General features: G+C 40.8%; 95 protein-coding genes (2 of these 95 running past the window's edge). 34 read left to right on the top strand and 61 right to left on the bottom strand.

What is annotated here, in order from left to right; all coding sequences use genetic code 11:
- Window positions 1-494, bottom strand: the 5' portion of a protein-coding gene (locus FCV43_RS12400; protein WP_017051244.1) for an isopenicillin N synthase family dioxygenase. Its footprint begins 346 nt before the window's first position; the window shows 494 of its 840 coding nt (coding positions 1-494); it begins with the start codon at window positions 492-494; the stop codon falls past the left edge of the window.
- A 260-nt stretch (window positions 495-754) separates the two neighbouring features.
- Here FCV43_RS12400 and FCV43_RS12395 point away from each other — a divergent pair, with 260 nt between their 5' ends.
- The gene (locus tag FCV43_RS12395; protein ID WP_017051243.1) at window positions 755-1,375 is read left to right on the top strand and encodes a DUF2238 domain-containing protein; all 621 of its coding nucleotides are present in this window, start codon (window positions 755-757) and stop codon (window positions 1,373-1,375) included.
- A 7-nt stretch (window positions 1,376-1,382) separates the two neighbouring features.
- Here FCV43_RS12395 and cutA read toward each other — a convergent pair whose 3' ends face one another.
- Window positions 1,383-1,703: a divalent-cation tolerance protein CutA gene (gene cutA, locus FCV43_RS12390; RefSeq protein WP_113798046.1), complete on the bottom strand. Its 321-nt coding sequence runs from the start codon at window positions 1,701-1,703 to the stop codon at window positions 1,383-1,385.
- Window positions 1,700-2,626: a LysR family transcriptional regulator gene (locus FCV43_RS12385; RefSeq protein WP_136995365.1), complete on the bottom strand. Its 927-nt coding sequence runs from the start codon at window positions 2,624-2,626 to the stop codon at window positions 1,700-1,702. Before FCV43_RS12385 ends, cutA begins: the two co-directional genes overlap by 4 nt.
- Window positions 2,627-2,845: 219 nt before the next feature.
- On the opposite strand from FCV43_RS12385, the gene FCV43_RS12380 reads away from it, so the two are divergent.
- Window positions 2,846-4,480 (top strand): glycoside hydrolase family 13 protein, encoded by a 1,635-nt coding sequence (locus FCV43_RS12380; RefSeq protein WP_136995364.1) that lies wholly within the window; start codon window positions 2,846-2,848, stop codon window positions 4,478-4,480.
- Between the two features lie 156 nt (window positions 4,481-4,636).
- Window positions 4,637-5,905, top strand: a complete 1,269-nt coding sequence (locus tag FCV43_RS12375; protein ID WP_136995363.1) for an O-acetylhomoserine aminocarboxypropyltransferase/cysteine synthase family protein — start codon at window positions 4,637-4,639, stop codon at window positions 5,903-5,905.
- A gap of 106 nt (window positions 5,906-6,011) precedes the next feature.
- Here FCV43_RS12375 and FCV43_RS12370 read toward each other — a convergent pair whose 3' ends face one another.
- The 4 genes from FCV43_RS12370 to FCV43_RS12355 form a co-directional block, all read right to left on the bottom strand.
- Window positions 6,012-6,221 carry a hypothetical protein gene (locus FCV43_RS12370; protein WP_240697163.1) on the bottom strand — a complete coding sequence of 70 codons (210 nt, stop codon included), beginning with the start codon at window positions 6,219-6,221 and terminating at the stop codon, window positions 6,012-6,014.
- Between the two features lie 60 nt (window positions 6,222-6,281).
- Window positions 6,282-7,985, bottom strand: coding sequence for an SgrR family transcriptional regulator (locus FCV43_RS12365; RefSeq protein ID WP_136995362.1), 1,704 nt, complete (start codon window positions 7,983-7,985; stop codon window positions 6,282-6,284).
- 115 nt (window positions 7,986-8,100) lie between these two features.
- Entirely contained in the window at window positions 8,101-8,334 is a 234-nt protein-coding gene (locus FCV43_RS12360; RefSeq protein WP_017051236.1) for a DUF3389 domain-containing protein, read from the bottom strand.
- 63 nt (window positions 8,335-8,397) lie between these two features.
- On the bottom strand, window positions 8,398-8,844 hold the full coding sequence (locus tag FCV43_RS12355; protein WP_017051235.1) for a hotdog fold thioesterase: 447 nt from the start codon (window positions 8,842-8,844) through the stop codon (window positions 8,398-8,400).
- A gap of 104 nt (window positions 8,845-8,948) precedes the next feature.
- Here FCV43_RS12355 and FCV43_RS12350 point away from each other — a divergent pair, with 104 nt between their 5' ends.
- Both FCV43_RS12350 and FCV43_RS12345 read left to right on the top strand, forming a co-directional pair.
- Window positions 8,949-9,737 (top strand): M48 family metallopeptidase, encoded by a 789-nt coding sequence (locus FCV43_RS12350; RefSeq protein ID WP_136995361.1) that lies wholly within the window; start codon window positions 8,949-8,951, stop codon window positions 9,735-9,737.
- A 371-nt stretch (window positions 9,738-10,108) separates the two neighbouring features.
- A complete protein-coding gene (locus FCV43_RS12345) occupies window positions 10,109-17,380 on the top strand; it encodes an Ig-like domain-containing protein (RefSeq protein WP_136995360.1) in 7,272 nt (2,423 codons plus the stop codon).
- A gap of 163 nt (window positions 17,381-17,543) precedes the next feature.
- Here FCV43_RS12345 and FCV43_RS12340 read toward each other — a convergent pair whose 3' ends face one another.
- The 3 genes from FCV43_RS12340 to narQ form a co-directional block, all read right to left on the bottom strand.
- Window positions 17,544-18,302, bottom strand: coding sequence for a substrate-binding periplasmic protein (locus tag FCV43_RS12340; RefSeq protein WP_240697159.1), 759 nt, complete (start codon window positions 18,300-18,302; stop codon window positions 17,544-17,546).
- A gap of 158 nt (window positions 18,303-18,460) precedes the next feature.
- The gene (locus FCV43_RS12335; protein ID WP_029203222.1) at window positions 18,461-19,093 is read right to left on the bottom strand and encodes a response regulator; all 633 of its coding nucleotides are present in this window, start codon (window positions 19,091-19,093) and stop codon (window positions 18,461-18,463) included.
- Window position 19,094: 1 nt separating this feature from the next.
- Window positions 19,095-20,804 carry a nitrate/nitrite two-component system sensor histidine kinase NarQ gene (narQ, locus tag FCV43_RS12330; protein WP_136995359.1) on the bottom strand — a complete coding sequence of 570 codons (1,710 nt, stop codon included), beginning with the start codon at window positions 20,802-20,804 and terminating at the stop codon, window positions 19,095-19,097.
- Window positions 20,805-21,046: 242 nt separating this feature from the next.
- Between narQ and napF the strand changes: the two genes are divergently transcribed.
- The 6 genes from napF to FCV43_RS12300 all read left to right on the top strand — a co-directional run bounded on the left by napF (window position 21,047) and on the right by FCV43_RS12300 (window position 25,669).
- The gene (gene napF, locus FCV43_RS12325; protein WP_017051229.1) at window positions 21,047-21,544 is read left to right on the top strand and encodes a ferredoxin-type protein NapF; all 498 of its coding nucleotides are present in this window, start codon (window positions 21,047-21,049) and stop codon (window positions 21,542-21,544) included.
- 36 nt (window positions 21,545-21,580) lie between these two features.
- Window positions 21,581-21,886 carry a chaperone NapD gene (locus FCV43_RS12320; RefSeq protein WP_017051228.1) on the top strand — a complete coding sequence of 102 codons (306 nt, stop codon included), beginning with the start codon at window positions 21,581-21,583 and terminating at the stop codon, window positions 21,884-21,886.
- Complete coding sequence (gene napA, locus FCV43_RS12315; RefSeq protein ID WP_136995358.1) at window positions 21,883-24,372, top strand: periplasmic nitrate reductase subunit alpha; 2,490 nt, start codon at window positions 21,883-21,885, stop codon at window positions 24,370-24,372. The genes FCV43_RS12320 and napA overlap by 4 nt, the downstream gene beginning before the upstream one ends.
- A gap of 84 nt (window positions 24,373-24,456) precedes the next feature.
- Window positions 24,457-24,915 carry a nitrate reductase cytochrome c-type subunit gene (locus FCV43_RS12310; protein WP_136995357.1) on the top strand — a complete coding sequence of 153 codons (459 nt, stop codon included), beginning with the start codon at window positions 24,457-24,459 and terminating at the stop codon, window positions 24,913-24,915.
- A gap of 30 nt (window positions 24,916-24,945) precedes the next feature.
- The gene (locus FCV43_RS12305; protein ID WP_017051225.1) at window positions 24,946-25,521 is read left to right on the top strand and encodes a NapC/NirT family cytochrome c; all 576 of its coding nucleotides are present in this window, start codon (window positions 24,946-24,948) and stop codon (window positions 25,519-25,521) included.
- A 13-nt stretch (window positions 25,522-25,534) separates the two neighbouring features.
- The gene (locus FCV43_RS12300; RefSeq protein ID WP_017051224.1) at window positions 25,535-25,669 is read left to right on the top strand and encodes a TIGR02808 family protein; all 135 of its coding nucleotides are present in this window, start codon (window positions 25,535-25,537) and stop codon (window positions 25,667-25,669) included.
- A 117-nt stretch (window positions 25,670-25,786) separates the two neighbouring features.
- Here the strand turns inward: FCV43_RS12300 and secF are convergent, their stop codons facing one another.
- From secF to FCV43_RS12280, 4 genes are all read right to left on the bottom strand, one after another.
- Entirely contained in the window at window positions 25,787-26,689 is a 903-nt protein-coding gene (gene secF, locus FCV43_RS12295) for a protein translocase subunit SecF (RefSeq protein ID WP_017051223.1), read from the bottom strand.
- Window positions 26,689-28,524, bottom strand: coding sequence for a protein translocase subunit SecD (secD, locus tag FCV43_RS12290; RefSeq protein WP_136995356.1), 1,836 nt, complete (start codon window positions 28,522-28,524; stop codon window positions 26,689-26,691). The genes secF and secD overlap by 1 nt, the downstream gene beginning before the upstream one ends.
- A gap of 81 nt (window positions 28,525-28,605) precedes the next feature.
- On the bottom strand, window positions 28,606-29,085 hold the full coding sequence (locus FCV43_RS12285) for a hypothetical protein (protein WP_136995355.1): 480 nt from the start codon (window positions 29,083-29,085) through the stop codon (window positions 28,606-28,608).
- 156 nt (window positions 29,086-29,241) lie between these two features.
- The gene (locus FCV43_RS12280) at window positions 29,242-29,913 is read right to left on the bottom strand and encodes a hypothetical protein (protein WP_136995354.1); all 672 of its coding nucleotides are present in this window, start codon (window positions 29,911-29,913) and stop codon (window positions 29,242-29,244) included.
- 173 nt (window positions 29,914-30,086) lie between these two features.
- Here FCV43_RS12280 and FCV43_RS12275 point away from each other — a divergent pair, with 173 nt between their 5' ends.
- From FCV43_RS12275 to FCV43_RS12255, 4 genes are all read left to right on the top strand, one after another.
- Window positions 30,087-30,665: a hypothetical protein gene (locus tag FCV43_RS12275; RefSeq protein ID WP_136995353.1), complete on the top strand. Its 579-nt coding sequence runs from the start codon at window positions 30,087-30,089 to the stop codon at window positions 30,663-30,665.
- A gap of 838 nt (window positions 30,666-31,503) precedes the next feature.
- Window positions 31,504-32,172 (top strand): OmpA family protein, encoded by a 669-nt coding sequence (locus FCV43_RS12265; protein WP_017051218.1) that lies wholly within the window; start codon window positions 31,504-31,506, stop codon window positions 32,170-32,172.
- Between the two features lie 574 nt (window positions 32,173-32,746).
- The gene (locus FCV43_RS12260) at window positions 32,747-34,270 is read left to right on the top strand and encodes a peptide MFS transporter (protein WP_136995352.1); all 1,524 of its coding nucleotides are present in this window, start codon (window positions 32,747-32,749) and stop codon (window positions 34,268-34,270) included.
- A 195-nt stretch (window positions 34,271-34,465) separates the two neighbouring features.
- Complete coding sequence (locus FCV43_RS12255) at window positions 34,466-35,212, top strand: helix-turn-helix domain-containing protein (protein WP_136995351.1); 747 nt, start codon at window positions 34,466-34,468, stop codon at window positions 35,210-35,212.
- A gap of 470 nt (window positions 35,213-35,682) precedes the next feature.
- Here FCV43_RS12255 and FCV43_RS12250 read toward each other — a convergent pair whose 3' ends face one another.
- The 3 genes from FCV43_RS12250 to FCV43_RS12240 all read right to left on the bottom strand — a co-directional run bounded on the left by FCV43_RS12250 (window position 35,683) and on the right by FCV43_RS12240 (window position 40,263).
- Complete coding sequence (locus tag FCV43_RS12250) at window positions 35,683-38,727, bottom strand: efflux RND transporter permease subunit (protein ID WP_136995350.1); 3,045 nt, start codon at window positions 38,725-38,727, stop codon at window positions 35,683-35,685.
- Window positions 38,724-39,794 carry an efflux RND transporter periplasmic adaptor subunit gene (locus tag FCV43_RS12245; protein ID WP_136995349.1) on the bottom strand — a complete coding sequence of 357 codons (1,071 nt, stop codon included), beginning with the start codon at window positions 39,792-39,794 and terminating at the stop codon, window positions 38,724-38,726. Before FCV43_RS12245 ends, FCV43_RS12250 begins: the two co-directional genes overlap by 4 nt.
- Before the next feature lie 163 nt (window positions 39,795-39,957).
- Complete coding sequence (locus FCV43_RS12240; RefSeq protein WP_136995348.1) at window positions 39,958-40,263, bottom strand: hypothetical protein; 306 nt, start codon at window positions 40,261-40,263, stop codon at window positions 39,958-39,960.
- Window positions 40,264-40,789: 526 nt separating this feature from the next.
- Between FCV43_RS12240 and FCV43_RS12235 the strand changes: the two genes are divergently transcribed.
- Window positions 40,790-41,560 carry a siderophore-interacting protein gene (locus FCV43_RS12235; RefSeq protein WP_136995347.1) on the top strand — a complete coding sequence of 257 codons (771 nt, stop codon included), beginning with the start codon at window positions 40,790-40,792 and terminating at the stop codon, window positions 41,558-41,560.
- Between the two features lie 161 nt (window positions 41,561-41,721).
- On the opposite strand, the gene FCV43_RS12230 is transcribed toward FCV43_RS12235, so the two are convergent.
- The 12 genes from FCV43_RS12230 to FCV43_RS12175 form a co-directional block, all read right to left on the bottom strand.
- Window positions 41,722-43,152 (bottom strand): hypothetical protein, encoded by a 1,431-nt coding sequence (locus FCV43_RS12230; protein WP_136995346.1) that lies wholly within the window; start codon window positions 43,150-43,152, stop codon window positions 41,722-41,724.
- A gap of 19 nt (window positions 43,153-43,171) precedes the next feature.
- The gene (locus FCV43_RS12225) at window positions 43,172-44,284 is read right to left on the bottom strand and encodes an ankyrin repeat domain-containing protein (protein ID WP_136995345.1); all 1,113 of its coding nucleotides are present in this window, start codon (window positions 44,282-44,284) and stop codon (window positions 43,172-43,174) included.
- Entirely contained in the window at window positions 44,285-45,103 is an 819-nt protein-coding gene (locus FCV43_RS12220; protein WP_136995344.1) for a hypothetical protein, read from the bottom strand.
- Window positions 45,104-45,223: 120 nt separating this feature from the next.
- Entirely contained in the window at window positions 45,224-46,180 is a 957-nt protein-coding gene (locus tag FCV43_RS12215) for a hypothetical protein (RefSeq protein WP_136995343.1), read from the bottom strand.
- A complete protein-coding gene (locus FCV43_RS12210; RefSeq protein ID WP_136995342.1) occupies window positions 46,173-46,661 on the bottom strand; it encodes a hypothetical protein in 489 nt (162 codons plus the stop codon). Before FCV43_RS12210 ends, FCV43_RS12215 begins: the two co-directional genes overlap by 8 nt.
- Window positions 46,661-47,311, bottom strand: a complete 651-nt coding sequence (locus tag FCV43_RS12205; RefSeq protein WP_136995341.1) for a hypothetical protein — start codon at window positions 47,309-47,311, stop codon at window positions 46,661-46,663. Before FCV43_RS12205 ends, FCV43_RS12210 begins: the two co-directional genes overlap by 1 nt.
- A gap of 2 nt (window positions 47,312-47,313) precedes the next feature.
- Entirely contained in the window at window positions 47,314-50,340 is a 3,027-nt protein-coding gene (locus FCV43_RS12200) for a helicase HerA domain-containing protein (RefSeq protein WP_136995340.1), read from the bottom strand.
- 1 nt (window position 50,341) lies between these two features.
- On the bottom strand, window positions 50,342-50,980 hold the full coding sequence (locus tag FCV43_RS12195) for a hypothetical protein (RefSeq protein ID WP_136995339.1): 639 nt from the start codon (window positions 50,978-50,980) through the stop codon (window positions 50,342-50,344).
- 17 nt (window positions 50,981-50,997) lie between these two features.
- Complete coding sequence (locus FCV43_RS12190) at window positions 50,998-53,784, bottom strand: molecular chaperone DnaK (protein WP_136995338.1); 2,787 nt, start codon at window positions 53,782-53,784, stop codon at window positions 50,998-51,000.
- A 41-nt stretch (window positions 53,785-53,825) separates the two neighbouring features.
- The gene (locus FCV43_RS12185; RefSeq protein ID WP_136995337.1) at window positions 53,826-54,788 is read right to left on the bottom strand and encodes a helix-turn-helix transcriptional regulator; all 963 of its coding nucleotides are present in this window, start codon (window positions 54,786-54,788) and stop codon (window positions 53,826-53,828) included.
- 475 nt (window positions 54,789-55,263) lie between these two features.
- Entirely contained in the window at window positions 55,264-57,570 is a 2,307-nt protein-coding gene (locus FCV43_RS12180) for a bifunctional diguanylate cyclase/phosphodiesterase (RefSeq protein WP_136995336.1), read from the bottom strand.
- A gap of 830 nt (window positions 57,571-58,400) precedes the next feature.
- Window positions 58,401-60,128 carry a bifunctional metallophosphatase/5'-nucleotidase gene (locus FCV43_RS12175; protein ID WP_170961655.1) on the bottom strand — a complete coding sequence of 576 codons (1,728 nt, stop codon included), beginning with the start codon at window positions 60,126-60,128 and terminating at the stop codon, window positions 58,401-58,403.
- Between the two features lie 373 nt (window positions 60,129-60,501).
- Here FCV43_RS12175 and FCV43_RS12170 point away from each other — a divergent pair, with 373 nt between their 5' ends.
- Window positions 60,502-62,133 carry an ATP-dependent endonuclease gene (locus FCV43_RS12170; RefSeq protein WP_017051209.1) on the top strand — a complete coding sequence of 544 codons (1,632 nt, stop codon included), beginning with the start codon at window positions 60,502-60,504 and terminating at the stop codon, window positions 62,131-62,133.
- A gap of 184 nt (window positions 62,134-62,317) precedes the next feature.
- On the opposite strand, the gene FCV43_RS12165 is transcribed toward FCV43_RS12170, so the two are convergent.
- Window positions 62,318-62,809, bottom strand: coding sequence for a DUF1097 domain-containing protein (locus tag FCV43_RS12165; RefSeq protein WP_136995335.1), 492 nt, complete (start codon window positions 62,807-62,809; stop codon window positions 62,318-62,320).
- 206 nt (window positions 62,810-63,015) lie between these two features.
- On the bottom strand, window positions 63,016-63,921 hold the full coding sequence (locus tag FCV43_RS12160) for a LysR substrate-binding domain-containing protein (RefSeq protein WP_136995334.1): 906 nt from the start codon (window positions 63,919-63,921) through the stop codon (window positions 63,016-63,018).
- A gap of 289 nt (window positions 63,922-64,210) precedes the next feature.
- Between FCV43_RS12160 and focA the strand changes: the two genes are divergently transcribed.
- On the top strand, window positions 64,211-65,659 hold the full coding sequence (gene focA / locus FCV43_RS12155) for a formate transporter FocA (RefSeq protein WP_017051206.1): 1,449 nt from the start codon (window positions 64,211-64,213) through the stop codon (window positions 65,657-65,659).
- A gap of 273 nt (window positions 65,660-65,932) precedes the next feature.
- Here focA and FCV43_RS12150 read toward each other — a convergent pair whose 3' ends face one another.
- The 3 genes from FCV43_RS12150 to FCV43_RS12140 form a co-directional block, all read right to left on the bottom strand.
- Complete coding sequence (locus tag FCV43_RS12150; protein ID WP_017051205.1) at window positions 65,933-66,502, bottom strand: YceI family protein; 570 nt, start codon at window positions 66,500-66,502, stop codon at window positions 65,933-65,935.
- The gene (locus FCV43_RS12145; RefSeq protein WP_113798000.1) at window positions 66,499-67,038 is read right to left on the bottom strand and encodes a cytochrome b; all 540 of its coding nucleotides are present in this window, start codon (window positions 67,036-67,038) and stop codon (window positions 66,499-66,501) included. The genes FCV43_RS12150 and FCV43_RS12145 overlap by 4 nt, the downstream gene beginning before the upstream one ends.
- A gap of 188 nt (window positions 67,039-67,226) precedes the next feature.
- Window positions 67,227-67,475: a DUF2164 domain-containing protein gene (locus FCV43_RS12140; protein ID WP_017051203.1), complete on the bottom strand. Its 249-nt coding sequence runs from the start codon at window positions 67,473-67,475 to the stop codon at window positions 67,227-67,229.
- Window positions 67,476-67,644: 169 nt separating this feature from the next.
- Between FCV43_RS12140 and FCV43_RS12135 the strand changes: the two genes are divergently transcribed.
- The gene (locus tag FCV43_RS12135) at window positions 67,645-68,277 is read left to right on the top strand and encodes a hypothetical protein (protein ID WP_113797996.1); all 633 of its coding nucleotides are present in this window, start codon (window positions 67,645-67,647) and stop codon (window positions 68,275-68,277) included.
- 125 nt (window positions 68,278-68,402) lie between these two features.
- Here FCV43_RS12135 and FCV43_RS12130 read toward each other — a convergent pair whose 3' ends face one another.
- On the bottom strand, window positions 68,403-69,365 hold the full coding sequence (locus tag FCV43_RS12130) for a GGDEF domain-containing response regulator (protein ID WP_136995333.1): 963 nt from the start codon (window positions 69,363-69,365) through the stop codon (window positions 68,403-68,405).
- 138 nt (window positions 69,366-69,503) lie between these two features.
- Between FCV43_RS12130 and FCV43_RS12125 the strand changes: the two genes are divergently transcribed.
- A complete protein-coding gene (locus tag FCV43_RS12125) occupies window positions 69,504-69,941 on the top strand; it encodes a DUF3069 domain-containing protein (protein WP_017051200.1) in 438 nt (145 codons plus the stop codon).
- Window positions 69,942-70,098: 157 nt separating this feature from the next.
- Here the strand turns inward: FCV43_RS12125 and modC are convergent, their stop codons facing one another.
- From modC to FCV43_RS12105, 4 genes are read right to left on the bottom strand one after another with little or no spacing between them, the layout of a single operon-like run.
- Complete coding sequence (gene modC / locus FCV43_RS12120; protein WP_136995332.1) at window positions 70,099-71,208, bottom strand: molybdenum ABC transporter ATP-binding protein ModC; 1,110 nt, start codon at window positions 71,206-71,208, stop codon at window positions 70,099-70,101.
- Entirely contained in the window at window positions 71,205-71,897 is a 693-nt protein-coding gene (gene modB, locus FCV43_RS12115; protein WP_017051198.1) for a molybdate ABC transporter permease subunit, read from the bottom strand. Before modB ends, modC begins: the two co-directional genes overlap by 4 nt.
- A 10-nt stretch (window positions 71,898-71,907) precedes the next feature.
- A complete protein-coding gene (modA, locus tag FCV43_RS12110) occupies window positions 71,908-72,666 on the bottom strand; it encodes a molybdate ABC transporter substrate-binding protein (protein ID WP_136995331.1) in 759 nt (252 codons plus the stop codon).
- The gene (locus FCV43_RS12105; RefSeq protein WP_136995330.1) at window positions 72,659-74,149 is read right to left on the bottom strand and encodes a cobyric acid synthase; all 1,491 of its coding nucleotides are present in this window, start codon (window positions 74,147-74,149) and stop codon (window positions 72,659-72,661) included. Before FCV43_RS12105 ends, modA begins: the two co-directional genes overlap by 8 nt.
- A gap of 173 nt (window positions 74,150-74,322) precedes the next feature.
- Between FCV43_RS12105 and FCV43_RS12100 the strand changes: the two genes are divergently transcribed.
- The 4 genes from FCV43_RS12100 (at window position 74,323) to FCV43_RS20645 (ending at window position 78,508) form a co-directional block, all read left to right on the top strand.
- Window positions 74,323-74,697, top strand: coding sequence for a YgiW/YdeI family stress tolerance OB fold protein (locus FCV43_RS12100; protein WP_136995329.1), 375 nt, complete (start codon window positions 74,323-74,325; stop codon window positions 74,695-74,697).
- 91 nt (window positions 74,698-74,788) lie between these two features.
- Entirely contained in the window at window positions 74,789-75,313 is a 525-nt protein-coding gene (locus FCV43_RS12095; RefSeq protein WP_113797981.1) for a hypothetical protein, read from the top strand.
- A 294-nt stretch (window positions 75,314-75,607) separates the two neighbouring features.
- Window positions 75,608-76,333 (top strand): substrate-binding periplasmic protein, encoded by a 726-nt coding sequence (locus FCV43_RS12090; protein WP_170961653.1) that lies wholly within the window; start codon window positions 75,608-75,610, stop codon window positions 76,331-76,333.
- 3 nt (window positions 76,334-76,336) lie between these two features.
- Window positions 76,337-78,508: an HD domain-containing phosphohydrolase gene (locus tag FCV43_RS20645; RefSeq protein ID WP_240697158.1), complete on the top strand. Its 2,172-nt coding sequence runs from the start codon at window positions 76,337-76,339 to the stop codon at window positions 78,506-78,508.
- A gap of 145 nt (window positions 78,509-78,653) precedes the next feature.
- Here FCV43_RS20645 and FCV43_RS12080 read toward each other — a convergent pair whose 3' ends face one another.
- From FCV43_RS12080 to nrdD, 4 genes are all read right to left on the bottom strand, one after another.
- Window positions 78,654-79,355 carry an ATP-dependent zinc protease family protein gene (locus FCV43_RS12080; protein ID WP_136995327.1) on the bottom strand — a complete coding sequence of 234 codons (702 nt, stop codon included), beginning with the start codon at window positions 79,353-79,355 and terminating at the stop codon, window positions 78,654-78,656.
- Between the two features lie 75 nt (window positions 79,356-79,430).
- Window positions 79,431-80,612 (bottom strand): amino acid aminotransferase, encoded by a 1,182-nt coding sequence (locus tag FCV43_RS12075; RefSeq protein ID WP_017052789.1) that lies wholly within the window; start codon window positions 80,610-80,612, stop codon window positions 79,431-79,433.
- Between the two features lie 104 nt (window positions 80,613-80,716).
- Window positions 80,717-81,193: an anaerobic ribonucleoside-triphosphate reductase-activating protein gene (gene nrdG / locus FCV43_RS12070; RefSeq protein WP_017052790.1), complete on the bottom strand. Its 477-nt coding sequence runs from the start codon at window positions 81,191-81,193 to the stop codon at window positions 80,717-80,719.
- A 179-nt stretch (window positions 81,194-81,372) separates the two neighbouring features.
- On the bottom strand, window positions 81,373-83,493 hold the full coding sequence (nrdD, locus tag FCV43_RS12065) for an anaerobic ribonucleoside-triphosphate reductase (protein WP_136995326.1): 2,121 nt from the start codon (window positions 83,491-83,493) through the stop codon (window positions 81,373-81,375).
- 82 nt (window positions 83,494-83,575) lie between these two features.
- On the opposite strand from nrdD, the gene FCV43_RS12060 reads away from it, so the two are divergent.
- Window positions 83,576-83,770 carry a hypothetical protein gene (locus FCV43_RS12060; protein WP_113797971.1) on the top strand — a complete coding sequence of 65 codons (195 nt, stop codon included), beginning with the start codon at window positions 83,576-83,578 and terminating at the stop codon, window positions 83,768-83,770.
- Between the two features lie 309 nt (window positions 83,771-84,079).
- Here FCV43_RS12060 and FCV43_RS12055 read toward each other — a convergent pair whose 3' ends face one another.
- Genes FCV43_RS12055 through FCV43_RS12045 form a run of 3 tightly spaced genes read right to left on the bottom strand, consistent with a single transcriptional unit; the run spans window position 84,080 to window position 85,329 of the window.
- The gene (locus FCV43_RS12055) at window positions 84,080-84,538 is read right to left on the bottom strand and encodes a YeeE/YedE family protein (protein ID WP_136995325.1); all 459 of its coding nucleotides are present in this window, start codon (window positions 84,536-84,538) and stop codon (window positions 84,080-84,082) included.
- 15 nt (window positions 84,539-84,553) lie between these two features.
- Window positions 84,554-84,973: a YeeE/YedE family protein gene (locus FCV43_RS12050; protein WP_113798085.1), complete on the bottom strand. Its 420-nt coding sequence runs from the start codon at window positions 84,971-84,973 to the stop codon at window positions 84,554-84,556.
- Between the two features lie 47 nt (window positions 84,974-85,020).
- Window positions 85,021-85,329: an ArsR/SmtB family transcription factor gene (locus FCV43_RS12045; protein WP_017052795.1), complete on the bottom strand. Its 309-nt coding sequence runs from the start codon at window positions 85,327-85,329 to the stop codon at window positions 85,021-85,023.
- A gap of 175 nt (window positions 85,330-85,504) precedes the next feature.
- On the opposite strand from FCV43_RS12045, the gene FCV43_RS12040 reads away from it, so the two are divergent.
- From FCV43_RS12040 to ylqF, 3 genes are all read left to right on the top strand, one after another.
- Window positions 85,505-87,208: an FAD-dependent oxidoreductase gene (locus FCV43_RS12040; RefSeq protein ID WP_136995324.1), complete on the top strand. Its 1,704-nt coding sequence runs from the start codon at window positions 85,505-85,507 to the stop codon at window positions 87,206-87,208.
- Between the two features lie 571 nt (window positions 87,209-87,779).
- Entirely contained in the window at window positions 87,780-88,709 is a 930-nt protein-coding gene (locus FCV43_RS12035) for a carbamate kinase (RefSeq protein WP_017052797.1), read from the top strand.
- Window positions 88,710-89,334: 625 nt separating this feature from the next.
- Window positions 89,335-90,279 carry a ribosome biogenesis GTPase YlqF gene (gene ylqF / locus FCV43_RS12030; protein ID WP_017052798.1) on the top strand — a complete coding sequence of 315 codons (945 nt, stop codon included), beginning with the start codon at window positions 89,335-89,337 and terminating at the stop codon, window positions 90,277-90,279.
- Window positions 90,280-90,346: 67 nt separating this feature from the next.
- Here ylqF and FCV43_RS12025 read toward each other — a convergent pair whose 3' ends face one another.
- Window positions 90,347-91,330, bottom strand: a complete 984-nt coding sequence (locus tag FCV43_RS12025) for a CobW family GTP-binding protein (protein WP_136995323.1) — start codon at window positions 91,328-91,330, stop codon at window positions 90,347-90,349.
- A gap of 592 nt (window positions 91,331-91,922) precedes the next feature.
- Between FCV43_RS12025 and clcA the strand changes: the two genes are divergently transcribed.
- Both clcA and FCV43_RS12015 read left to right on the top strand, forming a co-directional pair.
- A complete protein-coding gene (clcA, locus tag FCV43_RS12020) occupies window positions 91,923-93,329 on the top strand; it encodes a H(+)/Cl(-) exchange transporter ClcA (RefSeq protein WP_017052800.1) in 1,407 nt (468 codons plus the stop codon).
- Window positions 93,330-93,516: 187 nt separating this feature from the next.
- Window positions 93,517-94,494 carry a TDT family transporter gene (locus FCV43_RS12015; RefSeq protein WP_017052801.1) on the top strand — a complete coding sequence of 326 codons (978 nt, stop codon included), beginning with the start codon at window positions 93,517-93,519 and terminating at the stop codon, window positions 94,492-94,494.
- 28 nt (window positions 94,495-94,522) lie between these two features.
- Here the strand turns inward: FCV43_RS12015 and FCV43_RS12010 are convergent, their stop codons facing one another.
- A complete protein-coding gene (locus FCV43_RS12010) occupies window positions 94,523-95,212 on the bottom strand; it encodes a DNA-3-methyladenine glycosylase I (RefSeq protein ID WP_136995322.1) in 690 nt (229 codons plus the stop codon).
- A gap of 153 nt (window positions 95,213-95,365) precedes the next feature.
- A complete protein-coding gene (locus FCV43_RS12005) occupies window positions 95,366-96,451 on the bottom strand; it encodes a ketoacyl-ACP synthase III (RefSeq protein ID WP_136995321.1) in 1,086 nt (361 codons plus the stop codon).
- A 426-nt stretch (window positions 96,452-96,877) separates the two neighbouring features.
- Between FCV43_RS12005 and ushA the strand changes: the two genes are divergently transcribed.
- Entirely contained in the window at window positions 96,878-98,584 is a 1,707-nt protein-coding gene (gene ushA, locus FCV43_RS12000; RefSeq protein WP_136995320.1) for a bifunctional UDP-sugar hydrolase/5'-nucleotidase UshA, read from the top strand.
- Between the two features lie 237 nt (window positions 98,585-98,821).
- Window positions 98,822-99,979: an MFS transporter gene (locus FCV43_RS11995; RefSeq protein WP_017052805.1), complete on the top strand. Its 1,158-nt coding sequence runs from the start codon at window positions 98,822-98,824 to the stop codon at window positions 99,977-99,979.
- 113 nt (window positions 99,980-100,092) lie between these two features.
- Here the strand turns inward: FCV43_RS11995 and FCV43_RS11990 are convergent, their stop codons facing one another.
- A complete protein-coding gene (locus FCV43_RS11990; RefSeq protein WP_136995319.1) occupies window positions 100,093-100,995 on the bottom strand; it encodes an AraC family transcriptional regulator in 903 nt (300 codons plus the stop codon).
- 52 nt (window positions 100,996-101,047) lie between these two features.
- Between FCV43_RS11990 and FCV43_RS11985 the strand changes: the two genes are divergently transcribed.
- Window positions 101,048-102,433 (top strand): MATE family efflux transporter, encoded by a 1,386-nt coding sequence (locus FCV43_RS11985; RefSeq protein ID WP_136995318.1) that lies wholly within the window; start codon window positions 101,048-101,050, stop codon window positions 102,431-102,433.
- 93 nt (window positions 102,434-102,526) lie between these two features.
- Here FCV43_RS11985 and FCV43_RS11980 read toward each other — a convergent pair whose 3' ends face one another.
- Complete coding sequence (locus FCV43_RS11980; RefSeq protein WP_136995317.1) at window positions 102,527-102,907, bottom strand: nitrous oxide-stimulated promoter family protein; 381 nt, start codon at window positions 102,905-102,907, stop codon at window positions 102,527-102,529.
- A gap of 137 nt (window positions 102,908-103,044) precedes the next feature.
- Between FCV43_RS11980 and FCV43_RS11975 the strand changes: the two genes are divergently transcribed.
- Window positions 103,045-103,254: a DUF2986 domain-containing protein gene (locus FCV43_RS11975; RefSeq protein WP_017052809.1), complete on the top strand. Its 210-nt coding sequence runs from the start codon at window positions 103,045-103,047 to the stop codon at window positions 103,252-103,254.
- Here the strand turns inward: FCV43_RS11975 and FCV43_RS11970 are convergent.
- The 10 genes from FCV43_RS11970 to betB form a co-directional block, all read right to left on the bottom strand.
- Window positions 103,246-103,719 (bottom strand): NYN domain-containing protein, encoded by a 474-nt coding sequence (locus FCV43_RS11970; protein ID WP_017052810.1) that lies wholly within the window; start codon window positions 103,717-103,719, stop codon window positions 103,246-103,248. The genes FCV43_RS11975 and FCV43_RS11970 overlap by 9 nt on opposite strands.
- A 79-nt stretch (window positions 103,720-103,798) precedes the next feature.
- The gene (cobA, locus tag FCV43_RS11965; RefSeq protein WP_136995316.1) at window positions 103,799-104,569 is read right to left on the bottom strand and encodes a uroporphyrinogen-III C-methyltransferase; all 771 of its coding nucleotides are present in this window, start codon (window positions 104,567-104,569) and stop codon (window positions 103,799-103,801) included.
- Window positions 104,570-104,836: 267 nt separating this feature from the next.
- On the bottom strand, window positions 104,837-105,652 hold the full coding sequence (locus FCV43_RS11960) for a formate/nitrite transporter family protein (RefSeq protein WP_136995315.1): 816 nt from the start codon (window positions 105,650-105,652) through the stop codon (window positions 104,837-104,839).
- A 131-nt stretch (window positions 105,653-105,783) separates the two neighbouring features.
- Complete coding sequence (nirD, locus tag FCV43_RS11955) at window positions 105,784-106,113, bottom strand: nitrite reductase small subunit NirD (RefSeq protein ID WP_136995314.1); 330 nt, start codon at window positions 106,111-106,113, stop codon at window positions 105,784-105,786.
- A 17-nt stretch (window positions 106,114-106,130) separates the two neighbouring features.
- Complete coding sequence (gene nirB, locus FCV43_RS11950; protein WP_136995313.1) at window positions 106,131-108,692, bottom strand: nitrite reductase large subunit NirB; 2,562 nt, start codon at window positions 108,690-108,692, stop codon at window positions 106,131-106,133.
- A gap of 436 nt (window positions 108,693-109,128) precedes the next feature.
- Entirely contained in the window at window positions 109,129-110,316 is a 1,188-nt protein-coding gene (gene choV / locus FCV43_RS11945; protein WP_136995312.1) for a choline ABC transporter ATP-binding protein, read from the bottom strand.
- A 2-nt stretch (window positions 110,317-110,318) separates the two neighbouring features.
- Window positions 110,319-111,161: a choline ABC transporter permease subunit gene (gene choW / locus FCV43_RS11940; protein WP_136995311.1), complete on the bottom strand. Its 843-nt coding sequence runs from the start codon at window positions 111,159-111,161 to the stop codon at window positions 110,319-110,321.
- Window positions 111,162-111,303: 142 nt separating this feature from the next.
- Complete coding sequence (locus tag FCV43_RS11935; protein WP_136995310.1) at window positions 111,304-112,245, bottom strand: choline ABC transporter substrate-binding protein; 942 nt, start codon at window positions 112,243-112,245, stop codon at window positions 111,304-111,306.
- Between the two features lie 29 nt (window positions 112,246-112,274).
- Window positions 112,275-113,981: a choline dehydrogenase gene (betA, locus tag FCV43_RS11930; RefSeq protein WP_136995309.1), complete on the bottom strand. Its 1,707-nt coding sequence runs from the start codon at window positions 113,979-113,981 to the stop codon at window positions 112,275-112,277.
- A gap of 30 nt (window positions 113,982-114,011) precedes the next feature.
- Window positions 114,012-115,343: the 3' portion of a betaine-aldehyde dehydrogenase gene (gene betB / locus FCV43_RS11925; protein ID WP_136995308.1), read on the bottom strand. The gene runs 129 nt beyond the window's last position; the window shows 1,332 of its 1,461 coding nt (coding positions 130-1,461); the start codon falls outside the window, past its right edge — the gene reads right to left on this strand; the stop codon is at window positions 114,012-114,014.

Raw genomic sequence — 115,343 nt, 5'->3', positions numbered from 1 at the left:
GGTTCTTCATCACCTGTCATTGGTGGGTAGTGGAGAATACGCAGCAACGTTTTATCACTGCCATTGATCATTTCAGAAAGCGCAATGGAAAACTTCTCTTGTACTTCTTTGGGTGCATGAGCTTCTACCCAGCCAAGTAATTCTTCCGCAAACGCGTTAGCACGAGCGTAGTAATCTAAAATTTGCTCTTTTAGCTGTTCCGGTATTTGTCCCCACGGATAAACATGGAAATACTCTTTGATATCTTTAACAGTATGACCCTTTGCCACTTCAGATACTGACGGTGGAAAGTAGCCGTCTTGTGTTGCAGGGTTAAAGGTAAAGTTATTTTTTTCTTCTGAATTAAAGAACGTTTGCCAATTCTCATAAATTGACTCAACAAGTTCCTTCGGGATCGGGTGATTTTTCAGTACACCAAATCCAGTTTCACGTAGTGATTTGACAAATTGCTCTGCTGCATCATCAGCAAGGTAATCAACGGTTTCCAATTTCATGACTTTATACTTTCTTGTTATATGGTTGAGCCGTCGATTTTATGAGTGACAACAATGTAAATCAAACTTTAATGAAATGATGTGAGTTGTTAGATTAAATAGTGTGCGAAAAGGAACAATTTAAACATAATTCGTACATACTGATTGAATGAAATATTAAATACAATTGAACAGTGTTTTAAATTATGTCACGATACATGAAAGCACGCTTTATATGTGCATAAGATTATAAATCCAGCTTCAGTAATTCAGGATAAACAATGCCCACACAATCCATTCTAAAAAATAAAGCACTTTACTATCTAACGGTTATCTATTCGGTAATATTTATTTTTTCGGCCTATTCACCCCATTCACGAGCGGTTTGGTTCGCTGAAATCATCCCGGCTTTGGGTATTCTCGGGGTAATTTTCTGGGCATCAACTAAGCTTACTTTTAGCCGAACCGCTTATTTTTTGATGTTTATTTGGCTTGGACTGCATACCATCGGGGCAAAATATACCTTTTCCGAAGTGCCATTCGATTGGTTTAACCAACTTATCGGCTCCGAAAGAAACAACTTCGATCGTATCGCTCACTTCTCAATTGGTTTTTATGCCTACCCAATTGCTGAATATTTGATTAGAAAAAAGCTATGCCAACCTATATTAGCGGGGTTATTTGGTCTGTTTGCCATGATGGCAGTGGCGGCTGGATATGAAATTATTGAATGGTGGTATGCGGCGCTTGCTGGTGGAGAAGAAGGTATTGCATTTTTGGGTTCTCAAGGCGATATCTGGGACGCACAAAAGGATATGTTGTGTGATACATCCGGCGCTCTATTATCACTAATATTAATGGTGATACAACGCCGAATGGCAACCAAACCGCTATCATCGTAAACAATCGCTATTTTGTCGTTTCATCCAACCAAGCGAGATATGGATTCGAGCCATTTTCAATTGAGACTTGCACAACCTGAGGAACATCATAATTGTGTAAGTCATTGATCATGGACTCAACTTGTTTATAAAGAGACGCTTTAGTTTTAATGATAAGAAGCGTCTCATTATCGGAACATACCTCCCCTTGCCATACGTAATGGCTTTGAATTGGCATGGTCTGGATACAAGCGGCAAGTTGATGGCTGAGCAATGATTCAATTATTTGATTCGTTTCCGCCTCTTGATTAGTTGTTGTTAGCACGATACAAAATTCCTGTGCGTTCATCCTTCACCTCTCTCCAAGCTATCTTGCTTTATTAAGTCAATAAGAAGGCTAATTTTCTCATCATCATGTCCCTGTTTCGTATAAATTCCGACATTGCCGATTTGATCTTCATTGACCAGTAACGTTTCGATCCCTTTACTCTCCATCCAACTTTGCATTTCACTGCTGTAAGGCATCACAGCGTCCGTCATGTTAAGCATATCAATGCTGGCAGGAACTGCATCCACATCGTAAATTAATCGGTTATCTTGACCATCTTTACGAATCATTTGGTGCTGAGCTAAATGGTCCGCCAGTACTGAATGGTGTCTCGCATGATCTGGAGTAACCCGTAAAAGCGGAAAATCTTTCTGGCGTTCAATAAGTTCTGTAACACTCAAATTACAGCTGAGGAGTGGATGCCCTTTGCGCACATATAACGCCTCTTTTTCCTGAAATAAAGGTTGGAAATTAACCCGGCAACGTTCATGCAACCCATTCACTTCATGACCAACAAAAAGATCAATATCACCTTGAACAAGATGATGAATCAGCGAAAGGTTATTACCAAATTCAAGATGAAAAGCACATCCCGGAGATTGATCTTGATACGTTTTAACTGAAGATCGAACAAAGCGCTCCCACCAAGCTTCACCTGTACCTAATTTGATTTTACCAAAATGGCGCTGCTGCATATCGGTGAACTTATGCATCAAGTGAGCGTGCTTCTCTTGCTGCTCTTGCACATGCTCCTGAAATAAACGGCCATAATTGGTTAACTCCACCCCTTTTGAGCGTCGAATGAACAAATCAACGCCGATATCTAATTCTAGCTTTTTAATTGCAGCAGTAAGTGAAGGTTGGCTTATATGCAATTTTTCCGATGCCGCTTTAATGTTTCCTTCACGTGCCACCATCAAAAAATAGCGGTAGGGCTTGTTCATTTTCACCTCTTTATACCATTAAGCCGTTGGTCGATTTGCTCAACATCACATTTCTTGTTGAACGTAATTTCGCCACTATTCGTGTTTGACACAAGTAATGTCTATAATTCCTCATGATATAGCTTATTCCTATAACAAGGCAATAATTTCCTATTTTTAATTTGCCTTATTGTTTTCTATAGTAGCCTCATCAAAATGCACATAATTAAGGTATTTCCCATGGACAAAAGATGGTGGCATGACGCCGTTGTTTATCAAATTTATCCACGCAGCTTTTGCGATTCTAACAACGATGGAATTGGTGATTTACCAGGCATCATCAGTAAACTCGATTATCTACAAAACCTTGGTATCAATGTTCTGTGGTTATCTCCTGTCTACCGTTCACCGATGGACGACAATGGCTATGATATTTCTGATTATCAAGCCATCGCCGAAGAATTCGGTACTATGGATGACATGAAAAAATTACTTGATGAAGCGAAAAATCGTGATATCAAAGTCGTTATGGATCTCGTGGTTAATCATACTTCAGATGAACATCCTTGGTTCACTGAAGCGAAGAAGTCAAAAGACAACCCATACCGTGATTACTATATCTGGCGAGATGCAAAAGCAGATGGAAGCGCACCAGATGACCAAGGTTCTATTTTCGGCGGAAGTGCATGGGAATGGGACGAAGCAACACAGCAATATTACTTCCATCTGTTCTCTAAACGTCAGCCTGATCTCAATTGGGAGAACCCAAAAGTTCAGCAAGAAGTTCATAACATGATGAATTGGTGGATAGACCAAGGTATCGGCGGTTTCCGCTTAGATGTTATCGACTTAATTGGTAAAGAGATCGATAAAGGCATCACAGGCAATGGCCCACGTTTGCACCCACTGCTTCAAGAAATGAATCAACAGACTTTTGGTGATAAAGACCTGCTCACGGTCGGTGAAACTTGGGGAGCAACTCCCGAAATTGCCAAAATGTACAGTGCGCCAGAGCGAGAAGAACTCTCTATGGTGTTCCAATTTGAACATATTACCCTGACTTGGAAAGATGGCGAAAAATGGTCTCCAATTGATTTGGACTTGAAAGAGTTCAAGCAAGTATTAACCAAATGGCAAGTAGAGTTATCCGATCAGGGTTGGAACTCTCTATTTTGGAACAACCATGATCTGCCTCGGGTGGTCTCTAAATACGGGAACGACAAAGAGTTCCGAGTGGAGTCAGCAAAAATGCTCGCAACCACTCTGCACTTTTTAAAAGGCACACCTTACATTTATCAAGGTGAAGAGATCGGCATGACCAACGTAGCGTTTGAGACTCTTGATCAATATAAAGACATCGAAACGCTTAATTTCTATAAAGTGAAAACTGAATCCGGCGTGTCGCATGAAGCGATGATGGATGCAATTCATGAAAACAGTCGTGACAACGCACGAACGCCAATGCATTGGTCTAATGCGGATAACGCCGGCTTTACTCAAGGAACGCCTTGGATCGAGCTGAACCCGAATTACCCTGAGATTAATGTAGAGAATGCACTGAATGATAGCGACTCAATTTTCTATCACTACCAAAAATTGATTCAAATTCGTAAAGCGCATCCTGTGATTGTCTATGGCGAGTTTACGCCAATATATGAAGATCATGACAAAGTGTTCGCTTATCTTCGTCAAGATGAAAACGAGACTCTGTTTGTCATCAGCAACTTTAGTGATCAGCATATTAATCTCGACCTGCCAGCAGAACTGAGCAATAGAGACGTTAATTGTCTGATTTGTAATTACGAAGAGACAAGCCGACTAAACGATACAGTGTCACTTCAAGCTTATGAGTCTCTGGCATTTAAACTGTTATAAATTTCATAATCCCCTATCCTTTTTGTAGTTGTCCATTTGGCGTACATTTCTGTGCGCCTTTTTTTGTCTTATAAAAAAGTTTAAATCTCTGCGTGACTCTTGTTTCAATATTGTTCTATTCTGGTGGGCAACCATTTCTCAATTCAAGGATGAACAATGAAAGACGAAACACTCTCGATCCACCACGGTTATGAAAGTGACCCAACAACTAAATCCGTAGCCGTTCCTGTTTATCAAACCGTCGCTTATGAATTTGATAGTGCCCAACATGGTGCTGACCTGTTTAATTTAGAAGTGCCAGGGAATATTTATACTCGTATTATGAACCCGACTAATGATGTGCTTGAAAAACGCATGGCAGCATTAGAGGGTGGCATCGCAGGTTTGGCGGTGAGTGCGGGAAGTGCCGCAATTAACTACGCGATTCAAACATTAACGAGAGCTGGGGATAACATTGTTTCAACGCCGCAACTTTACGGTGGCACTTACACATTATTCGCACACATGCTACCAAGCCAAGGTGTGGAAGTTCGCTTTGCAAAAGATGACCAAGCAGAGAGTATTGCTGAGTTGATTGATGAGAACACAAAAGCGGTATATTGCGAGTCAATTGGTAACCCGGCAGGTAATATTATTGATCTACAAGCTATTGCTGATGTTGCCCACGCTCAAGGAGTACCCGTTGTCGTTGATAATACGGTCGCAACTCCTGTGCTTTGTAAACCAATAGAATTCGGTGCTGATATTGTCGTTCACTCCCTGACCAAATACGTTGGTGGCCACGGTACAACGCTTGGCGGCATGATTGTCGATTCCGGTAAATTCCCTTGGGCGAAACACAAAGAACGCTTCCCCGTATTTAACCAACCAGAGCCGTCTTATCATGGTGTTGTTTATGCTGAAGCGTTTGGTGAGGCTGCATTTATCGGCCGAGCTCGTACCGTACCTTTGAGAAATACAGGTGCCGCACTCTCTCCAATGAATGCGTTTATGTTACTTCAAGGGCTTGAAACGCTCTCTTTGAGAATGGAACGCCACACAGAGAACGCATTGAAGGTTGCTAATTACTTACAACAGCATGAGAAAGTGAGTTGGGTAAGTTATGCAGGTTTAGAAGACTCAGACCATCATCATCTTGCTCAAAAATACATGAAGGGCAAACCTTCTGCCATTCTATCCTTCGGGCTGAAAAATGGTTATGAAGCAGGGGTTCGTTTCTATGATGCACTACAAATATTCAAACGCTTGGTGAATATCGGGGATGCAAAATCGTTAGCGTGCCACCCAGCCTCAACCACCCACAGACAAATGAGTGAACAAGAGCAAAAAGAGGCGGGCGTGAAACCTGAAATGATTCGTTTATCTGTCGGTATCGAGCACATCGACGATATTATTGCAGACTTAGAACAAGCGTTAAGTGCTTAATAAACGTACTTAAAGTTAAGATCTGTGCCTTTTTTACGCACCACTGTTTAAATAAACAGTGGTGCGTAATTTTAAGAATTGATTAAACGTCTGGAATTAGTTCAGTTTACTTCATGGTCACTTTCCCACCGATCATTTTAAAAGCAGGCGTTCCTCGAACTAACGTATCTCGCGCAAACTCCATTTCACATTCAGGGCAATGACATGATGATGTTGTAAAGTCTTCTACAATTCGTTCTTTGAAACATTTAACTAATGCGCCCTTTCCACCTTTTCGGTATTTGAATAGCTTCGCGCGACATTTGGCACAGAAAATATCGACGGTTTTAGTCGGCTACTTTTTATTCGGTTTTGCCATTTTTCATCACTTTCGCTATCAAACAGTTGAGTTGTCTATCTCTGGTTTAACCCAAACCTGGCTAAAGTCAAACCAACCTAACGCATTACATTTAGCATTCTGTAGAGATCCACAATGATCTTGGCTTACACCCAACCAACAATGGAACATTGGGATTATCTGTCTACTTTCAATCAGTTGCTTTCCGAGTTCTTTTGCAGGGAAAAGCGTTGTCTTATCCGCGCGCCAAGTATCAATCAGTGAACTCCAACGATTGAAGTCATCCGCTTTACTTAAAAATTCAATATCACTGTAATTGAGCAACCATCCGGCTAATGCATCATCACGACTGGTGCCAATTCCCATTGGTTTGATCCATATATCAACCAACTTTGTATCTGGAACGGTTAGGTCATAAGTAATAAATTCTATTGAAATCCCATCTTCTTTAAGGATTTTTTCGATTGCCTTTGCCATGCTAGGGAAAACTGGATGCTGAGCATGGTAAGCAATAGTAAGGTTTCTTGGCTCTGGTGGTGTCACTTGTCGCTGATCTAATCCATGATGATACCAACCCGGTTTTAATCCATGTGCGGGTAAAATGCCAAGTTCTGTTATTTTGTCTTCTGGTAATTGTTTAAAGACTTGCAACGTATTTAATTTGCAACTTAGGTAATCGGCCCATTCAGGCGTACGAGCAGCCCCATCCTTACGGTTTAATAGAAGATAAGTACATCCTGGGTCTAACTCAACATCTCCTGAAAAATCACCACGTTGTGACTTGATTGGGTGCGCTAAACTCGGAAATACCATAGATGAGTAGGCCTCTTCAATTACCCATACTTCAACTCGGTCCACCAGCGGTCTAAATCCAAAATAGCCATCAAAAGCACTTAAGATCAAACGCTTTTCCGTGTTTTTTTCCACTTTGTAAGGTCCTGTCCCAATAGGTAAGAGATCGAAGTCATCATCTCTAATCGATTCAGGAAGCAGTATTTTCGCTTCGGATTCACTTAACAGCAGAGGCAGGTGGTGATCGGGTTTTTGTAGGTGAATATCCACCACCCAATTTGATGGCGATGACACGGTATCGATATGAGAAAAGAGATTGATAAACCGTAGTGCCCAAATGCTTTCTACGACATGCTCCACCAGCAGTGGATCACCATTATGAAAACGAACACCAGGGCGAATATAAAAACGCCAATGCGTCGGAGAGAGTGATTGCCAAGTGTGGGCAAGATCAGCTTGAACATTTTCAAACTCATCTAAACGAGTCAAGCCACTGAAAACCTGACGTGAAATGTGTTGCTCTGAGCGACGCATTGATTTTAGAGGGTTCAACATAGAAAGAGAGCGATAATACGGAAGTCGTATAACTTGCTGCCCTTCTTGATGCTGCACGCCAAGATAGCTCTGTATGACTTGAGTCAGCTTACCAGCATCACTATCTAGGACGTTTAATGCTTGGCCTATTTTTCCATCTTCTAAATAGCGCCGAGCTAAATTTAAACTGACATCATTTCGGTTACGCTTAAATAGCAGCTGAGAAAGTTTTCCTCGCCCTGCTGCCGGGTGCCATTCGATCCAGCCCTCTTCGGCTAGTTTATTGAGTACGATACGGGCGTTACGTCGAGTACAGCATAGAACGTCGGTCACATCCTCTAGCTGGATGCCAACATCTTGACCATTGTAGTGTTCAAATAACGTTTCAAATTGGACACGGAGTCTTGGGCTGCTCATAAAGAGGAAATCTCATATAAAAATAACAATAAGCGTTTCCTTATTTTATACAAAAATAGCCAAGCTACAATATATCTGCGTGACTATTCTGTGATGAGATCTTCCATTAAGCAAATTATTGTATTGCTACCCCCATTTCTGCCGAGAGTTGCTCCAGTTGCTCTACATTATCGAGTTTAATTGACCATTTACACTCAGCCCCGTTAACTGAAATAACATTTGCACCTCGGCCAATGAGCTGAACAGCATCTGTTTGAGCTTGCATCGTCAGCATATGCTCGCCAATAACACGCACAACCAACTCATGCGCGGTCACAATAATTTTTCCGCTTTTAAATTCTATAACCATTTAATGATTCACTACACTCGTTGCTATTGGGCATCCGTCACCGAAGCCCCAATATTTAATTTCTTAATTTCTTAATTTCTTAGCTTCGTTTCGAATTTTCTTTACTGCAATGGTTAAGCGACTCGTACAAACTAATCGTTCACGCTCATCAGTAATATTGATTTGCCATACCTGCGTTGAAACTCCGAGGTGAATCGGGGTAGCAGTACCAATCACATGACCTTCTCTCATAGAACGAACATGATTAGCATTGATATCAAGCCCCACGCAATAAGCATCATCACCCACGCAGAAGTTCGCGGCGAGAGAACCCAATGTCTCAGCAAGCACCACCGATGCACCACCATGTAACATCCCTAATGGCTGGTGTGTAAAAGAACAAACTGGCATCGAGGCACTTAGGCTGTTATCCGTATAATCGGTATAAATAATATTGAGATGCTCTATCAAGGTATTTTTTGACGTTGCATTTAACCGTTCTAGATCGATGGGTTTCTTCCAAATGCTCATGGATAATCCTAAATTTGGTGATGTAACTTGTGGGTTCTGTTTTGTAGATAGTTATAAATGGTATCATTATCAGATGATAACGCCACGCGATATAGGGATTATAAATGGCAACATTGTTTAAAGCTTCTGTTTTAGTCGCTCTTATGGGGCTTACAGCTTGTAGCTCCTCTCCTACGGGACGAAATCAACTTCTACTTTTTTCTGATCAAGATATGTCGAAACTCGGAGCCAATTCTTTCGAGCAGATGAAAAAAGAACAGCCAATCAGCGAAGACAAAAAGGTAAATGCTTACGTACAGTGTGTAGCGAATAGTATCACTCAATATGTCCCTAAACAGCCAGGGGTCACTGAATGGGAAGTGGTGGTGTTTGATAGCGATCAAGTCAATGCTTTTGCTCTCCCCGGTGGAAAGATAGGTGTATACACTGGTCTATTGAACGTCGCGAAGAATCAAGACCAGCTTGCGACCGTTATTGGACATGAAATCGCGCACGTGTTGGCAGACCATAGTAACGAACGTTTATCTCAATCACAGTTGGCGAATGCGGGGTTGCAACTCACGAGTGCCGCGCTTGGTGCGTCTGAGTATAAACAGTACCAAAAAATCACCATGTCAGCGCTCGGCTTAGGCGTACAATATGGTGTTATTTTGCCTTATGGTAGAACACAAGAATCTGAAGCCGATATTGTAGGGCTAGAGTTCATGGCGAAAGCTGGTTTTGACCCAATACAGAGCATAGATTTGTGGAAGAACATGGCGAAAGCCTCAGGAGGAAATCAACCACCTGAATTGCTATCTACCCACCCTTCTCACAGTACAAGAATAAAAGATTTGCAGGTGAAAATCTCTCAACTGCCAAATTATGGTACACCGCACCCCAACTGCTCATAAATTTCATCCGAATCAACAGCTCAAGAGCCAGACTAATTTCAGCTTATCAAACTCTGTCACCGCCTAAGTGATGGAGTTTTTTATTCATCATATATAACTCATCCTTATGCTAGCTACCTCATATATCTCATTGATTTTACTGGTAAGACCTCGTACTGCCTCCATGAAATAAAAATCACCTTGTTTGTAATGAAGATCAATATTTGTTCTAAATGAAATCCATAACTGGGGTGAATATCAAAAATTACGCATCCCGTACTCTATAGCTCAAACAACCTGTGCAATCCTACATAGAGTACAAGATTCCATTAAGTTTGGAACGTGCGCATTCTATAAAACATCTCGTAATTTACATTCAAGTTGAGGACTATATGAAGAGTTCAACCTTCTTTAAGCCGTCAGTCTTAACTCTGGCACTCATGTTAGCATGGGGACAAACTAGCGCCCTCGCCGGATCCGCCCCTCCCAATCTAGATAGTGACAGTGATGGCATCACAGATTCCGAAGAAAAACGGCTAGGTAGTAATCCAACCATTTCAAATCTTTTAAACTACCAAGTTGCCATTGAAGAAGATTTCAGTGAAATTGATATCCCCGATAGCAATCGCGTCAAAGCTCATCACATCAGCAAGTTATCAACAAAAAAAAACCAATTCACCTCATTACACTTCACAAACCCTGTTGGTCCCATTCGTTATGACCGCCACGAGGGTTTTGCAATTTTCCATGACTTCTCTATCAACATCAAACTGGATAATATCCTGTGTGACAAGTATGACCTAACGACTCAATATTTCCGTTCGAGCAGAAATAAAGAGCGTACCATCACGATTAACCGCCTAAACGATGGTCATGAAATTAAGCCATTAACCGATATTTCAGGCATAAAACAACCATTAGATGAAACCTTTACCCTCACAGGCTCTGATACAATAGAAAATATAAAAGTTGATGGTAAACGTTTGTGGCTTGGGCGAGTCAATGTAGATGCGCAATGCGATTTACTTGATTCCGACCTCGATACTTTGCCAGATCAACTGGAAAAACAAATTGGAACCGATCCTCTAAGAGTCGACTCTGACGGTGATGGTATTAATGATAATCTAGAATACCAAAGTGGCACTGATCCTAATTTCATCATTGATAGTGATGGCGATGAGATTCCTGATGGTTTTGAAATCGCTGTTGGTCTGAATCCTAACAATAGTGACGATGCGAATTTAGATATTGATCAAGATGGTATGAGCAACCTTGCTGAATACCAACATCGCTTTGATTTAACAAATGCGCAAGATGCTAATGAAGATGCTGACAGCGATGGTTTAACAAACTTAATTGAAGTAACTAACGGTCTAAATCCTCGTGATAGCAGCGATGGCGCAGATGTGGATAGCGACGGTGATGGTGTCAATAACGGTAGAGATGCCTTTATCAATGACCCTTCTGAGTCAATTGATACAGATAATGACGGCATTGGTAATAATGCGGATAACGATGATGATAATGATGGCGTTGAAGATGAAAGTGATGCGTTCCCACTAGACCCTTCAGAAACGGTTGATAGCGACAGTGATGGCATTGGCAACAACGCTGATTTAGACGATGACAACGATGGATTGCCTGATGTAGATGATACGCTTCCTACTAACCCTGATAATGGTATTGATTCTGACGGTGATGGTTGGAGTGATGAAAAAGAACGTCTTCAAGGGACCGACCCTACTCGCTCGAACCTAATAGATTACTCGATTGACCTCAATGAAAACTTTTCTGAAATCGGTCTAAATGATAGTGATTTCCTTACTGATGAAGGTTTTGCCCGAGTCACACCAAAAGAACAAAACCAAACAAGCCTTGCTTGGTCAAGCTACGTAGGTGGTCGATACGATCGTGATAGTGGTTTCGCTATATTTGATGATCTAAACGCTAACTTCGATATTAAAAATGTACTTTGTGAAAGTTACACACTCAAAACTCGTTTTAATACTTCGAGCGGTAGAGGTGGCTCTATCACCATTTCACGCTTTGAAGATGGCCAGGTCATACAACCAACTAAAGTTCTCTCAGGTTTACCTACCCAATGGTACGAATACCCAATTAATGCCACTGATCATCTCGACACAATTTCGGTAAGCGGCGTTCGAATGTGGTTGAGTGACATCGGTATCTCCGCACAGTGTAATCTAACAGACTGGGACTTAGACACTCTACCCGATACTCTTGAAGCCTCACTTGGTACCGACCCTAAAAAAACAGATACCGATGATGATGGTCTTGCAGATAATGTTGAGTATCAGTTAGGGTTGAATCCAACAGACAATACCGATGGTGCTCAAGCCGATACCGATGGTGACGGCATCAACAACCAAGATGAGTTTAGCCACAATTTTAACCCTTTAGATCCTAACGATGGCGTTACAGATGCTGATGGAGACGGCATCCCAAATAATATAGAAATCAACGCAGGTTTAAACCCCCACTACTTTGAAGATGGACGACTTGACCTAGATAACGATGGCATCAGCAATTATGATGAATACCGTTATGGTCTCGATATGAGTGATGCCACTGATGCCGAACTTGATATGGATAGTGACGGTATTAGTAACCGTAAAGAGATTAACAATGGTTTAAACCCGAATGACATTACCGATGGTGTTGAAGATGCTGATGGTGATGGTGTTCCAAACCGTTTTGATGCATTCATTCGCGATCCATCTGAAGCTCTAGATAGCGATAATGACGGTATTGGTGATAACCAAGATCTAGATGATGATAACGATGGTATTAAGGACCAGTTCGATGATCTACCATTTGACCCTAATGAAAGTCTAGATACTGATAAAGATGGTCTCGGTAACAATGAAGACTCTGATGACGACAATGATGGCGTTGATGACAGTAATGATCGATTCCCATTGGACGGTAACGAGTCGACCGATACTGATAATGACGGAATTGGTGACAATGCCGACTTAGACAGTGACAATGATGGGATCAACGATGCAAATGATGCCTTCCCTACCGATCCAACTGAATGGTTAGATACTGATGGCGATGGCATCGGTAATAATAAAGACTTGGATGACGACAATGATGGTGTAGCCGATGTTGATGACGCATTCCCGCTGGATAGTTCTGAATCACTCGATAGCGATAATGATGGTATTGGTGATAATTCCGATGAAAGCAATACTCCAGTCGTTGACTATTCCGTAAGTCTTTACGAGGACTTCTCTGAACTAGCGGGTGTGCCTGACAATAGCTACTTCACCGAAGAAGTGCTTCGGAAGCTCTCCATCAAAACCGATGACACGGCAAGCTTACAGTTAATCGCACAAGCGGGCTCAAATAAAGTAGATATCCATAATACTGTCGGTATTTACGGTCGAACCCAATCGCTTGATTTCCAAATAGCAGGTATTCAATGTTCTAGTTATCAAGTAACTTTCCATGCATCACGAATGACCAGTAGTAATGTAACTCGCACTGTCTCTCTTGTTCGTCAAAATGACCAGCAAGAATTAGTGCCGACTTCAAGTGTAGCCGATGGCACTCTTCATACCTTAACCGCTGACGTTGACGCGCTTTCGAATGGTGGGATTGAAACGCTAAGATTTACTGGATCCAATAGCCAAATCAAAGATATTCAAGTCTCCGCTGATTGTGCAGTCAGTGACAGTGATAGTGATGGATTAGCGGATCATAATGAGATCGTTCTAGGACTCGACCCAAACAATTCCGATACCGACAATGATGGGATCCGTGATGGAGACGAAGTTCGCTATGGCTTAGACCCTCTTGACCCATCTGACGGAGCAACGATAGACACAGACAATGACGGTATCAGCAACCGTGATGAATTACACTTCGGTCTTAACCCTAACGATAGTTCCGATGCCATCGAAGATTATGATGGTGATGGTGTAAACAACCGTAACGAAATTCGTTTCAATTACTCCCCAATCGACCCTAACGAACGACCTGCTGACAGTGATAGTGACGGTGTTATTGATCAGCTAGAACGCCTACAAGGAACCGACCCATATAAGAGCAATTTAAGTTCTTACCAATCCTCTACTACAGAAGATTTCCATGAACTCAGTAACGAAATAGATTACTCTCATTTTAACGATGATATGTTGTCCAAATTATCGACAAAACGTCACATGAGTACGAGTTTATTAATGACAGGCTACGGTGGAGGTGAGCAAATTACACTTTCCAACGGAGGCTCTGTTTGGAACAATCTTAACCTAGAATATCAAATTGAAACCTTATGCCCTACCTATACGCTTACGGCCAATTTAAGCCGTTCAAGCAGTAGTGGTAATCGTTACGCTCAAATATTAAAACGCAGTGATGATAGTGAACTATCTCCAGTCTGGGATTTAAGTCAACCTGGAATAGCGCCTTTCTCTGTCGAGCTGGAGTCAGAAATTGGCAATGTTTCACAGATTAAGATTCACGGTGATCGAGCTATGCTATTTGGCTTGAATATTGAAGAATCTTGCATGGCATTTGATACTGATTTGGATGGCCTTCCTGACTCAGTGGAGAAACATTTCAATACGAGTATCACAGATACCGATACTGACAAAGATGGTATTAATGACAGTGATGAAGTGAAGCATGGCCTAAACCCTCTTGATCCTAGCGACGGAAGTTTAGTCGACAGTGACGGTGATGGTGTCAACAACATGCTCGAAATCGAATATGGTTTTGATCCTTTAATGCCAAACGATTTAGACCTTCATGATAGCGATAACGATGGTATTAATAACAGAGATGAACTCAATTACGGAATGAACCCATTTGACGGCTCAGACCTACATGACGATCTCGATAATGATGGCATCAGCAACAGCGATGAACTTGCGAACAACCTCAATCCAAACGATCCAAGTGACGGTGCGGATTCAGATACCGATGGCGATGGTATCAATAATGGCGATGAAATTAATGCAGGTTTAAACCCTAACGATCATATGCTTCAACTGCCTGATACCTTGGTGGTTAAGTTGATCGCTCTAGACACCAATGGTGACCAAGTCATCAATGATGCCGATGAGCCTGTTGATGTTCTTTTACAGCGTTACTCGCTACGCTCCGATACATTCCAACTGGGTAATATTGATCCAGAAATTGAAGCTAATGGAGGGGTGAGCCGATTAGCAAACATCCCTGAAGTTAGAACATACCGTGGGCAAATTATTGGCGAACCTGATAGTAATATCAATGCTGCCATTTTACCTGAATGTAGTATTAGTTACTCTGTTTTCCTAGGGTATAACGCCGCGCCATTCTTTGAACTTAGTGCGGATGGAAGCATTCTTAATCGTTACCAACAACCTCTAGAAGATAAGTCTGTTTGTCGTCCAAACAACCCAAGTCTTGCACAATATCAGCAAGCCCTCACACCTCCAACAACAAACTGGAATGACGTGGGTGGTCAACCGACAGAAAAAGAGTGGTATATCCCTAAAAATGGCGATGATTACCATATGTTCCGCCGTGATGAAGGTATGCAAATCTCTTATCAAGTATTCAGTCATCCTGAGTTCGGTAAAAATGATATGGGTCGAGCAATGGCGTTTGCCGAGTTCCATAACTTGAATGGTGATTATGCCGCTATGCGTCAATATCATCACCGAATCATTTTTTCTGACATGATGGTTGAAGTGGGCGGTAATAATACTGACCGCGCAAGGTTCCGTGACAACTGGGGCAACAGTAATACTTACTTCTGGGATAAACGCGAAGAAGAAGGGAGTAATTGGTATGAAATGGGTTGGTGGGTATCGCCTTCTAGCTCACACGGTGTAACGAATGGTTGGTTCTGGCAAGCAACGCCAGGCTGGGCAAACCAAAATACTATGCAACATGAAATGGGACACATTCAGGGCTGTAAGCATGAATGTTATCCAGAACGTATTTTTGGTAACAACCCAATGCGTGGTGTCGCCGTTCCGACTAGTGCTCCAATTACCGTTCAACGTAGTTCCGCTGCTAAAAATGAGCATCGTTGGGTAAACGGCTTCCGCCTGCTTGATCACAAACGCATCCCTTACCCAACATGGCCAGTTCACCCTGTAGCTCAACCAGATCACTACACAACATTACGTGATGAGAGCAGAACAATAAATGTATTAAATAATGACTGGGACCCAAATAACACACCACTACGTGTAACCAAAGTAGAAGTAATGGAGTCATCAACAAAAGGGGCAAATGCTTCTGAGTTTATGATAAACAGCGACAATACGATAACGTTTACACCGCCAAAAGGCTGGATTGGCTTAATCGATGGGTATTACGTCTTAGAAGATGAAAGTGGGCAAAGTACTCGAGGTATTTTACACCTTAATGTCGAAGCGCCTGGCATTAGCGATTACTACAGTCTAAACGCTGAAACGTGTCAAAATGCCTACGCTGGTGCATTCGCAAATAGTATGTCTGACAGCCTTCAACCGGGTGAGACTGACTACTCAAACGTAATTACACCGTTATTAGAGGTGCGAAACTGGGGCTACAAAGGTGGCGATTCTGAAATCAACGCTGAAAATCCTCTCGATTGTAATAGTCACAAAGTAGAAGATGGCGCATCTGGAGAAGCTTTCCGCTATCAACTTAGCCAAGCCCCTTTTTACCAGAAGGACTTCATCAATCAGACAAGCTCTCACCAGCATCACCCACACGTATGGGAGATAAATGACAAGAACTTCACTTATTCGATGTGGTTCCGTAATGACGACACCATGACTGGCTTAAAAGAGCTAGCGAGTCGTGGACGCCGTTACAACAGTGGCTGGATCGGTGATGGATGGATTATCTCAACGAACGTAGTTCCAGAAGAGGGTGTTTACGAAGTCCGCTTTGCTATACACGATAAAAACGCTGAAACTCGCTCACCTTTCATTGAAGTCATTACTGATGTGCCATCATTGGCCAACAGCGATGAGTGGCATCATGTCGCGATGACGGTGGATTGGGATGCTCGAACTCTGAATGGATTCATTAATGGTGAACCCGCCGGTTCAATCGCGATTCCTGATGAGTTTAGCTACGTAAGTACCTCTGGTACCGGTCAAACATACGGTCGTGGCGCTTATGCTAAAGCGGGTCAAACGGATTCAACGTATACCACAACCAGTAATAACGGGATTGATGAAATTGTTGTCGCTCATGAAGCATTTAATGCAGAGCAAATTGCACAAATTTATCAAAATAGATTACCTGCGGTATCCCCTAGCCCTTCAAATGGCTTACCTACGGATATCAACAATCTAACTACTTTGCGTTGGGCGACACACTCTTCACTGCAAAGCCAAACTGTCGGATACCGAGTATATCTAAGTGATGACAGCCAGTTAGTTGAAAATGGGGATCATTCGACACTGATTGCGGAATCACACAACGAAACCAGTTTAGCAATCACGCCATTAACGTACAGCGACAGTTACTACTGGAGAGTCGATACATTACTTAATGACGGTAGCGAAATACAAGGCAATGTATGGAGCTTCCAACCGGAAACGCTGAGCATAATGCGTATGATGGAAAGACGTATAACGCCAAGTAGTAGGACTCTGGCTGAGTTAGAAAATAACGTGGACTATGGACACGATGACCACTCTAACTAACCAACAGTTTAATGCTGAGTTTTAACAAGTCGTTATCGATCTAAAAAGTATTAAGCCTAATAAATACCGCTCATTTCAGAATGAGCGGTATTTTTAGCATACAGTAAAAATATTAAGATATAGCAATGACATACCGACCACACTAGCCCTCAACATTCAGGCTCTACACACAATCTTCACCGGCTAAAATCTTTGAATAGCAACCACTGCTTTTCAATTCACCAAGCGCACTATCAAATACTTTACGAAGCGAGTCTCCTTTCTCCGTTTTAGGAAAAAGCATGTACATTGGCTCATTCATTAATGGCTTATCGTGTATTTTAATCGTATTTGAAGCATCATCTGAGATTTGATGAATCAAGCGCATTCCAACTCTTTTTTCTACTGCGAAAGCGTCAATACGGTGTCGATAGAGCTTGTAGGCATTTTCTTCCAATGACGCAGCATCTATGGTTTCAACTCCGCCTTTCTGAATAAATTTAGTCGATGAATACCCTTCAACCGCTCCGATATTATATTGTTTTAAATCTTGCAAAGACTGCCAATCAAACTTGGCATCTATGTGATAAAAAAGAAGTGTTTTTACATCAAGAATGGATTGCTGTGAAAATAGATAGTTTTCACGACGATCGTCAGTTGAGTACCAAGGGAAAGTGGCATCATATTTAGAATGCTGAACTAATTTTGCACTTCGTAACCAAGGAAGGTAATCGAAAGTGACATCATAACCACGCAATTTAAAGGCGCTCGATACCACTTTTTCAAGTAGCCCTGATTGGGGAGTATTATGTGTATAAGGAACCCACTCTCCGATGGCAAACCGGACAGTGTTATGATTTGATGTTTTAGACGTTACTGCAATTGAGCTCATTGGAACCAGCGCAATCAAGAATATGCAGTAATGAAAACGGTTCAACCTCATTGAAACAAAAACCCATAATAGAGCATTGACTCGAACTGAGTCATGCAGAAGAGACTAAGCATGGCACACATTTATAAATAACACTAATTGTATCCATAAAATCAAAATACAACCGAGTGTGCCTTTAGCCTATCGCACCTTAAGAGTGGTTATTTCAATTACTTCATCTCACCGAAACGCTCAAGGTAGAGAACTGTTGCCGCTGTACGTGAGGGAACTTGAAGCTTTTTAAGTAAGCTCTTCATGTGTACTTTTACCGTTGACTCTGAGATAAATAAGCGCTCTGCAATCTGCTTATTTCGAAAGCCTTTTGCAACTTCTTGCAATATTTGAGTTTCACGCTCTGTGAGTTGAGTAAATACATCATCTCTTGACTCACTGTCTGCCAAGTAACGCGCAACGACATCACTGTAAGCTTTACTGCCATCATGCGCTTTTTTAAGTAATTCTATTAATTCGTCCGGTTCTGTATCTTTCAATAAATAGCCATCAGCACCGGCCTTAACAATCGCTTCGATATCGGCAGGGCTATCAGATACAGTCAAGATAACAATTTGAGCCTCTGAACCGTCGGTTCTCAGCGCTTTTAATGTATCTAAACCCGACATCCCTTTCATATTGAGATCCAGCAGGATTAAATCGAGGTCCATCTCATGAGCTTTTGCCACAGCATCTGCACCGTTGCTAACTTCTGCAACGACTTCAAATTCATCTTCAAAACCAAGTAGTTGGCTTATCCCTCTTCTCATCAGAGGATGATCGTCCACTAACATCACTTTACACGTGGTCAAATTATAATTCCTTAGTACTTCTGTATTTTAAAATGATTTCACACCCGTTGCCTTTAGAGCTGTTAACTTCTAATTTACCATTCAAACGAGAGGAGCGTTCCTGCATGATACTCATGCCATAGTGATTTAATTGCGGATCTTGGAGATCAAAACCGACACCATCATCACTTATTTTAATCATGACCTCATCACTTGAAAGTTCACACAAAATTTCTATGTTCTTGGCCTTAGCGTGCTTTATCGCGTTAATTGTCGCTTCGCGGATCAGCTGAAGCAGGTGAACTTGTTCATGAGCATCAAGTTCTACTGATGACAAATGGTTCGCCAATGTAATTTTTGCATCCGTTTGTTCCGCTAACTGTCGCGTCATCTCAACTAATGCTTCACCAAAACTGCCCTCTTTTATTGTTAATCTAAAGGTCGTTAACAACTCCCTTAATTGGGTATATGCCCCTGAAAGGCCCTCTCCAAGATCTTCTAGTATAAGCGCGGTTCGCTCACTATTTGAGTGCACAGGGCATTTACCAATAACTCTTTTGAGTAATGTAACTTGGATCTTTAAATAAGACAGTGACTGAGCCAAGGAATCATGAAGCTCTCGAGCGATAGTTGCCCTTTCTTCCATCAAAATGAGTTGCTCTGCCTGTTTCTGTGCTTGGTTGTAATAAACTGCACGCGACAAGATCTGGACAAAATTGTCTATCAAGGTTTGATCCGGGCAAGGCAGGCCATACTCGCAGTATAAGAACCCGAGATGATTACCGTCCACTTGCAACTCAGATTTATGACCCGTACTTGAACTCACGACACCCTCTTCGATGAAAAGAGCTCTGCCACCGACATCCGTGATCTCTAATTTAGCCGCCCGAATACCTTCTAAACTCACAATATGCTGCAGTATAGCGTGAAAATTATCTTGGCTGATCCGGGCACCTGTTAGCTCTTGTGAAGAGTTATATAAAACTTCTAATGATTGATTTGCGTGCTGCAATTTATGGGTTTTTTCATTTACCGCAAGTTCTAAACCTAGGTACATTTTCCCCAAATCATCAGCCATTGTATTGAACGTTCGAGTCAAAATCCCTAACTCATTATTACTGGTCACATTCAATTTGACATCAAAGCTGCGATTTTTAATTTGTTCACTCGCTATAACTAATGCATTCAGTGGTTTGACGACTTCTTTACGAACAAAATGAACAACGAAAAATGAAACAATCAGAATGCCACCTAACCCGAACCCTCCAGCCCAAGCGAGTTTGATTAATTTCAGCTCAGAAAACTGTTGTAATTTGAATACGAAGCCATCAATTTCAGTAACAAAATTGGCGACTAATACTAAATACTGACTCTTATCTTTGCTGCGTAACACGTCTTTCAATTCATGCCAACGAACTATCACTCGGTAGTAGTCCATGGTGATATCTTTTGGAACGGTCCAACCCTGTAATGCTTTCATTGATGGTGAATATAGTGAGTTTTCAAACTCGGCAATATGGGCACCGTAATCGACCGATTTAGTTTGAATATCATGGGACAAACGATAACTTTGCATCCTCATGGAACCAGCTACATTCACGGCTTCTGCATCATTCAGACTAGATGCCAAAGTGATGATTGCAAACCCTGTAGTTGCGACAGAAAGTAGCAAAATTAGTACTAAAGCTTTAGCTATCGTATTGGTTACAGATTGAACTGGTTTGTTCAGCAAAATGAAGCTCCAAAAATTTCAATTACATTCATTTTGCCACGCCTCTGATATTAACCCTATCAATATGTGATCAACAGCCACGGAATTTATTGATCTAAAACAACATCCAACATTAATTAGCCCTTAAGGGGTATTTATACAAATATTTCTAAAACTACAATTTGTATTAGTAAAAATGAAAGTATGTTAATGGAAAAATAACCTACACTTTTAGCACTATTACTATACTTAGGATGTACTAAGTGGTTGACCTATCTAGAAGACGCTTATTTTCAAGAAAAAACGTTGATAGTAGTTTGGTTCGCTTACCGTGGATTCAAAAACAAGAAAACTTCATCGAAGATTGCACTCGATGTGGCAAATGTCTGAATGCATGTGAGACCAAAATAATTGTTAGTGGTGATGGAGGGTTCCCTACCGTTGACTTTTCTATCGATGAATGCACATTTTGCTATCAATGCGCAGAAGTGTGTCCAGAACCGATTTTTAAAACACAAGATGAACCAGCTTGGGATGCAAAAGCAAGTATCAGCGAAAAGTGCTTAGCGAACCAAAATGTGGAATGTCGAAGCTGTGGGGATATGTGTGAGCCCATGGCAATTCAATTTGATCTACAAGTAGGTCGAGTTGCGAACCCAAAAATTAACGTTGATGAATGCAGTGGCTGTGGTGCTTGTGTTGCCGTTTGCCCTACTTCAGCCATCAATGTGAGCAATGTTCGCCAAGGCGAAAAACTATAATAACATTCGCTTCGGCGATAATAACGAGAGTAATTTATGGCACTAAATGAAGTGCATATTTCAAGTTTGGTTGTGCATGTTGCTCCTGAACACTTAGCTGAGATCAAAGCGCAAATCGAACAATTCGAAAATGCAGAAATCTATGGCGATAGTCCTAAAGGAAAAATAGTTGTGGTGTTGGAAACCGAAAACCAAGGTTATGTAACCGACACTATAGAAGCGATCAACGATTTACCAAATGTTTTAGGCACTGCTTTGGTTTACCACCAAATCGAAACCGACCTAGACGATATGGATACAGACACTGGAACTAACCATTCCCAAATTGAGGGTGAAGTATGAAAATGACAAGACGTGCATTTGTGAAAGCAAATGCAGCAGCATCAGCGGCAGCGGTTGCGGGCGTAACATTGCCAGCTACTGCTACGAATCTGATCGCTAGTTCAGACCAAACAAAAATAACATGGGATAAAGCGGCTTGTCGTTTTTGTGGTACAGGCTGTTCTGTTCTGATTGGTACTCAAAACGGTAAGGTTGTTGCGACACAGGGTGACCCAGAAGCACCTGTAAACAAAGGCCTCAACTGTATTAAAGGTTACTTCCTGTCAAAAATCATGTATGGCAAAGACCGTCTTGAAACTCCTCTTCTTCGTATGAAAGATGGCAAATATGACAAAGACGGTGATTTCGCACCTGTTTCTTGGGATGTTGCTTTCGATACAATGGCTGAAAAATGGAAAGCGGCACTGAAAAAACATGGCCCAACGGGTATTGGCATGTTCGGTTCAGGTCAGTGGACAGTAATGGAAGGTTACGCCGCCGCTAAAATGATGAAAGCGGGTTTCCGTTCAAACAACATCGATCCAAACGCTCGTCACTGTATGGCTTCTGCTGTAGGTGGCTTCATGCGTACTTTCGGTATCGATGAGCCAATGGGCTGTTATGACGATTTCGAACACGCAGATGCATTCGTTCTGTGGGGTTCTAACATGGCAGAAATGCACCCTGTATTATGGACTCGTATCACTGACCGTCGTTTAAGCCATCCACACGTAAAAGTGAATGTACTATCGACTTATTACCACCGTTCATTTGAACTAGCAGATACTGGTTACATTTTTGAACCACAGTCTGACCTTGCTATCGCTAACTTCATTGCTAACTACATCATCCAAAACGATGCTGTAAATTGGGACTTCGTAAACAAGCACACGAACTTCAAGCAAGCAACGACTGATATCGGTTACGGCCTACGTGATGACGATCCACTTCAAGTGAAAGCAGCAAACCCGAACGTTGGTAAACTGCACCCACTTGATTTTGAAGGTTACAAAGCTTCTGTTGCTTCTTATACAGCAGAGAAAGCTTCTGAAATGTCAGGCGTTTCTGTTGAGAAACTGATTGAGCTTGCTAAACAATATGCTGATCCAAACATCAAAGTCATGTCACTTTGGACTATGGGTATGAACCAACATACTCGTGGCGTTTGGATGAACAGCTTGGTGTACAACATTCACCTTCTTACAGGTAAAATTGCGACTCCAGGTAACAGCCCGTTCTCACTTACAGGTCAGCCATCAGCGTGTGGTACGGCTCGTGAAGTGGGTACCTTCTCACACCGTCTTCCTGCGGATATGGTGGTTAAAAATCCTAAACACCGTGCTATTGCTGAAAAAATCTGGAAACTTCCTGAAGGAACGATTCCTGCGAAGCCAGGCGCTCACGCGGTTAAACAAGACCGTATGTTAAATGACGGTAAGATCAACGCTTACTGGGTTCAATGTAATAACAATATGCAAGCGGGTCCAAATATTAATACTGAACGTTTGCCTGGTTACCGTAACCCTGAAAACTTCATCGTTGTTTCTGACCCTTACCCAACAGCAACCGCTCAAGCGGCTGACTTGATTCTTCCAACCGCAATGTGGGTAGAAAAAGAAGGTGCTTACGGTAACGCTGAACGTCGTACACAAGCTTGGTATCAACAAGTGGGTACTGTTGGTGAAGCGAAATCAGATTCATGGCAAGTAATGGAATTCTCTAAACGCTTCAAAATGGAAGACGTTTGGCCTGAAGAATTGCTTGCAAAAGCACCTGAATACCGTGGAAAAACCATGTATGACATGCTGTTCAAAAACGGTCAAGTAGATAAATTCCCTATCGAAGAAGCTCGTGAATTGAACGACGATGCACACCACTTCGGTTACTACGTACAAAAAGGCCTATTCGAAGAGTACGCAGAATTTGGTCGCGGTCACGGTCACGATTTAGCACCATACGACGTTTACCACAACGTACGTGGTTTACGCTGGCCTGTTGTTGATGGCAAAGAAACTAAATGGCGTTTCAAAGAAGGCTCTGACCCGTATGTTAAGAAAGGTGCTGGATGGGAATTCTATGGTAAACCAGATGGCAAGGCTCTGATCATTTCAGCACCATACGAAGCGCCACCGGAAGTACCAAATAAAGAATATGACTTGTGGCTATGTACTGGACGTGTACTTGAACACTGGCATACAGGCACAATGACTCGTCGTGTTCCTGAGCTTTACAAAGCCGTTCCTGATGCACTTTGTTACATCCACCCTGCTGATGCAAAAGCACGTGGTTTACGCAGAGGTGATGAAGTTCTAATGGAGAACGCTCGTGGTGAAGTTCGAGTTCGAGTGGAAACTCGCGGTCGTAACCGTCCACCGCAAGGATTGGTATTTGTACCGTTCTTTGATGCTCGCATTCTGATCAACAAACTGATCCTTGATGCTACGGACCCACTGTCTAAACAGACAGACTTTAAGAAGTGTCCGGTTAAGATCACGAAAGTATCTTAAGCACCAGAACAGAAATGATTGCACTGGCAACCTAGAGCCTTAGGTTGCCAATCAAAGAATTAGCCATAAGGCGGAGAAATAAACATGAAAAAACTGATTATTGCCCTTTTATCAATCGGTGCTTTGATGACTGGTGTTGCTCAAGCTGAGCTTGATAACCCAGGCGGTATTGGTGGCGTTGAGTCCTTACGTGGAGCTTCTGAACTTGAAGTGACACGTGCGGCAGACGATTTTAAACGTTACCCAAGAGATCACGTTACATTAGACAGTGACTACGTTTATCAGCCACCTCTTGTTCCACACACAATTCGTAACTACGAAGTGTCTCTTAATGCAAACAAATGTCTTTCTTGTCACAGCTGGAAAAACGCTAAAGAGATGGGTGCAACTAAAATTAGTGTAACTCACTACATGAACCGCGAAGACCAAGTGCTTTCAGATGTATCACCTCGTCGTTACTTCTGTCTGCAATGTCACGTTCCTCAAGCTGATGCTAAACCATTAGTTGAGAATGAATTCCAACGCGTTGATTCATTAAAATAATCATAGCCAAAGGCATAAGAGAGGCTATATATGAAATTATTAAAAGCGTTTTGGACAAGATTAAGAAGCCCAAGTAAAGCAGCCGTAGGTGTTGTTCTATTTATGGGATTTGCTGGTGGTCTTCTTTTCTGGGGTGCATTCAACACGGGTATGGAAGCAACTAACACAGAAGAGTTCTGTTCTGGTTGTCATGCTCCTATCGTTGCTGAGATCCAAGAGACTGTTCACTACTCGAACCGTTCAGGTGTACGAGCTATCTGTTCTGACTGTCACGTTCCACACAACTGGACAGACAAAATAGTACGTAAAGTTCAAGCGTCTAAAGAGCTTTTTGCTTACTTTGTTACTGATACCATCGGTACTGACGAGAAGTTCAAAGCAAGACGTTCACACCTAGCAGAGCGTGAATGGCACCGAATGAAGAGTAACAATTCTCAAGAGTGTCGTAACTGTCATGAATTTGAATTTATGGACTTTTCTGAGCAAGGCCCACGTAGTGTTAAACAACACTCTACCGCACTCGCTTCAGGTGAAAAAACGTGTGTAGATTGCCACAAAGGTATTGCACATAAACTTCCAGACATGAGCGGCGTTGAAGGCTGGTAATAGGAGTTACAGAATGAGTACTTTAGAATCAGTTATTTGGCATATTCTTGGCTACAGTGCAATGCCCGTGATTATTTTAAGCGGATTCGCTGTTGTTGCTGCCATCTCTGTTGGATTCCTTTCTCTAGGAAAAGACAAAGAAGTCTAAGTAAAAAAGCAATGGTTGAGGAGAGATGATTTTGCCTATTTTGTAGCTCCTCTTTCATGTTAAGAAAACCCCGTTAATTCGGGGTTTTCTTTTATCTAGGGTAAACCATCGATTAGCCTAAGGTGCAGAATCTACTTCCACGGGCAAATAATGTTTAGGCTCCAACTTTAACCACTCAGGCAGCACTGTCCCTATCGATATTGAAGACCATGTTCCGGTCAGAATACCGATAAACATTGCAGTAGAAAAACCTTCTAACGCACTCCCCCCCATAAGCCATAATGCGCCAACGGTAATTAACGTTGTTCCTGATGTCACCATAGTGCGAGAAAACGTTGCAACAACAGCTTGATCGTTAATCTCTTTTGTTGATAACGACTGTTTTGCAACAAGAAGCTCTCGCACCCTATCGGCTATGATAATTGAATCATTTAAGGAGTAACCGAGTATGGCGAGTATGGCTGCAAATACGGTTAAGTTAAATTCCATTTGAGTCAGTGCAAAGAAGCCTAAAACCAGTACCACATCATGCAATAGTGCCAATAATGAACCGCTTGCGAGTCTCCATTCAAAACGGAAACATAAATAACCCAAAATGCATAAAAGGGAGATCAACAATGCGAGCCCGCCTTGATCAACTAAATCTTGGCCCACTTGAGAACCAACCATGCTATTGCTAACCACTTCAACATGGTTTGATATTGGAGCCAATAGAGGTTCAATATTTGGAACATCAGCGCCTAGTTCAGGTATAGCGTAACGAATTACCCAGCGCCCCACTTCTCCAGATGGTGTTACTCTTGTCTCTTCACCCAATTCAGGAGTCAGTGAGGAGAGCAGTTGGTGGCTATCGACACTGGCATCTACTTGAATCTCAGTCACCATTCCACCCGTAAAATCGAGTCCCATATTCAGCCCTCTAGCCCCTAGAGCGAGTAATGAAACCGCCATTAACGCAATCGATACATAGCTAGTGAAATAGCGAATTTTGCGAATATTACTTTTTATCTGATTCATCATTACACCCTTACATCGCGGCGGCTATCACGGCCCCAAATTAGATTGATCATTGCTCGTGAAGCGAACACGCCTGTAAACATACTCGTAATAAGCCCCAACCCAAGCGTTAAAGCAAAGCCTTGAATTGGCCCATTTCCCATTGAGTACAGAATGACAGCCGTGATCATTGTGGTAATGTTTGCATCCAAAATAGTGCTTATCGCAGAACTAAATCCTTGATCGATGGCTTGTGCAAAATTTCGTCCTTCTGCCAGTTTATCTCTTATTCTTTCAAAAATAAGAACGTTGGTATCAACAGCCATACCGACAGTTAAAACCAATCCAGCAATACCAGGTAATGTTAAAACTGCACCAGGTAACAAAGCGACCATGCCGAGTAAACAGACCATATTCGCCACTAAAGCGACATTCGCAATCCATCCTAACCTGCGGTACCAAAGCGCCATGAACGCAAGGGTCAAACCCATCCCTAGAGCTAGCGCTGCAAAACCATTGTGAATATTTTCAGCGCCAAGTGATGCGCCGATCGTTCTCTCTTCCACAATGGTTACTGGAGCAGTCAACGAACCCGCACGAAGTAAAAGCGCAAGTTGTTGAGCTTCGTCAATGGTTCCTGCCCCTGTGATTCTGAATTGACTACCAAGCTGTGATTGAATAGTCGCAACGCTAATCACTTTCTCACTTCGTTGTGAGTTACCTTGCGCATCTAGAGTGTACTCCCGATAGACCGTAGCCATTGGTTTTCCAATGTGCTTTCCAGAGAAGTCACTCATGATTTTGCCACCGGCGTGATCCAGTGCAATATCCACCTCTGCCCGACCCATCTTGTCAAAACTCGCTCTTGCATTGACGATATGTTCACCGGTCAAAATCGCTTTCTTTACCAATGTTACCGACGCGCCATCGTTATCAGCCAAAGTGATGTCACGGCTTGTTTTTGCTTCTGAAGGGGATTTAGCTTGATGAAATGCAAGACTGGCAGTCGCACCTATCACATTTTTTGCTTGTGATGGATCTTGTACGCCAGGTAATTCAATCCGAATCGAGTGCTCACCTTGTCGCTGGACTAAAGCTTCAGTAATACCTAACTCTTCAATCCTTCCACGCATAATTTTTAAGTTCTGTTGCAGCGTGATGGTTTGAAACTCAGTCTTATTTTGTTGTGATGGTTGAATTAACAATTGACCAGATGAACGCTTAACAACCCAATTTGGATAGCTTTTATTTAAGTATTCACGAATACGATTAAGATGATCAGCTGACCTCGCACTTACGAGAAATCCATCAACACCTCGGCTTACCACTTTTACTCCGCGTAAATGTTCAGCACGCAGCATCTCTCTCACTTCATCTTGAATGGCATCTCGTTGCTCTGAAAAAGCTTGGTCTACATCTACGTTAAGTAAAAACTGCACTCCTCCTCTAAGATCAAGCCCAAGTTTTATCGGATTGAAGCCTAACTCCCCAAGCCACTTAGGCGCAACAGAGACATACGAATAGGTAATACCATCCGCTTGTGTAACGACTGAATCTAATATTTTACGTGCTCGACTCTGGGTATCTTCGTCTCGAAAAACCAAAGTCATTTGCTCTTTATTTTGTGTAATTTCCTGCGCTGATACCCCTGCATCTTTTAAGAATCGATCCAGTTTTGTGATTGAGGATAATGAAGACTGTAGAGCCTCGCTTTGAATCTGTATCGATGGTTGCTCACCGTACCAAGTTGGGATGGCGCTAAGAGCCAATAGAACAACTGCAACAATAAGAACCAGATATTTCCACATAGAATAGTGGTTCATGCGTTTTTGATTTTTTATATTTTTCATTTCTTTCATCTATAAGAATGCCCTTGGAATAAACCAAGTCAAAAAACAATAGAGACTACCTATCGAATAGGTATGGAGTTAAGTGAATCGTTAAATAGATGAAGAGGAATATTGGCTATTCAAGGCAACATAAAATGCGTTGCTCTCTTTCCAGCCAGAAATACGATAATTTGAAAGGATAATTTTCGAATACCAAGCGAAAGCTGGCATAGATTTTAGGGACGATAAGGTAAATTGGTATTGTGGCAGATCATCGCGGTTATGCGAGTCAAAACCTAGGTCATCAATGGTCTCTTGATCTCTAGGTGTATATGTCCAACGAATCTGATTAACGTTCGCATGGATGGGACGACGATGAAGATCGATTGAAATTGGTGGAGTGTCACCAATATGTAAGGAGTTCGGTGAACTCAACACTCGATTTAACTCAGCCTGAAACTCGCTCTCGAATGCCGCGTGACTGGTTTGAGGTTGGGTATACTCACTATTAGGGCTGATTTCTACTTGTACAAACGCCTGCGAGGGGAAAACCACCGCACACATAAATACAAGAATAGATCTTACCAGCACTCGAAACATAGCCAACATATATAGTAGTAAAGTGACAGTAAGTGGTGAAACGAACCCACTGCGAAAGTCTGAATAATAGGCCCAGTTATAGGAATGAACAACTAAAAAGATCTAAAAGCCACCAGAGCCAATAGACATCTGACAAATATCATTATATTACAATTGCTTATAAAACAATTTTGTCGTTGATACATCTAAATAAATTTTGTTATCTAGCTCCAGACCATCACAATAGACGAAATACACAGGTTCATCTTTATAGTTGATGGAGCGAATCCAACCCTTAAGCTGTTCAAAGTCTTTCGGTTCACATTGGCCTTCGTTCAGAAGCTTCTCTGTCGCAGCTCGAAATTCAGCTCGGTAGTCCATTAAGTCATCTGACTCAGCAATATACGCATCTATAGTTTCAATACGTTCTTTTTTAGAAATAGCTGGTTTTTCAATGGCTAAAAATGACATATCAATCCAGTCAGCTTGCTCCAACTCTCCATCCCCATAAACGAAATTTTCTGAGATTCGCGCCCAGCCGTCCTTTTTCTCAAGCACCTCAACGAAATCCGTTTTGTACAAGGCTCCAATAATAATACCGTCATTAGATGGACGATCCATAATATTGAGTTTGGCCGATGCCACATAAAATTCAGTATTTTCAGGTTTGGGGGTTAAATCAATGACCAAGCCTTCTGAGGGTGTCTGCTGTATTGGTGCGGTTTCTTGAGATTGATTTGCGGCATCAGAGTCGTCCTCTTGCATGAAAAAGAAATAATACCCAGCACCGGCCCCGCCGAGGATGGCTAAAATGACGATCATAATTATTACTTTTTTCATATGGATATATCTCTAAAGCAGTTGCCCAATATATATAGTTTTGAGTGTACAACAAGTTGACATAACCTGTGAGAGCTTTTAAAGGCAGCTGATATATAGATCTAATTTATCTCTTAGGCACTCTATCATTTATAAACCTATACTATATATAACTTCTCAGCACATTGGTTTTTATGAAGAAACGCATCAGATTTAGCCTGTTTCTTGCGCTATTTTCGTTCAGTTTTCACTCAAATGCACAACACTGCACCGTTGTGACTTGGGATAAAGCTCAAAAGCAACATGAAGCGCTGGAAGAGTGGTATAACTTAAGTGCAGTCCAATTCAATGAACTTCTCTTTAGACACAAATCCCAAGTCTTCATGTCCAAAGAGTTTACCCTTCAAGAGCTCACGACATTTTGGCACCCAGCAAAAGTTCATCTTCACAAAATACTGGAAGATCAAATTCAAAGCGCGCTTAACTTAGCGACTCAACTGTCTCAAGCTTCAGCACTTTTAAGCGAGAAGATTGATTCAATTAACGGCATGACTTTAACATGGCAACGTTTGAGTTCTCATTGCATAGAAGATAATTTAATCGCAAATCACACTGCTAGCCTTAAGTACGTTAAGTCAGCACAGGAGTTAAAATCTGACATTATCGCTTTAATGCTAAAAATTGAAACTCTTGAGCAACGTTACATCTATGAGGCTAAGGTGTTACAAGATGCACACTTTATGTCAGATCTTGAATTTAATTCCAAAAAATAATGTTCATCCAATACCTCTACATTCTGGACACCTCAACATACCGGATTAACACAATTTATGAGTTTTAATTTACCTACCTAGCTGAGAGCCCCGTCCTGTAAGGCATACAAGAAGCGTCTTAATATGTATTGAATATAAATTCATCACACTTGATGGTTTTATCAACATAAACTCAGACGAAAACGAGAGCCACCTCACAAAAACATTTACAATCGCCCATTTTTTGTTTACTATAACTGTTCATATTGCTTCATAAAAAAACATAAAGTGGCTAGTAAATATGCATAAAATTATGGCTTTGAATCACCGAATGGACAACGATTGTCCAGTTGAAATAAGAACTAAATTAATTTCAGTTATAGAGCATATAGAGAAACATGGATTTGTCAGTGATTTAACGTTATGTAAAATTTTTGGTGAAATGATCTGGAACGATGGCATTGACTATCACTCCCATGCCCTTTCATTTAGAATTGATTCAACAACAGGTAATTGTCAGATATCTCAGTTGAAGTGCCATTAAAGCTCGAATAAATAGAAAGAGAATGTAGCAATACATTCTCTTTTTGCGTTAATCAGCTACTTTCTTTCCAACACGACCTTCTACCACAACCAAACTCTCCAAGTATGGCACTAGACAATTCACCTAATACCTGTTTCTTCATCAGTAAGTAGCCCATTGAGTTTTGATTTAGATGTTTATTGTTAGCACTTAACCCTTGCGCCACAACACTTCGTCAATTTACGGTTAATTTCGGCCTTATCGCTACTGAATAATTCATATATCTGCCTTAATCGCTTATATTTATACTACCTCTCAATCAAAGAAATAAATCCCATGAAAAAAATCATCTCTATTATCACTCTGGCAGCATTAATGACAGGTTGCCAAGCAACTCAAAGGCAAAATGCCACTACAGGCGAAATGGAAACAAACTCTGCGACCAAAGGTGCGATTGCAGGTGTTCTAGCTGGCGTTGCGGTTGGTTTAGCGACAGGAGACGATGCAAAGGAACGTAAAAAATACGCATTACGTGGTGCTGCGGCTGGTGGACTAATCGGGGCTGGTACTGGCTACTACATGGATCAACAAGAAGAAGCTTTACGTCTTAAATTAGCGAATTCTGGTGTGCAAGTGAGACGTATTGGTGAAAACGAGCTTCAACTTGTAATGGAAAATGGTATTGGCTTTAGTTCGGGATCTTACTCTTTATCTTCAAGCATTTACTCGACACTCAATGGCATTGCTCTAATCTTAGTGGAATACCCTGATACACGCCTAGACATTATTGGCCATACTGATAGCTCCGGCAGCGATGCAACTAACCAAAAACTTTCTGAGCAACGTGCTCAATCTGTTGCGAACTACCTAGTCCGTCAAAATGTTGCGTCAGGTCGAGTTGCTAGTAAAGGTCTTGGTGAGCGCTTCCCTATTTGTACGAACTCAACATCACAGGGTAAAGCTTGCAACCGCCGCGTTGAAATCAATATCTTATCCCTCAAGTAATTCAAATTTAGGCTGTCTATCTTAGGCGGCCTACCAACATCTCTTTTATACCCAAAAATTCCTTTCTAATTGAGAATGATCAACAATATTTATTGCTTACTACACTCTTTAAATCGCCCCCTGTCTATCTTCAATTTTGATACTCTCTACATTCAACTACAAACTTCAGATTTTTTAATTCGCTTTTATGCGCTATCCACTATTAAGCCTCGCGATTATTCTTAACGCCATATCTAGATAACATATTTCAACTAAACCCTACCTTAAATTTTACTAATCAAGCATCAATTTTAAACTTGGTAACCTCCTAAAATGCATGCTTCACCTCACAAAAGCAAATGCGCAACTAAACACATTAAAATTTGATGCACTCGTACCATTTTCATATATTCATGCGTGCTATAAACACTATGAAATTCATACTTAATAGCTAGTTAAACTGCAATCGTGATATTTTTATTAAAGAAGAATCTAAATTTATTTACAAATTTAGCATAAAGCACTATTAAAAATGAAGGCGAACAGTGCCAATTGATAGGCACAAATAATTATATCCAAATGTCTGGAGCAAAACATGCAAGACCATAATTCTAGGTTTCCTACCATATCCAAAATTCTAATTCTGCGGCAGTTCTTATGGGGAGCCGCTTTCTATGGAACATTTGTTCTCTTAACTAAGTTCTTCCTAAATGACTTAAACTACAGTGAAGCTGATACCATAATGATGATGGGAGCGTTTGGCGCGGTAGGGCCTGTCTTTTCAGCCGTCGGTGGTTTTGTCGCTGACAAATTTATAGGGGCATTCCGCGCAGTCTATATTGGATATACGGCTTATTTAGCAGGGTTTATATTACTAGGCATTGGCGCAAGCAGCCTTAATATTCCTCTAAGCATCCTAGCTATTGCTCTCATTGGCTATGCTCGTGGCCTATCTGCTACCTGTCCTACAGTATTGTTTGGTAACTCGTATTCGGAAACCAACCGCGAAGCGTTTCAACAAGGTCTTACGGTAAACTATTCAATCAACAATCTCGGTTCTTTCTCTGCAAAATACCTCTTCCCTTTCTTAATAGCTTACCTCGCCTACCAAGGTGTTTTCTTTATTTCAGCTCTGTTGATGATGGGCAACTTATTGATGTTCTTTAAGTTCCGTAAGGAGCTCAGCAACGTCGGTAACCCAATAGATAAAACACCTCTTCCGTTTATGACTTGGGCGATGTTCGTCGGTGGTTCGATTGCGGTGCTGGGCTTAGTTTTCTGGATATTCTCCAATCTAGATACTGGCAAATATATCTTGTATACGCTTGGTTTCGGTGCCATTGGTTACTTTATCTATGAGATAACACGGGCGACAAAAGCGTACCAATACAAAATGGTTGCGGTACTAATTACCGTTTGTATCTTGATCGTGTTCTACTTCTTCTATGGTCAAATGTTTACTTCAATGAATATGTACGCGATCAACTTAATGGGGGATACGTTACTCGGCTTTATTCCAATTCACCCTGAATCCAACATGGCATTCAACCCTTTATGGTGCTTTGTTCTTGGTGGACCAATGATTCAACTTTACGCATGGCTAGACCGTAAAGGCTATTCTCCAACAATCCCAACTAAAATCGCTGGTGCCTTTGTACTAAGTGCAATCGCATTTTCATTGTTAGGACTATCAGCAGATTCAATGGGACCAGACGGAAAGATATCCGCAAACTGGATCCTCTCTGTGCATTTCTTCCAATCTGCTGCTGAGTTAATTGTTGGTGCGCTTGGTGCTGGCTTCATCTTTGAGATGGTGCCTCGTTATTTAGCAGCCTTCTCAATTGGACTACGCGCTGTCGCTATCTCACTAAGTGGTATTTTAGCGGCGGTTATTGCAACCAAAATTGCGCTTCCTAAAGATATTGTTTTCACACACGAAGTGGTTGAATCTGTTTACACAGGATATTTCTACATGCTAGCGCAAATCGCTGCGTTCATGGCTGTGCTAACGTTCGGTCTATCTCGTGTCATTCAGAATCTAATTGAACGCGGTGAAGCGCTTGAAAAAGAAGAGCAAGAACAGAAACAAACGCTAGAACCTCAATTAGACAATAGCTAACATCTCGACTGGCCAATTTTGGTTAATCACTGAATATTGGCATCACAAAAGATGATAAACAAAGCGCCAAATGTATTCCATTTGGCGCTTTTGGTATATGCAATGGAAATAATTGCTTTAAGATCTATTACTTAGGTTGAGTAAACTGTTAGATTAATTAGCAGAACCCTTAGACAAGGAACACTGAGGACTTGTATGTCAGGAACGAAATTTGTCATCAAAGAATTAAAGAAGCAGTTGAAACTGCACGAAATTCAATATCGAGATATCGCAACCCAACTTGAATTGAGTGAAGGCTCAGTCAAACGTCTACTCGCTGATGGAAGCAATATAAGTTTGACTCGACTGGAAAAAATCTGCCAACTCATCCGAATTGATCTAACGGAGCTTTTCCGTTTAGCCTCCCGAACCGACCAAGGTCTTCAAACATTATCATTTGAGCAAGAGCAGATGATCGTGTCAGATAAAGTTTTACTCTTAGTATCCGTTAGCGTGCTAAACGGATTTAAATATGAGGAAATCATTAGTCGCTATAACATCAATAAAAATGTACTGATTCAAAAACTCGCCGAATTAGATCGAATGCGTATCATTGAGTTGATGCCCGACAACCGTATACGCCTATTGCTTTCTCCTAAGTTTGACTGGATTGGTGGAGGGCCCATTCAGTCCTTCTTTCTAGAGGAAGTCTTGCCTGAATTTTTTAATAGCTACTTTAGTCGTCAAGATGAAAAATTAGTAATGGCAACAGGATTAATGTCTCCACATACAAACCAAAAATTTCAGGGACAGATCCAAAAACTTGTCGATGACTTTCACGAAGCGTGTGATGAAGACTCGAATCTAGATATCAATGATCGAAACGGTACCTCTATCGTCATAGCATTAAGACGTTGGCATTTCGATATGTTTGATACTGTCAGTTCTAACATCAACAAGTAACGTCATATGTTACTTCAAGTGGATGCATTATAAACTTCAATTGTTAAGCTTTATCTATCATCGTAATAAATGCCAAGATATTAACAAGCAAGATGAGCATTGAAGAATCAAGTCTCATATAAGTAATTGCATGTTAAAAAGGGACAAACAATGAAATTACCCATATATCTATCTCTAACATTTATTATGATTACGTCAACGGTGGGCTGCACAAGTACCCATTACAGTTCAAGGTTATTAGTTGCACCCCCTACGAAACATATCAATCTCGCACCTACACTGTACAACGTTGCGAAAGTAACAAAGGCATTGACTCCGATTGCTTTACGCTTAATGCAACCCATTGTCGTTGCACCCAAGATCATCATTACAAAATAATGCTACCGCACCCACCATACAAAATAAGCCTTCTGAAAACAGAAGGCTTATAGCGTCAGAGTTTAAATAAACATTAATATGCTAGCTTTTAATTACACTTCTGTTGCTTTGACTCTAAACATAATGGCATAAAGTACAGGAACAATAATGAGAGTCAGGATCGTGGCAAAGGTCAAACCAAAACCTAAGACAACAGACATCGACTTAAAGAATGCATCAAAATAAAGTGGAACAAGACCAAGCACGGTTGTTAGTGCCCCCATCGTTACAGGTCGTACACGACTTGTTGCCGCGTCTACAATCGCGGTAAATCTAGGTTTTCCATCATTTATTTCAAGATCTATTTGATCAACCAGTACAATAGCATTCTTAATCAACAAACCTGAAAGTGAAAGCAACCCAAGAATACCCATAAATTCGAGTGGCATCCCTGCAGAAAGTAAACCAATAACTACTCCAATGATAGCAAGTGGAACCACCATCCATATCACAAGTGGTTGACGAACCGAACCAAATAATACGAAAACGATAATCACCATCGCCGCAAACCCATAAGGTAAGGTTGAGCCTATGTTTTCATTTGATTCTTTTGAGTCTCTATACTCCCCACCCCATTCAAGAGTGTAACCAGTCGGCAATTCAATCGCCTCGATTTTATCCGATAATCGATTGAGTAGAACTGATGCCAATACACCTGGTTTTGGATCCGCTTCCGCTTTAATTCGCCATATACGATTATCACGTTTCATCCGTCCATCACGCCAAATTGTTTTGAACCCATCAACAACTTGTCTCAGAGGTACAATATTCCCTGTCGTTGAACTGATAACCTGGATATTATAAATATCATCTGGGTTCTCAAATTCGGAATCTGGTGACGTTGATATAATAGGAATAATATCTTCACCATCGCGGTAGGAACCAATTTGTCGCCCTGAATATGCTGTTTTTATAGCAAGAGCTACATCTTGAATCGTGACACCAGCACGTTTTGCTTTAACTTTAGACAAAATAGGCTCAAGTACACTCACTTGATCACGCCAATCATCCTTTATCGAAATCGCATCACTATCGCGGTGCATGATAGCTTTTGCTTCATTTGCAAGACGACGAAGAACCTTGGGATCAGGACCAAAAAACTCAGCTTGGATTTTTGAACCACCACCTGGACCTAGCTGGAATTGCCATACTTTAGCTTGAGCATCTGGAAATTCAGTATCAATATGTCGCTGAACTTTCGTGATTTTATCTCGAATAGTTTGGTAATCATCCACTTTAACCAACAATTGTGCATAAGACGAATTTGGTGATTGTGGAGAATAAACCAGCATATAACGCAATCCACCCGCACCTACGGAGGTCTGAATAGTATTAACACCTGGTAGTGATTCTACATATTTAGCAACTTTCTTGATTTCTTTATCAGTTTGGTTGATTGATGTACTTTCTGGCAACCAAAAATCAACAACAAATTGTGGTGTCGTTGAAGCAGCAAAGAAGCCATCTTTCACGAAGCCAAAACCGTATACTGCCGACATAAACATCGCGACAACAACAGCCGAGACCTTCCAGCGATGATTAAGCATCGTGCGCATAAGCTTTTTATAACTAAGCGTCAGTCGCCCTTCTTTTTGAATAGCGAAACTATCGTCCGCCTTGAAGATCGAATAACAAAGCAGCGGTGTTATTGTGATTGCAAACAACCAGCTAAATAGTAGTGAAATTAAAATCACCCAGAATAAGTGACCCGTAAATTCAGCAATGTCACCTGGCGCAAAGCCTATAGGTGCAAAAGCAACGCAGCCAACTAAAGTACCAGCAAGTAGCGGCCATTGAGTTTGCGCGACAATAGATTTTGCAACCTCTAAACGGTTTAAGCCTTTTTTGATTCCTATCAGCATTCCTTCAGCAACAACGATCGCGTTATCAACCATCATACCGAGAGCAATAATTAGAGCCCCAAGAGAAATCCTATGCATTGGAATGCCAGCAAGGTTCATTACCGCTAGCGTTGCCGCAATCGTCAGCAATAAGATCGAACCGATAATAAGCGCTGATCTTATTCCCATAAAAATGAACAAAGTTACAATAACAATTGCCAATGCCATCACAACATTGAGTGCAAAATTATTTATTGACGCTTCTACCGATTCACCTTGGTGGTAATAATTACTGACATCAATACCAAGAGGCCTAACGTTAAGTGTATCTGATATTTTTTTGTTAACTGCTTTACCAACTTCAACAATATTTTCACCGCTCGTTGCTGATAGGCCTAAAGCTAAAGCACGATGTCCGTTGAAGTAATAAAGCCTTTCTTCCGGTTTTACAAGCTCTCGCGAGACTTCAGCGACATCACCGAGATAGACCAAGTTGCCTAGATCCGAAGTCTTAACTAAAATATCGGATATCGAGTCTACAGAGTTAATCGAACCAGATGGTGAGATTGCGATTCTTCGCTGTGCAACATCAATTTCCCCAGCATTCACTACTAAGTTTTGCGTTTCTAAGCTCTGATATATTGATTGGATGGATACACCAAGGTTAAGCATCCGCTCCCTTGAAAACTTAACATATATGGCTTCATTCGCTTCCCCGCTAATGTCAACCCTTGCAACACCGTTGATTGACATCAAATCATTACGCAGTGTTTTCGCGTAAGTCCTTAATTCAGGTAAAGTATATTCATCGCCATATATGAAAAAATACATCCCGAAGAGATCACCAAAATCATCCGCTACAATTGGGGCAGATGATCCCGTAGGCAGCGTTCCAGAAACATCGGAAACCTTATTTCGCAATTTCCCCCAAACCGCTTGAAGCTCCGATTTGTTTTTGGAAAATTTATATTTAATTTCAACTAATATTTCTGACTTTCCAGCTGACGATACAGATTTAACTGATTTAACTTCCGTCATCTGCTGAATGGCACTTTCAATCGGCTCACTTAATTCTTGAGCCACTTCTAAAGGCGTTGCCCCAGGATAATATGTGATGACTTGTGCTTTTCGGATAGTAAACTCAGGATCTTCAAGCCTTGCCATACTCTCGTAAGAACTATAGCCACTTATCAAAGCTAAAATAATAACAATGGCGCAGAGTACTTTATTTCGAATGGAAAACTCAGCTATATTCATTTGGCCTCCCATTCTGATACTTCCATGCCTTCAGACACATATGATGCACCACTGATGATAACTCGGTCACCTAGCTGTAAGCCGCTTGAAACGCCAAGGAACTCGCCAATTCCATCTTTGACATTTACGACAACTTTGTTGGCTCTATTCGATTCATTGTTTACTGTCCAAACGTATCTTTCATCGCCAGAAGATAAGATAGCGCTTGCCGGTATTTGAAAAATGTTTGAATCAGCATCCCCCATTGATTCCATTAATACTGTTGCAGGCATACCAGGTAACACTACAAATTCTTGGGGTGGCACAAATGACATCGTGGTTTCGTAAGACTGGGAGTTTTGATTCGTTTCGAGAGAAATCTCTTCAAACTTGGCATCAATTTTTTTGTCGGTTTGACTCTGAAGAACAACGAAAGCCTTCGTATCTGGCTTTTTATCTAGCGTTCTCAGCGTATCGGCTGGTAGATCAAAGCTTACTTTTAATCGAGTCGTATCTATTAAAGTAATTACTTTCGATGAACCACTCACGCTGTCAAATTGTTCGAAAAACACATCAGAGATAACACCTGAAAAAGGAGCGAATATATTGGTATCGTCTAACGCTTTTTGATCACTATTCAATTTTGCTTTTGCTGAAATCATCACCGATTCCAGTTCATCAAACTGACTCTTAGAGATTACTTTCTTATTGATAAGTGTTTTGGCTCTTTCGAAAGCTTTAAGGGCCTGATTATAAGTAGCCTCAGATGAAGCGAGTTGTATTTTAAAATCTCGGTCATCAATTTTGGCTAATAGATTACCTTCAGCAACAATTTGTCCTTTTTTTGCATTTAAGACTGTCAGTGTACCGCCATTTTTGAATGATAGGTTTGTCGATTTATTTGCTTTAATAGTAGAAGGGAATTCCCACTTTTTGGACTCTGTAGTGCGTTGAATAGTGAACGTTTTAACTGGCCTCACGGTGGACTCTTCAACCTTAACCACTTTTTCTACATCACCACAACCACCTAAGGATATCGCTATCATGAGTAATGGCGTACTAAAAATCAATCCGTTATTCTTTTTCATATAAGCCTCAATCAGTATTGGTGGCTATGCAATTTACACTTACACAAGTCTATAAAAGGTGAAATTAGCAATAGTTGTTGCTTGTAAGCGATATAAGCCAAAAGCCGAGATACAAAACATCAAAAGGGAGATATAAAATCTCCCTTAAATAAAACGTTAAATATTAAAGATACTTATCTTCAATGATGCCACACATAATGCCTAGCTCTAGTTTGTTGGTGTCATCAAGACGCTTAAACTCCTTCATCTGAGCTTTCTTCATCTGTTTTTTCCACCACTCACCACGTGTTGCTACTTTATATTTACCAATAACAGCAAAATCAGCTTCCGCTTTCTCTGATTTGTTAATTTTACCTGCCAAGTGGCACGCCGTGATTTGCGCAAACGTTTTACCGGCTTTCTCAGGTTTACCTGCATTGGCATTCATCGATACGGCAAGAAGCGCAAGTGTTACAACTATTTTCTTCATTTTATACTCATCATTTATCTAGATCAGAAGATTAAAAAAAGACTTTAAAAGGCAACACCCTTTATTTAAGGATAAATAATAAACACCTGCCGACATCATAGTCAAATATAATTACAACTTTTAACCGACAATATGAAGTTACCTGCAATTCAAGTCTTTCTTTGCGACTAACAACAATAAATGTCGCATTTTAATAACAATTAACCCACACAAATATTACATAAAGGTTGACAAAACTAAAGTAAATACTCAAGTTCAATCTAAAATAACAGCACCAAACCTTTAATGATAATTCTGCTGGTTTTCGTGTCCTTAATTGAGTGTAAACGGAAAAGAGAAACATTAGGTGACACTGATCGATGTTCAATATGCAGTCGACCTACTACAAGTAAATATTGCAAATCATCGCACGCACGACGAGAGTTCCTACAGTATTGAAAGTGTAAATTAATATAAAGACGATATTAATTAGCAAGCTGTAGTGATAGCCTAAATCGCAATGATAACTAATATCTAAAATGTAACTATGAAAAAACCGACACCAAGTTTACTCACTGTGCTTAAATCAGTACAAATATCACCGAATATGCAAAGAATTACGCTACAAGGTGAATCACTTGCACATTTTCCAGATAACTGTGAAGGAAGTTATATCAAACTTCTTTTTACTCAAACTGGAGACACAGATTTATCACGAATTAAAGAAAATGAACGGCCTGTGATGCGTACTTACACCATTAAGCACTTTTCTCTGCTTCAACGTACTATTGATGTCGATTTTGTACGCCATACCACTGATGATTGTCGCTGTGGTTTCGCTGCTCGATGGGCAATGCATGCAAAAACTGGTGATACCATCAATATTGCAGGCCCGGGAAGTATTAGCAGTTTAAACATAAATGCAGACTGGTTCTTCACGGTTGCCGACATGACAGCATTACCTGCTTTATCAACGAAACTTCGTACTCTTCCTGATGACGCTAAAGGGTATGCCGTCATAAAAGTCATTGAAACCGCAGATATACAAACACTTGATACGCCAACCGGCATAGAGGTTATCTGGCTAGTTGATAATGAAACTCTCACGCCCAAGATCAAATCACTACCATGGTTAACTGGAACAGCCTCTGTTTGGGTTGCTTGTGAGTTTGATACTATGCGAGAGCTACGTGATTACTTCCGCAATGAAAAGAAAGTAGCAAAAGAGAACATTTACATCAGTAGTTATTGGAAGAAAGGTGTCACCGAAGATGGACACAAAGTAATTAAACAAAAAGATGCTAGCGAAGTGGGCTGATAAGTTTTAATTTGGCTATAAATTAAAACCGAAAGAGAACGCATCTCTAATGCTACTCAGAAAAAGTAACACTTAGCACTAGAAAGCGTTCTTGGTTGTATAATTCGTAGAGTCTGATTAAAATCACCACAAATTTCATTTATTTAAAGCGTTATAGAATGCTACTTATCGCATAATACCTCAGACAAGTCAGCTTCTGAAGGTCCACACTCTTTTTTATGGGTCCCATTATGATAGGTCGTTAAACGCTCCCATTTCCCATTATTTTCGTGTGATGTCATAACTTGTGCAGGAAGGAGTTCATCATCATTGAATTCATTTTTAGTCCTCGACCAGTGATCAGCCCCGTGCCCTTCTTCACTGTAGAAGTCTGTATCAATAATATTTCGAACAGGAACCAAGTCAGCTTGAGTGATACTATCTGTTACTCCAATTAAATGCTCAAATCCGCTGCTATTACCTTCATTGAAAGTATGCTCTGTATAGCTAATTAACTCAGCCCCTACATAATCTTTAGTAACTAAAGCTTGAGTCAAATGCCCATTCTTTAAGTCCTCGCATTCACTCCAGTCAAGAACGTTCCTGTACGAAGTGTTGCGGACTCCTGAAGACTGATCAAGAATTGTTTCTAACCACTCACTTACGGAGCAGTTATAACCATTGGTCTCATTCTCCAAACCGATCGTTTTTTCAATATTTACCCCATTCCGCTGCTCTGTTGACATGCTATGCTTAGCAAATAAGTTTAGCTTAGTGCCTAAGTCTGCGGACATCACATACGTCTCAGAATTAAAGTTCCCATTTGAAATTTGAACAAATTCATAACGGTACCAAGTATCATCATAACCACTACCAGAACTATCCCATTTACCTAAAAAGTACTCTACCCATGCAAGGCTTGCATTAGGCTTAGTAGTTAATAATTCTTTCGTCTCTTCATACGATTTTTGCAAGCCTGGTACTATGTCTTGTGCGATTTGATGAAGCGCAATATTCTCTGATTCAACATAGTCCCCGTACAACTCATCAACCGTTATATTATATCGGCTTGCCACTCGTCTTTCCTGTTCAACTAAACGCTGTGCAATGTCTTCTCTTAACTCTTGCTCATTAAGAATAGATTCACAACTCAGCTCATCGGAACCTTTGGTCCGGAGCTCTTGTTCAACTTGTTGCCAAACAACTGAAGTCAAGGGTGTAAGATTGAGAAGGTCTCGATCTGAACTCAATGCAAACTGGGGTGGAAATACCATCGAGTAAGCATCTTCGATTGGTGTATTTGGGAAGTCCATATCAATGGCACCCTCAGGCACTTCCACTACTACGGGAACATATTGTGCACACTCGGCAAAACTTGCTGGAATGTTTAAATCAAAGTCACCTTGCTCTTGAGTAACCGTATAAGGTTCATTTAAATCCATTACATTATTAAAATTAAGATCAAGATATACTGTTGCACCACTAATATATCCATCAATAGCTTTACCTTTTAAAGTAGCTGAACTCCCTCCAGCGGAGCTCCCACCACCGCCTCCACATGCAGATAAAGCTAGAGCCAAAACAACGACAAGCACTTGTTTATTTTTATTCATTTTAATTCCCTTATAGATATTATTTAGATAATTCATGTATGGTTTTTGTTAATTCTAAATTTTGATAACCACAGAACTGAATCGTCGGACGATAAGCCGGGTATTCTTGTGCTCCTGCTTTTTCTAGCCTTTGACGGATATGAATGGGTAAGTTTTTTTTCAATGACCATAAAAGTGTTGAATGAGAAAAATCCCTATAACTTGGATCAGCACCATATTCTAAAAGCAATGAAATAATCGACTCACTACAATCCTCTCTTGCTAGAGCTGCGAAAAGAGCAGAAAAGCCATTCCCATCTCTTTGATTTGGGTCTGCTCCATGCTCCAACAACTCTTTCACTGCCCAATAATGGTTATGCCTACCAGCAGCTTCAACCAGTGGTAACATGCCGTTTGAAGCCTTTTGTGTAAAAGTATCACACCCCATGCAGTAGCCCTTAAACAGGAGGTAATCTTCGGTTAGGACAGCCAAAAGTAGCCAGTCTGCGGTATGTAATGGCACCTTGGCTCCATACAGTAGATAGAGTACTCGAAACTCACTTAACACCATCTTGGGATCATCTGACCACCAACCATAACCTTTGTTCAAACTCACCTTGGCGCGAGCACTATAGTTTGCAGGATGCTTCAGTTTATTTAAGGCCTTTCTTAGCTGTTTATTTAACCAGCTTGATACGAGGTTAAGATCTGCATAAGCCAGTACAAGATCAAAGTTGGGATGACTAGGTTTAATCGTATTAAGCATAGCGTCATCAACTGAAGCACCAAGTCTAAACATAGTCTGAAGCTGCTCCCTAGCAAAACCAAAACGTAAGCAACACAACCTAGCCAACTTAGTTTGCGTCTGTTTGTTTAATATAAAAAATCTCTTAGATACAAACTGCCTATCAAATCGACACAGATCTTTATGATAAATAGATTGCAGCAATAATGCCGCCCAGTGAGTGTTATCTAATTTCGCTACAAACTCATCACAAAACACTTGTTCATATAGAACTCGATACCTTTTATTTTTCAGTATTTGAAGGACGATATTAAATTCAATTTCGCAATTTATTGCCATAAGTTGAAGTTCGGCTATAGCGCCACAGCAAATGTGTTGATTTACTTGCTGTTCAATATTCTTAGTCATTTAGTTAACTCCCAAGAACGCTTTAATTTCATGTACTTTTTGTTCAGCTTTTATCTCGTCACCCACCAAATCTTTATGCTTCTGCATGTGTACATAACTTATCTCTTCAAGTTCTCGCGCTCGACGCTGATAGCAATCTAAACGATTATCTGTCGTATAAAACCAAGTCGTTGGGCCATTCTCTGCGTGCTCCCTCATCAACTTGTTGAAGTTTTTGATTTCGTGCCACAAATGATCCGATTGTTCTCGAAGTGTCTTATATTTAGCCTGAGCATCTTGCAGGTCATTCTGAGTATAATGTGGGGACGGGGGGATTTCAGCTTGCGTCTTGGCCGGTTTCTGCCAAACTAACCAGTTATTCGCACCTAATGATTGGCCAGCAAGATTTTTTATCATCCATAAAAAAGAGTACGCATTATCTAACTCTGATGTCATACATGCCGCAGTAAACATATGGCAATTATCAAACAGTAAGTTATAGTCTTTTTGGCCAACGTCATTTTTATATTGAATAGCTCGATCTGAAATTAAAGTTGAACCGACAGGGTGTATACCTTGAGAGCTAACATAAATATTGATGCCTGTACCACCATTAGTAAACTCCTCGGGTGAAACCTCTGCAATACACCCTTGGCTATTAAGTTCAACAATTCTTCCATTACCAATGTATATACCTGAATGCTCCATAGCATCGCCCAATAACCCAGTGTATAGAATGCTACCGATCTTAGGTTCATCAACAGTTTGTTTGAATTCTTTATCAACAAAGTGCGTAACAATACTATTGATACCTAAAACGCTGACTATTTTGCTTAACATTGAATATTTCCCTCCTGTAAGCTATTAAGCTCACTATAAACAGGGATATGACGTAATGTGCCGCAAGAAGAAAAAAGTAGCGTATAATTAACGCCACTTTTTTTAAGGAAGATATACTATTTAAATGATCACGACGGATGGTTTGATAACTTTTCCTGATTTGATATTGATATAACCAAAAAATAAAATATTTCTTATGTTCCCACTCATATTTACACTGCTATTGTGTTTTATATGGCTCTGTGTATCGAATTTATCTGCTACTTTAACAGCTTGACACTCAAACATTGGATACGCAAGTTGAAAGCGTTTGAAAAGAAGCTCAAATAAGATAATGATACGTTCTTGATCTGGGTTGTGACCATTAACCACTTCACTTTTAACATAATCCCAAAAATTTGAAATGTTCTTTTCTTGAATACCACAAGCAATTAACCCTTGAATGCTTGTATCCTTAAATATGCCTTCGGTGGATTTTTTAGTTTGAAAAGAGAGATCTTCATAAAGCTCTTTTATACGTAGATCTTCTTCAAACGAATCTCGATAGAAGGCAATTTTTTGCTCTTGATATTCATGCGTATTTGTCAAGGATCGTAATTTAACTTGTACGGTTCGATGTTGCTCATTAATGTCAGATAAAGTCTGATTTTTTTTATGTAGCTCAGATTTCAAATTCGAGAGATCGGACTCTAACGCATTCTTACCATGATTCAATTTGGTAATAGTAAGGTTATTTTCATTTAAGGCAGCTTCTTTTAAGCCTAACAACGACTTCAGCTTCTCAATCACTGCTTTCATTTCCTGATTCTCACCTTTAATTTGTTCAATTAATTGGCTATCTTGACTATTAGCAATTTGGATCGAGTTTTCTTCATACATATCAGAATTATCTTGGCCAAAACATGTTGAAGGCGATTCGACAACACTATCAAAAGCGTCACGTTGAAGATTTTCGGTAGAGATCGTATCAAGTGACTCAGTGAAAATTTGATCCAACTTTCTGCGAATATCAATATCATCTAGTAAAATCATTAAACCCTGCTTTAAGGTTTGGTTATCATGCGGTGCTTCATTCACTGTGAGTACCTCGTGAAAAACCTCTGGTCACTTTACGGTAATGATTTTGTAAACTGTTGTTATCCGGGTTTGCTCGTTGCTCTACTTGCGTTGCATGAAATTCCATTTCCGTGCTAATAGCATCCTCTTTACTGCCCTTGCCTGAACCTATGTTGATAGCATCAAAAACATCTGGATATAGCGTAATGTGTAAATGAGCGCAATTATAACTGTCAATTATCCATTTAATTGACCTTTCACTATTAGTGAATACATCCGATATGGAAATACTTGAGTCAATTTCAAACGAATCGATATCTGACATAAGTACGAATGCTAATTTCTCATTCTCACAATATTCAACTTTCGTTTTAAATTTGTCCCAATAATCATTATCTGATATCCATACTTCTCCAGAAAAACGAATAACTTCTAAATTACCATCAACAATACGGTCTGTTTTCACTTTGTTATTTTTTACTTGAATGCAAAAATCAGCCATTACTTACTCAGCCCCATTACTTTATCTTCAATTTGCTCAAATGATAACTCAGGCTCTAGCTTTTGATAGGCTTCAACTAAAGCGTCGCTATGCTTGTCCGTCTCATCAAGTGTTAGTTCGTTGTTCAGGTACAATTCATAGTCTTCAAGTTGTAATTCTTTCTCTTTATAAATCTTTATTGTTTCAACGATTTCGTTCGCTTCAAGATCTTGAGACGCCACCGTTGCCATAAAAGCAGGTGTTACCGTTGCATCTAATTTCTCATTAATCCCTTTCAAGGTAATAGATGCACCAATTGAAGAGCGAGCTAATAGTTCTTTCTCGTCAAGACTATCAAATGTCTCTTGATCAAAAGTTACATTGTTTTTTAGATGGTCAATATATTCATTGATAGAGTCGAAATCTTCTGGCTTTTTATCACTCAGCATCGCCCGTTCACCTAATTCTTCCATTGTATCTTCTGGACGAATAATACCTAACGAGATACCCACAGCTTTAATCGCATCGGCAACTTTTTCAGCAATACTGACTCCTAAGCTCGCAATACTGGTTGCTGCACTTACAATACCCCGCCCAATATTAGATACAGCACTGCTAACCAAACTACATGCACCACTTACACAACTACAAATACTACTTAACAAGCCCATCTTTATATCCTTTTATTTCCGATTATATTGGTTGCTAATGCACTTTTTTGTTTCAGAGTCATTGTTGATTCTGGGTTATCCAACACAGACAAGAGAAACAGGCTTAATCGTTCGTTTCTTGTCTGATATTGCTTATCGTCCTCTTTGGTTTCTCCAATCGGTTTATAGCAAGTTGTCAAAATATATTGGTGTATGTATTCAAGCCCAAAATTCTTGATATAATTCTGCAACTTAAACGTTGATTTTCTATTCTTGACTGTATCAAGCCAAACTGTTGTTGGTGCTCCTTCCAAAATCTCCTCAACGACTTCTGCAGATGGCTTGTTTTCTAACAACTCCAGACCTTGAATTATCCCTGTCTGATAATTGTCAGCATAATATTGCAATGCCGCTGTTCTAATTTCTTCAGGAGCAACATCCGACTCTTCCGTTGTGCTAACAAACTCTTTGATTTGAACTTGCAGTGGCTTCGTCATACCAGTGCTAGATAAAATCACACGTCCTGGCTCAAGGTTGGATAAGAAGTCTTTCTGCTCATCCGAAAGTGCCATCGTATTTCCAACTGCCTCTTTATCATCTTGTGCAAACAGTTTATGAATGATTTTAGTATTGGTATTTTTTAATACTTCTGGTGTGAGTTTATTAGGTATTTGATCAACGATGATCAGTGATTCACCATATTTACGCACTTCCGCTAACATATCAGAGAAAGTTTCAACCCCTTGTTTCTTATTCGAACTGTCTCCAACTTCAAACTTAGATAGCAAGCGGTGAGCTTCTTCGATTAAAGTAATGTGCCTAAATTTATCACCACGCTTTCTATACTCTTCATGATTAGCTCGTACTGCCTCATTTAAGTTTGCTAATACAAAACCCATAATCAGTGACTTTTCACTTGGGTTACGTATCTCTTCGAGCTCTAGTATGACATTACGTTGTGCCAACTCTTTAAAGTTGATAGAACGTGGCGTATTTAACATTTGTCCTTTTGAGCCAATTAACAAGCCCTGTAAACGCGCTTTAATTGAGCCGATATAATCTTGCTTCAACCTATCATCAAACCCTTGCTCTTTAACGATCTCTTCAGTCATTGTGATCAGTTCTGCTAAAGTTGGGAACGCGTATACACCTGGAGCAAATGGATCTTCATAGTGGCTGTTTTTTGAGTTTGCTATATTCCAGCCTTTAACCTCATAACAGCGATAAATTGCTGCCTCAATCAGTTGTGGGATAGCAGCTTCCATATCAAAGGCCGATTCAATACTCGCCTTAATCATATCCACTCTTGAGGTAATATTTTCATGAGGGAAAAACTCAAATGGATTCAATCTAAATGGAGCAACATTGTCATTACCTAAGGTAAAAATAAGAATGTCTTTGTGTTTCTTAGTTAATACTCGATATTCGGTTTTCGCGGGCTCAATGACTAAAAATGGCATTTGAGCTGAGTTTAACAACCGGTGACAAGTGGTTGTTTTACCGCTACCTGTGACTCCTGCAATAAAAGTATGCTTATCCAGATCCCGTTTATCAATGCACACTTTTGTTTTTTGATGCAAGCCACTTTTTATTAAATTACCTAAGAATAACCTATTATCATCCGCGACTTTTCTTGCCAGATTTAACCCAAATTCTACTTCTTCCTTCAGCGTTAAACCAACCACCTCTTTTTGTGGCAAGCCAGCAACAACACTTAATTCATTAGTTGATAACCAATTGCATGAATACTGGCTAAACGGGCTTTTAGACAACAAAATATTGAATTGATGAGTATTTTTATCTTGGGTAACTGCTCCATCTTTTCCTTTTTTAAAAGCCGGAAACTGAAAATTTTTCAGCGTTGTGATCTCATGATTCACTGTTACTTTTTTAAGTGTCAATGGCGATTTATTCGCCTCTTCACCAGAGAAAATGGATTTAGCCGTATTCCCTAATTTTAAAACGCTAGCTTCAGAGTTTGATAACAAATAGATATTTGAAAGATATAAACCTTTATTTTTACCAATTTGAACTCGTTTAAGTAATACATCGTCAATATAATCGACCCACTCTTGTACTGCCTTATCGGAAAATTCACGAGATTCACTTGACGATTTCCCCGTTTGATCCGTTGTACTTGAGCCTATATTTTTTGCAGTCGCTTTTGAATCAGAGGTTCCTTTTGTTTTTGTCTCATTACCACTAGTGTGCTTGTTATGATCGGTCTCAGATGCGCTGCTTGTCGTCCCGCTGTTACTCCCTGAGCTTGAGCTCTCTCCCTTACTCGTTCCTGTCGTTATATTTACAGACTTGCCAGTATTGGTACTAATGCTAGTACCATCAGTTTCACCAGTTGTTCGCGTTGTACTGGATCCTTCGCTTTTTCCTATCGTGTTCGCACTGTTTTCACCACTTTGGATGCTTTTTTTAGCCAAAGGCAATAATTTGTCATAAATTTCATGCAATTGACTTTCTATTTCATTCACATCAGACAATGACAGCGGATCGGCTAGAACAGCAAGACAAAACTGATCACCACTCATAATGTCTACTAAGCGATCTACCCCTTGAAATTGCTCGTTATCTTCATGAACACTAGGTACCCCTTCAAGTTTGGATACCTTAGTGAATCCGGCAACTTCCTCTTTAACTTGTTGCCGTTCCGCTTTGGTTAGTTTCTCAACGACACTGCCTCTAAAGTTACCTTCCAAAGACGGTTTTAAAATGCTTTCACCGATGTCGTCCACATCCAGTGATAACTCACCTTTAAAGCGTTTATCTTTTGCAACACCAAATAAAAACTTAACGCTCTCTCCGTCGCCAATAAGCAGATAAAGAAAAAGAATCCCATCAATATTCAATGAATTTATTACATTTTCAAACGCTTCTTTTCTTGGTAACTCTTCATCAAATGTCACTTCTTTAATGTGGTAAAGAGAAAATTCATGCTCTGCGAGTAAAAACGGTTTTTCTATTACTGAAGATTGACCAGCAACATCAGTACAACCGCCCTTTAATAATTCAATTAACGATTTTTGCGATTCTGACATGTTAAAAATCCTTCATAACGGCTTGGTCAATTTCTTCCGCAGTCATTGATGGATAGGCTTTCTGATAAGCTTTCGCTAAAACATCACCATGCTGGTCTGATTCGTTAAGAGTTAATTCCCCATCGATATAAGCTTCAACATCATCTGGATTTAATCCGCTTTCTGAATAAGACTTAATAATCTCAAGTAGCACTTTAGATTCAACACCTAGCTCGCTTACTTTATTTAAAAATGGCAAAGATATATCTGTGTTTAATTCACTACCAAGAGCTTTGAGAGCAATAGAAGTACCAACAGCTCGACGAACAGTCACATCAATTGAATCATTGCTTAATGTTGACTCATCAACTTTTACATCACTTCTTAAGTAATTGATATAGTCATTTATCTGGTCAAAGTCTTCAGGTTTTTTATCTGCGGCCATCGCTTTCGCACCAAGTTCATCCACTTTCTCACTCGGTTTGAGTACATCCGCAGCTAGGCTTATTCCTTCAATTGTTTTTATGAAAACAGGTAAATTTTGTCCTATCGTCTTTATAATAATTGGCGCATATTTAGCAATCGTAGGACCGATACTTGTCGCTAATTTTGTTATAATAGATACAACTGTTGGAATTGTGGTTGGTGGTATCATTAACATAACTTTTCCTTAAATAATTAGAGTTCTAGATATTGAATATCATTTAGATAAATGTTGTTACCGATATCACCTTCATTAGCGACAACGTATTCGATTCTAGTTGGAGAGACAATTCGGATATACACCAATGCATCATCATCTGTCATATCAAGTTTGATCACTTTTTTCTTAATACTGCTGTCTGATATCGCCACATTACCAGTGCTCGAGGTTGGTTGATCGGTATAAAACAGCTCAAATTTTTGATAACCAGCATCGATAAATTCAATCCACTGATTAAAAGTCACTTCTCGATCAACGACTGGTTTAAATTTCAACTTACGTTGCTCACCTAAGTAAAATTTAAAATGAATATCGTCACCACCTACGTTGCGGTCGATAACCATTATCTTGCCACCTTCTCGTGATTCAATAAGACCAAAAGCGACACCTGTTTTACCATTTGGTTTTTCTACATCATCTCTATCAGCGCCAAGTGGTGCATATAACTTAAAATGGTTTTTACCGTCGATGTTCCCAATAGCTTCGTTTTGCAATGCTATGTGTTTTTCAAACAGTTCGTTTACAAGGCTCGACTGACTTGAATTTCCTGCTAAGAAAATTTTTACATCATCAATATCATTTAATGATTCTTGGCTGTTACTAAACGCTAAACGGAGGGCATTGAAAAAATTCTCGACCCCTCTCTCGATTCGGTCAGAAAGCAGAATTTTCAGTTCTTCTTCATCAACATCGAGGGAAAAACCTGTATGCTGAACTCCATCAATATCTGTTAGTGTAATACTTAACTCTCCGGAGGCATCAATGGAGAAGTCACCATGCTCTTCCCAAAATGGACGTAAGGCAATACACAATTTTTTTGTATTATTTCTAGCTTCTTGAGAGTTGCTCAGCAAATGTTCACTGCCTGCAAATGCATCTTTTTCTGGATGTTTTTCAAATTGAATTCGTTGCTGAAGTAATTTGCTTTTGTTGCTTTTAAAGACTTCAAATGCCAATAACTCTAGTAGGTTTTCCCCCCCAAGGAATTGGTCACCTCCCGCGCCAAAATGCTCTATTACATAATCAAAGCGGCGCTCTTTTCCACTCTTTGCTTCTCTAAAAATACCAAAATCAAAATCAGTGGTGCCACCACCGAAATCAAATACGCTATAAAAAATACGTTCGTCATCTTCAGGATCAAAATCATAGGCTTTAAATGCCGTTAGCGCGTAGGCTGCTGGTTCACTCGCCCCTTTTGTAACCGATAATTGAGCAATCGCATCAGCACCCAATTCGGCTGGAAGGGATTTTTTTAAGCCTTTTTCAAAGCTCTCAATAATCTTATCTCGAATAGGCATCTCATAGGTCACTGGGAACGACAGTATGTAGTCCATATAAATGCCATTATTTAAGTTATTGATGTATAATCCCAAATAGTACGCATAAACTTCAATAGGGTTAAAGTCATCATCGCTTAACTCAAGGAAGGGAGGTAAATCGATAATTTTTCCTTGTTGGCCAACAATCTTTAGCTTTCTGTTTTTGTCTCCGGCCCACTGTTTTATCTCATCAAGGAAGGTATTGAATTGGTTTGACTCCGTTCCTTCCATTGCGTTTTTTGCGGTGTGAGAAATAGTGAGATCTTGCCAACGCGTGTACGGTTTGTTGTCTTTAGAATTATAAGCACTAATAAAGGCTTCTAGATCACGAAACTCCATGATGGTCGGATTTTCATAATGATACGCTTGAATATCAGAACTCAGGTCCCCTGTACCCACACGCATCGGATGAATATTAATATTATCTTTTTGATAGACGACTACGGTACTTTTGGTGCCAAAATCTATCCCAACAACACCATCATTAATGCTTGATTTTGGATCACGAGCCACCATTGGAGTTGGCAATTGAATAGCTTGCTCGTTTATCCCTTCTTCTAGTTCATCAGTCCATAAAGACCAATGCCCTAACGCTGTGTCTTCTACCATCTTTGAATGATAAGGCGCAATATCTGCGCGAATACTATCTTCAAGCAGCAACGTGTTGGTTAATTTCTGTGAAACCATCTTGTTTAAAAGTTTCGTGTTATCACCTAATTCTTGAATTGCAGACTTTTTTTTGTAATTTAGCGCAACAATTAATGAGTTATATAGCTCATTACCTTTAAGTTTGGTTGGAATAAAGCCACACATAATTGCATTAATGAATAGACCTTTACTACCTAACTCGAGAAAGTCAATTTGAGGTAGGTAAGGAAGGCAGTAACCGCCAGAGTAATCCCTTAAGTAGTTAGCGTCACAATCATAACCTTGAATATTATTATCTATTTTATACAAATGATAAGCACTGAAACTAATTCGTCCATTTCCTGTACTAAATGGCGTATTTGAAAGCCTTGTTAACTTTTTTAGAGTTACAAGGTTTGGTATATCCCATTCATTGAATTCATCATTTAACTCCGAATTAACTATTTCTATCACTTCATCATAAGGTTGACCCGATGAAAAAGGTTTATCTTTATTAAATAGTTTAATTTTATTTTCTGCAAGCATCCAAAAACCTTTGGCTTGCTTATCAAAATAGATATCACCGTCAAAACAAACCCAACGCTTTGCATCAAACTCTGATCCCACGATTAAATAACAAGCATTCAAAATATTTAATAGTGGGCTACTAATGCTGCTTGAATTCTCTTTATTGATAAAGTAATCAATATCTCTTGTGATTAGACTATCGGCCATCTTCTCAAATGAAGAATCGACACCCATTTGCTGTGCTGCCGTATTGGACAGCTTCCACTCTGTAATTCGTTTTGTTTTCATTTTATTCTCGACGTGTAAGCCACTGATTAATACGTTGCTATTTATTTCTTAATTTTTATTACATTCCATATATCATCACCAAAGCCTCTTAACCAATGTTCGAGTTGCATTGAGTCAATGACAGTTGCGGTGATGAGATAATGAGAATCCAACTCTTCGACGGTCTGATCTTCTGATAGCGGTGTTTCTAGCAAATGAAACCCCACTTTTTTAGTAATACAAAATTCAACACGACATTGATTTCCTTCACCAAATCCAAATCGGCCATCGTTATCATATTTTGATAAGTTAAAATCAACAGGCCGATCAAAACTAAACGTAGAACAGACGGCTTTATTAATGCGATGAACCGCTAATGAACGTTCATTATTGTATCCTTTAAATCGACATACCAAATACAAACGGCTTCCTTGCTGCGCAAGTCCTAGAGGCATCACTTCAGATTTTTTATCTTCTTGTTTACCATTCGTATATTCAATATCTAGCCAGCGGTTATGATAAAGAGCTTTGCTAATTTCACTAAATACTTGGTCTTCAACTTTAGGTGGTAAGAGCGGTTGAGTTTCACTGACGAAGCGAACTTTTTTTAACCATTCCCGCTCCTTTGTATTCCCTTCGGATGGTGAAAGATTATTACGCGCGGCTTTAAAGAAGCCATATAGTGATGCCATAACATTCTTTGGCAACAAATTTTGCAAGTAGTCTTCAGCCAAACTTAACAGTAGTGACTCTTGTGGTGACATTAAAGGCAACGCCAACCCCTCACTTTCTGTTTTTAGTGAATACCCATAAGGTTTAGCTCTGTCATCTTTTACAATATCAAAATGCTCACACAACATCTCAAGGTTGCGTTGAACAGTACGAATATCGCGCTGAATACCTATACACTCAAGCTGTTGTTGTAGCTCTAAAGCCGTTACTTTACCTTTACCAGAGCGAGGAATACGTTTTAATAATTCAAATGCAAAAGCGAGCGATTCTTGTGTACTGGAACGTTTTGCCATCAATCAACCTAGTTTTATTTTTTAAATTTGTAACATGCCAGAACAACTTCTCTTAAGTTACACAGCATCATTAATGTAAACCCAATATCTCAAACGCAGTTAAAATTGAACATTAATTAAGCCTACAAGAAATTAAAACTGTATATTAATTAAATCTACGACATATCGTGCCGGGTAAGTATAACTATCTGACTTTACACGAAATGTGACTTCCATCCATTTATGAATCGAGAATGTATTTATAGGATTGATTTTTTTATCATTTAATTCTGTGATTGTATAATACTTACGCACAATTGGAATTTGAGGGGGGGGAACTTAATAGTTGAAGTTAACTTGCTAAAAATTTTATTTTAGATCCTGAATACCCATAGTCTAATTCATCATATGGATTAAATAACGATCATCAATAGTTCGTCATTTGTTGGCGATAAATAGTAATGAAAAATTCAATTTGTATGCCCTTATTTAATGGCTACTTTCCAATATCCAGCACAGCTTCAGGCTGCCTAAAATACACATTAAACTGTGATTTTGGCAGCGGCTTACTGAACAAATACCCTTGGTAAAAAGCACAACCCGCTTGCTCTAAGTATCGCTTCTGTTCTGATGTCTCTACACCTTCAGCTATAATATTAAATCCAAGTTCTTTGGACATCGATATGATTGTCTTTACAATGCACTGATCATTAGCATCTGACACTAGCTCATTGATAAATGATTTATCGATTTTTAGCTGACTGAGTGGCAATTTTTTAAGGTATTTAAGCGATGAATACCCCGTCCCGAAATCATCCAAAGAGAACTTCACACCACTCTCTCGTAACTCATTCATATGCACAATGGTACTTTCAATATCATCCGCCAGCATGCTTTCCGTTAATTCAAGCTTTAAGCGCCCACTTTGAATATGGTAATCGCTGATTAATTGTTGAATGTGAGCAACAAAATCAAGCTCTTTGAACTGTTTGTAACTCACATTAACAGACAGAGTTAAATGATATTTTGAGGCATCTTGTTGCCAACGACTTAACTCTTCACAGGCCATTTTTAAAACCATTTTCCCAATAGGAATAATAAGCCCGGTCTTTTCAGCAAGCGGGATAAATTCATTTGGCCCTACCATTCCATTTTCTGGATGAATCCAACGTAACAACCCTTCTGCTCCGATGATGTTGTCATCGTGGTCAACTTGGGGCTGATAGAATAATTCAAGCTGGTTGTCGCGTACCGCCTTTCTTAATTGAGCTTCCAGTAAAAATTCAGACGCTACATCAATTTGCATTTGAGGGTCGAAAACAGAATATGTATTTTTTCCTGAATTTTTAGCCCGATACATCGCAATATCAGCATGTTTGATTAGTTCGGACTCTGAACTCGAGTCATCATCAAATAGCACAATGCCTACACTGACACTACTGTTGTAGGTGTACTCTTTAAGCGCATATGGTTTCGATAAGATTTCAAGCAGATGATCAACGGTATTTTCAACCGTAAGATTAGATTTCTCTGTATCAACCCCTAACCCAGACAGTAAAATGACAAATTCATCCCCACCAAAACGAGTCAGCACATCACACGGCCTAATACTCTGATTAATTCTAGATGCCGTTTCAATGAGCAGGAGATCACCATATTCGTGCCCATGAGCATCGTTAATGCTCTTGAAATCATCAATATCCAAAAACAGCAGTGCATGATGGTTATATTCGTATTCTAGGCTATTTAAAGTTTGACGAATTTGACCAAACAACTCCATTCGATTTGGCAACCCCGTCAAGGCATCATGATTAGCCAGACGCAACAGCTCTTTCTCTTTTCGCTTTTCGGAACTGGCGATAGTTCGAATAAGAAAAAAGATAAAGAAATTATAAAGGAGGAAAACACCTGCATTGAGCGCTAAGTGGTCAAAGTAGCTTTGCAACAAATATTTTTTATCGACTTTAGATACAAACCATACTTCAAGAAAAGGATCATAGTGAGCAACGATTTGTAACTTACTACCAGTCCCCTCAGCCTCGTATTCATAAACGGAAAAGTAGTCATCACTGTTAACATTCTCGTTCAGACTTTGGAAATAAGAGTCACTTACCGGCTCACTATAATCGACAACTTCACTTTGGGAACTAAATTGTAGAAATCGATCACTTCGAACAATTTCAATCTTATGATAAGGCGCTAAATCATCATGACCATTAAATATTGGTGTATTATCGAGTCGAATACCCGCAGTCATCACAGCAATGGCTTGGGATGCATCTTTCGGGATATAAATCGCTTTACGAATCGGCATCGCTAACGTTATTGAGTCCAGACCATTTATCTCATAATTTTGCCCCGTCGTTATTTTTTTACTATCACGGGCTTGAACGAATGTTTTTCTACTTCCTTCATTGAGCATTAGGTTTGGGACTTTATCAAGATCAAAATTTGAGCTTGCGACAAGTGGAGTTCCATCATAGGCAATAAGCCCTAGACCAATAAAAGCAGGGTTGGAATTCATTGTATGGTCAAGTGCGGCATCATGTAATGGTTGTTCTGGAATATTATGTCGAGCAATAAGCTGAACACCTAAGACATCGAGCAACGACTCTTGGGATTCAAGAAACGCTCGTACAGAGTTGCCAAACAAATCAACATGATTCTTTTGTTTATTAAGTACAGTTTGCTTGCTGGATTCCCAACTCGTATATGAGGTATAAAAAAGCAGCATTAAAGAGGATATAAAGATGATTGAAAAAATCATCCAGATATTTTTTCTAAGCCGCGCAAGTTTTCCCATACCAAGACACCAAAGACCTTTAGATTAGCACTGAACATTTTTTCTTATCGTACCAGTCGTGAGTACAAAACAAATGCACCTTGACAGATAACGCGCGGTAACTCACTCTATTATTCCGATGCTTATTTTAACGCTATTTTAATGAGCCAATAATCACCTCAAGATATGAAACCAACCTAATACTATCGATAGTTTTCATAATAGATTTTTTTCATAGTAAATAGCTTTAATCGTAAATTGATTTCATAGTAGATAGCTTCGACTGCAGATAGTTTCCATTGTAGACAGCCATTCTTACTTGTAACCATACACAAGGTTTCGAGGTTAGCTTTCACTTTCTTGGGGCGGCAATATTTGTGAGTTGGTAAACGCTTCAATCCATTTATTTACGACAAGTCATTCAGAGTCACTACTTGATTGAGTTTATATTGGGTAAATGTTGAGAACTTGGGAAATGGGCATAAAAAATCCGATAAACAGAGTCTATCGGATTTTTACACATTGATGGGAGCGTTCAATTTCTCTACCGATTAATATCTAAACTGCTCGGCACTAAAGCTCAATGCCCCCTTATTATGCGATTAATCTAACTTAGACTCCGGCTAACGGAATGAAGTAAACTAATGCTGACCAAATCGATACCCATCCGATAATGACGGCAGTATCTAACCAATCTTTATACCACATATTGTCCCCTTGCCTCTTCTGCGATCCACACATACAAAACGCAAATAAAACTGATATAGATAAAGCAAGGTTTGTGCCATAAGAAATGTCGTAAATATCGCCTATTGAGGAGATTCACCCCTGCCGATTGCAATTGATTTGAACTACTTCTGGCAAGAGATCCCTTTTTCATTGAGTTTATCTGGGTAATCCGTCAGCATTTGTTGAAAACAGTCCGCCATTGATAGGTTGGTAATCATACCTTCTTCTTTCATGTCCAGAACCGCCTCATAACCTTCTTTCCCTTTCATGGTATAAGCGGAAGACGTTCCTCGATATAACTTCTTGGAATCAACGGGTTGCCAGCCATGTTTAGCGCTGTATATTTTCAGGCTTTCAATACGCTGACCTACCCTCTTATCCGCACAGTAATTAAATGCAAGGTTGTGAGTATAAGGGTAACTGCCTGACCCGGTTCCTTCTACTCCGTTGTTCGTGGCATTATTAATCGCCCCTTCTAACATCAGTTCAATGGTCTTCCCGGATACATCATAAACACCAATTGGTACGGCAAAAGGCAGCAACTTTCCGGCAATGTCGGCAATCGATACATCGCCTGCATTAAGAGAGTTTCTGACCCCCCCTGCATTATGTATCGCAAATTCAGCATTCATTCCCCTCTTATTCATGGCATGAACAAAAGATTCAGCAACTAACGGGGCCAGCTCACTTGCCCCCTGCTCATCGGGAATTCGTACATGTCGCAATTTCCTTGGGGTGTAGCTGATGATCTGCTGCTGAAGTTGTCGTACTTTTGGGATGTACTTATCACGCAGAATACTCTGTAATTGCTCGTCTTTTTTACATACCACAACATTAGGGTGATTCCCTAAATAGTCACAAGCAGCAACATGAGCTTCATCAGTTCCCATTTCATTGAGACTTGGATCTAGAAATAGCCGCCTTCCTAATAAAATATCATTCTGGCCGACAAAACGAGTCACATGACCATTCGCATCAAAATCAATCTCACAATGCCCTAAACTTAGCGCATGAAAGCCTGCCTGAACGATGTAAGTATTATCAACTTTAACGCCATATTCATCATCTTTTGCGAGACCGATCCCAGAGAAGTCTCCTTGCAATCTATGGCTATGTCCACCAACAATAATGCTAATGCCTTGAACCTGAGAAGCAAGTTCAAGATCGGCCTCATAGCCTAAATGGCTCAGTAAAATAATTTTATTGATACCTTGAGAGTGGATCTGCTCTACGGTATTTCGCGCGGTTAGAATCGCATTAGCAAAGGGGGTATCAGAATCCGGATTCGCAATGTCGGCCATTTTATCTAAAGACAATCCAAAAATAGCGACGTCTTCATCATCAAAGGTTTTAGTGATGTATTGGGCAGATTGCGTAGCAGGAATATACGAACAAACTCGTTGATTTTGGGCTAATGTAAAGGCTTTATCTTGGTTTTCATTGGATAGATCCCAGTTCCCTGCAAGCAAGGGAAAATCAATACGCTGGGCGAATTGAGCAACAGGTTCATTGCCCATATCCAATTCATGATTGCCTAACGTCATGGCATCGATCTGAAGCCCATTCAATAAATCAGCGTTTGCTTCCCCTTTAAATAGGGAGAAATACAACGTTCCTTGAAAACAGTCACCTGCATGCAAAAAGAGGAAACCTTTTTTCTGCCTATGAGCTTCACTTTTGAGTTGCTGAGCTCGTGTGGAGATTCGAGCAAAACCACCAGCACTCACATACGGCTCTAATACACTACCAGCAATAGGAAGGGTTAACTGCAATGACGTAGGTTCAAAATAAGAATGGGTGTCATTGATATGCGCCAGCGTTATTTTTACTGGTTTGTTCTCTTTTGTCATCATCTGTTCTTTCTCAATTATTCCACCCAATACTAAGGGCTGAATCATGACAGAATCGTGAATTTTATGAAACTGGTATGCAAAGAAATTTATCTTCCATATTTGCGGTCTATTTGGAGAAGCGTTCTCATTCGGTTCAAAAGTAGAGAAACAAAGACTTAGTTTGATGTAATCAAATACGAAATGTGACACAAAAGCCTACATGCTCTGAATTTATCGATTATGCTAATCATGTGCGATTTATATTCTAAACCTGTTTACATTCATATAATTACCGGGAATAGATTATGGCTTTTCCCCGGTATTGATTAGGTTTAATATCAATAAAGATTGAAACCGTCTGCAGGTTCTCGCGTTTTTAAGGAGTGATTCTATGCAATTAGACAGAATCGAAATTTCTGGATTCCGTGGTATTAAGCGCTTGTCGTTAAAATTCGATGAACTCACGACCCTCATTGGGGAAAATACGTGGGGTAAATCTTCTCTCCTCGATGCTCTTTCCGTTGCACTACCAGCAAATGGCGTACTTTATCAATTTGAAATGCAAGACTTTCATGTTGACTATTCGATCTCTCACCCACAAACCCAACATTTACAGATCGTGTTAAGTTTAAAGGCGAATGATAAAAGCGAACTTAAAGCAGGTCGCTATAGAAAACTAAAACCAATCTGGATTGAAGATGAAGATGGTGACTACCGCATCTTCTATCGTATTAGTGCGACTCTCGATCAATACGCCATTGAGACACACTATATGTTTTTGGATATCGAAGGTAAGCCGCTTAAGCTTCATCACTCCGAGAAGTTAGCTCAAGAGTTAATGACTCTGCACCCTGTGATTCGTCTGCGTGATTCACGTCATTTTGAGCGTCCATTCAATCACACTAATGGCAAGAACGGACGCGTCGAAAAACGTATCGACAACACGTGTCGTCGTCTAATGGCGATCCCAGGGCATGTCAATAAAGGAGAAATGCGCAGCAGCTTAAACTCAATGGAAACCCTGGTTGATCACTACTTTTCTTTTAAAAATCAATCGCGGAAAAATCCAAGAAAACCTCGTGACGGCCTGTTTTTCACAAGCAATACCAATGAGCAGAATGTCACTCAATTCGTTGAAGAGACCAAAAACAAGCAGACTCGCTTGTTGTTTATGGGCTTACTAAATGCCTATTTACAAGCTAAAGGGCCTAACGAACTTCGCCGATGCGCCCGCCCACTATTAATTATCGAAGATCCAGAAGGTCGATTGCACCCCACCCATCTCTCTAGAGCTTGGGGGTTATTGCAACTACTCCCAATGCAAAAAATTCTTACGACTAACAGTGGCGACTTGCTTGGTTCTGTCCCACTGCAATCAATTCGCCGTTTAGTCCGGCAATCCGATAAAACCATCGCTACCAGTTTAATGACCAATAAACTTAGCAAGGATGAACTGCGTCGAATTGGCTTTCACATTCGCTTTCATCGTACTGGCGCTCTGTTTGCTCGTTGTTGGTTATTGGTTGAAGGTGAAACAGAAGTTTGGTTATTTAACGAACTGGCGAATCAATGTGGCTATAACCTTGCGGCTGAAGGGGTACAAATCATTGAGTTCGCACAGTCTGGTTTAAAATCGTTGATCAAAGTGGCAAAAGCGTTTGATATCGATTGGCATGTGGTGACGGACGGTGATGCTGCAGGTAAAAAATATGCTGCAACGGTACATTCACAACTAGGGAACGATCAAGAGAGGCATAGGCTTACCGAATTGCCGGAAAAAGACATTGAACACTATCTTTACAATAATGGCTTCGAGTTGTTTTTCAAAGATATGATAAAAATCCCACATGATCACCCGATACCTGCCAAAAAGGTAGTGGCCCGAGTGCTTAAAAAACATGCCAAGCCGGATCTCGCTCTGGCAATCGTTTCTCATTGTGAAGACAAAGGAGTTGAATGTATCCCACTATTACTACGTTGGACACTTAAACGTGTTATCACCATGGCAAACGGTAATACGTAAACTGCTTTGCTATCTCTAATTAATATTGTGAAATCGAAAATAAAACCAGTATTAATTGCTGCTATCCAACTATAAAAAATGGCACACCACTACGGTGTGCCATGTATCAAATCATTTGATATACAGATACAAATTAATCGGGGGATTATCAAACTCTATCTACTTAGTTAACCACCCATTGAAATCATGACTGAGTTTCAACAGTTTGTTTGGTAAGAGAAGTCGATTGACTTGATTTTTGATGAAGCCAAAGGCCAGATGCTTTCATTAGGTAACCAAATACGCCACCTAAGATTAAAGATGGGATCACCAGTTGCCAATCTCCACCTGCCGCAAATGTTGCACATGAGCCAATGAATGTCCCTGGAATATATGCCAGCCAAGCTTGTTTCGCTTGAATGCACATAAAGAAAGCAACAATTGCTGTAACGACATAACCTAAGATTTCTAGACCAGCAAAGGTTGAACCATGGATAATCACCATCGCCCAAAACACACCACTCATATTCGTTAATAAGCTTTCTATTAAACCTTTTACACCACCCGTTGGGGAAGCGAAATAGCTCGTACAGCCAAGGAAACCCGCCCAAGATAGAAGCCCTAATGAAATCGCAATCCAACCCCAAAGGCCAGATAGAATTCCGGTAGTTAACGATATAGCAAATAGTGTACTCATATAGCCCTCATTCAAATCATGCGTTACAAAGCTTGTAACCGTCTGGATTTGGCATCAGTAAAATCAGAGTAAATAATATCTGATGCCAATCACAAGACGAGTGATCAATGTCACAAATGATATGTCGAGATATACATGTTTTTCATTAAAAGTTTGACGCAACCGATAAAACAACAGAATTACGACATAATGAAATCAAACCGCATTCATAGAATGTATGGTTTTCCTTTCATCATTCTCAATCCTTCACGTTTAATGCATTCCACTAATGGGTTCTCTGCCATGTCTACACGCCAAATAAATGAGAGTGTTCTGTCCATTTTCAATTCAGGTACATTTAATGCGACAAGCTCACCATTATCAATGAAGCGTTCTACATCAAGATAAGGTAAACAAGTTAAGTATTGACCATTGGCAACTAAGCTACGCAGAACTGGCACATGCTCATACTCTCGCCATACATCAAGATCACCAATTAGATGATGAATAGAGCTATCAAAAATATTGCGAGTACCCGATCCATGTTCTCTCAATACCCATTTTGCTTGCTCTAACTGAGCTAAGCTTACTGTTTCACGTTTAGCAAATGGATGATGTGCCGCGGCGACTACGATTAAGTGATCTCGGCACCAGATCTCTTGATGGATTCGATTGTCATCACAACGCCCTTCAATGATTCCCAAGTCATATTTATAATCCAGAACATCTTCGATAACACCCTTGGTACTTTGGACCCCTAGCGTGATCCGCATCTCAGGAAAGTCGTTATCAATAATACTGATAAGGTCTGGCACCAAGTGCTCTGCTGGTGTTTGGCTTGCGCCTAGATTAATTTCGCCACTCAATAAGTGCTGTTCGAAAAAACCCATTTCGATTTGTTGTGCATCCTGAAGAAGACGCTTCGCTTTGGGCCTTAACCATATTCCCCAATGTGTAAGCGCCATTTGCTTCCCTTGCCTTTCAAACAAAGGTCTCCCAAGCATTTTCTCCAATTGAGCGAGTGACATACTGGTTGCAGACTGAGTTAATGCAAGCTTATCGGCGGCCTGGCTAACACTGCCAGAGTCAGATACTGCGTCAAATACCGCGAGTTGCTTTAATGAATAGCGCAAAGTTAGGTCCTTTTACATCTAAACGAGTGGAAATATGCGTTTTTATTACTTCAAACACCCTATCGATAAAACCGATGTCTGAGCAACTAATTGCATTTTACGCATACTTTTATCTATATCAATAAATTTGATACGAATTGTCAGAATTATCAATTTTACCTGTTGACCACTTCCTCATAATCTAAGTGGGAAGCGCAGCAATGGCTACGCTGATTTTAGATTCATCTCTTCAAATATGCAGAAACACTTATTAAGGAGCATTCAATGTTCAACTGTTCAAGGAGCCAATATGTCTACTGCTAGTTCTGAAAACCATCAGCTATTTTCGCCTTATGAAATGATGGCAGAAGCAGAAAAATTTGCGCTTAGTAAAGCCAAGAAAACCAGTGGTATGACTTTGAGCCTGGCTGTCATGGCAGGTGCATTTATCGGACTTGCTTTTCTTTTCTATATCACGGTTACAACGGGCAGTGCAGACGCAGGATGGGGCTTAAGCCGATTCGCTGGCGGGCTTGCTTTTAGTATGGGCTTAATTTTGATTGTTATCTGTGGTGGTGAGCTTTTTACCAGTTCAGTACTTTCCAGTATTTCTTGGGCAAATAAACAGATCAGTTTTGGCAAGATGCTATCGATATGGGGAAAGGTTTATGTCGGTAACTTCATCGGCGCAATGTTTCTTCTTTTATTAGTCACCGCCGCAGGTCTGTACCAAATGGATCATGGGCAATGGGGATTAAACGCTTTAAACATTGCACAACACAAACTTCACCATAGCGTAGTGCAAGCTTTTGCTCTGGGTATTTTATGTAACTTATTAGTTTGTTTGGCTATCTGGTTAACGTTTAGCTCTGCAAATGCAATGACAAAAGCAGCCATGACGATTCTACCCGTTGCAATGTTTGTCAGCAGTGGCTTTGAGCACTGTGTAGCCAACATGTTCATGGTTCCACTTGGCATTGTTATTCAAAACTTCGCGCCTGAATCATTTTGGTCACAAGTTGGGGTTAGTGCGAGTCAATATGCTGATTTAAACATTACTCAATTTGTCACTGCGAATCTTATTCCTGTAACCCTTGGCAATATTGTCGGTGGAGCCGTTCTTGTCGGCCTCGCAAACTGGAGTATCTACCGTCGCCCACAACTAAAAGCTGCAAACCTAGCAACAATAACTCAACCAACAACAATTACGTCAGTTAAGGATATTACTATGAACAACAACCTACTTGTAAAAGACATCATGGCAAGCAACTCAATTTCTCTAAGTGCTGAAATGCCAACATCTGTCGCAATTGATACTCTGCTTGATCACAACTTAAATGGCGCACCAGTTTGCGACGTTGAAGGTCGTCTAGTCGGATTCTTCTCTGTTCATGATGTAATGGTTGACCTTTGGTGCCAAGATTACATTCCAGCTAAAGATCAAAAAGTTGTCGATTTAATGAATCGTGATGTAGTGGCGATGGACTCATCTGATCGCTTGGTTGATGTTGCTGAATTCCTTTGCATTGATAAAGACCAGCTTTTCCCAACATCAGGCATGGGCATTGCGACTCAACTAACATCACTCTCTTTAGAAGAACGCGCAAAGAGCATGCAAGTTAGCAAGCCTCATGCACTTCCTGTTCTAGAGAATGGCCAAATGGTTGGCGTGATTTCAAGAATGGATGTATTGAAAGCATTACGCCCAGTATACGGTGAAAGACTGAACATTGTTGAGCGTGAACTAGAAACCGCTTAATAGGTACAACTTCGTATCCATTAACAATAAACATGGTTTTTGAATCGCAGACATATTGAGTTCATAAGAACATACAAGGAAATAAGTCGCTTTGAGTTCATGTAATATTCACTATTAGCATTCCAAACCATCAAGCCCTCGGCAGTTCATCACTACCGAGGGCTTTTCTATTTAGAGTGCATTTCTATTTAAAATGCATTTATATTTAGCGCACTTTAACGTTGAAAGGCATCACGCCAATCTATCACTCAAATGGACTCGAATGTGAAGACGCTATTTTTTAACACCTTCTACATGTAACTCCATATCAACGTAACTTGAGCTTCCCATAACCGCAATGCCAAAATCAGCTAATTCAAGACGAGTGGTACCATTAAACCCAGCACGCTCTCCACCCCATGGGTCGCTGCCTGCACCAATAAATTCTGCATTAATCGTTATAGGCTGAGTTTTCCCGTGCAATGTAAGATTCCCCATAACATCAAGTTTACCATTACCTTTATCGACAACTTTTGAGCTACTAAAGGTCGCTTCACCAAATTTACTTGCATCAATAAAGTCAGCACTTCGGATATGCTTATCGCGCTCTGCATGGTTTGAGTCTAAACTTGCGGTGTTAACCGTCACGTTCACTTTCGATGCTTCGATGTTATTACCATCATAAGAAAACTCACCACCAAAATCATTAAAGCGACCTTTGATGAAGCTATACCCTAGGTGGCTAATTTTAAAATTTATCGATGCGTGTGCACCCTTAGTATCAATCATGTAATCGGCTGCGCTTGCACTAAAAGGTGCCGCCATAACAAGTGCTAATCCAGTAGCAAGTAGTGTTTTTTTCATTTTGAAGCTCCTATCATTTTGCGTAGCGTATTGTCTTTATCAATTATGTGATGTTTTAAAGCAGCAAGTGCATGAACAGATGCAAGTCCAACTAAAATACAAGCGGTGTAATAATGTATGTTGCCAGCAATATCTGATTGATTAGCAAAGAGTTCACCGAGGCTTGGTACGGTAAACCAAGTGAAAACATCAATACCTCTTCCGTCGGAAGTTGAAATCAGATAACCAGATACAAAAAGAACGAATAATAAAACGTACATAAGTAGATGCACTATTTTTGCAGTAATCACTTCGTATGCTTTACCTTCTACTTTTGGTGACGCCGTAACATGCTTCCAAAGCATCCTGCCTAACGTAACAATGGCAAGAAGAATACCGACCGAACGGTGCCAGTCTGGAGCCGTTTTATACCACTCACTATAGTAAGTGAGATCAACCATCCACAGGCCTATGCCAAACATGCCAAAAATCGTAATCGCCGAAACCCAATGAAGGAGTCGAGATACCACATTGTAATTTTTCACTGTATTATTCATATTACTGCCCAAGAATTGTACTCACTGCATGTTGCTAAAATTCGACACCAAACCAAAAAGTAACATCAAGGTAACATTCCGCATTTGGATGACACATATTATTTACCAATCTTTACACAATCAAGAGAGCTTGAAATTAAACAACTTGTTCGAAAAATTCGAATGAACTTTTCTGATTTAAGCTCTCGCTAGACTTCTACTATTTTTTCGATTTCATATAGCTCATCACTAATGTCCATTATCTTTCTTTCCATCACCTTTTGAGCATCAGCGATACCTTGGTTATAATAAACGGGTCCTAATTTTTTGCTCAGAAAGTCTAATAGAAATTCTCCATCAAATTGCCCAAGCTCACTATCTAGCTCTTCTTCAAAGTAGCGTTGTAAGGCGGCTACCATGCTCTGTTTTGTTTTAGGTTCAAGTACAATTTCAGTCATTATTTCTCCTTAAAGTGATATTACTTATCTCTCAAATAGCTTATGCCATCAGACTATTACTATTATTTATAGTATGGCTCACGAACTCAGAGCTTAATTATAGTTCTCATAGAAAACAATGTGATAGTCTTTATCAGTTTCCAGATCTTGCCCCGCATAGGACTTCCATTTGTTATTAGACTTAGTAATACGAAGTATCAACGAATTTCAAGTTGACTGTTTAAAACTGTGCGAGCGACACTACCCTACGGTTCATAACCAAGGAATGAGTGAGCATCACCTAAGCCTTGCTTACACGCGCAGAATGCAGAACACGTTGAATAATTTCGGTCATGAGTCTGTCGTACAAGCTTTAGAGACGATTGGAAGCCCAGATCCTGCCCACCACTACCGTATATCTTCACCTGAAGGAACGGTTTGGGTACTAACGCATCATATGATCAGTGCCGGAAAAACTTGCAGAGAAAATCTCCTAGCAGATATAACAGAGTGGCAAGCTGAATATGGTTACGCCATTCAACCTAATGATCTGCTGCTTCTGATTAGTGATCACTGGATAAGTCGAAGTAAAAAGAGTCGTGAATTGTTGCATTGGTGGATGGGAGAGCTGCCAGATCAGATAGATGAATACAGCGAGCAAGGGATAACGTTGTATGAAAGTGATTCACAGCTCACTCAATGCCTTGATCACCGCTTTAATATAAGCCCGTGTTATATTAAGTTTGGTCACCCACTGCAAAGAAGCCAGAATAAACAATTAGTTCGAAAGTACATTCAACTATACGCCGTATTACAGTGGTAATAACTGCACTTAAAGCTATTTCAATGCTATTTGCCACATAATTTTGAGGATTTCAATTCATCTCGATTACATGGCTTTTATATCAATAACCGATAAATTCAATAGCCGATAAAACATCGTAAGTGCTAAGTCGTTTCAATCCACATTTTAAAACTATTTCTACCATTCTGCTTTGCTTCATAAAGCGCTTGATCGGCTTTCTTATAAATATCACTCGGCTTTTCTTTTCCTGTTGGAATTAGCGTAACTATCCCTTGCGAGACAGTCACATAATCAGCAGTTGGTGAATAAGCATGTGGATAGGCAAGCTCAACAATTTTCGACTTGATTCGAAGCGCTTCTTTTTCTGCTTTCTTATCACCGACACCACTTAATAGTACCGCAAATTCTTCTCCACCATAACGGCCAACAAATTCACCTGAGCGTGTAAAGAGTTCATTAAGTGTGTTAGATATAGACTGAAGGCATTTGTCACCTTCTATATGACCGTAGTTATCATTGAATGGTTTAAAATGGTCAACATCAAGCAGAATCAAACAAAATGGGATTTTATGGCGACCATGCCAACCAATAGCATCTTCTAGTTGCTTATCCATATATCGGCGGTTATATAACTTAGTGAGCCCATCTTCATTCGCTTGTTGTTGCAACATAGCATTGAGCTCTTCAAGTTTTACAGACGCCGTTTTAAGCTCTCGTCGCATCATAGCTATTCGCTGCATCGCGATTAACTTCGAGTTTAATACAAGGCGATCAACGGGTTTAATCAGGTAATCATCCCCCCCAGCCTCAATCGCTCGTGCAATCATTTCTGGCTCTTCATGGCTACTCAAAAAGATAATGGGAACCCAATCAGGAAACTGACTACGAATTTTTTGAGAGACCTCAAAACCATCCATGTCGGGCATTGATATATCGAGTAAAACTAAATCCGGGTCAAAGCTTGAATAGACAGCCAAGGCCTCTTTTCCGCTTCCTGCCGCTTCCACTTGATGTCCTAACTGCTTGAGCCTAATAGCAAGCTGCATACGGTCTAACTTCACGTCATCGACGAGTAGAATTCGCATTGAAGAACCCGCAACACTCATAAATAGCCTTATTAATTATTAGCTAACATACAAGTAGATATACCATATGAAACAGGCTCATTCACGATTTTTTGCTATATTTCGTTGACTTTTGGCTGAAACTTTTTAGCATTGCTTTCTTTTATACGAGAATTTGTCATGTCAGACGCAACTAACACAGAGCAACCTAAAGTTGATCTAGAAACTATTTCACCAGAACTACGCAAAGTCATGGAGTTTGATCAAGTCCCTGAAGCGATGTATTTCATGGTTACGTCGATTCATGAAGTATCTGAAGATGCAGTACGTGATGCTTGGGATACACTTCCAGCAAGTGCACAAAATGTGCTAGACAGTTTTGAACAATTCCACGCATTAATTTCTGTAAGTCAGGGTTTTGCTGGTATTAACGTAATGGAAGAGTTCCCTACGTTGAAATTACCAGAAGATATGACTGACGAAGCGAAAGAAGAATATCGTGCAGAGCTTCTTGACCAAGTCCTTCACAACTGTGTAAAAGATATGGTTAAGCAAATAAAGAAAGCACGTCGCGACCCAATTTTGAAGCGTGATTTCAAAGAAGTGTTCGTAAAATAATATAACTCTTTATCGGTTACATTATTAAAACGCACAAAAAAAGCATGGCATCGGCGAGTATTAACTCGTGGGTGGCATGCTTTTTTGTTCCAGCAGATTCTATCTAGTCACTGAGTAAAATGACTCATTAAATCCAATACGGATTAGCGCATGAAGACTATTCATGTGTAAATGCGATATCGCGTTGAGTGACACTCACACCTTTGATTTGAACATAGACATCCATCCCTATATTAAGATCCAACTCATCTAATGCCCAAGGGGTTATTGTCGCCCAAAGTTGCCTATTTGTTCCCAAATCAAGTTGGACACCAACACTCTGCTTATCATTCGCAATGTTCTTCGACTCTATGAGGCTTACACGAGCTTTTAAGATGTTCCTGATGGATGTTCGCTCCGGTTTATCTAAAGCAATTGAAACATCGTTAGCTCGTACCTGAAGCCTAATGGATGAACCTAGCTTCCCATCAATCCCTTGAACCCATAGAAAGACATTCTCTGCTAATTGAACTTTGGTCAGTGCATATTGGCGATGATGTTCAGCGATGGTGGCTTCAAACAAACTACTTTGCTCAGAGAAAGACTGCCACGGGCGCATGGAGTTTGAACCCCAAACTTCTTCAATTGAACCTGAAATTTCTACCTTGCCATCATTCACAATCACCAGATGGCTTGCTAATCGCAAAATTTCATTCAAGCTGTGTGTCACATACAGGATTGGCGTTTTAACTTCGTCAGCTAACTTCTCTAGAAACGGCATGACTTCACGCTTACGAGGCAAATCCAACGATGCTAAAGGTTCATCCATGAGCAATATGTCTGGTTTACTCAATAATGCTCGGCCAATCGCCACACGCTGCTTCTCTCCTCCAGAAAGATCCGCAGGATAGCGATCGAGCATATTAGTCAGAGACAACAGTGTAACGACCTTAGAAAAATAAGTGTCATCCGCTTGCTTCACACCATAGGTTAAATTGCCTTTGACACTATAATGAGGAAAAAGGCGAGCGTCTTGGAAAACGTAGCCAACGTTTCTTTTCTCTACGGCGACATCGATTGAATGGTTATCATCGAACAAAATACGGTCATTAACTTTTATCAAGCCAGAATCGGGCTTGATTAGCCCACTGATAACATTAATTAATGATGTTTTTCCTGCACCAGAACGCCCAAAAATAGCGGTAATCCCTGTCGCCGGAATATCAAGATCAACATCAAATTGCGTTTCACCAAGCTGCTTTTGAAATTGCAGTGAAATTAAACTCATGACTGACTTCCCAAGCGTTTATTGGCTTTTTTGGACAACCAATCAGAAAAAAGTAAAGATGCCAGTGCGATCGCAATTGAAATCCCACACAGTCTCGCCGCTTCGAATTCCATCCCTGGGGTTTCGATAAAATTGAACATCGCCAATGGAATGGTCTGAGTCTCTCCTGGAATGTTAGAAACAAAGCTGATGGTTGCACCAAACTCCCCTAAACTTCGGGCAAAAGAGAGCATAGTACCGGTAATAATCCCCGGAATGATCATAGGCAGTGTAATCGTGATAAATACTTTAAAAGGAGAAGCTCCCAATGTTTTTGCCGCTTGTTCTAACTTAGGGTCAACACTCTCTAAACTCAGCCGAATTGCACGTACCATTAGAGGTAAAGCCACAACGACGCACGCTAATACGGCCCCTTTCCAACTGAAACTGAAAACAACATTGAAATTATCCGCTAACCATCGGCCGATAATACCTTGCTTTCCCATGACTACGAGCAATAGATACCCAATGACAACAGGAGGAAGAACAAGGGGAAGATGTAAAATACTATCTACTATCCCTTTTCCAATAAACTGTTTTCTTGCTAACAGCCATGCGAACCCAACCCCAATAGGAATTAGCCATAAAATGCTGATCGATGCGACTTTCAAACTTAAATAAAGTGCATCGCGTTCAAAGTCTGACAACATGTCGATTCTCTTATTGAGCTAAAGAGTTGAACCCAAATTGATTCAAGATCTCTTGAGCCTTTTCAGATTGTAAAAATGCCGCTAACTCTAACGATTCCGGCGAAGTATTAACGATAGCAAGAGGGTAACGAATAGGATCATGACTTGTACTAGCAAACTCAGTGATCAATTGGACATTCTTACTTTGTAATGCATCCGTTTTATAGACAATACCGAGTGGAGCTTCACCCCTTTCAACCAACGCTAAGGTCATGCGTACATTACTCGTTGGAGCAGTTAATGACTTCACAGCATTCCAAACATTTAACGATTGAAGGGTTTGTCTTGCATAGATACCAGCAGGCACGGCTTGTGGATTTCCGATTGCCAGTCGCCCTTTACCAATATTGGTTTGCCAGTCGCGAATATCCTCAATGGCAAACGGTTCAAGTGTCGATGTTTTAGGGGCTATAAGAACCAATTGGTTTTGAGTAAACGGGAACACATTCTCTTGCAAAACAGAACCACGTTTCACTAAATGCTGCATCCAACTTTCGTTAGCAGAGATAAACAGACCCGCAGGTGCCCCACGTTCAATTTGCCTTGCTAATGAGGAAGAACCCCCATAGATTGGTAATACATCAGTATCACTAGTCGTTTTAAACTCTGCCAATAAGGCATTCATAACATTGGTTAATGATGATGCAGAATAAATTTTCACATTAGCTTGCGCATTCAGTGAAATACAGAGCATGCTTATAACACTTGTTGTAATAACTTTTTTAAGCATTTGAATTGTCTCTGCCCCAGTGGTTTTTCAGTTCTGGCCATAATTGTTCTAAATGCATATGCTCTTCAATCGCATCAGCAATCGTATTGATCGCATTATCTTTAATAGATTCAAAATCAACACTTTCAACCGTGGATTGGTTTGCCCATTCGCAAATCAAGCTTGTCACCTGAGGTGATTCAAACAAACCATGCAGATACGTTCCCATGACTTGATTACAGTTGCTCACTGCCCCGTCCGCTTGCCCATTACTCAACAAAACAGGCTGTGACTCATTTACCTGACTCACACCAGCATGAATTTCATACCCTGAGACTGGAACAGATTTGTTATTCAAAGTGAGCGTTCCAGTTACGTTGGTAAGATTCTTGTCAGATTTAAGTTCAGTTTGAACATCGAATAACTCCAAACCAGCACTCGTTCCTGCAGGGCCTTCAATACCTTGAGGGTCTTCAATCAATTGCCCAAGCATTTGATAACCACCACAAATACCAATCACCTTTCCGCCTAAACGAATATGACGTTTGATATCCGCATCCCACCCCTGAGATCGAGCGTAATCAAGATCCGCTCTTACCGATTTCGTACCGGGGAGAATGATCAAATCAGCTCTATCTAATTTTTCACCTTTACCCACATAACGGAAATCTATATCAGGGTTCAGCCGTAAACTATCAAAATCGGTGTGATTACTGATTCTTGTAAACACAGGAACCACAATTTTTATTTTCGCATCATCATTTGAGACCTGTTCCGATATGATGGCATCTTCCGCTTCTAAATTTAGCCCGTGGATAAAAGGTAGAACACCAAGCACGGGCTTGTTTGTTTTCTCTTCTAACCAGTCTAAACCGGATTGCAATAACGCGATATCGCCTCTAAATCGGTTGATAACAAAACCAATAACACGATCTTGCTCTGATTGAGAGAGTAGCTCTAGCGTGCCATAGAGATGAGCGAACACCCCACCACGATCAATATCGGCAACGATAATAACCGGAACGTCTGCTTTCTCCGCAAACCCCATATTCGCAATATCATTCGCTCTTAAATTAATTTCAGCAGGGCTGCCCGCGCCTTCGATCATGACGCTCTCAAACTCTGCATGAAGCTTTTCAAACGAGTCCATGACGGTTGCCATCGCCACTTTCTTATAATCATGGTAACTCGTCGCCTCCATATTACTAATAGCACGCCCCTGAAGAATGACTTGCGCGCCAGTATCAGAGTTAGGCTTTAATAATACAGGGTTCATATGCACTGTTGGTTCAACATTGCAGGCTTGAGCTTGCACCGCTTGTGCTCGTCCTATTTCACCACCATCTTTCGTAACGGCACTATTGAGTGCCATATTTTGTGGTTTAAATGGGGCAACTTTAACGCCCTTTCTCGCTAATACACGGCATAAACCTGCCACAAGAACACTTTTCCCGGCATCGGATGTCGTGCCTTGGACCATTAACGATTTTATCGGTGCATGCATAGTGGTACGTCTTCTTAAGTCATTAGATTCGTTATTGATAAAACTATTTTACCCTCATTCCCAAGATAGTGCTCCGATAAATGAACCGAAAATGAATGTAACACTCAGTATTAATTCAAAAAAGGAGTGCTTTAATAGTGACAACTTAAACGAACAACGAAAGAGACATTCTTATGAAAAAAACAATTATCGCTTTAGTATCCACTTTAATCCTTGCACCTTCACTAGCGCTAGCGGGCAACGACCACGATAACAATCGCCAAGCTTCTATCCAGTATAATGGCCCTGTCGATACAACTTCCGTTTCAGAGTTACTTCAAGATACCAGTATGTTTACAGAAAAAGAGGTCGTTATCGATGGCACTATCATTCGTCAATTAAAAAATGACAAGTTTGTTTTTTCAGATGGCAACGCTGAAATTCAAATAGAATTGGATGATGTCCATTTAGCAACACCACTAGATGCAAATACTAAAGTCCGTATTTTTGGTGAGTATGAAGGAGGCAACACGCCAGAGATTGAAGTAGACCACATCCAAATCATGTAATAAATCAAAGTTCTAGCACTAATGGCCTGCATATTGCAGGCTTTTTTTGTATTATATCGAAATTCAGTCTACCTATGACTTCGGAGCATTCATGCTAGGACAAGCACGACGTATCGCAGCTTTGGGATTATTAAGCCTTATTCCAATTTCAGCACAGGCTAATAATTTCAATTACAACATGATGGAATTCAGGATGGGTACTAGCCCTGCCACATTTGGAACTGAACTGACTACCTATTTCACTGAAAACTCACACTTTATTGGTCGTTTCGATAGTGAATTTAGTAATGATTGGGATCTCGCTGGTGGCATAGGCTTCAATGGGCCAATAAATCAGTTTGGCGATGTATATGGACAAATGCTACTTCATAGTGTGAAAGACAGCTCAGATACAACGTTCAAAACCGAAGTGAATCTCGGCACCCGATTTTGGGTATTAGAAGGTGTCGAAGCCCATGTCAAATTCGGTAAAATCATCGATAACGACGATACAAAATCGACCTTTGCTTTTGGTGCCCGCTTTTACTCTACAGAACAGCTCGCACTTGGGGCGGAAGTAAAAAATAGCGGTGTTTATGGCCACCAGATGGTGATGTCTGTCCGTTTCCATTATTAGAAAGGCAAGCGTGTTATAAAATTAGCACGCCTGTATAAAAAAACATACCGGCAACATTAATTCACAATGATATAACCCGCCCATTAACCATCCAAAAACCAATCATTAATCATCTGTATTCATTACTTTTTTTGGGTGTATTATTTAGTTGAACTTCATCACAATATAAAAACTAAGATTTTTTTTCACACTCAATATGTTATTATTTTGTATGTATTTATTCTAAAAGATGCACATTTTTAATAAGCAAGTTAGTGCACGAACATAATAGCAGTAAACAATGAAGAGATGGCTATGAAAAAAAAGTTACTAATTGGCCTAATTGCAACGTTATCTTGGAGTGTATCTAGTGCCGAAACTGTTTTAAACGTTGGCTTAATCGATCAGGATCGATCGCCTTACTTCTATCGTTCAGGGGATAATGGTCAAATCCGAGGAGCCTACATCGATATCCTCAATATTATTGGTGAGAAACTCGATGTATCATTCACATATAAGCAGCTACCCCAAGCAAGAATTCGTTTGTATATGAAAAATGGCCAACTGGATCTGGAGCCTGGTATTGCGCAAGACTGGAGACTTGAACCTGGAGAAATTAAAGCTACTGTTTATACCGATACATTCTACCGCTCCGAAGAGGTTATTGTTTATAACCCTAAACAATTTAAACAAACTAAAGTCGATATCAGCGATTTTGACCAGCTTATCCCTTGCTCAATTCTCGGCTTTAATGATTTTAAATTAATTAACGTCAACACTAAGAATGAAATCGCAACAGAAAAACAATCCATTCATCTATTGAAGTTGAATCGTTGCGATTATGCCCTTTTCCCAATTGATGTCATTAAGCCTGAGATTGAACAAGGTTACTTGGAACGAACTAAACCTGTTGCCATTTATAACCTTAGATTTAGGCTGGCAAAAAAGTATCAGTATTTACTTCCTGAATTTAATCGCCAAATCAAGTTAATGACAGAAAGCGGTGAAATAACACGCATCATGAATGAGCATACGGAATAATTTATGCATTTTAAGGCTAAAATACTCTCCATATTACTGCTCGCTGCCAGCTTATTTATTCTTGTGCATCAAGCGATCAAGGTTGAAATGACGCCTTCAGCCAATACAAGTACTGCCATTTCTGTGGCAACAAGTGAAATTGCAGACCTAAGCGCGCCTTTTGTTTATAATATAAACAAAGAGCAATTACGCCATTCCCTCAGTTCACAGCTCAATAATAATAAAATCATCCGTGGTGTTAAAATTACTGACGCCTTTTCTGATGAGGTCTTCTTTAGTTATTATACTTTGCATGAAAAAACGTACTTCAATGTGCCTCTTCCCAAAAAAATTACGAATCTTGCAAAACAAGAAACCAATATTGCATTTAACAATCAATATATAGGTCTATTAGAAGTCTATTACGATCTTGAAATGCAGCCGATACGTAATAGCGAAGAAGGCTCAAGGTTTGAAAATAAAACGATTACCTTAGCAGGGTTTTTCATTGCTCTTATATCTAGCCTATTTTTAGTTTTTTCTATTCTCTCTCAGCGAAGCCTTGCAGACGATAACTCTTACTCATTTGGTACAACCAAGTTTTCAATCATACTCGTGGTTTTAATGAGTATATTTATTACACTGAGTATGGCTGGTGGTTGGTACATCTTAGATGCGAATAAACAGTCAATCGAAGACCAATATAAAAATACAGTCCGTCAAACCTTGCATGAGGTTTCAGTTAACATCAACAAGCTTAGTGAAATTAGAGCCAATATTCACCACTATATAACCCAAAAGCTGACTTTCCAAAAAACACTTGCAAAACTGATTCGTGCCAGTGAAAACGATAACCTTAAAGAGGTCGCTTTCTATGAAGCAGAACTTATTGCCTTTTTTAATAAATATGATGCGTTCATTAGTGGTGAATCGAAGACCATCATCTCAAGTGAAGGTAAGGTTATATTAAATTACGGTTCACCTCTTAACCTGTCTCAAATTGACATGTCCTCTAATAGTGCTTTTATTCGAGCGGTCAGTGGCAAAATGACGCTATCACCGTCGATAACCTCTGTCAGTTTTGATGGAAAAATTAAAACATCACTCTACTTAGTCATTCCTATTTTCAACTTAGATCAACAAGTCGTAGCGGTATCATTTAATGAAATCGGCCAAAACAATGGCTTAAGCTCTGACTTTGATAACTATAATGTTGGAGAGAGCGGTGAGTTCTTATACACAGATCGTAGCGGTAACATTATTTCACCGTTACGCTTTAATATTGATAGCAAAGCTAACGTAAAATTTTCTAAATCCATCGCCCAGATCACCGCTCTGAGTGTCGATGAGAATGAACAAGCACAACTTGCATCGATTGTTGATTACCGTGGAAAGGAAGTATTTGTAAGCGCTCAGTGGAATGAACACTTAAATATGGCCTACTTCATTAAGAAAGATAAATCTGAAGTATTAAGTAGCTTTTATTCATTGCGCGACGGGGCATATATAATCTTCGGTCTCATTACTTTATTTAGTGTCCCATTTACGCTATTTACCCTTTACACAGGTAAACGTGCAAACGATAAAGTGAAAGCCTCTCGGTATGAAATATTAACTAGGCTTGGTAGCGCTGCTGAATTTAAAGATAATGACACAGCCCACCACATTACGAGAATGAGTTACTACTCCGTTATCCTAGCGAAAAAAATGTCGATGAATAAAGAGTGGCGCGAGTTACTTCTTCATGCTTCTCCAATGCACGATATAGGGAAGATTGGGGTACCAGACCATATATTAAACAAACCGGGTAAACTTGATCCTGAAGAGTGGGAGATAATGAAGCGTCACCCTGAATATGGGGCTGCCATTATTGCTGACTCAAACTCAGCCCTATTAAACATGGCTAAAGATATTGCGTTATATCACCATGAAAAGTGGAATGGTAAGGGATATCCGTACGGTTTGATTGGTGAAGCCATTCCCCTATCAGCGCGTATTGTTGCTGTTGCCGACGTTTTTGATGCTCTAACTAGTGAGCGAGTGTACAAGAAGGCTTGGTCTATTGACGATTCGGTAGAACTGATAAAAAGTGAGTCAGGACAGCACTTCGATCCTGAGGTCGTTGATGCCTTTACACAATCTATTGATGATTTCGTTGAAGTTAAACACAAGTTTTCTGATTCAATTGACGACTGAAAAACTAAACCCGCGAGTAATTAATGCTTAAATACTCGCTCTATATCTCAATCAAGAGATATAAATAAAAAGCCTAAATCGGAATACGGTTTAGGCTTTGCTATTTTAATTCGATCAATGTTATGAAAACGGTGAACAGTAGAATTTATTTCTTTCTTTTTGGCTGTACGAATTTTTTACTCACATCGACAACTGCCATATCTCTAAATAAACTACGCCCAATGAGTACCGGATAAGAGAGGTGACTACGATCGGCTAACGTGAACTCGGTTCTATCTTTCAAGTTTCCTATCTCAATCCAAGCAACAACAATCGCTCTTTTATCACCCTCTTCACTGCTAGACTGGCGAATCTTAACCCAACGTTCAACAGGAAGATTAATCTCTGCACTTTTAAGATCCCCATGTGAGATTTTAAATTTTACCCAATCTCTACCGTCCCGCTCAAACTGCACAATATCTGTCGCACTGATAGAGGAAGTTGTTGCTCCAGTATCAATACGAGCTTTAAAACTCTCTTTCAGACCGGGAAAGTAGACCCACTCTTCCTCACCTAAGATCAGCTTCCCATCAGCCGTCTTTTTCTCATTGACTACGGGAAGCTTAGGTTCTTCAACAGAACTTACTGCTTTTTTTTCCTGTTTAATTTCAGCTTCAGCCTCTAGTGCAGGGTCAGTTTCTATCTTTGACTCAATTGCTATCTTTGGCTCAGTAGCTATCTTTGGTTCAATTTCTGCTTTTGGTTGAGATGCCATATCGCTTTGTTCTGATGACAATGGGCTTGTAGAATTGCACGCCATCAAACTACTGCAAAGCATGAGGGGAATTATGTTTTTCCACTTATTCATTCGTTCACCTAATCCAACTTATAATGCTTACAGCTTGGAAGAGTTAACCAACCAAGCGATACAAAACATTGCTCATTACGCCACTTGTACAATCGATCGGGCGACAAAAGGAATGTGCTGCTCTGATAACCCAGCGATATTTATTCTGCCATCTCCAACCGCATAAATGCCAAATTGTTCGCGTAATTGCAGCATCTGTTCCGAATTAAATCCTAGCACAGTAAACATCCCCTTGTGACTTTCGATAAAGTCAAATTGATCTGTGTTGTGTACTGTTCGAAATTCATTACACAATGAGTGACGAAGGCTCACTAATCGCTGCTGCATTTCATAAAGTTCTGTTTTCCAAATACCGGTTAATTGTTGATCTTGAAGAATGGTTTTGACCAACGCAGCGCCATGATCAGGTGGCATCGTATAAGTAGAACGAGCAAGCGTGAGTAGTTTTCCTTTCGCATTCGCCACATCATGATTACTTTTACCAACTACAATTGCAGCCCCTGTTCTCTCACGATATAAACCAAAGTTTTTTGAGCATGATGTGGTGATTAACATCTCTTCCACATTATCGGCCATGTAACGCAAGCCTTTGGCGTCCTCTTCTAAACCATCTCCAAACCCTTGGTATGCAATATCTACAAATGGGGTAAAGCCATTTTTTTGAGACAGCTCAGTGATGGCTTGCCATGCTGAAAAATCAATATCAGCTCCTGTTGGGTTATGACAACAACCGTGCAAAAGTACAACATCGTTTACTCCCGCATTCGAGAGATCATCAAGCATACGACTGGTATCAACTTGCTTAGTTTGCGGGCTAAAATAGTGGTAAAAGCGAACGTTCAGTCCCGCGGCTTCCATGACTGGCTTATGGTTCACATAGCTTGGATTCGATATCCAAACCGTCGTATCAGGCTGGGCAATTTTCATTAAATCACCAAGCATACGCAAGGCTCCACTGGCTCCTGGTGTTTGAATTGCTGCAACTCTCCCGATAGCGGAAGTATCAGTCAGTAACAGATCAATCATACTTTGATTGAATTCTTCACAGCCTGCCAAGCCGACATAAGCCTTCGTTTTTTGAGTTTCAACGACGATATCTTGAGCCATTTTTACGGCTTGCATGATAGGCGTTTCACCTTGGCTATTACGATAAACACCTATGCCTAAATCTACTTTATCAGCACGAGCATCGTTACGGTATGCAACCGAAAGAGAGAGTATTGGATCGAGCGTTGGTTCTGGTAAGTGTGTAAACATGAAAGTCACAACCCTTTGAAATTCAAGTAATGACTTCACGTTAACACTAGTAAGATTAAAAATCGAAAGGAATTTTATAACTTTGTTATTGAACTGTAGCTTAGTTAATCATCAAAGGAAGTAAAGCAGTGGATGATTTGATTTGAACTTCCTCGCCACTCCAGTGCGGGATCAGCCAATTCTTGCTCAAACTTTCCATCAATCAGAGTATCAACAAATTTGACGATTTCTTGTTGCTCAGATGTTAATTCATCTAATCTGTACCCTGTCCACATCCAAATGTCTTTTCCTTCGCATTCTGCTCGAACACGTTTCACTAACGTTAAGATCGCAGATAGATTGGCTGGATGTAACGGGTCTCCACCAGATAAAGATAGCCCTCTTCGCTTTATTCTTGTGTCATTCAGCTCATTAATGATGTGATCTTCTAATTCTTGCGTGAACAGATGACCAGAATCGAGTTTTTGGGTGATTTGATTGTAGCAACCTTTACATTGGTGGATACAACCAGACACAAACAGCGTACAGCGGGTTCCGGGACCATTGATAACATCAACAGATTGATATTGATTGTAATTCATCAATCATTACCCCTTGTGGCAGTGGAGAATTAAGACGGACTTAGTGAGGGCGAAGTGGGACATTAAATTGAGACAATTATCAGGCATAAACATGAATGCTTTGCCTGATAATTGAATTTCAGAATATCAGCAACGAGTCTCTTGTTTTAGGTTGAACCTAAACGTTGCTAATATGATGACTACAAGTGTTTAACGCGTCGCTGCACTTCTTCTTGTTTACCGAAGTTAAATGGACGCGCGTCTGGGCTGCCTAAGTAGCCACATACACGGCGAGTAACCGACACTTTTGTTGAGTCATGGTTACCGCATTTCGGACAAGTAAAACCCTTACTGGTACATTCAAACTCACCGTTATAGCCACACTCGTAACATTCATCAATTGGTGTATTCGTACCATAGTATGGAACGCGGCTGTAACTGTAATCCCATACATTTTCTAACGCTTCAACGTTCTGCTGCATGTTAGGGAACTCACCGTAACAGATAAAACCACCATTTGAGATGTCAGGGTATGGCATTTCAAAATCGATCTTATCGTATGGGTTCACTTTCTTTTGTACATCAAGGTGGAAACTGTTGGTGTAGTAACCCTTGTCTGTTACACCTTCGATCAAGCCAAATTCTTTGGTATCAATACGACAGAAGCGACTGCATAGGTTTTCACTCGGAGTACCATACAAGCTAAATGCATAACCCGTCTCTTTCGTCCAAGTTTCCACTGTTTTCTTTAAGTAACGAACAATATCAAGCGCTTTTTCACGTAATTCAGCTTCATCATAGATGTGGCCTTCACCACTTGATAACGCCGTCATTGTTTCATGGATACCAATGTAGCCCAGTGAAATTGATGCTCGACCATTCTTAAAGATCTCTGCAATAGAATCTTCAGCATTCAAACGTACGCCACACGCGCCTTCCATGTATAGGATAGGAGCAACGCGAGCTTTTACATTCTCTAAACGGCTAATACGAGTTTCTAGTGCTCGACGTGCCAGTTTAAGTTTGTCATCTAACAGAGTGTAGAATTGATCAATATTACCACCCGCAGAAAGTGCAATACGAGGTAAGTTCAGGCTAACCACACCAAGGTTATTACGTCCTTCGTGTATTAATTCGCCATTCTCTTCGTATGTATTTAGGAAGCTGCGGCAGCCCATTGGGGTTTTGAATGAACCCGTCACTTCGACAACTTTGTCGTAGTTAAGAATATCTGGATACATACGCTTTGTTGCACATTCCAATGCTAACTGCTTGATATCGTAGTTCGGATCTGTTGCCTGATGGTTTAAACCGTCTTTAATTGCAAACACAAGTTTTGGGAATACCGCTGTTTTACGGTTTTTACCCAAACCAGCAATACGATTTTTCAAAATTGATTCTTGGATCAGTTTTGAAGCCCAGCTAGTTCCTAGACCAAAACCAAAGGTAACAAAAGGAGTTTGTCCGTTTGCTGTGTGGAGTGTGTTTACTTCATACTCAAGCGATTGGAACGCGTCATAACACTCTTTCTCTGTACGAGACATTGCAAATTTTTCTGGATTATGGATATCCCACTCTTTTGCAACGGCTAAGTGCTTTTCGTAGCTTGTTAGTACATAGGGTTCTAACACTTCATCAATACGGTTGATGGTTGTGCCACCATAAATATGACTCGCCACTTGCGCAATGATTTGAGCTGTTACTGCGGTTGCTGTTGAAATCGATTTTGGTGTATCGATTTCTGCGTTGCCCATTTTAAACCCACGAGTCAGCATGCCTTTAAGATCAATCAGCATACAGTTAAACATTGGGAAAAATGGTGCGTAATCTAGGTCATGATAATGGATATCACCATCTTCGTGAGCTTGTACTATATCACGCGGCAAAATATGAGTTTTTGCATAATGTTTTGCTACGATGCCCGCTAATAAATCACGCTGGGTAGGGATCACTTTGCCATCTTTATTGGCGTTTTCATTTAGTAGATCTGCGTTACTTTCTTCGATTAAGCCTTCGATTTCTTTTGTTAACGCACTCGATTTTTCACGAGAAATATCGCGGTCATGGCGATATTCAATATATGAGCGAGCAAGTCCTTTATACGGACCTTGCATCAGTTCATTTTCCACTAAAGTCTGGATTTCTGAAATGTGTACTTCATCGTAATCTTTTAGCTTCACTTCAACGGCTAAAGCTACGTTGAGTGCGTATATCGCCATTTCATTATCAATGTGTTCAGCTGCACTTTCTACTGCTGATTGAATACGATCTCTATTGAATGGCGCTCTTGAGCCGTCGCGCTTAATTACGATTGGTTTCACTATTTCCCCTTACCCTTAGAATACTCACAGACTTATCCACAAACACACTATATAGGGCTATTTATTATTTAACTGACACCATATGTTGTGGCGTATTAGACGAAAAGCACCTATTTATAGCATTGATCTAGATCAAGGAATTGCGTCTACTGTGCAAGATCAACTCGATCTAACGCACGCGATCCCACTTCTAAAAGAAACAATGAAATTATTGAAAAATGTGCTTTGGGGACTTGAAATTTACTCAGCCCTTTTGGCTAAAGGCTCTAAAGATTAGTGTTCGACGTCGACTGTCATCGGCTCACAAAACGTGGCGTTTTTCTATCATTTTTATTGTTTTTTATGCACCTTTAAATTTGATGTTTTCATGAAACAAAAATGTACATTTCAGACACCAAATATCTAAAATGTACTAAAACTAATCCACAATTTTCGATCAACATCAGCATCACTTCAATCTATAACGCATAGACTCAATAACAATGCATTAATCAGAGGTAGTTAAACAAGATCAGTTAAACAAGGTCAGTGAAACAAAAGCAGCAACCTTAAACTCATTTCAAGTTACTGCTACTGTCGATGGTCATTAGTTCATAGCTTTTTTCATGACTTTATTATCACGATACTGCAATGCCCTATTCGTACCACCGAGTCCAAGCATCATCATTGAAAAGAAGACTAAGACGTCGACATTCCCTAAAGCCAAACTAGATACGGCAGGCCCAGGGCAAATTCCTGCTAATCCCCAACCTAAACCAAACACAGATGCTCCAACCACTAACTGCATATCAATGCTAGTCTTTGATGCTATACAAAACTCATCCGCCGCCACAGGAGCTTGGCGCGGTTTAATTACAAAATGGTAGAACGGCATGAATACTGCCAATGCTCCGCCCATCACAAATATCAAGCTAGGATTCCACTCACCGAATACATCAAGAAACCCAATAACAACGGCTGGGTCAGTCATGCCCGAGAGCACCATACCCACGCCAAATAAAATGCCCGAAACTAAGGCTGAAAGACTAAATATAAGATGCTTCATGTTTATTCCACTCTCTTAAATTAAATGTAAACGAACAAAAACAGTGAATGCGGCAACACCCATAAAAATAGAGGTTGCTACAATTGAGCGACGAGAAACCCTGCCTAAACCACAGATCCCGTGTCCACTTGTGCACCCATTACCTAATCGAGTTCCAACACCAACCAGTAAACCCGCTACGGCCAAAACCAAAAATGACGAATCAAACTGCGCGGGTACACTTCCACCGAATAAGTTTACACAGAGAAAACCACCGCTAATCATGCCAATCACAAATAGTAACCGCCATATGAAGTCGCCTTTCTTAATTTTCATTAACCCGCTTAATACACCACTTATCCCGGCAATTTTTCCACTAAGCAACAAAAGCAAAGATGCTGATATGCCTAGCAGAACGCCTCCAAATAATGCATCCCATGGAATCACATTACTCATCATTACCTCACTTTTATGTACATTTTCTTATGAATTTTGCTTTGGCTTTATTTACAAAAGACGCCATGCAAGCTCTGAATAAGACTCTCAACTCTTGGGTCTGAAAGGGAGTAGAAAACTTGTTGTGCTTCTTTTCTCGTCTTTACCATGCCAAATTTTCTTAGCACCGTTAAATGTTGAGAGAAGGCTGACTGACTCAACGCTGAATTTTGCTGTAGCTCTCCGACGCCGACCTCTCCTTGCGTCAACTGACACAAAACAATAAGTCGCTCAGGATGCGCCATATGCTTGAGCAACTCAGAAACTTCAATCGCCCTATCTTTCATTTCATGGATATCCATTTGCACTGCATCCATCTCACTCTCCCATTTCTAAATCTTTAATTAGAGCATACTAATAAAAGTAAATTAGTCAAATCTAATTTAGGAAAGCTGCAATTAGCAACATTAACATTAGACAAGGCTAATTTAAGGTGTCATAGTAAATTCAACAGCGATATAGTGCTAAAATTCTAATGATTCGGAGTAAGTGATGACTAAAATAGTAATTATAGGTGGCGTTGCAGGTGGCGCATCGGCTGCGGCAAGAGCAAGACGTTTAAGTGAAGATGCCGAAATTATCATGTTTGAGCGGGGTCCATTCGTCTCCTTTGCAAATTGCGGCTTGCCTTACCACATCGGTGGCGATATTGAAGATCGCAGTAAATTGCTATTACAAACGCCTGAAAGCTTTCTCGCGCGATTTAACGTCGATGTACGAGTAATGAACGAAGTGATGAGTATCAATCGTTCAGAAAAAACAGTCACTATCCGTAATTTACTCGATCAGTCAGAATACACCGAGAGCTATGATTTTCTTCTCTTAAGCCCAGGAGCAGGCCCTATTGTTCCTCCAATTTCAGGGCTGAAAAACCCTCTCACGCACACGCTGCGTAATATTCCAGATATGGATAAGATTCTTCAAAGCATCGCGATAAATAAACCCGATCATGCAACCGTCGTCGGTGGTGGGTTTATCGGTTTGGAAATGATGGAAGCTTTCCATCAACTTGGAATAAAAACCACACTCGTTGAAATGGCCGATCAAGTCATGACACCAGTTGACAAAGAGATGGCGGGCTTTGCGCATGCTGAGATCAAGGAAAAAGGGGTAGACTTACGTTTAGGCGTTGCTTTGGAATCAGTGGAATTTGTCCCAAATACAAGTATAGCAAGCACAGAAGCAGGCCAATCAACTGAGCACCAACATTTAACTGGTGAGCTGAATTTATCTCTAAATAATGGCGATATATTAACGACTGATATTTTAGTTATGGCAATTGGTGTGAAACCCGAAAGCAAGCTCGCGGTAGACGCTGGATTGGAGATTGGAGCACTTGGCGGGATTCATACCAACGAATTTATGCAAACCAGCGATCCTGTAATTTACGCTGTAGGTGATGCTGTAGAGGAAGCCGATTTTGTTACAGGCAATCAGGTACTCGTGCCACTTGCTGGCCCTGCAAACCGCCAAGGTCGCATGGCTGCCGATAATATGCTTGGCCGCGAAGAGACCTATCAAGGAACTCAAGGAACGGCAATTTGTAAGATCTTCGATATTGCCATTGCTTCAACAGGTAAAAATGAGAAAGCGTTAAAACGTGATGGAATTCATTACGAGAAAGTTTACGTTCATACTGCAAGTCATGCGAGTTACTACCCTGGGGCGGAAATTGTCTCCTTGAAGCTCCTTTTCGATCCTGAAAATGGCACCATACTTGGAGCTCAAGCAGCAGGTAAAGAAGGAGTAGATAAACGAATAGATATCATTGCAGTCGCACAACGTGCAGGAATGACCGTTGAGCAACTGCAACACATTGAACTGACTTATGCTCCCCCATTTGGCAGCGCAAAAGACGTGATAAACCAAGCGGCATTTGTGGCAAGTAATATAATGAATGGTGATGCTAACCCTATTCATTTTGATGAAATCGATAATTTACAAGCAGACCAACTCTTACTTGATGTTCGTAACCCAAGTGAGCGTGAAGATGGTAACTACATAAAAGGCGATATTAACATCCCTGTAGATCAACTTCGTCAGCGAATAGATGAACTTCCTGAGAATAAAGAAATTGTAATTTATTGTCAGGTAGGCTTACGTGGCAATGTTGCTTACCGTCAGCTGGTCAACAATGGTTTAAAAGCGAGAAACTTAATCGGGGGATTCCGCACCTACAAGTTCGCTAAAGCATAACAATAAGACGAAAAGAGCCTTTATTTATCGTAAAGGCTCTTGTAATCGTCTCATTATAAGCAACTCATGTTGTCAAAATTCAATGGCGCTTTGCTTCTCGGGTATAAAGTAAGAGCGCCATTTTTGTAAGAACATGCACATAATCCTTTGTTTTATTCATAATTCTTTCATCGCAAACAATGTTTCACGACATTTATTGTGACTGACTCGTCATTTTTTGAACAAATACTTATTATTTTAGATTTTTCACACTGAGATAATATTCACTAAAGGCGAATCGTTGGTGATAAAAACTGCTTAATCCCTGCCTTTGCACTGTTCTTGTGAATATTTAATCGAATTATTTTAACTACAAGTGAATAGTGTGAATATCTAGTGAAATGATATTTTGATTGCTATCACATTTAGACCTATTACTTTGCCATACTATAGCTTCATATTAATTACTCCCCTACAGAATAATTAAATCAAATAACTAAGCTCCTTGTTTATTAATAAAAATCAAAGAAGCAATTAGTTAATCCCTACGAAAAATATATAAATCATTATTAAATGATAGGAGATCATTATCATGCGCATCGTATTAGCTTTAGGTGGCAACGCTCTTTTAGCCCGTGGACAAGCATTAACGGCTGAAAATCAACGTGAAAACATTATCAAGTCGGCTGCAAGCATTGCAGCAATTGCACGTGAGCATGAAATCGTCATCGTCCATGGCAATGGCCCACAAGTGGGATTACTGATGGAACAGAATGCGGCATACCATGAATGTTCCCCGGAGACGACTCCTTATCCTATGGATGTTTTAGGTTCTCAAACTTGTGGCATGGTTGGCTATATGCTTCAACAAGAGCTAAGAAATATCGACTCTGAGTTAGAAGTGGCAACGTTAGTTACACAAACAGAAGTAAGTAAAGAAGACCCTGCTTTTGCTAATCCAACAAAATTTGTTGGCCCTGTCTACACAGAGCAACGAGCAAAAGAGATCATGTCTCAAACAACAATGAAATTTAAAGCAGATGGCGAATATTACCGCCGAGTTGTACCTTCACCAATGCCAAAAGATATTGTTGAAATTCAACAAATAGAAACGCTTCTAGATACAGAAAACCTTGTTATTGCTTGCGGCGGTGGCGGTGTGCCAGTATGTATTGAAGAAGGCAAAAGCACAGGTGTTGAGTGCGTGATTGATAAAGATCTAACCGCTGAATTATTAGCAGAGAAAATCAATGCTGATTTATTTATTATCTTAACAGATGGCTCTATCTACCGTAATTACGGCAAAGAAGATCAAGCAGAAATGAAACAAGCAACACCTTCAGGTTTGGCTGAATTTAATTTCCCAGCGGGTTCTATGGGTCCTAAAATTGATGCTGTTTGTAAGTTTGTTGAAGCAGGATTAGGTAATGCAGCCATTGGTTCTCTGTTTGATTTAGATAAAATCATTACTAATGAAGCAGGTACACTTATTACTAAAGGCGACGGTGTCGTTTACTATTAATGGTTTGCTAGTGCTTATTCATTCTTAATAAGAATTTTTAAATACGCTTCTATTATAAGCCTCAATATCATTGAGGCTTATTTTTATTACTATATACTAAACATAGCCGACAACTCACTTCATAATCACGCTTTAAATAAATCACCACCCAGTATGCACTTAATTAAAAAGCAATAGTTACATTACTCCGATATTTTTGCTTATTAAAATACAGTCAGACTATCAATACCTCTTCATTTTCTTTCTTCAAATTAACATTGTGCCCGTTAAAACCTACCACTTGATGCTGAATCTAGAATTCCCCTTAAAAAGGGTAATGAGTAAAGATCGCAGTTTGGAGCGTCATTAATCTGCATTCGCTCTTTGTTGTGGTTAGATCGGTAAGTTTTTGGAGAATACCTCTACTTAACGGTCAGCACTTCTGTTCATCAACAGCTACACCGAGAGACCATATTTCATAGTAAGATTCCCGCCTACTGAATAAAGTGTTAAGATCATCACATCAAAATGGCTATGAACAGATTAATCCTGTTTTTGGGTTAGTTCTCCCTCTTTAATGGTTTGAGAACGTTATGTACCCCAAAAGCCCATAGCAGCACACAAATTATCAATATAAGGCTTTCAAATGGTTAACAACAGTATTCAATGGTTTCCGGGCCATATGCATAAGGCTCGTAAAGAGATTGAAGAAGTTATCCCGCAAGTTGATGTAATTATTGAAGTACTTGATGCGCGAATTCCGTTTAGCAGCGAAAACCCTATGATCTCGGAACTACGTGGCGATAAACCATGTGTCAAAGTACTAAACAAGCGTGATTTGTCAGACCCAGACTTAACACAATTGTGGATCGATCACTTTGAGAAAGAGCAAGGCGTAAAGGCAATGGCAATTACGACATCTAATCTCAATGAAGTTCAAAAAATCATGGAGTTGGTTCGTAAGCTTGCTCCTCACCGTGAAGAAATTGGTAAAAACATTCGTACCATGATCATGGGGATCCCCAACGTAGGTAAATCAACAATTATCAACTGTCTTGCTGGTCGTATGATTGCGGTAACAGGTAATCAGCCTGCTGTGACTCGTCGTCAACAACGTATTAATCTTCAAAATGGCATCGTACTTTCTGACACTCCAGGGATTTTATGGCCAAAAGTAGAAAATCCTCACAGTGGTTTCCGTTTAGCGGCAACAGGTGCGGTTAAAGATACGGCGATGGAATACGATGAAGTAGCATTTTACACTGTTGAGTACTTAGCAAAGCACTATCCTGATCTTCTCAAAAATCGTTATCAAATCGAAGAATTGCCAGAAACTGACATTGAATTAATGGAAGAAATTGGCCGTCGTCGTGGGGCATTACGCTCGGGTGGTCGTGTGGATTTACACAAAGCATCCGAAATACTCCTCCATGAACTTCGTAGCGGAACATTGGGACAGATCACTCTAGAACGACCAGAGATGATCACTCAAGAACTCATCGATGTTGAAATCGAGATAGAGCGTAAGAAAGAAGCACAAATTAAGAAAAAAGAAGAGCGAAGAAAACGTTACTTGCGTAATAAGCGATAGTTCCAATCTCCAGTTCGAAAAATAGAGAGGCGTTGATTAAATTCAACGCCTCTCTTTACATCAAATATTACTTAATACCACCAATTTTCAAAAGCAGCCCTTCAAGCTGACCCCAAGGCATGAGTTGTGAATCAATGACTTCAATGCGAGATTCAAAGCCTTCTAAACTGATTTCATTCACCGAAACGACTTGATTCGCCACATTGAACGCATAACAGCCTTTATCGGTATTGATCACGGCTTTTACTCTTTCCGCCGTTAAGTCACTCAGCAGCGAAAATAGCTCATCAAAATCAAATTTATACTCTGCGCCAATCAACCAACCGCAACTAAAATACCCTTGCCCGCGATTCTCTTTTCGCACATAAGATTGGCTAGGAGGCAATTCAAATTGAGGTTCCAAATCCGCATGATCATGGTGATGCGACTCTAATAGTGTAGAAGCACTGCCATCACGACGTTCAATATCTAGAACTTCTATCGGCAATTCGCCTTTCTGAACTAATTTGCTAAATATTTTAGATGGTGTCTGATCCGTCACCCAATCGTTGAAGGCATCAATATCGTCAGCAAAGCACTGATCGATTTTATTACCAATCACCACATCAGCACTATCAAGTTGATCGTTGAAGTTCTGATTTTCGATATATTTTGAGTTGCTTAAATTTCGTGGGTCCACCAGCGCGATGGTGGCCTTCAAATCGACATATGGCAAATATTGCGCAGACGTTAATGTTGCAACCACCTGTTTCGGATGACCAAGTCCAGTAGGTTCAATCAGCAAGCGATCTGGCTTTTGGCGCAACAATGCATTAATTCCTACACTCATAGGAACGCCAGCTGTACAGCACATGCATCCTCCAGGTACCTCTTTAATCATCGCACCTTGATCAGTCATCAAAGCGCCATCAATGCCGATTTCACCGAATTCATTAACCAATACGGCCCATTTCTCACCCTCTGGCTTTGTTTTAAGCAGGTTTAGTATTGCCGTCGTTTTACCTACGCCAAGAAAACCAGTGATAATATTTGTAGGGACTTTGTTTGACATGTAATTACTCCTCTCTTAATTGGAGTATACAAGAGATATTTCAGATAAACATAAGGTTATGGTGATCGGAATGTGATTAAAGAATACTACGGACAAAAACATCTATCCCGTAGAGATATTGACTAGTCAAACAAATATAACTTCAGGAAATATAGCTTCAGGAAATATTCGCCGCCAAACGTCAAAAGGCGCACTAACGAATTGTCTAGTACGCCTTAAACCTCGTTACTCAATCGTGAGTTCGCGAATCAGGGAGTCTATTGACGCGACCTGAACATATTACGAGGACTTAAAAATGGTTTTCGAATCCATCCAAATTGTAAGTAAAACCAAACATTCCTCCTTGGTGTAGGTTGATGTCGCTTTACAATTTAACTATGGCCCATATTTTCAATAATTCAAGATCCTACATGATGAATGTATGTTTATGTGACTATGGTTCCACTCTACCATCTCAATAATCCGTAGCCTTGTTTCATTTATGGAATTCAACATTGCAATCTTATTGCTACTGGATAAACAGTGAGAGCGTATAATTCCGGCTCCCCTGACGACCAATCCTATTTAACCTACCTAGTGGAGCCCTATTTTTATGTCCAGAAGAGAGAGAATCAAGCAATCTTTACTCGCAAAAGTGCCTAGAGATGCGATCAATCAATTTCTCTCAAGAGACAAAACGCCTGTCTCTGTTCTGGTTTTATCATGCATTGTTGGTTTATTCGCTGGGTTAGTGGGAAGTTACTTCGAAGTTGCGGTTCACTTCGTTTCTGAAACGCGAACAGACTGGTTGAAGCTTGAAATAGCGCACTTCGTTCCTCTATGGCTAGCCGCATTTATTATCAGTGCTGGGCTCGCATTTATTGGCTATTTTCTCGTGCATCGTTTCGCACCAGAAGCCGCCGGTTCAGGCATACCTGAGATTGAAGGAGCAATGGACAATATTCGCCCTGTTCGTTGGTGGCGAGTATTGCCTGTGAAGTTTTTTGGTGGACTAGGCGCACTAGGTTCGGGCATGGTTTTAGGGCGCGAAGGGCCAACCGTGCAAATGGGGGGCAATATTGGACGAATGGTCACGGATATTTTCCGAGTCAAGGATGATGACAGCCGCCACTCATTATTAGCATCAGGAGCGGCTGGAGGACTAGCGGCGGCATTTAATGCTCCATTAGCTGGGATCATGTTTGTTGTTGAAGAGATGCGCCCTCAATTTCGTTATTCTCTAATTTCTATTAAAGCGGTCATCATTTCTGCTATTTCAGCCAACATCGTTTTTCGTTACATCAATGGTCAAGCTGCGGTCATCACCATGCCGCAATATCAGCCACCAGAATTGAACACATTGTGGTTATTTCTTTTGCTCGGCGTTCTATTCGGGTTGTTTGGTGTGGTTTTCAATAAACTCGTGACCCTAGCTCAAGATATGTTCGTTGCGATTCATAAAAATGACCGTAAGCGCTACTTACTTGTCGGCACTTTACTGGGTGGCTGTTTTGGCTTGCTGCTTCTCTATTTGCCTGAATTAACAGGCGGTGGCATTGGCATTATTCCAGATATTACAAATGGCAATTTCTCGACCAATGTTCTACTGATGATTTTTGTTGGGCGAGTACTTACAACTCTGCTCTGTTTCGGCTCTGGTGCACCTGGTGGTATTTTTGCACCGATGCTCGCTTTAGGTACCCTTTTTGGCTATACATTTGGTGTCACTGCTGACGCATTTCTACCTCAATTAGATATAGAACCTGGTATGTTCGCGATTGCCGGCATGGGAGCACTTTTTGCCGCAACGGTTCGAGCGCCAATTACTGGGATTCTGCTCGTGATTGAGATGACAAATAACTACTACTTGATCTTACCTTTGATCATTACCTGCTTAGGTGCAGTAATTATTGCTCAAATGTTAGGTGGACAGCCCATCTATAGCCAACTTCTTCGTCGTACACTGAAAAACGACAAACTTAGACAAAGAGACTTACCAACACAAGAAGAGACAAGTTAATAGCGGCTCAATCTATTTAAAGGATTACCTCTCGGTTTATCACTTAAATAGCGCACGCAAACGTTAAACTTGATATTATCCGCTCAATTACCTAGCACTCTATTTTTGTTGCATATAGGTACATTGAGCGTTGCTTTATCTCGCAAGTAGCGAAATAAATAATATTGAGTTTAATTGGAGCAAATCGTTGAATTGGAAAAGACTCACCCATGTAAAAAATGTGCCTCCTTCACAGGCATCATTAGCGCTAGGTGTCATTGGTTTGGGTCACGCTTGGGCACTCTATGTCCCTAGCATTGGAGAAACAATACGTCCATATTTGGCTTTACTTGGTGCAGTGTTATTACTTCCAGTGTTATTGCGCTACATTACTAGCTTTAAGACCTTCTTCAATGATATTCGTCATCCATTAAGTGGCAGCCTGATGGCCCCAATGAGTATGGCATTACTCATTTTATCTGATTACTTGGCGGTTGTTTTACCTGTGGTCGCTTATCCGCTTTGGTTCTGCGCGCTCATATTACATTTCACCATGATGGTGCTTTTTTTTAGTTTCCAGATCATGAACTTCAAGATGTCCCACATTGTTCCTAGCTGGTTTCTCTACCCTGTCGGACTTATCAGTAGTTCGCTCGCAGGTTCGCAATTAGGTCATGCCGTCTTTTCTGAAACCTTAGCCACCATTTGCATTGCAATCTACTTTTTCATGCTGCCGTTGGTTCTATATCGGCTCGTATTTGAAGGGATGCTACCGCGAAAGGCAAGACCGACTTTGGCCATTATGGCTGCCCCGGTTAATTTAACTCTAGCGGCTTATATTGTTAATTTTGAGCACCCGGATCCTATTTTAACGGGCGCTTTAGCAGGCATAGCCATCACGATGACATTGCTCATTTATCTCTGTTATATCCGCTTAATGCGTTTAAAGTTTCAGCCTTCCATTGCAGCCGTCACCTTTCCCTCTGTTATTAGCGCCATTGCAATGCATCGTTTAACTTCATTTTTTGCCGAATCACACCCAAACTGGTACTGGTTACATAACTTTGGCTTCTTTGAATTGAGCATCGCAACAGGCTTAGTGATTTGGGTTTCTGGCGGTTACATAAAAATGTATTGGCCTGAGTTATTTATTAAAAATCAGCCTCGAACCGATACTCAATCTTAATCAGAGAGTGCTAGCATCTTCCATTCGATTAGAGGGCTCGATTATCCCCACAACTGTACGCGATGATCTGACTAATTTCACTCAAGCTTCTACCCGACTCTTGGTGCCATTGGTTAAAAGCTTTGTTCGCCGCAAGTTGAGCTCGTTTGGTGGTACGTCCGCTGTCGATAATTCCCGTTTGGCGCAAATAGGATTCAACATCTGATGATAAGATAAACGTATCCTTCCCCATTTGACGCAGTGCGTAAGCACCCGTGTTTCCACCCAACCGCTTACCATGTTTCTTTAAGTAGTCCCACAACTCTGTGATACTTTCTGATGGCCACTCTGCAACCATCTCTGAAAAAGAATCATGCTGCTGGCGGGCAGATCGAATCATCATCGCATTCGCAGGAATCGTCATCACCTTAGTTAGGTGGCGAATAATTCGTGGATTTTGTGCTTTCTTTTCCCACATTTCATCTGACAACATCATTAATGAGTCGATTTTAAAACCGAAGAAAACTTCTTCAAAATTGGGCCACTTCTTTCTGACTACATTCCAAGAAATTCCGCACTGAAACACCTTTTCGGTAAACCCAGCAAGCCAGCGATCATCAGTAATACAACGTAAATCATCGTTACTCAAAGGTTGATAAATCAAGTTCTCCAATTGAGTTTCACCACCTTTTCTCTCTTCTGCCCGCTGGTAAATATGTTCAAATTTCTCTTGTGTCACGCTTATTACCTATATTTTTATTTTATCTGTAGAGTCTACAAAAACTAGATGCTGATATATCGGCTATCCACCCAAGTTAACTATTACCCCATAAAAATAATGCCGCAAGCTGCGGCAATATTTATTGATTTCGAAGACGATGTTTTATTATCGCTATTCAGGTTTATTTTGACAGTGCTGAATGGCGTTCTCTAATAGCTCTAATGCTGTCTCTTTACACTCAGGTAAACGTGCATCAGGCTCAGCAATAGGCGTCACACGCTCGCCCCATTTAATATGACCTGCTCCCCAAGTTAAACCTGCACCAAATGCTGCCACTAATATCTCAGCGCCTGGTTTTACACGGCCTTGTTCTAGAGCTTCACACATCGCAATTGGAACCGTTGCTGCCGATGTGTTGCCGTACTGCTGAATGTTTACAAATGCTTTATCTTGGCTAATACCAGACATATCACATAGTGTTTGAATGATTCGGATATTAGCTTGATGGGGAATAACCACATCAATATCATCAGTAGAAATACCCGTACGAGAAAGAACGGTATGAGCCGCCGCCCCCATTCCTTTCACCGCACGTTTGAAGATCTCTTTACCGACAAAATTGAAATCAAAGTAGCCATTATCAACAGCAAAACGATCCATCGCAGTACCAAATTTAGGTACGGCTAAAATATCTCGACCAGCAGAATCACAACCGATTTGCGCTTGCTGTAAACCTACCTTTTGTTCTGTACGGCTAAGAGTCACTGCACCAGCGCCATCACCAAATAGAACGGCGGTATCACGCTTGGTCCAATCAATATAGAAAGACAAACGTTCTGCACCCACTACGATTGCATTGCGATAATTACCCGCTTGCATCAGTCGCGTAGCCGTTTCTAATCCGTAGACAAAACCCGTACATGCAGCATTTAAATCAAACGCAGCCGCACCTTTAATACCAAGGTTCTGTTGCACTTTTGACGCAATATTTGGTAACAGCGAATCCGCAGAGCATGACGCGACAATGATAAGGTCAATATCTTCAGCCGTTAATCCAGAACATGCCATCGCATTTTTTGCTGCTGCGGTTGCAAGCTCAGAAGTATTCACATGACTGATTCGACGGTTTTCGATACCAGTTCGAGAACGAATCCATTCATCTGATGTTTCTAAGAATGTACTAAGATCTTGATTCGATAAAATAGCTGGTGGTAGGCACTTTCCCCAACCTGTGATTTCAGCGTAAAAATTTGTCATTCGGGACCTATTTATTGTATTCCAATTGCGTATTTTAAGCCTCAACCAATAAAACTCGCTTACATTCCTAAATTGTTCATTAGAGGACTAAGTTGAATTGTAATAATTTGGCTTTACTGTATTTCACAGATTATACGCTGAATTGTTAAAACTGTAAGCAGTGGTTACACAATCATAATTCTCAAGTAGACGATCTGTTTGATATTATTTATATCAATATCAACCTTGTACATCACATTTTCTGTAATTTTTTGCGTTACACATTGTTAATCCACGAAAAATGTTTATTTCAAAACTCAGCCTCCAAGATCATCACAAATATATTTAGCCCAACTTCAACCTAGATCTTCATCACGAAAAATAATAATGGTTTCAGTATATTGCAACGAAAACTAAAATCATGTCATAAAAACAAGGATCCCCCTCATGAAGTTTTCCAAATCTCTACTCGTACTTTCTGTAAGTATTGCAATGGCTGGTTGTGGCTCAGACAGCGACAGCACAGACGTTACTTGCGAAACTGCAGATTCATGCACTAAATTTACAGTTCTCCATACCAATGACAACCATGGTCGCTTCTGGGAAAACAAATATGGTGAGTATGGCATGGCTGCTCGCAAAACTCTGATCGAACAAATTCGTGCTGAAGTGACTGCAAATGGTGGTGAATCTATTTTGCTATCTGGTGGCGATATCAATACAGGCGTTCCTGAATCTGACATGCTGAATGCCGTGCCTGATTTTGTCGGCATGAACTTACTAGGCTACGACGCTATGGCTCTTGGTAACCACGAATTTGATAACGAGCGTAGTGTTCTGGATATGCAAAAACAGCTAGCGGATTTCCCGATGCTAGCGGCAAACATATACTTAAAAGATTCAGATGGAAACGTAACAGACGAACGTTTATTTGACCCATACAAAGTTTTTACTATTAATGGATTAAAAGTTGCTGTCATTGGTTTAACAACAAAAGACACTGAGAAACTTGTCAACCCTACTAATGTTGCTGATTTAGAATTTGCAGATCCTCAAATTGAGATTAAAAAAGCAATTGCGGAAATTGAAGCAAATGAAAATGTTGATTTAATATTTGCAACTACACATATGGGTCATTATGCAAATGGACAACACGGAAGTGAAGCTCCTGGTGATGTTAAATTAGCTCGATCTCTAGAAGAGGGAGAATTAGACGCAATTATCGGTGGCCACTCTCAAAACCCAGTATGTATGGAAGGCGAAGAATACGCAGACTTTAAACCTGGAGATGCTTGTAAACCAGATCAACAAAATGGCACTTACATCATGCAAGCTCATGAATGGGGCAAGTATGTTGGCCGTGCAGATTTTGAGTTCTACGAGGGTAAACTTCATTTAGCTGATTACAGCTTAGTTCCGGTAAACCTGAAAGCAAAAGATGAAAATGGTGTTCGTCAATTCATTCAAGATGAAATTAAGCCAGATGCAACAGTAAAATCGATCCTTCTTCCATACCAACAAGAAGGTCAAGAACTGCTGGATGTTGTTATTTCAAATACAGATGATGTACTTGTTGGTGAACGAAGTGTCGTCCGTTCAGAACAAACAAACTTAGGCCACCTTCTAGGACACGCTTACCGTACCTACAACCTTGTAAATGCCGATTTTGGAGTTATGAATTCTGGTGGTGTTCGAGCTTCAATTCAACCTGGAAACATAGCTTATCGTGATGTACTAACGGTGCAGCCATTTGGTAACTTTGTCACTAAAGCGACAATGACAGGTCAAGAAGTTAAAGATTACCTTGATGTTGTAGCGACAAAAACAGCTGGCTCTGGTGCGTATGCTCAACTGGATAACATTAACCTAACGGTAGATTGTGATTTAAGTGATGTAACGATCAACGACATCAATGGCAAAGGTTTTAACCTAACGGATACATACTCTTTCTCTGTAATTAGCTTTAGTGCTGCAGGTGGTGATAACTACCCTGTTATTGATGTGGAGTCTACTCAAATAACTGACGCTGCTGTACTTAGAGAATTCTTTGTCAATAACCCACAAGTTAATGCTGCTGATTATGCTCCTGTTGATGGTGATCTCACTTACATGAGTGGCGGCCAAGAAGTTAAAGGGTGCCCTTCTGCTCAATAAATAACAACACTCTATTAATGAATAGGCTATCAGTGCTATTCAAAAAGGCCTTAATGATTTAAGGCCTTTGTCTTTTCTGGCGACTAAATAAAAGAATATATACAACACATCTTAATCAATTTATCTGATAACAATTTTCTATCGTCTAGATAAAATTCTTTCGTTTTACAGTCAGTTAATTTCCCTCCATATTCGCGCAATAAATCACTATCAACCTGCGAATTGGAGACCACGACATTGGAAAACACCCTAACCTTAGCGCCTAAAAAAAGTATTGCTGTGCCAGTGATCGCGCTAACTCTCTATGCTGTGTCATCAGGCTACTTAATGAGCCTGATCCCACTGATGCTGTCGCATTACGGTTTAGAGAATCAACTTGCCAGTTGGTTAGCGAGTGCCTTCTATGCAGGTCTTTTGATTGGTGCTGTCTTCATTGAGCCTCTTGTCAAACAAATTGGTCACCGCAATGCTTTCGTTTTATGTTTAGCCTGTTTCATGGTCACCATTCTTGCGATGCCAACATTTGCATATTCGTCTGTCTGGCTTGCAGCTCGTTTAGTTGCGGGTATTGCTGTTGCTGGTGTATTCGTGGTGGTTGAATCATGGCTGATGAGCGGTGATGAAGCAAGCCGAGCAAAACGATTAGGTATTTACATGGCCGCGCTATACGGTGGCGCTTCAATTGGTCAATTAGGGATCGGTACCATTGGTGTTGAAGGGGCCGTACCATTTATTGCGATTCTAACGTTGCTGCTGATGGCAGTCTTAGTCTTAATGTTTGGCAATGCGCAACAGCCAGAGAGTCACAACACCAGTGCTCTGTCGTTTAAACAGATCGCAAAACTGAACCATGCTGCAATCATTGGCTGTATTATTTCTGGGCTTACCCTGGGTGCGATTTACGGACTAATGCCAGTAGAGCTTACTCAGCGTGGTATTGAGACGTCTGATGTTGGAAGCTTAATGGCATTGGTTATCTTAGGGGGAATGGCGATTCAACCCGTCGTGCCTTGGTTATCCAAATTCCTAGGACGAACTCTGTTAATGGCAATGTTCTGCTTTCTGGGTGTTTTCTCGATAGGATTAACCGCTCAATCAGACAGCCAAATAATACTAGCTGTTTGTTTGTTCATGCTTGGAATGGCAACGTTCGCTTTATATCCAATTGCGATTAATTTAGGCTGTGAAGGGTTAGACGAGTCGTTCATTGTATCAGCAACCCAAGTCATGCTGTTTAGCTACAGTGTTGGCTCTGTGGCTGGCCCTTTAATTGCGAACAGTTACATGGGTTCGAAAAACGGCCTACTGAGCTACCTATTTATCTCATTAATGGCGACGTGTATTTACATGCTACTGGTAAGCGTAAAAGGCAAAAAGCAAGCGATGGTGGGTTAAGAGAAAAAGGTTTTATGCTTATTTACAAGTACTTATTTATAAAGCTTTTTCTCGAATATTGATTTAAAACGGACACCAAAGGAGAGCTCATCACTCTCCTTTTTTATTGGCATCTAAATAGACGCTAACTGCTGAATAATATTCTTACGATACCGACTAGGAGAACAGCCAAAATATTTACGAAATCGATGAGTAAAATTATACGGATCTTTATAGCCAAGCCGCTGTGCAATCATCGAAATCGTCCACTCTTGGTATTGAAGCAAATCCGCGGCTTTTTCCATCCTCAAATGAATCAATCGGCTTCTTGGTGACATCCCATAGAGATTTTTTGAGATACGGTTCAACTGCTCTTCACTAATGAAACACTTCGCAGCCATCTCTTTTACTGTCCATGGTAGATGCAACTGGCTTTCTACTTCATTAAACAAGGTATGAACCCGAGACACGGAACTGGTCGATTTTGATTCAACGCCAGTCAAAATTAAATTAAGTTCACTGACCAAAAGCCGACGAAACGCCGTTCTTCCCTCTATTTCACAATGAATTAAATTCAGTAATGACCACATCTGTTCACATTGGTGATACGGCAAAATGGTTAACCCTAACGCTTCAAATTGCTGCCATTTGGCTATTGCTTGTGGCAACAACCAGATCATCTTCCAGTAGTTATCGACACTATTGAGCTCAAAGCGAAATGGTTCACCAGCAGGGATCACCAACAGCGAGTAAGGTTCGATCAATTCAACTCGATCCGATGTCGTTAAAATGCCACCGCCCTCTAGCGTGAAGATAAGTGTGTGTACCGCAACCCCACAGCGCTCGACATAATAACCATCCGTTAACTCCGCCATTCCTGCCATGAAAATCCCTTCTTGACTAAGTTCTGGAATGTCTGACGTAGTTAAAAATCGCTCTTTACAAGCATCTGCCAGATAGACCTCTTCATGCCATTCGGTTTTAGGTGACATTTTACTCATGACGGATTTGCACAGGTTTTCTCTATTTTCACACATTCTACTTATAACCCTTTCACTCTATAGTTGCGTTCCAAAATGAGGAATGACAATGACTTTTAAAAACTACCCGAAAACACTCAACAAAGCCACACCTGACGGTATGTTATCTAAGGTGATAAAACTGGGATTCCCTGTTGCTATTCAAAGTGCGCTAGTGGCAATTCTTGCGCTTGCAGACGTCTTAATGGTCAGCGACTTTGGTAAAGAAGCAACTGCATCTGTGGGAATCGCCTCAAAATGGCATTTTGTCGCAATCATGATCATGGCTGGTATGGCATCTGCAAATGGTGTTCTGGTGGCTCAATACTGGGGGCGAAATGACCGCATAACAGCGAAAACGATCACTATGCTGGCAATGCGTTGTGGAGCAAAAATCTTATTGCCTGTGACTTTAATCATTACTCTAGGTTCTAGCTATATCATGATGCTACAAACCAGCGATGCTAGAGTCATTGAATTAGGGGCGACTTACCTTTGGTACAGTTTTCCCGTTCTCATTTTAACTCACTTAATTGTGGTCGCTGAGTCCGCCATGCGATCATCAGGTGACACTGTCACTCCTCTATTTTTAGGTGCAGTGACTATTGTTGTCAATATTGGCTTAAACTTTTGGTTAATCAAAGGTGGGTTAGGAGTTCCGGCAATGGGTGTGGCTGGGGCGGCATTAGCGACGACTATTTCAAGGCTGCTGCAAGTGGTATTGATGTTTGGTTTCTTAAACTGGCGTAAACATTGGCTAATCACGTCACAGACGCTGACTGAGTCAACTCGATTATGGGCTTCTTATAAGCGTCTTGCGATTCCAACAACGGCCAGTGCGGTGATGTGGGCGACAGGTACCTTGATGTATCAAATGATCTTCGGTCATATGGGCACAACTGAATTAGCCGTGTTCAGCATGATTGGTCCTTTTGAATCACTCTGCTATTCACTATTTTTTGGCATTTCAGTGGCGTGTTCCATTTTACTTGGCCAATCGTTGGGAAGAGATGAATTTGCAGATGCATTTAAAATGTCGAAGTTCTTCATCAAAACAGTATTAGGATTCGGCCTGACTGTTGGAGGAGTATTGCTGTTCGGAAAAGGTATGATTCTATCGTGGCTAAATTTGACCAGTGCAGAGCTCTACCCTCTGGCCTCTCCTGCACTGAGTGTACTATGTTGTGCGATCTGGTTACGTATGCTCAACATGATCATCATCAACGGAATTTTAAGAGCAGGTGGTGATAATCAGTTTTGCTTGCGTATGGACTTCATCTCGATGTGGTTGGTTGGAGTACCACTGACTGCATTGGCGGCTTTTGGTTTAGGATGGGATTTTAAATACGTTTACATGTTGATGTTGGTGGAAGAAGTGGTGAAATTTTCACTCTGCTTCCACCGTTATTTAAAACGTCACTGGATGAATAACCTAACGTTGCCAGCATCAGCATAAAATCAGTTAGAACAGCGTAATTAAGAGAATGGATTAGTCGGTGAACAGGTAAATAGGTGAGACAAGTTAAGCGCGCCCTTAACCTTGTTTCGCCTATTTTTTTAAGCGTATATGTCGATTAGAAGCATTTGGTTTAGGTTTATCTGGTACTGTCCGCTTTTCATGTATTAAGTGTCGAATCGCCAAAATAGGATGTGGAAGTAGCATGCGAGGCCCAGCATAGCGCATCACTAGTCGCATCTGCTCTTTAGGCTCGGGTTTATAGCAATGGATAGGGCATTTATTACACGTTGGCTTCGCTTGTCCGTATGGGCAGCGATCAAGCCTTACTTCAGCGTAACGCAATAAATCAGCACACTCAGAGCAGAGTAATTCTCCACCATGATGCTTACGGCAGTATATTTCAACCATCGCTTTCACCGTTTTAAATTCGGTATGTAACCCACCTAATAAAATATCACTGACTTTATTCATAACTCTATCTACTACGGACTAATAAGGGTGGTTCATTCTCTTGTGATTTGGATCAAAATTCTTTATTCTCCCCCACAACGAAAATCGCGAAATTAACGCATAAATGCCAAACGCGATAAGGCCACAGGGTAAACACCATGAACCGTAAAAAAAAGATTAATGATATCCTAAAAAAGAAAATGAAGAAGCAAAACGCGAAGCTTCATTCAAGCAATAAACCTCGTTACATTTCGAAAGCTGAACGTGCAAAAATGGAAGCAGAAGAAGCCGCGAAAAATGAAAACACGGCTACAGAAACAGCTACCGATAACAGTGCTGAAGCAGTAACGGCACCTGAATCAGAGTAACAAATCGTTATCGATCGGGTGAAAACGACTGGCAGAATCAATAAGATTTTGAGCTGTCAGTCCAGGCACACCATACACTTCAACTGGCTTGTTAAAACGCTGCTTAATACGCTCTACAAGTACTTCAAAATCACCGTCACCTGATACTAAAACGATCACATCCGCTTCTTCAGCCAGTTCGATAGCATCTAATGCTATACCAACGTCCCAGTCACCTTTAGCACTACCATCACGCCTTTGGATGAATGGCTTTAATTTAACTTCAAAGCCTACCCCACGTAAGATATGGTGAAATTGGCGTTGACGCGGATCTTGACTGGCGATCGCATACGCATTCGCTTTAATCACTTCACGTCCAGTGGTAGCAACATACCAAAACTGGTTATAATCGAAGTTAGAGCGGTATTTTTCTTTAGTGGTGTAGTAAACATTTTGAACGTCTACTAAAATTGCGACTTTTTCCATACAACATAAGCTCTGTTAAATTTTCATCACCCTAGACGATTCCACTGAAAAAAGCGAACACAATTGTCAGGTCTTAAACCTACTTACCAAACCAATCCAATTTTTCATGAAGCGAAGTGACACTGCCGACCACGATAAGTGCAGGGCTGATTGCTTGTTTTGCAAGTTCAGGAAGTTCATCTAACCGACCGTGGAATACTCTTTGTTCTGGTCGCGTACCATTTTCGATAATGGCACAAGAAATATCCGGTGACAGGCCGTGATCAAGTAGATTTGCGGTTATGGTTGGGCTCTGTTTTAGTCCCATATAGAAAACTAAAGTATTGTTGGACTGAGCTAATGATGCCCACTCAATTTCCTGCCCATCTTTCTGTAAGTGCCCTGTGATGAATTGCACACTCTGCGCGTGATCTCTATGAGTTAACGGTATACCAGCATAAGATGTTGCTCCCGCTGCCGCAGTGATCCCTGGGATCACTTCAAATTTCACACCCTGTTCAGCCAATGTCTCTAACTCTTCACCGCCTCGGCCAAAAATAAACGAATCACCGCCCTTCAAACGCGCGACATGTTTCCCCTCTTGCGCCTTATCGACAAGTACCTGATTGATTTTATCTTGTGGCACAAAATGAAAATCTAACTTTTTACCCACGTAAATCATCTCTGCATTTTCATTCGCCAGTGCCAAAATTTCTTTTGAAACCAATCGATCGTAAACTACGACGTCAGCCTGCTGAATAACACGTGCGCCTTTTACCGTCAGTAAATCAGGATCGCCCGGCCCCGCACCTACTAATGATACAAATCCTTTTTTTTCTGTCTGAGTATTTAATTGTGAAGCTTCTGACATGTAGTACTCCGAATACGATTCGATCCCTTTCGAATCTGATGATATCTAGGATAAACGTAAATATGCGCTCAATCCTTTAAATTTCTAGTTTCTAGACTATCAGTTGTGACAAGCAAACATCAGTCTTACTTCCAATTAAGAAAGAAGTATTTATAACTAAATGATCTATTGTTCTTCACCCTATCTCAATGCCACTGAGAATAGAAAAAGCCTCAAGCTTATAAACTTGAGGCTTTACGGTCAGAACCACGACAAATTACTGGTTGATTATTTAGCATTAACCATTGGGGCTGTTTTTGCGTGCGTTAGGTATAGAGGAACACACGTGAACAGTAGGCCACCAACAATATTACCTAGAATGGTAGGAATTAGGTTGAAGTTCAACCATGTCGCGATACCAAAATCAGCACCTAAAATCATGCCTAATGGGAATAGGAACATGTTTACTACTGTGTGTTCGAATACTAGCGCGAAGAAGATGAAGATTGGGAACCACATCATTGCTACACGGCCAGACACAGTACGTGCTGTCATGTTGCCGATGACACCTAAACAAACCATTAGGTTACAGAAGATACCGCGAACGAAACAAGTGATCCATCCGTCCATACCCATGTTTTCAAAACCTAGGCTACGAGCCGTAGAAACAGCGATGAACTTTTGCGCAACAGCGTTTGGATCTAACGAGAAGTTACCCGTTAAAGAGATTGCAACTAATACCGCAACGATAAGAGAACCGATGAGGTTACCAAGGCCAACAATACCCCAACAACGTAAAATACGACCCCAAGTCACGCCTGCACGGTTATCAAATTTAGCAAGAGGAGCAAGACCAAATACACCCGTCACCAAGTCGTAACCCATAACACTTAAAATAACGAAACCCACTGGGAACACAAGTGCCCCAACAATACCGATACCTGTTTGTACGATCGTTGTGATAGCAACAACAACCGCAAGAGAAAGAATGATACCAGCCATAGTGCTTCGGATCAGAAGATCACGAGTACTTGTTTTTGTTTTTGCTTCACCCACATCGATCATCGTTTGAACGAATTCAGCTGGTTTAAAATCAGTAGACATAAATTGTCCTTATTCAAAAGTTAAAAATAAAAGTTAAAATCAGATAGGAAAAGGCTCTAGTTGCCGAATTAAGGCAATGTCAGGAACTAGAGCCCTTGAACTATCAAATCTTTAAGCTAGGCGTCCAAGACTTAAGCTGCGATCTCTACTGCGCCGTCAGTTACACGAGCTTTATATGCTTTCACATTAAATTGCTCATCTTCCATGCATACGCCAGTAGTCAGATTAAAGCGTTGCTTCTTCAGTGGACTTGCCACCCAAAGCTCGCTTTGGTGCTCTACGATCAAGCCACGCGATAGCACGTTCGATTGAAAGTAAGGATCCGTGTTACTAATTGCGAATACATCTTCACCTGCTGCTGGGCGAAACACTGCAACTTGCTCACCGTCAACAAGCGCGCACACACCAGTACCAGGAACGATATCTTCTAGCGGACAGATTTTAATAAATTTAGAAGCCATAATAATTTCTCTCGCTCTTATTCTGTTGCTGCTACGTGAAGGATATCGCCCTTCGCTTCAGGGTGTTTTTCGGTAAACGTTGCTGGACGGTGTTGTGCACGGCCATCTTTCACAAATACCACATTCTCATCACGGTCATCAGCATTGATAAAGTGAGAGAAACGCTTCAGTTGAACTTCATCATTAATGGTATCAGTCCATTCACAACGGAACTCTTCCACTAATTTCGCCACATCAGCTTCTAACTGGTCGTTGATACCAAGTTTGTTGTCTACAATGACTTCGCGCAGGTAATCGACACCGCCTTCAAGGTTATCCATCCATACTGATGTACGTTGAAGTGGCGCTGCTGTGCGAATGTAGAACATCATGTATCGGTCGATGTACTTGATCAGTGTCTCTTGATCTAGGTCGCTTGCAAGTAAGTCTGCGTGACGAGGTTTCATACCGCCGTTACCACACACATACATATTCCAGCCTGCATCAGTCGCGATAATACCTAAGTCTTTACCTTGAGCTTCAGCACATTCACGAGTACAGCCTGACACACCAAATTTCATCTTATGAGGAGTACGGATGCCCTTGTAACGGTTTTCAAGCATCACACCTAAACCAACAGAATCTTGAACACCGTAACGACACCACGTTGACCCAACACAGGTTTTCGCCATGCGTAGTGCTTTTGCGTATGCCTGACCAGTTTCGTAACCGGCAGCGATTAACTTCTTCCAAATCGCAGGAAGGTCATCTTTCTGAGCGCCAAATAGACCAATACGTTGTGCACCTGTAATTTTGGTGTACAGGTTATATTCAGCCGCAACGTCAGCAAGAACACTCAATGCTTGAGGTGTCACTTCACCACCAGCCATGCGAGGAATGACTGAGTAAGTGCCGTCTTTTTGCATGTTGCCTAGGAAGTTGTCATTCGTATCGTGCAACTTAACCAGTTCTGGCTTAAGAATGTGTTCACCCCAGCAAGACGCTAGAATTGAACCCGCAAGTGGCTTACAGACTTCACAGCCGTACCCTTTACCGTATTTCTCTAGAAGCTCATCGAATGTTTTGATCTCTTCGATGCGAATAAGGTGGAACAGCTCTTGACGAGAGTATGCGAAGTGCTCACATACGTCGTTTTTCACTTCAACGCCCGCTTTAGCAAGTTCTGCATTAAGAACTGAAGTCACAAGAGGAATACAACCACCACAGCCCGTACCTGCACCAGTCACCGCTTTAATATCACCAAGTGTGTGATGTCCATCAGCTACTGCTTGTGCAATCTTGCCTTTCGTTACATCGAAACAAGAACAGATAACAGCAGATTCAGGCAGTGAATCTGCACCCAATGTTGGTTTTTCTGCACCAGCATGCGCAGGAAGAATTAACGCATCAGGATGTTCAGGCAGATCAATTTCGTTCAGCATTAATTGAAGAAGGTCACCGTAATCAGACGTGTCACCCACCATTACAGCGCCCAGAAGTTTCTTGTTGTCTTCAGAAACAATGAGGCGTTTGTATACTTCTTGCTCTTCGTTTTGGTAAACGTAGCTCTTACAGCCAGGTGTACGGCCATTTGCATCACCAATCGAACCTACTTTTACGCCTAGAAGCTTAAGCTTCGCAGACATATCCGCACCTTCAAATTGGCTATCGTTTCCAATTAGGTGATCAACCGCAACCGTTGCCATTTTGTAGCCTGGAGCGACAAGACCATAGAAAGTACGGTTCCAAGAAGCACACTCACCAATCGCGTAGATGTTTTCATCCGTTGTTTGGCAGTGGTTGTTGATTTCAACACCGCCACGAGGAGCAATGCCTAAACCCATCTGACGAGCAAGTTTATCTTGAGGACGAATACCCGCTGAGAATACGATAAAATCCGCTTCTAGCTCTGATCCGTCAGCAAAACGCATTACGTTACGAGCTTCTGTACCTTCAGGAGCAATTTCTAATGTATTTTTACTGGTATGAACATTAACGCCCATACGTTCGATCTTCTGGCGAAGTTGATTACCACCAGCAAGATCTAGCTGTTCTGCCATTAATTTTGGCGCGAACTCTACAACATGAGTGGTTACGCCAAGCGCTTTAAGTGCACCAGCAGCTTCAAGACCGAGTAAACCACCACCAACAACAACGCCGCTTTTACTGTTTCTGGCCGTCGCTTCGATAGACTTAAGATCTTCGATGGTGCGGTATACGAAACAGTCTTTTCCATCGTTGCCTTTAATTGGCGGTACGAATGGGAATGAACCCGTCGCAAGAACCAATTTATCGTATTGAATTTCACGACCAGTGCTTGAATACACAGTCTGTTTTTCGCGGTTGATATTAATCGCACGCTCACCAAGCAAAACGTTGATGTTATGTTTTTGGTAGAAACCTTCTTTTACAAGAGAAAGTTCATCAGCGGTATGGTGTGAAAAATAAGAAGAAAGGTGCACGCGGTCGTAAGCGACACGAGGCTCCTCACAGAACACTGTGATGTCCATTTCACTTACGTCTGTTTTCTCTACTAAATCTTCGATATAGCGATGACCAACCATGCCGTTACCGATGATGACTAGCTTCATCTTGCTCATAAGAATTCCTGAAGGTTATGTTTCTTAACTGCGCGAATAATGAATTATGAAAGAAAATTAATAAATGATGTAAATCAATTACGGAAATAAACTACCCTAAAGGGGTAGTACTAAAGAGGTGCCAGCGCTCAAAAACCAACCAAACAGAGCATTAAAGCATCAGGCAATGTGAATAAATGGAAACACATGAATGAAAGATCAAAGGAAATACGTTGTAAAAATTCACAAACTGAAACTTTTGAATCACATTACCTACATTGCTTTACATTCATCTATTCATACCGCAAGAATCGGAAATAAGAGCTGCAGTCATGAGTTATGAGTTATGAGATAGAGATAGAGATAGAGATAGATGATGACAAAGACGGTGAGAAGTAAAATAAAATGAGAGCGAAGCCGTTCCCATTTTATTAATACTATTAGGAAAAGGTAAGTATTACGCTGCTTGATGTGTTTGAAATTTCCCTAATAGAGCATTATAAAATTCGCTGTCATTCAGCAAGCCAATTAGTTGTCCGTCTTCGACCAAAAGAATCGGATAGTCACTCAACTTTTTCAATTGGATCGCATCGCGCATACTTATATTCGGGCTAGCAGTCACTAATGTCGAGTCATGAATCTCACTCCAATCCGAGTCCTTCTCACCCCACTCGACCAGCGAATCCTCTGGAGAGTTCACAACTGCGATTCCCTCTTCTTTCTGTTCGATCCACAGCTCTTTTTGCTCACAGATCAGTAGACGATTGTTCTCTAAATTAAGTGATTCTAAAGGCTGCATCAAAGAGCGACCTTTTAGAACATTGAGAGGGTTGGTATGTGCCACAAAATCTTTCACATACTGTGTTTCTGGGGTTAATACAATGTCTTCAGGTTTTCCATGCTGAATAAGCTTACCTGACTCCATAATCGCAATATTATTACCAATTTTGAGCGCTTCATCTAAATCATGGCTAACGAACAGAATCGTTTTATTCAGTTTGCTTTGCAGAGTCAGTAGCTCATCTTGCAGTTGCGCTCTAATTAAAGGATCCAATGCCGAAAATGGTTCGTCCATTAATAAAATATCGGTATCCATTGCAAAAGCACGAGCCAAACCAACACGCTGCTGCATTCCACCAGAGAGTTCATGTGGGTATTTCGTTTCCCACTCCGCTAAGCCAACCATTTCAAGCTGTTCACGCGCTTTTGCTCTGCGTTCTGCTTTTGGCATACCCTGCATTTCAAGCCCGAAAGCAACGTTATCTAACACGCTCAGCCAAGGCATTAATGCAAACTTTTGAAATACCATAGAAACGCGGTTCCCGCGGAGGTGACGCAACGTTGCTTCATCACACTCAGCCAAATCAACGTGTGCATCTCCATCTTTCACTTCTAATGAACCACGGCTGATTTCATTTAAACCATTAACGGCTCGAAGTAAGCTGGATTTACCGGAACCCGATAACCCCATCAATACGCAAATTTCGCCCTCTTTAACGCTCAGGCTAACGTTATCAACGCCAACAACCTGACCCGTTTGATCAATAATTTCCTGACGTGTTTTCCCTTCATCCAAAAGATTCAAAGCCTGTTGAGCTTGTTTGCCAAATACAACATCTAAATTTTTGATCGTAATCGCATCCATAATTACGCTTCCTTCTGGTTAGGGGTTTTACATAGACGATCCAAAATGATCGCCACGAGTACAATAGCAAGCCCCGCTTCAAAACCTTGCGAGATATTTACGGTATTTAAAGCTCTCACGACTGGTTTTCCTAGCCCATCCGCACCGACTAAAGCTGCAATCACCACCATTGAAAGAGACAACATAATGCATTGCGTTACCCCTGCCATAATACTTGGAAGTGCCGCAGGTAATTCAACCTTAAGTAATAACTTCATTCGACTGGCACCAAACGCTTTACCCGCTTCAATCAGCTCTTCTGGTACTTTAGTGACGCCTAAATAGGTAAGACGAATTGGAGCCGCGATTGCAAATATAATGGTTGAAATCAGTCCTGGTACGATACCAAGCCCAAACAGTACTAACGTTGGAATTAAATACACAAACGTTGGAACGGTCTGCATGAGATCTAAAATCGGCCTCAATATGGTATAAAGCCAAGGTCGATGTGCCGCCATGATCCCTACCGGAACGCCAATTAATACGGAAATCGTTGTCGCTGCAAAGACGAGGACAAAGGTTTCCAGCATTTCTTGCCAGTAGCCAAGATTAAGGATCAACAGCAGTGCCGCGACAACAAATACCACCAAAGATATTTTGCGATGTAGATACCACGCTAGAGCAGCGGTGATAACAATAGGCACCGCTGCGGGCATCCATTTAAATACATCGACCAGAAAAAGAATCACAGTTTCAAGAAAGAATGAGATGGCATCAAAAAGACCATCGGCGTTGATGGTTAACCAATCCACGCCCGCTTCCATCCATTGACCAAGTGGGATTTTGTTATCCGTAATAAAATTCACAATACTACCTTTATTTGTCGGGCAAACAGAACTGACCCGTGAACTTCACGATAAACACAAATTCCTCTGTGGTTACCGTGAAGAATGTAATTAACTCAACACAAACGCTACGATTAAGCGCCTTGTATTGAGGCTTCAACCGTTACGCTTTCACTTGTTTAAGATACTGAGTCACTGCTTTTTGTGCTGATTCGCCTTTTTGTGACTTCACGTTCTTCAACCATAGTTCAACTTGTTGTGGATTTTCAGCAATCCATTTTTGAGCGGCTTTTTCTGGTTTAACACTTTGATTCAAAATCGCTTCCATCAACTCATTTTCCATCTCAAGCGTGAAGTTTAAGTTTTGTAAAAGCTGACCAACATTTTTGCATTCAGACAAGTAGTCATGTCTAACGTTGGTGTAGACATTTGCTCCACCATAATTAGGACCAAAGAAGTCATCACCGCCTGAAAGGTATTCCATTTCTACATTGCTGTTCATTGGGTGTGGTGCCCAACCAAGGTATGCGATCCACTGATTACGACGCACAGCACGAGAAACTTGAGACACCATGCCCGCTTCACTTGATTCAACCAAGCTAAAGTCTTTGAGCCCAAACGCATCCGAATCGATCATCGACTGAATCAAGCGGTTACCATCATTACCCGGTTCAATACCATAAATGCGCCCTTTAAACTTATCTGAGTACTTCGCGAGATCTGCAAAACTCTTTACGCCAGCATCGTAAACATACTTAGGAACAGCCAGTGTATATTTAGCCCCTTCTAAGTTTGCTCGAACCGTTTCAACGGTACCTGCTTCACGATATTTCGCGATGTCACCTTCCATCGTTGGCATCCAGTTACCCAAAAACACATCAATATCACCATTCGCCATTGATGAATACGTCACGGGTACTGACAATAGGTCAATCTTAGTTTTATAGCCCATGCCTTTAAGTAATTCGGTCGTTACCGCTGTAGTGGCCGTAATATCCGTCCAGCCTACATCTGAAAATCTTACCGTCTCACACTGATTTGCTGCTGCGTTAAAAGCGATTGAACTGATGCCTAATGCAAGTAAGGTCTTTGTTGTCGTTGACATAAATATTCCTTGTAATGATTACTGACTTTCTATTTTGAAGAGATCGTGTCCAATTCTCTTTCTGGTTTATTTACTCTTTGTTTCTTTTCCCAATCTGGTGCGATCCAAACCGGGACATTTTTCGCTTCAAGCAACGCGTTACCTAAAATCAAATCGGCTGCCCGTTCTGCAACCATGATCGTTGGCGCATTTAAATTGCCATTTGGAATGGTCGGGAAAATAGACGAGTCCACCACACGGAGTTGAGCAATCCCGCGTACTCGGCAAGCTTCATCTAAGACTGCTGTTGGATCATCATGAGAACCCATCTTACAACTGCATGATGGGTGATAAGCACTTTCTACATTTTGCTTAACCCATTCATCTATGTCCTCATCAGAGGTGATATGCATTCCCGGTTGAATCTCTTCTCCGCGATACTCATCAAGTGCAGGCTGTGCAAGAAGTTCGCGTGTTAAGCGAATACAATCACGCCAGTCTTGGCGGTCTTGGAGTGTTGAAATGTAATTAAAACTGATCTTTGGTTTCGCATGCGGATCGGCAGACGTTATCTCCACAGAACCTCGACTCTCAGGCTTATTTGGCCCAACATGAACTTGGAATCCATGACCATCAAATGCCGCATTGCCGTCATAACGCATTGCTGCTGGGAGGAAGTGATATTGGATATTTGGCCATTTAAGCCCTTTGCGAGAACGTATAAAGCCGCAAGACTCAAAGTGATTGGTCGCACCTAAACCTTTTCGAGTCAAAATCCATTCCGTACCAATTAACCCTTTGCTGACAAGGCCTAATTTACTGTTTAGAGTGATCGGTTGAGAGCAATGATATTGAAAATAGACTTCCAAGTGATCTTGTAGATTCTGGCCAACACCAGGCAGATCATGTTTTAGTTCGACACCGGCTTGGCTCAGCACTTCTTTAGGTCCAATGCCTGAAAGCTGCAACAGTTGAACCGAACCAATGGAACCCGCACTCGAAATCACTTCTTTTGTTGCGCGAGCTTGTAGCGTTTTCCCCGATTTTTCGAATTCAACGCCAACGGCTGTTTTTCCTTCCAAAATCACTTTTCGCGCGACAATTCCCGTCATCAAGGTTAAATTTTTACGCTTCATTGCACGGCGTAAATAAGCATTGGACGTCGACGCTCGTATGCCTTTTTTAACGGTCATATGCATTGGGCCAAAACCCTCTTGCTGATAACCGTTATAATCTTTTGTTTCGGGATATCCGGCTTCTTTCCCTGCATCAATAAAAGCTTGGTAAAGCGGATTTAAAGCCATATCGTTACCGTTACAGGTGCCCAACGGCCCAGTTCCACCTCGGTATTCATCCTCGCCTTGAATCCAAGTTTCAGCACGACGAAAATATGGTAGGCAAGCTTGATAATTCCAGCCATTCGCACCTTTCTCTTCCCACTCATCAAAATCACATGCATGACCGCGAACATAGACCATACCGTTGATTGATGAACTGCCACCAAGTACTTTTCCTCGTGGGCAGTGCAACTTCCGACCATCAATGCCCTGCTCGGCTTGAGTTTCAAACTGCCAAGCGTATCTTTCTGAATTCATCGGGTATGAGAGTGCGGTTGGCATCTGGATGAAGATGCTTTTATCTGTGCCTCCTGCTTCTAAAAGTAGAACGTTGAACTCACCACTTTCCGTTAACCGATCCGCTAAGACACAGCCAGCCGAACCCGCGCCAACGATAATATAATCGTAGCTTTGTTGCATTGGTCGTCTCCTTGACGTTAGAAAATCGAATTAAGCGTAAGGGCTGGCATAATCACCAAGCTCAATCAGTACACTTTTCGTTTGGGTGTAATGCAGAAGTGTTTCTGGTCCATTCTCACGGCCAATTCCAGACATTTTATATCCGCCTACCGGCATCTCAGCAGGAGAATCCCCCCAAGTATTGACCCAACAGATCCCAGCTTGCATCTGATGAATAACTCGATGTGCTCTGGATAAGTTTTGAGTGAAGATCCCAGCCGCTAAGCCATAATGAGTGTTATTAGCCCGCTGAATCACATCCGCTTCATCGCTAAACTTTAAAACGGACATAACAGGGCCGAAGATTTCACTTTGGACATGTGGCATATCATCTGTGCAATCAACAAAAACCGTTGGCGCGACAAAGTTGCCTTTATCTAAACCATTTTCTGTCACTTGATAACCGCCCGTCAGTAGCGTTGCACCACTGGCTTTTGCCGTCTCAATAGCATCTAACACTTTTCCTAAATGCTCCTTTGAGATCAGAGCGCCAATTTGAGTCTCCAAATCCATTGGATCGCCAACGGTCAGCTTTTCCGTTCTCTCTTTTAGCTGCAAAACAAAATCGTCATAAATAGACTCATGAACAAACACGCGCGTGCCATTGGTACAAACTTCACCTTGTGTATAGAAGTTGGCAACCATGGCGGCAGATACCGCATCATTCAATTTTGCATCATCAAAAATCACAAGTGGTGACTTTCCACCAAGCTCCATGGTGACCGATTTAAGTGTTTTCGCACTGTCGGCCATCACCGCTTTACCTGTTCCCGTTTCTCCAGTGAAGGAGACTTTAGCTACATCAGGGTGCGCGGTAAGCATTTGGCCTACACGGTAATCCCCTTGCACCACGTTAAATACACCGTCTGGCAGTCCCGCTTCTGTGTATATTTCGGCTAATTTCAATGCGGTAAGTGGTGTCTCTTCGGAAGGTTTGAAAACCATCGCATTACCCGCGGCTAATGCGGGTGCGGATTTCCACATTGCAATTTGAACAGGATAATTCCAAGCGCCGATGCCCGCGCAAACTCCCAAGGGTTCACGTCGAGTGTAGAAAAACTGATTGTCACTCAGTGGTTGCTGATCACCCTGCATAGCGGGAACGAGGCCTGCGAAATATTCGATCACATCTGCACCAGAAGCGATATCCACTTCTAGCGCTTCTTGTAATGGTTTTCCGGTATCGGCGACTTCTAATGCTGCAAGTTCATCATTTCGCTGTCTAAGTATTTCGACGGCTTTAAGCAAAATTCGGCTTCGTTCTATAGGTGACATTCCGGACCATATAGCAAAGCCACGTTTAGCGGATTCCATTGCGAGTTC

The organism is Vibrio genomosp. F6 (assembly GCF_005146325.1).
Classification (GTDB): domain Bacteria; phylum Pseudomonadota; class Gammaproteobacteria; order Enterobacterales; family Vibrionaceae; genus Vibrio; species Vibrio cortegadensis.
Note: the sequence above shows the minus strand (reverse complement) of the source record. Positions and strands in the feature narration are given on the sequence as shown.

Coding starts and splice junctions, on each gene's coding strand:
- FCV43_RS12395 (WP_017051243.1), top strand. CDS start 755: ATGCCCACACAATCCATTCTAAAAAATAAAGCACTTTACTATCTAACG.
- cutA (WP_113798046.1), bottom strand. CDS start 1,703: ATGAACGCACAGGAATTTTGTATCGTGCTAACAACAACTAATCAAGAG.
- FCV43_RS12385 (WP_136995365.1), bottom strand. CDS start 2,626: ATGAACAAGCCCTACCGCTATTTTTTGATGGTGGCACGTGAAGGAAAC.
- FCV43_RS12380 (WP_136995364.1), top strand. CDS start 2,846: ATGGACAAAAGATGGTGGCATGACGCCGTTGTTTATCAAATTTATCCA.
- FCV43_RS12375 (WP_136995363.1), top strand. CDS start 4,637: ATGAAAGACGAAACACTCTCGATCCACCACGGTTATGAAAGTGACCCA.
- FCV43_RS12365 (WP_136995362.1), bottom strand. CDS start 7,985: ATGAGCAGCCCAAGACTCCGTGTCCAATTTGAAACGTTATTTGAACAC.
- FCV43_RS12360 (WP_017051236.1), bottom strand. CDS start 8,334: ATGGTTATAGAATTTAAAAGCGGAAAAATTATTGTGACCGCGCATGAG.
- FCV43_RS12355 (WP_017051235.1), bottom strand. CDS start 8,844: ATGAGCATTTGGAAGAAACCCATCGATCTAGAACGGTTAAATGCAACG.
- FCV43_RS12350 (WP_136995361.1), top strand. CDS start 8,949: ATGGCAACATTGTTTAAAGCTTCTGTTTTAGTCGCTCTTATGGGGCTT.
- FCV43_RS12345 (WP_136995360.1), top strand. CDS start 10,109: ATGAAGAGTTCAACCTTCTTTAAGCCGTCAGTCTTAACTCTGGCACTC.
- FCV43_RS12340 (WP_240697159.1), bottom strand. CDS start 18,302: ATGAGGTTGAACCGTTTTCATTACTGCATATTCTTGATTGCGCTGGTT.
- FCV43_RS12320 (WP_017051228.1), top strand. CDS start 21,581: ATGGCACTAAATGAAGTGCATATTTCAAGTTTGGTTGTGCATGTTGCT.
- napA (WP_136995358.1), top strand. CDS start 21,883: ATGAAAATGACAAGACGTGCATTTGTGAAAGCAAATGCAGCAGCATCA.
- FCV43_RS12310 (WP_136995357.1), top strand. CDS start 24,457: ATGAAAAAACTGATTATTGCCCTTTTATCAATCGGTGCTTTGATGACT.
- FCV43_RS12305 (WP_017051225.1), top strand. CDS start 24,946: ATGAAATTATTAAAAGCGTTTTGGACAAGATTAAGAAGCCCAAGTAAA.
- FCV43_RS12300 (WP_017051224.1), top strand. CDS start 25,535: ATGAGTACTTTAGAATCAGTTATTTGGCATATTCTTGGCTACAGTGCA.
- secF (WP_017051223.1), bottom strand. CDS start 26,689: ATGATGAATCAGATAAAAAGTAATATTCGCAAAATTCGCTATTTCACT.
- secD (WP_136995356.1), bottom strand. CDS start 28,524: ATGAAAGAAATGAAAAATATAAAAAATCAAAAACGCATGAACCACTAT.
- FCV43_RS12280 (WP_136995354.1), bottom strand. CDS start 29,913: ATGAAAAAAGTAATAATTATGATCGTCATTTTAGCCATCCTCGGCGGG.
- FCV43_RS12275 (WP_136995353.1), top strand. CDS start 30,087: ATGAAGAAACGCATCAGATTTAGCCTGTTTCTTGCGCTATTTTCGTTC.
- FCV43_RS12265 (WP_017051218.1), top strand. CDS start 31,504: ATGAAAAAAATCATCTCTATTATCACTCTGGCAGCATTAATGACAGGT.
- FCV43_RS12260 (WP_136995352.1), top strand. CDS start 32,747: ATGCAAGACCATAATTCTAGGTTTCCTACCATATCCAAAATTCTAATT.
- FCV43_RS12255 (WP_136995351.1), top strand. CDS start 34,466: ATGTCAGGAACGAAATTTGTCATCAAAGAATTAAAGAAGCAGTTGAAA.
- FCV43_RS12250 (WP_136995350.1), bottom strand. CDS start 38,727: ATGAATATAGCTGAGTTTTCCATTCGAAATAAAGTACTCTGCGCCATT.
- FCV43_RS12245 (WP_136995349.1), bottom strand. CDS start 39,794: ATGAAAAAGAATAACGGATTGATTTTTAGTACGCCATTACTCATGATA.
- FCV43_RS12240 (WP_136995348.1), bottom strand. CDS start 40,263: ATGAAGAAAATAGTTGTAACACTTGCGCTTCTTGCCGTATCGATGAAT.
- FCV43_RS12235 (WP_136995347.1), top strand. CDS start 40,790: ATGAAAAAACCGACACCAAGTTTACTCACTGTGCTTAAATCAGTACAA.
- FCV43_RS12230 (WP_136995346.1), bottom strand. CDS start 43,152: ATGAATAAAAATAAACAAGTGCTTGTCGTTGTTTTGGCTCTAGCTTTA.
- FCV43_RS12225 (WP_136995345.1), bottom strand. CDS start 44,284: ATGACTAAGAATATTGAACAGCAAGTAAATCAACACATTTGCTGTGGC.
- FCV43_RS12220 (WP_136995344.1), bottom strand. CDS start 45,103: ATGTTAAGCAAAATAGTCAGCGTTTTAGGTATCAATAGTATTGTTACG.
- FCV43_RS12210 (WP_136995342.1), bottom strand. CDS start 46,661: ATGGCTGATTTTTGCATTCAAGTAAAAAATAACAAAGTGAAAACAGAC.
- FCV43_RS12205 (WP_136995341.1), bottom strand. CDS start 47,311: ATGGGCTTGTTAAGTAGTATTTGTAGTTGTGTAAGTGGTGCATGTAGT.
- FCV43_RS12200 (WP_136995340.1), bottom strand. CDS start 50,340: ATGTCAGAATCGCAAAAATCGTTAATTGAATTATTAAAGGGCGGTTGT.
- FCV43_RS12195 (WP_136995339.1), bottom strand. CDS start 50,980: ATGTTAATGATACCACCAACCACAATTCCAACAGTTGTATCTATTATA.
- FCV43_RS12190 (WP_136995338.1), bottom strand. CDS start 53,784: ATGAAAACAAAACGAATTACAGAGTGGAAGCTGTCCAATACGGCAGCA.
- FCV43_RS12185 (WP_136995337.1), bottom strand. CDS start 54,788: ATGGCAAAACGTTCCAGTACACAAGAATCGCTCGCTTTTGCATTTGAA.
- FCV43_RS12180 (WP_136995336.1), bottom strand. CDS start 57,570: ATGGGAAAACTTGCGCGGCTTAGAAAAAATATCTGGATGATTTTTTCA.
- FCV43_RS12175 (WP_170961655.1), bottom strand. CDS start 60,128: ATGACAAAAGAGAACAAACCAGTAAAAATAACGCTGGCGCATATCAAT.
- FCV43_RS12170 (WP_017051209.1), top strand. CDS start 60,502: ATGCAATTAGACAGAATCGAAATTTCTGGATTCCGTGGTATTAAGCGC.
- FCV43_RS12165 (WP_136995335.1), bottom strand. CDS start 62,809: ATGAGTACACTATTTGCTATATCGTTAACTACCGGAATTCTATCTGGC.
- focA (WP_017051206.1), top strand. CDS start 64,211: ATGTCTACTGCTAGTTCTGAAAACCATCAGCTATTTTCGCCTTATGAA.
- FCV43_RS12150 (WP_017051205.1), bottom strand. CDS start 66,502: ATGAAAAAAACACTACTTGCTACTGGATTAGCACTTGTTATGGCGGCA.
- FCV43_RS12145 (WP_113798000.1), bottom strand. CDS start 67,038: ATGAATAATACAGTGAAAAATTACAATGTGGTATCTCGACTCCTTCAT.
- FCV43_RS12140 (WP_017051203.1), bottom strand. CDS start 67,475: ATGACTGAAATTGTACTTGAACCTAAAACAAAACAGAGCATGGTAGCC.
- FCV43_RS12130 (WP_136995333.1), bottom strand. CDS start 69,365: ATGAGTGTTGCGGGTTCTTCAATGCGAATTCTACTCGTCGATGACGTG.
- FCV43_RS12125 (WP_017051200.1), top strand. CDS start 69,504: ATGTCAGACGCAACTAACACAGAGCAACCTAAAGTTGATCTAGAAACT.
- modC (WP_136995332.1), bottom strand. CDS start 71,208: ATGAGTTTAATTTCACTGCAATTTCAAAAGCAGCTTGGTGAAACGCAA.
- modB (WP_017051198.1), bottom strand. CDS start 71,897: ATGTTGTCAGACTTTGAACGCGATGCACTTTATTTAAGTTTGAAAGTC.
- modA (WP_136995331.1), bottom strand. CDS start 72,666: ATGCTTAAAAAAGTTATTACAACAAGTGTTATAAGCATGCTCTGTATT.
- FCV43_RS12105 (WP_136995330.1), bottom strand. CDS start 74,149: ATGCATGCACCGATAAAATCGTTAATGGTCCAAGGCACGACATCCGAT.
- FCV43_RS12100 (WP_136995329.1), top strand. CDS start 74,323: ATGAAAAAAACAATTATCGCTTTAGTATCCACTTTAATCCTTGCACCT.
- FCV43_RS12095 (WP_113797981.1), top strand. CDS start 74,789: ATGCTAGGACAAGCACGACGTATCGCAGCTTTGGGATTATTAAGCCTT.
- FCV43_RS12090 (WP_170961653.1), top strand. CDS start 75,608: ATGAAAAAAAAGTTACTAATTGGCCTAATTGCAACGTTATCTTGGAGT.
- FCV43_RS20645 (WP_240697158.1), top strand. CDS start 76,337: ATGCATTTTAAGGCTAAAATACTCTCCATATTACTGCTCGCTGCCAGC.
- FCV43_RS12080 (WP_136995327.1), bottom strand. CDS start 79,355: ATGAATAAGTGGAAAAACATAATTCCCCTCATGCTTTGCAGTAGTTTG.
- FCV43_RS12075 (WP_017052789.1), bottom strand. CDS start 80,612: ATGTTTACACACTTACCAGAACCAACGCTCGATCCAATACTCTCTCTT.
- nrdG (WP_017052790.1), bottom strand. CDS start 81,193: ATGAATTACAATCAATATCAATCTGTTGATGTTATCAATGGTCCCGGA.
- FCV43_RS12060 (WP_113797971.1), top strand. CDS start 83,576: ATGTTGTGGCGTATTAGACGAAAAGCACCTATTTATAGCATTGATCTA.
- FCV43_RS12055 (WP_136995325.1), bottom strand. CDS start 84,538: ATGAAGCATCTTATATTTAGTCTTTCAGCCTTAGTTTCGGGCATTTTA.
- FCV43_RS12050 (WP_113798085.1), bottom strand. CDS start 84,973: ATGAGTAATGTGATTCCATGGGATGCATTATTTGGAGGCGTTCTGCTA.
- FCV43_RS12045 (WP_017052795.1), bottom strand. CDS start 85,329: ATGGATGCAGTGCAAATGGATATCCATGAAATGAAAGATAGGGCGATT.
- FCV43_RS12040 (WP_136995324.1), top strand. CDS start 85,505: ATGACTAAAATAGTAATTATAGGTGGCGTTGCAGGTGGCGCATCGGCT.
- FCV43_RS12035 (WP_017052797.1), top strand. CDS start 87,780: ATGCGCATCGTATTAGCTTTAGGTGGCAACGCTCTTTTAGCCCGTGGA.
- ylqF (WP_017052798.1), top strand. CDS start 89,335: ATGGTTAACAACAGTATTCAATGGTTTCCGGGCCATATGCATAAGGCT.
- FCV43_RS12025 (WP_136995323.1), bottom strand. CDS start 91,330: ATGTCAAACAAAGTCCCTACAAATATTATCACTGGTTTTCTTGGCGTA.
- clcA (WP_017052800.1), top strand. CDS start 91,923: ATGTCCAGAAGAGAGAGAATCAAGCAATCTTTACTCGCAAAAGTGCCT.
- FCV43_RS12005 (WP_136995321.1), bottom strand. CDS start 96,451: ATGACAAATTTTTACGCTGAAATCACAGGTTGGGGAAAGTGCCTACCA.
- ushA (WP_136995320.1), top strand. CDS start 96,878: ATGAAGTTTTCCAAATCTCTACTCGTACTTTCTGTAAGTATTGCAATG.
- FCV43_RS11990 (WP_136995319.1), bottom strand. CDS start 100,995: ATGTGTGAAAATAGAGAAAACCTGTGCAAATCCGTCATGAGTAAAATG.
- FCV43_RS11985 (WP_136995318.1), top strand. CDS start 101,048: ATGACTTTTAAAAACTACCCGAAAACACTCAACAAAGCCACACCTGAC.
- FCV43_RS11980 (WP_136995317.1), bottom strand. CDS start 102,907: ATGAATAAAGTCAGTGATATTTTATTAGGTGGGTTACATACCGAATTT.
- FCV43_RS11975 (WP_017052809.1), top strand. CDS start 103,045: ATGAACCGTAAAAAAAAGATTAATGATATCCTAAAAAAGAAAATGAAG.
- FCV43_RS11970 (WP_017052810.1), bottom strand. CDS start 103,719: ATGGAAAAAGTCGCAATTTTAGTAGACGTTCAAAATGTTTACTACACC.
- cobA (WP_136995316.1), bottom strand. CDS start 104,569: ATGTCAGAAGCTTCACAATTAAATACTCAGACAGAAAAAAAAGGATTT.
- FCV43_RS11960 (WP_136995315.1), bottom strand. CDS start 105,652: ATGTCTACTGATTTTAAACCAGCTGAATTCGTTCAAACGATGATCGAT.
- nirD (WP_136995314.1), bottom strand. CDS start 106,113: ATGGCTTCTAAATTTATTAAAATCTGTCCGCTAGAAGATATCGTTCCT.
- nirB (WP_136995313.1), bottom strand. CDS start 108,692: ATGAGCAAGATGAAGCTAGTCATCATCGGTAACGGCATGGTTGGTCAT.
- choV (WP_136995312.1), bottom strand. CDS start 110,316: ATGGATGCGATTACGATCAAAAATTTAGATGTTGTATTTGGCAAACAA.
- FCV43_RS11935 (WP_136995310.1), bottom strand. CDS start 112,245: ATGTCAACGACAACAAAGACCTTACTTGCATTAGGCATCAGTTCAATC.
- betA (WP_136995309.1), bottom strand. CDS start 113,981: ATGCAACAAAGCTACGATTATATTATCGTTGGCGCGGGTTCGGCTGGC.